The 112,565-nt window shown below is 71.8% G+C and carries 112 protein-coding genes and 1 pseudogene (2 of these 113 running past the window's edge); 26 read left to right on the top strand and 87 right to left on the bottom strand.

Annotated features, from left to right (window positions below; all coding sequences use genetic code 11):
• From ychF to QJ852_06405, 3 genes are all read right to left on the bottom strand, one after another.
• Positions 1–38, bottom strand: the beginning of a protein-coding gene (ychF, locus tag QJ852_06415) for a redox-regulated ATPase YchF (GenBank protein WGX98070.1). 1,054 nt of this gene lie to the left of the window's left edge; the window shows 38 of its 1,092 coding nt (coding positions 1–38); it begins with the start codon at positions 36–38; its stop codon lies beyond the left edge, outside the window.
• Positions 39–179: 141 nt separating this feature from the next.
• On the bottom strand, positions 180–998 hold the full coding sequence (locus QJ852_06410; GenBank protein WGX98069.1) for a M57 family metalloprotease: 819 nt from the start codon (positions 996–998) through the stop codon (positions 180–182).
• A 132-nt stretch (positions 999–1,130) separates the two neighbouring features.
• Positions 1,131–2,234 (bottom strand): oxygenase MpaB family protein, encoded by a 1,104-nt coding sequence (locus tag QJ852_06405; protein ID WGX98068.1) that lies wholly within the window; start codon positions 2,232–2,234, stop codon positions 1,131–1,133.
• 90 nt (positions 2,235–2,324) lie between these two features.
• Between QJ852_06405 and QJ852_06400 the strand changes: the two genes are divergently transcribed.
• Positions 2,325–3,029 carry a helix-turn-helix domain-containing protein gene (locus QJ852_06400; GenBank protein WGX98067.1) on the top strand — a complete coding sequence of 235 codons (705 nt, stop codon included), beginning with the start codon at positions 2,325–2,327 and terminating at the stop codon, positions 3,027–3,029.
• Here QJ852_06400 and QJ852_06395 read toward each other — a convergent pair.
• The 5 genes from QJ852_06395 to QJ852_06375 all read right to left on the bottom strand — a co-directional run bounded on the left by QJ852_06395 (position 2,999) and on the right by QJ852_06375 (position 6,998).
• A complete protein-coding gene (locus QJ852_06395) occupies positions 2,999–3,688 on the bottom strand; it encodes a dihydrofolate reductase family protein (protein ID WGX98066.1) in 690 nt (229 codons plus the stop codon). The two genes, QJ852_06400 and QJ852_06395, sit on opposite strands and share 31 nt — an antisense overlap.
• Positions 3,661–4,539, bottom strand: coding sequence for a lysylphosphatidylglycerol synthase domain-containing protein (locus QJ852_06390; GenBank protein ID WGX98065.1), 879 nt, complete (start codon positions 4,537–4,539; stop codon positions 3,661–3,663). Before QJ852_06390 ends, QJ852_06395 begins: the two co-directional genes overlap by 28 nt.
• A 61-nt stretch (positions 4,540–4,600) precedes the next feature.
• Complete coding sequence (locus tag QJ852_06385; protein ID WGX98064.1) at positions 4,601–5,623, bottom strand: glycosyltransferase family 4 protein; 1,023 nt, start codon at positions 5,621–5,623, stop codon at positions 4,601–4,603.
• Positions 5,620–6,027, bottom strand: coding sequence for a 6-carboxytetrahydropterin synthase (locus QJ852_06380; protein ID WGX98063.1), 408 nt, complete (start codon positions 6,025–6,027; stop codon positions 5,620–5,622). The genes QJ852_06385 and QJ852_06380 overlap by 4 nt, the downstream gene beginning before the upstream one ends.
• A complete protein-coding gene (locus tag QJ852_06375) occupies positions 6,027–6,998 on the bottom strand; it encodes a zinc-binding alcohol dehydrogenase (protein WGX98062.1) in 972 nt (323 codons plus the stop codon). The genes QJ852_06380 and QJ852_06375 overlap by 1 nt, the downstream gene beginning before the upstream one ends.
• A 76-nt stretch (positions 6,999–7,074) precedes the next feature.
• Here QJ852_06375 and QJ852_06370 point away from each other — a divergent pair, with 76 nt between their 5' ends.
• Positions 7,075–9,231 (top strand): CDP-alcohol phosphatidyltransferase family protein, encoded by a 2,157-nt coding sequence (locus QJ852_06370; GenBank protein ID WGX98061.1) that lies wholly within the window; start codon positions 7,075–7,077, stop codon positions 9,229–9,231.
• Positions 9,232–9,296: 65 nt separating this feature from the next.
• Positions 9,297–9,674, top strand: a complete 378-nt coding sequence (locus QJ852_06365) for a hypothetical protein (protein WGX98060.1) — start codon at positions 9,297–9,299, stop codon at positions 9,672–9,674.
• On the opposite strand, the gene QJ852_06360 is transcribed toward QJ852_06365, so the two are convergent.
• Both QJ852_06360 and QJ852_06355 read right to left on the bottom strand, forming a co-directional pair.
• The gene (locus QJ852_06360) at positions 9,651–10,322 is read right to left on the bottom strand and encodes a zf-HC2 domain-containing protein (protein ID WGX98059.1); all 672 of its coding nucleotides are present in this window, start codon (positions 10,320–10,322) and stop codon (positions 9,651–9,653) included. The two genes, QJ852_06365 and QJ852_06360, sit on opposite strands and share 24 nt — an antisense overlap.
• Complete coding sequence (locus tag QJ852_06355; protein WGX98058.1) at positions 10,319–10,831, bottom strand: sigma-70 family RNA polymerase sigma factor; 513 nt, start codon at positions 10,829–10,831, stop codon at positions 10,319–10,321. The genes QJ852_06360 and QJ852_06355 overlap by 4 nt, the downstream gene beginning before the upstream one ends.
• Positions 10,832–10,904: 73 nt before the next feature.
• Here QJ852_06355 and QJ852_06350 point away from each other — a divergent pair, with 73 nt between their 5' ends.
• Positions 10,905–11,687 carry an exodeoxyribonuclease III gene (locus QJ852_06350; GenBank protein WGX98057.1) on the top strand — a complete coding sequence of 261 codons (783 nt, stop codon included), beginning with the start codon at positions 10,905–10,907 and terminating at the stop codon, positions 11,685–11,687.
• Positions 11,688–11,766: 79 nt separating this feature from the next.
• A complete protein-coding gene (locus tag QJ852_06345) occupies positions 11,767–12,171 on the top strand; it encodes a hypothetical protein (GenBank protein ID WGX98056.1) in 405 nt (134 codons plus the stop codon).
• Between the two features lie 20 nt (positions 12,172–12,191).
• On the opposite strand, the gene QJ852_06340 is transcribed toward QJ852_06345, so the two are convergent.
• The 3 genes from QJ852_06340 to QJ852_06330 are packed head-to-tail and all read right to left on the bottom strand — an operon-like array spanning position 12,192 to position 14,571.
• Positions 12,192–12,917: a hypothetical protein gene (locus QJ852_06340; protein ID WGX98055.1), complete on the bottom strand. Its 726-nt coding sequence runs from the start codon at positions 12,915–12,917 to the stop codon at positions 12,192–12,194.
• Between the two features lie 38 nt (positions 12,918–12,955).
• On the bottom strand, positions 12,956–13,573 hold the full coding sequence (locus QJ852_06335; GenBank protein WGX98054.1) for an L-threonylcarbamoyladenylate synthase: 618 nt from the start codon (positions 13,571–13,573) through the stop codon (positions 12,956–12,958).
• Positions 13,574–13,575: 2 nt separating this feature from the next.
• Positions 13,576–14,571 (bottom strand): 4-hydroxy-3-methylbut-2-enyl diphosphate reductase, encoded by a 996-nt coding sequence (locus QJ852_06330; GenBank protein ID WGX98053.1) that lies wholly within the window; start codon positions 14,569–14,571, stop codon positions 13,576–13,578.
• 107 nt (positions 14,572–14,678) lie between these two features.
• Here QJ852_06330 and QJ852_06325 point away from each other — a divergent pair, with 107 nt between their 5' ends.
• On the top strand, positions 14,679–15,326 hold the full coding sequence (locus tag QJ852_06325; protein ID WGX98052.1) for a hypothetical protein: 648 nt from the start codon (positions 14,679–14,681) through the stop codon (positions 15,324–15,326).
• 28 nt (positions 15,327–15,354) lie between these two features.
• Here the strand turns inward: QJ852_06325 and rplQ are convergent, their stop codons facing one another.
• The 36 genes from rplQ to rpsJ form a co-directional block, all read right to left on the bottom strand.
• On the bottom strand, positions 15,355–15,945 hold the full coding sequence (gene rplQ, locus QJ852_06320; GenBank protein ID WGX98051.1) for a 50S ribosomal protein L17: 591 nt from the start codon (positions 15,943–15,945) through the stop codon (positions 15,355–15,357).
• Between the two features lie 268 nt (positions 15,946–16,213).
• Complete coding sequence (locus QJ852_06315) at positions 16,214–17,236, bottom strand: DNA-directed RNA polymerase subunit alpha (GenBank protein ID WGX98050.1); 1,023 nt, start codon at positions 17,234–17,236, stop codon at positions 16,214–16,216.
• Between the two features lie 137 nt (positions 17,237–17,373).
• On the bottom strand, positions 17,374–17,982 hold the full coding sequence (gene rpsD / locus QJ852_06310) for a 30S ribosomal protein S4 (protein WGX98049.1): 609 nt from the start codon (positions 17,980–17,982) through the stop codon (positions 17,374–17,376).
• A 37-nt stretch (positions 17,983–18,019) separates the two neighbouring features.
• Entirely contained in the window at positions 18,020–18,421 is a 402-nt protein-coding gene (gene rpsK / locus QJ852_06305) for a 30S ribosomal protein S11 (GenBank protein WGX98048.1), read from the bottom strand.
• Positions 18,422–18,492: 71 nt separating this feature from the next.
• Positions 18,493–18,867, bottom strand: a complete 375-nt coding sequence (gene rpsM / locus QJ852_06300) for a 30S ribosomal protein S13 (GenBank protein ID WGX98047.1) — start codon at positions 18,865–18,867, stop codon at positions 18,493–18,495.
• Between the two features lie 162 nt (positions 18,868–19,029).
• The gene (gene rpmJ, locus QJ852_06295) at positions 19,030–19,143 is read right to left on the bottom strand and encodes a 50S ribosomal protein L36 (protein WGX98046.1); all 114 of its coding nucleotides are present in this window, start codon (positions 19,141–19,143) and stop codon (positions 19,030–19,032) included.
• 43 nt (positions 19,144–19,186) lie between these two features.
• Entirely contained in the window at positions 19,187–19,408 is a 222-nt protein-coding gene (infA, locus tag QJ852_06290; GenBank protein WGX98045.1) for a translation initiation factor IF-1, read from the bottom strand.
• Positions 19,409–19,600: 192 nt separating this feature from the next.
• Positions 19,601–20,647: an LLM class flavin-dependent oxidoreductase gene (locus QJ852_06285; GenBank protein ID WGX98044.1), complete on the bottom strand. Its 1,047-nt coding sequence runs from the start codon at positions 20,645–20,647 to the stop codon at positions 19,601–19,603.
• A gap of 42 nt (positions 20,648–20,689) precedes the next feature.
• Positions 20,690–23,104, bottom strand: a complete 2,415-nt coding sequence (locus QJ852_06280) for an ATP-binding cassette domain-containing protein (protein ID WGX98043.1) — start codon at positions 23,102–23,104, stop codon at positions 20,690–20,692.
• A 42-nt stretch (positions 23,105–23,146) separates the two neighbouring features.
• A complete protein-coding gene (locus QJ852_06275; protein ID WGX98042.1) occupies positions 23,147–24,196 on the bottom strand; it encodes a TerC family protein in 1,050 nt (349 codons plus the stop codon).
• A gap of 215 nt (positions 24,197–24,411) precedes the next feature.
• On the bottom strand, positions 24,412–25,572 hold the full coding sequence (locus QJ852_06270; protein WGX98041.1) for an isochorismate synthase: 1,161 nt from the start codon (positions 25,570–25,572) through the stop codon (positions 24,412–24,414).
• A gap of 5 nt (positions 25,573–25,577) precedes the next feature.
• Positions 25,578–32,462, bottom strand: a complete 6,885-nt coding sequence (locus tag QJ852_06265) for a DUF5979 domain-containing protein (GenBank protein WGX98040.1) — start codon at positions 32,460–32,462, stop codon at positions 25,578–25,580.
• A gap of 218 nt (positions 32,463–32,680) precedes the next feature.
• Positions 32,681–33,520, bottom strand: a complete 840-nt coding sequence (gene map, locus QJ852_06260) for a type I methionyl aminopeptidase (protein WGX98039.1) — start codon at positions 33,518–33,520, stop codon at positions 32,681–32,683.
• A 205-nt stretch (positions 33,521–33,725) separates the two neighbouring features.
• A complete protein-coding gene (locus QJ852_06255; protein ID WGX98038.1) occupies positions 33,726–34,301 on the bottom strand; it encodes an adenylate kinase in 576 nt (191 codons plus the stop codon).
• Entirely contained in the window at positions 34,298–35,611 is a 1,314-nt protein-coding gene (secY, locus tag QJ852_06250) for a preprotein translocase subunit SecY (GenBank protein ID WGX98037.1), read from the bottom strand. Before secY ends, QJ852_06255 begins: the two co-directional genes overlap by 4 nt.
• Before the next feature lie 184 nt (positions 35,612–35,795).
• Positions 35,796–36,236 (bottom strand): 50S ribosomal protein L15, encoded by a 441-nt coding sequence (gene rplO, locus QJ852_06245; GenBank protein ID WGX98036.1) that lies wholly within the window; start codon positions 36,234–36,236, stop codon positions 35,796–35,798.
• Between the two features lie 2 nt (positions 36,237–36,238).
• Entirely contained in the window at positions 36,239–36,427 is a 189-nt protein-coding gene (gene rpmD / locus QJ852_06240; GenBank protein ID WGX98035.1) for a 50S ribosomal protein L30, read from the bottom strand.
• The gene (gene rpsE, locus QJ852_06235) at positions 36,427–37,071 is read right to left on the bottom strand and encodes a 30S ribosomal protein S5 (protein WGX98034.1); all 645 of its coding nucleotides are present in this window, start codon (positions 37,069–37,071) and stop codon (positions 36,427–36,429) included. Before rpsE ends, rpmD begins: the two co-directional genes overlap by 1 nt.
• A 25-nt stretch (positions 37,072–37,096) precedes the next feature.
• Complete coding sequence (gene rplR, locus QJ852_06230; protein ID WGX98033.1) at positions 37,097–37,480, bottom strand: 50S ribosomal protein L18; 384 nt, start codon at positions 37,478–37,480, stop codon at positions 37,097–37,099.
• Between the two features lies 1 nt (position 37,481).
• Positions 37,482–38,021, bottom strand: coding sequence for a 50S ribosomal protein L6 (gene rplF / locus QJ852_06225; GenBank protein WGX98032.1), 540 nt, complete (start codon positions 38,019–38,021; stop codon positions 37,482–37,484).
• A 22-nt stretch (positions 38,022–38,043) separates the two neighbouring features.
• Positions 38,044–38,448, bottom strand: a complete 405-nt coding sequence (gene rpsH / locus QJ852_06220) for a 30S ribosomal protein S8 (GenBank protein WGX98031.1) — start codon at positions 38,446–38,448, stop codon at positions 38,044–38,046.
• 69 nt (positions 38,449–38,517) lie between these two features.
• Positions 38,518–38,703 carry a type Z 30S ribosomal protein S14 gene (locus QJ852_06215; GenBank protein WGX98030.1) on the bottom strand — a complete coding sequence of 62 codons (186 nt, stop codon included), beginning with the start codon at positions 38,701–38,703 and terminating at the stop codon, positions 38,518–38,520.
• A 1-nt stretch (position 38,704) separates the two neighbouring features.
• Positions 38,705–39,274, bottom strand: a complete 570-nt coding sequence (gene rplE, locus QJ852_06210; protein ID WGX98029.1) for a 50S ribosomal protein L5 — start codon at positions 39,272–39,274, stop codon at positions 38,705–38,707.
• Between the two features lies 1 nt (position 39,275).
• Positions 39,276–39,689, bottom strand: a complete 414-nt coding sequence (gene rplX / locus QJ852_06205; GenBank protein ID WGX98028.1) for a 50S ribosomal protein L24 — start codon at positions 39,687–39,689, stop codon at positions 39,276–39,278.
• Positions 39,689–40,057 carry a 50S ribosomal protein L14 gene (gene rplN / locus QJ852_06200; GenBank protein ID WGX98027.1) on the bottom strand — a complete coding sequence of 123 codons (369 nt, stop codon included), beginning with the start codon at positions 40,055–40,057 and terminating at the stop codon, positions 39,689–39,691. The genes rplX and rplN overlap by 1 nt, the downstream gene beginning before the upstream one ends.
• 68 nt (positions 40,058–40,125) lie before the next feature.
• The gene (rpsQ, locus tag QJ852_06195; protein ID WGX98026.1) at positions 40,126–40,416 is read right to left on the bottom strand and encodes a 30S ribosomal protein S17; all 291 of its coding nucleotides are present in this window, start codon (positions 40,414–40,416) and stop codon (positions 40,126–40,128) included.
• The gene (gene rpmC / locus QJ852_06190) at positions 40,416–40,652 is read right to left on the bottom strand and encodes a 50S ribosomal protein L29 (GenBank protein WGX98025.1); all 237 of its coding nucleotides are present in this window, start codon (positions 40,650–40,652) and stop codon (positions 40,416–40,418) included. The genes rpsQ and rpmC overlap by 1 nt, the downstream gene beginning before the upstream one ends.
• Positions 40,652–41,071, bottom strand: a complete 420-nt coding sequence (gene rplP / locus QJ852_06185; protein ID WGX98024.1) for a 50S ribosomal protein L16 — start codon at positions 41,069–41,071, stop codon at positions 40,652–40,654. Before rplP ends, rpmC begins: the two co-directional genes overlap by 1 nt.
• A gap of 3 nt (positions 41,072–41,074) precedes the next feature.
• Positions 41,075–41,911, bottom strand: a complete 837-nt coding sequence (gene rpsC / locus QJ852_06180) for a 30S ribosomal protein S3 (protein WGX98023.1) — start codon at positions 41,909–41,911, stop codon at positions 41,075–41,077.
• Positions 41,911–42,330, bottom strand: a complete 420-nt coding sequence (gene rplV / locus QJ852_06175) for a 50S ribosomal protein L22 (GenBank protein ID WGX98022.1) — start codon at positions 42,328–42,330, stop codon at positions 41,911–41,913. The genes rpsC and rplV overlap by 1 nt, the downstream gene beginning before the upstream one ends.
• Complete coding sequence (gene rpsS, locus QJ852_06170) at positions 42,327–42,608, bottom strand: 30S ribosomal protein S19 (GenBank protein ID WGX98021.1); 282 nt, start codon at positions 42,606–42,608, stop codon at positions 42,327–42,329. Before rpsS ends, rplV begins: the two co-directional genes overlap by 4 nt.
• A 12-nt stretch (positions 42,609–42,620) precedes the next feature.
• The gene (rplB, locus tag QJ852_06165; GenBank protein WGX98020.1) at positions 42,621–43,457 is read right to left on the bottom strand and encodes a 50S ribosomal protein L2; all 837 of its coding nucleotides are present in this window, start codon (positions 43,455–43,457) and stop codon (positions 42,621–42,623) included.
• A 24-nt stretch (positions 43,458–43,481) separates the two neighbouring features.
• Positions 43,482–43,787 (bottom strand): 50S ribosomal protein L23, encoded by a 306-nt coding sequence (gene rplW, locus QJ852_06160; protein WGX98019.1) that lies wholly within the window; start codon positions 43,785–43,787, stop codon positions 43,482–43,484.
• Complete coding sequence (gene rplD / locus QJ852_06155) at positions 43,787–44,398, bottom strand: 50S ribosomal protein L4 (protein ID WGX98018.1); 612 nt, start codon at positions 44,396–44,398, stop codon at positions 43,787–43,789. The genes rplW and rplD overlap by 1 nt, the downstream gene beginning before the upstream one ends.
• A gap of 5 nt (positions 44,399–44,403) precedes the next feature.
• A complete protein-coding gene (rplC, locus tag QJ852_06150) occupies positions 44,404–45,054 on the bottom strand; it encodes a 50S ribosomal protein L3 (GenBank protein ID WGX98017.1) in 651 nt (216 codons plus the stop codon).
• 10 nt (positions 45,055–45,064) lie between these two features.
• A complete protein-coding gene (rpsJ, locus tag QJ852_06145; GenBank protein ID WGX98016.1) occupies positions 45,065–45,373 on the bottom strand; it encodes a 30S ribosomal protein S10 in 309 nt (102 codons plus the stop codon).
• A gap of 394 nt (positions 45,374–45,767) precedes the next feature.
• On the opposite strand from rpsJ, the gene QJ852_06140 reads away from it, so the two are divergent.
• From QJ852_06140 to QJ852_06105, 8 genes are all read left to right on the top strand, one after another.
• A complete protein-coding gene (locus QJ852_06140) occupies positions 45,768–46,928 on the top strand; it encodes a hypothetical protein (GenBank protein ID WGX98015.1) in 1,161 nt (386 codons plus the stop codon).
• 19 nt (positions 46,929–46,947) lie between these two features.
• Positions 46,948–47,577 carry a DUF4129 domain-containing protein gene (locus QJ852_06135; protein WGX98014.1) on the top strand — a complete coding sequence of 210 codons (630 nt, stop codon included), beginning with the start codon at positions 46,948–46,950 and terminating at the stop codon, positions 47,575–47,577.
• Positions 47,574–48,701: a DUF4350 domain-containing protein gene (locus QJ852_06130; protein ID WGX98013.1), complete on the top strand. Its 1,128-nt coding sequence runs from the start codon at positions 47,574–47,576 to the stop codon at positions 48,699–48,701. Before QJ852_06135 ends, QJ852_06130 begins: the two co-directional genes overlap by 4 nt.
• A 5-nt stretch (positions 48,702–48,706) precedes the next feature.
• Complete coding sequence (locus tag QJ852_06125) at positions 48,707–49,702, top strand: MoxR family ATPase (protein WGX99538.1); 996 nt, start codon at positions 48,707–48,709, stop codon at positions 49,700–49,702.
• Positions 49,703–49,715: 13 nt separating this feature from the next.
• The gene (locus QJ852_06120; GenBank protein WGX98012.1) at positions 49,716–51,059 is read left to right on the top strand and encodes a DUF58 domain-containing protein; all 1,344 of its coding nucleotides are present in this window, start codon (positions 49,716–49,718) and stop codon (positions 51,057–51,059) included.
• Between the two features lie 34 nt (positions 51,060–51,093).
• Complete coding sequence (locus tag QJ852_06115) at positions 51,094–52,038, top strand: DUF4349 domain-containing protein (GenBank protein WGX98011.1); 945 nt, start codon at positions 51,094–51,096, stop codon at positions 52,036–52,038.
• Positions 52,039–52,166: 128 nt separating this feature from the next.
• Positions 52,167–53,096: a LysR family transcriptional regulator gene (locus tag QJ852_06110; protein ID WGX98010.1), complete on the top strand. Its 930-nt coding sequence runs from the start codon at positions 52,167–52,169 to the stop codon at positions 53,094–53,096.
• A 32-nt stretch (positions 53,097–53,128) separates the two neighbouring features.
• Positions 53,129–53,953 carry an NYN domain-containing protein gene (locus QJ852_06105; GenBank protein WGX98009.1) on the top strand — a complete coding sequence of 275 codons (825 nt, stop codon included), beginning with the start codon at positions 53,129–53,131 and terminating at the stop codon, positions 53,951–53,953.
• Here the strand turns inward: QJ852_06105 and hemE are convergent.
• Positions 53,938–54,984: a uroporphyrinogen decarboxylase gene (gene hemE / locus QJ852_06100; GenBank protein WGX98008.1), complete on the bottom strand. Its 1,047-nt coding sequence runs from the start codon at positions 54,982–54,984 to the stop codon at positions 53,938–53,940. The two genes, QJ852_06105 and hemE, sit on opposite strands and share 16 nt — an antisense overlap.
• Before the next feature lie 163 nt (positions 54,985–55,147).
• Between hemE and QJ852_06095 the strand changes: the two genes are divergently transcribed.
• Positions 55,148–55,855 (top strand): hemerythrin domain-containing protein, encoded by a 708-nt coding sequence (locus QJ852_06095; GenBank protein WGX98007.1) that lies wholly within the window; start codon positions 55,148–55,150, stop codon positions 55,853–55,855.
• Here the strand turns inward: QJ852_06095 and QJ852_06090 are convergent.
• The 7 genes from QJ852_06090 to QJ852_06060 form a co-directional block, all read right to left on the bottom strand.
• Positions 55,796–57,859 carry a sensor histidine kinase gene (locus tag QJ852_06090; protein WGX98006.1) on the bottom strand — a complete coding sequence of 688 codons (2,064 nt, stop codon included), beginning with the start codon at positions 57,857–57,859 and terminating at the stop codon, positions 55,796–55,798. The genes QJ852_06095 and QJ852_06090 overlap by 60 nt on opposite strands.
• Complete coding sequence (locus QJ852_06085; GenBank protein WGX98005.1) at positions 57,856–59,106, bottom strand: BTAD domain-containing putative transcriptional regulator; 1,251 nt, start codon at positions 59,104–59,106, stop codon at positions 57,856–57,858. Before QJ852_06085 ends, QJ852_06090 begins: the two co-directional genes overlap by 4 nt.
• A gap of 86 nt (positions 59,107–59,192) precedes the next feature.
• A complete protein-coding gene (locus QJ852_06080) occupies positions 59,193–60,485 on the bottom strand; it encodes a hypothetical protein (protein WGX98004.1) in 1,293 nt (430 codons plus the stop codon).
• Positions 60,482–61,771 (bottom strand): hypothetical protein, encoded by a 1,290-nt coding sequence (locus QJ852_06075; GenBank protein WGX98003.1) that lies wholly within the window; start codon positions 61,769–61,771, stop codon positions 60,482–60,484. The genes QJ852_06080 and QJ852_06075 overlap by 4 nt, the downstream gene beginning before the upstream one ends.
• The gene (locus QJ852_06070; protein ID WGX98002.1) at positions 61,768–63,021 is read right to left on the bottom strand and encodes a hypothetical protein; all 1,254 of its coding nucleotides are present in this window, start codon (positions 63,019–63,021) and stop codon (positions 61,768–61,770) included. Before QJ852_06070 ends, QJ852_06075 begins: the two co-directional genes overlap by 4 nt.
• 54 nt (positions 63,022–63,075) lie before the next feature.
• A complete protein-coding gene (locus QJ852_06065) occupies positions 63,076–64,356 on the bottom strand; it encodes an FAD-binding protein (GenBank protein ID WGX98001.1) in 1,281 nt (426 codons plus the stop codon).
• Between the two features lie 114 nt (positions 64,357–64,470).
• Positions 64,471–65,889 (bottom strand): hypothetical protein, encoded by a 1,419-nt coding sequence (locus QJ852_06060; protein ID WGX98000.1) that lies wholly within the window; start codon positions 65,887–65,889, stop codon positions 64,471–64,473.
• A gap of 162 nt (positions 65,890–66,051) precedes the next feature.
• Between QJ852_06060 and QJ852_06055 the strand changes: the two genes are divergently transcribed.
• Both QJ852_06055 and QJ852_06050 read left to right on the top strand, forming a co-directional pair.
• Entirely contained in the window at positions 66,052–66,666 is a 615-nt protein-coding gene (locus QJ852_06055) for a DUF3000 domain-containing protein (GenBank protein ID WGX97999.1), read from the top strand.
• Entirely contained in the window at positions 66,666–68,018 is a 1,353-nt protein-coding gene (locus QJ852_06050; protein WGX97998.1) for an HRDC domain-containing protein, read from the top strand. Before QJ852_06055 ends, QJ852_06050 begins: the two co-directional genes overlap by 1 nt.
• On the opposite strand, the gene QJ852_06045 is transcribed toward QJ852_06050, so the two are convergent.
• Positions 67,937–69,355: an extracellular solute-binding protein gene (locus tag QJ852_06045; GenBank protein ID WGX97997.1), complete on the bottom strand. Its 1,419-nt coding sequence runs from the start codon at positions 69,353–69,355 to the stop codon at positions 67,937–67,939. The two genes, QJ852_06050 and QJ852_06045, sit on opposite strands and share 82 nt — an antisense overlap.
• Before the next feature lie 74 nt (positions 69,356–69,429).
• On the opposite strand from QJ852_06045, the gene QJ852_06040 reads away from it, so the two are divergent.
• Complete coding sequence (locus QJ852_06040) at positions 69,430–70,029, top strand: hypothetical protein (GenBank protein WGX97996.1); 600 nt, start codon at positions 69,430–69,432, stop codon at positions 70,027–70,029.
• A 141-nt stretch (positions 70,030–70,170) separates the two neighbouring features.
• Here QJ852_06040 and QJ852_06035 read toward each other — a convergent pair whose 3' ends face one another.
• From QJ852_06035 to QJ852_05995, 9 genes are all read right to left on the bottom strand, one after another.
• On the bottom strand, positions 70,171–70,929 hold the full coding sequence (locus QJ852_06035; GenBank protein WGX97995.1) for an Ig-like domain repeat protein: 759 nt from the start codon (positions 70,927–70,929) through the stop codon (positions 70,171–70,173).
• Positions 70,926–72,926 carry an Ig-like domain-containing protein gene (locus tag QJ852_06030; protein WGX97994.1) on the bottom strand — a complete coding sequence of 667 codons (2,001 nt, stop codon included), beginning with the start codon at positions 72,924–72,926 and terminating at the stop codon, positions 70,926–70,928. Before QJ852_06030 ends, QJ852_06035 begins: the two co-directional genes overlap by 4 nt.
• Positions 72,927–72,986: 60 nt before the next feature.
• Positions 72,987–76,820: an ATP-dependent RNA helicase HrpA gene (gene hrpA, locus QJ852_06025; GenBank protein ID WGX97993.1), complete on the bottom strand. Its 3,834-nt coding sequence runs from the start codon at positions 76,818–76,820 to the stop codon at positions 72,987–72,989.
• Between the two features lie 64 nt (positions 76,821–76,884).
• Positions 76,885–77,550, bottom strand: a complete 666-nt coding sequence (locus tag QJ852_06020; GenBank protein ID WGX97992.1) for a hypothetical protein — start codon at positions 77,548–77,550, stop codon at positions 76,885–76,887.
• A complete protein-coding gene (locus QJ852_06015; protein ID WGX99537.1) occupies positions 77,547–78,041 on the bottom strand; it encodes a SigE family RNA polymerase sigma factor in 495 nt (164 codons plus the stop codon). Before QJ852_06015 ends, QJ852_06020 begins: the two co-directional genes overlap by 4 nt.
• Positions 78,042–78,141: 100 nt before the next feature.
• Complete coding sequence (locus QJ852_06010) at positions 78,142–78,585, bottom strand: SRPBCC family protein (GenBank protein WGX97991.1); 444 nt, start codon at positions 78,583–78,585, stop codon at positions 78,142–78,144.
• Positions 78,586–78,633: 48 nt separating this feature from the next.
• Positions 78,634–79,740 (bottom strand): FUSC family protein, encoded by a 1,107-nt coding sequence (locus QJ852_06005; protein WGX97990.1) that lies wholly within the window; start codon positions 79,738–79,740, stop codon positions 78,634–78,636.
• A gap of 17 nt (positions 79,741–79,757) precedes the next feature.
• Positions 79,758–80,594: an SDR family NAD(P)-dependent oxidoreductase gene (locus QJ852_06000; protein WGX97989.1), complete on the bottom strand. Its 837-nt coding sequence runs from the start codon at positions 80,592–80,594 to the stop codon at positions 79,758–79,760.
• On the bottom strand, positions 80,591–82,105 hold the full coding sequence (locus QJ852_05995) for an NAD(P)/FAD-dependent oxidoreductase (GenBank protein ID WGX97988.1): 1,515 nt from the start codon (positions 82,103–82,105) through the stop codon (positions 80,591–80,593). The genes QJ852_06000 and QJ852_05995 overlap by 4 nt, the downstream gene beginning before the upstream one ends.
• Before the next feature lie 41 nt (positions 82,106–82,146).
• On the opposite strand from QJ852_05995, the gene QJ852_05990 reads away from it, so the two are divergent.
• Positions 82,147–82,752, top strand: coding sequence for a TetR/AcrR family transcriptional regulator (locus QJ852_05990; GenBank protein WGX97987.1), 606 nt, complete (start codon positions 82,147–82,149; stop codon positions 82,750–82,752).
• Between the two features lie 79 nt (positions 82,753–82,831).
• Here QJ852_05990 and QJ852_05985 read toward each other — a convergent pair whose 3' ends face one another.
• Together QJ852_05985 and QJ852_05980 are read right to left on the bottom strand one after the other, a co-directional pair.
• Positions 82,832–83,110 carry a hypothetical protein gene (locus tag QJ852_05985; GenBank protein WGX97986.1) on the bottom strand — a complete coding sequence of 93 codons (279 nt, stop codon included), beginning with the start codon at positions 83,108–83,110 and terminating at the stop codon, positions 82,832–82,834.
• Between the two features lie 144 nt (positions 83,111–83,254).
• The gene (locus tag QJ852_05980; protein ID WGX97985.1) at positions 83,255–84,601 is read right to left on the bottom strand and encodes a threonine/serine exporter family protein; all 1,347 of its coding nucleotides are present in this window, start codon (positions 84,599–84,601) and stop codon (positions 83,255–83,257) included.
• A gap of 43 nt (positions 84,602–84,644) precedes the next feature.
• Here QJ852_05980 and QJ852_05975 point away from each other — a divergent pair, with 43 nt between their 5' ends.
• The gene (locus QJ852_05975) at positions 84,645–85,772 is read left to right on the top strand and encodes a glutamate--cysteine ligase (GenBank protein ID WGX97984.1); all 1,128 of its coding nucleotides are present in this window, start codon (positions 84,645–84,647) and stop codon (positions 85,770–85,772) included.
• Between the two features lie 10 nt (positions 85,773–85,782).
• On the opposite strand, the gene QJ852_05970 is transcribed toward QJ852_05975, so the two are convergent.
• Positions 85,783–87,297 (bottom strand): FG-GAP-like repeat-containing protein, encoded by a 1,515-nt coding sequence (locus QJ852_05970; GenBank protein WGX97983.1) that lies wholly within the window; start codon positions 87,295–87,297, stop codon positions 85,783–85,785.
• 150 nt (positions 87,298–87,447) lie between these two features.
• Here QJ852_05970 and QJ852_05965 point away from each other — a divergent pair, with 150 nt between their 5' ends.
• Positions 87,448–88,920, top strand: a complete 1,473-nt coding sequence (locus QJ852_05965) for a wax ester/triacylglycerol synthase family O-acyltransferase (GenBank protein WGX97982.1) — start codon at positions 87,448–87,450, stop codon at positions 88,918–88,920.
• Between the two features lie 49 nt (positions 88,921–88,969).
• Here QJ852_05965 and QJ852_05960 read toward each other — a convergent pair whose 3' ends face one another.
• Positions 88,970–90,169 carry a site-specific DNA-methyltransferase gene (locus QJ852_05960; GenBank protein WGX97981.1) on the bottom strand — a complete coding sequence of 400 codons (1,200 nt, stop codon included), beginning with the start codon at positions 90,167–90,169 and terminating at the stop codon, positions 88,970–88,972.
• 25 nt (positions 90,170–90,194) lie between these two features.
• On the opposite strand from QJ852_05960, the gene QJ852_05955 reads away from it, so the two are divergent.
• Complete coding sequence (locus QJ852_05955; GenBank protein ID WGX97980.1) at positions 90,195–90,791, top strand: mismatch-specific DNA-glycosylase; 597 nt, start codon at positions 90,195–90,197, stop codon at positions 90,789–90,791.
• Here QJ852_05955 and QJ852_05950 read toward each other — a convergent pair.
• From QJ852_05950 to QJ852_05940, 3 genes are all read right to left on the bottom strand, one after another.
• Positions 90,784–91,833, bottom strand: a complete 1,050-nt coding sequence (locus tag QJ852_05950) for an HAD family hydrolase (GenBank protein WGX97979.1) — start codon at positions 91,831–91,833, stop codon at positions 90,784–90,786. The two genes, QJ852_05955 and QJ852_05950, sit on opposite strands and share 8 nt — an antisense overlap.
• Entirely contained in the window at positions 91,830–93,038 is a 1,209-nt protein-coding gene (locus tag QJ852_05945; protein ID WGX97978.1) for a helix-turn-helix domain-containing protein, read from the bottom strand. The genes QJ852_05950 and QJ852_05945 overlap by 4 nt, the downstream gene beginning before the upstream one ends.
• Positions 93,039–93,174: 136 nt before the next feature.
• The gene (locus QJ852_05940; protein ID WGX97977.1) at positions 93,175–93,546 is read right to left on the bottom strand and encodes a hypothetical protein; all 372 of its coding nucleotides are present in this window, start codon (positions 93,544–93,546) and stop codon (positions 93,175–93,177) included.
• Between the two features lie 167 nt (positions 93,547–93,713).
• On the opposite strand from QJ852_05940, the gene QJ852_05935 reads away from it, so the two are divergent.
• Positions 93,714–93,995 carry a helix-turn-helix transcriptional regulator gene (locus tag QJ852_05935; protein ID WGX97976.1) on the top strand — a complete coding sequence of 94 codons (282 nt, stop codon included), beginning with the start codon at positions 93,714–93,716 and terminating at the stop codon, positions 93,993–93,995.
• Positions 93,996–94,017: 22 nt separating this feature from the next.
• Here QJ852_05935 and QJ852_05930 read toward each other — a convergent pair whose 3' ends face one another.
• The 13 genes and pseudogenes from QJ852_05930 to QJ852_05870 all read right to left on the bottom strand — a co-directional run bounded on the left by QJ852_05930 (position 94,018) and on the right by QJ852_05870 (position 107,689).
• Positions 94,018–94,539, bottom strand: coding sequence for a hypothetical protein (locus QJ852_05930; protein ID WGX97975.1), 522 nt, complete (start codon positions 94,537–94,539; stop codon positions 94,018–94,020).
• Between the two features lie 5 nt (positions 94,540–94,544).
• Positions 94,545–95,156 (bottom strand): hypothetical protein, encoded by a 612-nt coding sequence (locus tag QJ852_05925; protein ID WGX97974.1) that lies wholly within the window; start codon positions 95,154–95,156, stop codon positions 94,545–94,547.
• The gene (locus QJ852_05920; protein ID WGX97973.1) at positions 95,153–96,310 is read right to left on the bottom strand and encodes an MlaD family protein; all 1,158 of its coding nucleotides are present in this window, start codon (positions 96,308–96,310) and stop codon (positions 95,153–95,155) included. Before QJ852_05920 ends, QJ852_05925 begins: the two co-directional genes overlap by 4 nt.
• Complete coding sequence (locus QJ852_05915; GenBank protein ID WGX97972.1) at positions 96,310–97,659, bottom strand: MCE family protein; 1,350 nt, start codon at positions 97,657–97,659, stop codon at positions 96,310–96,312. The genes QJ852_05920 and QJ852_05915 overlap by 1 nt, the downstream gene beginning before the upstream one ends.
• On the bottom strand, positions 97,656–98,705 hold the full coding sequence (locus QJ852_05910) for an MCE family protein (protein ID WGX97971.1): 1,050 nt from the start codon (positions 98,703–98,705) through the stop codon (positions 97,656–97,658). Before QJ852_05910 ends, QJ852_05915 begins: the two co-directional genes overlap by 4 nt.
• The gene (locus tag QJ852_05905) at positions 98,702–99,715 is read right to left on the bottom strand and encodes an MCE family protein (protein ID WGX97970.1); all 1,014 of its coding nucleotides are present in this window, start codon (positions 99,713–99,715) and stop codon (positions 98,702–98,704) included. Before QJ852_05905 ends, QJ852_05910 begins: the two co-directional genes overlap by 4 nt.
• Positions 99,715–100,824 (bottom strand): MCE family protein, encoded by a 1,110-nt coding sequence (locus QJ852_05900; protein WGX97969.1) that lies wholly within the window; start codon positions 100,822–100,824, stop codon positions 99,715–99,717. Before QJ852_05900 ends, QJ852_05905 begins: the two co-directional genes overlap by 1 nt.
• Positions 100,821–102,224, bottom strand: coding sequence for an MCE family protein (locus QJ852_05895; GenBank protein WGX97968.1), 1,404 nt, complete (start codon positions 102,222–102,224; stop codon positions 100,821–100,823). The genes QJ852_05900 and QJ852_05895 overlap by 4 nt, the downstream gene beginning before the upstream one ends.
• Positions 102,221–103,075 carry an ABC transporter permease gene (locus QJ852_05890; GenBank protein WGX97967.1) on the bottom strand — a complete coding sequence of 285 codons (855 nt, stop codon included), beginning with the start codon at positions 103,073–103,075 and terminating at the stop codon, positions 102,221–102,223. Before QJ852_05890 ends, QJ852_05895 begins: the two co-directional genes overlap by 4 nt.
• A 1-nt stretch (position 103,076) precedes the next feature.
• Entirely contained in the window at positions 103,077–103,856 is a 780-nt protein-coding gene (locus QJ852_05885) for an ABC transporter permease (GenBank protein WGX99536.1), read from the bottom strand.
• A 381-nt stretch (positions 103,857–104,237) separates the two neighbouring features.
• Positions 104,238–104,834, bottom strand: a pseudogene (locus tag QJ852_05880) (ATP-binding cassette domain-containing protein).
• A 215-nt stretch (positions 104,835–105,049) separates the two neighbouring features.
• The gene (locus QJ852_05875) at positions 105,050–105,991 is read right to left on the bottom strand and encodes a hypothetical protein (protein WGX97966.1); all 942 of its coding nucleotides are present in this window, start codon (positions 105,989–105,991) and stop codon (positions 105,050–105,052) included.
• Positions 105,992–106,060: 69 nt separating this feature from the next.
• Entirely contained in the window at positions 106,061–107,689 is a 1,629-nt protein-coding gene (locus tag QJ852_05870) for a hypothetical protein (GenBank protein ID WGX97965.1), read from the bottom strand.
• A gap of 490 nt (positions 107,690–108,179) precedes the next feature.
• Here QJ852_05870 and QJ852_05865 point away from each other — a divergent pair, with 490 nt between their 5' ends.
• The 3 genes from QJ852_05865 to QJ852_05855 form a co-directional block, all read left to right on the top strand.
• The gene (locus QJ852_05865) at positions 108,180–108,854 is read left to right on the top strand and encodes a hypothetical protein (protein ID WGX97964.1); all 675 of its coding nucleotides are present in this window, start codon (positions 108,180–108,182) and stop codon (positions 108,852–108,854) included.
• Between the two features lie 657 nt (positions 108,855–109,511).
• A complete protein-coding gene (locus QJ852_05860; GenBank protein WGX97963.1) occupies positions 109,512–111,137 on the top strand; it encodes an Ig-like domain repeat protein in 1,626 nt (541 codons plus the stop codon).
• 423 nt (positions 111,138–111,560) lie between these two features.
• Positions 111,561–112,565, top strand: the 5' portion of a protein-coding gene (locus QJ852_05855; GenBank protein WGX97962.1) for a helix-turn-helix domain-containing protein. It continues 201 nt past the right edge of the window; only the first 1,005 of its 1,206 coding nucleotides appear in the window; its start codon is at positions 111,561–111,563; its stop codon lies beyond the right edge, outside the window.

The raw sequence follows: 112,565 nt of genomic DNA, 5'->3' as shown, positions 1-112,565 counted from the left end.
GCGTTGGGGAGACCGACGATGCCGATGGTGAGTGCCACGGGGGGCGATTCTATGGCCGCGCGGCCCGGCCGCTCACATCGCCGCGACGGCGGCATGGTCGGCGGCATGGTCGGCGGCATGGTCGGCGACGTGGGCGGGGCGTCCCCCGAGCGAGAGCCCCGTCCACGCCGCCGTGCCGGTCAGGAGCCGTAGAGGGCCCGGGCTCCCGCCGCGTCGGACGCCTGGAACTCCAGGTCGGCCGAGCTTCCGTTGCACTGCGGGTAGTGCATGATCGACGACGCGTCGTACGGCGTCAGCGGCCGCCAGTTGTTGTCCTCGAAGCAGGTCCCCGCCTCCGGGCGGGTGTGCTCGTGGCGGAAGCCGAGGGCGTGACCGAGCTCGTGCCCGAGGATGTCACCGGGCTCCCAGGTGCCGGAGCTCCAGATCGAGTCGTCGACGAGGACGTTGCGCTGCCGCTTGGCGGTGCTGGGGAAGAACGCCCGCGCGATGTACTGCGAGGTGCTGACCGGCTCGACCGAGAACAGCACGTTGCCGTTGCGGACGTTGCAGCTCGCGTCCTGCGCGGGGACGTAGACGAAGTCGATCCGCGACGTGGCCGCCTCCCAGAGCCCGGCGCCGGCGCTCATCGCGGCCACGATGTCCGCGTGGCGGCTGCCGAACCGGGTGCTGACGCAGTAGGTCAGGTTGACGGCCTGGGCGGCACTCCACTTGTCGTCGCGGCCGCTCACCGTGTTGACGACCAGGCCGTTGTCCTTGGTCCTGGCGCCGACCATGCGGTCGTAGAACCTGCGGAGCTCGGCCCTGGTGCTGATGGCCTCGTCGCCGTTGACGACGTAGGCACCGTCGACATCGACGTACGTCGCGGACTCGAACTCACGGAACGTCGGCACGTCCGCGGTGCTGGTGGCACCGGCGGAGGTCGACACCGCCGCAGCCGTGAAGGCAGCGACGAGGCACGCGACTCCGGCGGAGATCTTGTGGACCCGAGAAGACAACATGCAAGAACCTTTCGATGGAAGGGGTGGTGCGCGCACATCGAAACGCCGACACCCCACCGTCGACAAGAGATCTTGCGGCTCAGAAAGGAGCAGGGTCCGTGGCTGCACGAATGTGAGCCACGGCCGCGCCGATCAGGCGGGCACCCCCGGGTGGTACGGATCCATCGAGCCGATGTGCCGCTGCGACTCCTCGAGTCCCTCGTCGGACGGCTTCTCGCCCTGGCGGAAGACGCGGTCGCGCTGCTTGGCGCGCACGTCGGGGTGGGCCTCGCCCGGGACCGCGAAGCCGAAGTGCTCCTGCGCCTCGCGCACTCCCCAGACCCGGTCGCTCAGCGGCGGGATGCCCAGGATCGCCGGAGCGGCGATCTCGACGGCCGCGGGCGCCAGCAGGCCGAACAGGGCCAGCCGGGCGTTCATCGAGCGCGCGAAGAGCTGGTGCAGCAGCCGGTTCGGCCACAGCACGAGGGCGTCGGTGATCGGCCCCTGGCGCAGGTTCGCCATCTCCCGCAGGTGCTGGGGGTACGTCGAGACGACGCCCTTGCTCATCACCCAGATCGACGGCCTGAGCAGCGCGCGACGCCAGCCCGGCAGGGTCGGCGGCAGGGCGACGGCGAGCGGCAGGATGAAGTGGATCATGTCCTGGGCCGCCTCGGAGGCCGCCAGCCGCGGGCGCCACTCGGCGAAGAAGGCGCGCACCTCCGCGCGGTTCGCCGGGACCTTCTCGGGGTCGATCGTCTGCAGCTTGGCCGCTTCGCGGCACTCGGCCCAGAAGCGGTCCTCCTCGGCCTCGCTGAGCCGGCCGGGGCCGAACCTCTCGTAGCAGTACAGGATCGAGTGCCAGGCGGTCACGTGGATCCAGAGCTGGGAGTCGCCGTCGTTGGCGTCGTACTCGCCCCCGGTGACGGGGTCGTGCCCGACCGCCTTGGAGTGCACCTTGACCAGGACGTCGGCAGCACGGGCGGTCTGCTCGGCGCCGGCGAACATCACCATCCCGAAGTAGCGCAGCGTGCGGCCGTAGCGCGTGTTGGGCCGGTACTTCACGCCCCCGGACTGGACGACCGCGGCGGCGAGGTTCGGGTCGAAGTGCTCGATCGTGACCGCCCGGGCGAAGCCGAGGACGTACGACGTGGGGTGGGCCCACACCTTCCAGGTGACCGAGTCGGGCCCGAAGAACCCGTAGTCCGCCATCGGCTCGAACTGTGCCGCCAGCTGCTTCCTCGTCTTGAGACCGAGCATCCGGGACTCCCCTCGTCTGTCGCTGGCCCGTCATTTGCTACAGGCCTGTAGGTTCGCCGAAATTTACAGCACTGCAATATCGTGCGGAAGGTGACGGAGGACACCCGTACGCCCCCGCGGAAGCGCCGGTACGCCCAGCGTCTCCCCGTCGAGCAGCGGCGCGAGCACCTCCTCGACGCGGCGCTGCGGGTCCTCGTCCGCGACGGCTACGAGAAGGTCTCCGTCGAGGCGATCGCCCGGGAGGCCGGGGTGACCCGCCCCGTCGTCTATCACGCGTACGACGGCCTCGAGCCGCTCCTGCAGGCGCTCCTCGACCGCACCCAGCGCCGGGCCCTGGCCTCCGCCCTGCGCCTGATGCCGGCCAGCAGCCTCGAGAGCGAGGTCGACCAGTGGATCCTGCAGGCGGCCGGCGGGCTGATCGACGTCGTCCAGCGCGAGCCGGAGGTGTGGCGCCCGGTCCTGGGGCTGACCCGGAACGCGCCGGCCGTCGTCCGCGACCGGATCGAGTCGACCCGGGAGCTGATCCGGGGCTATGTCGCCGATGCCCTGCGGGCCGGCCTCGCCCGACGCGGTGGCCCCGACGTCGACGTCGACGTCCTCGCCCACCTGGTGCTGATCACCGCCGAGCACTTCGCCCGGCTCACCCTCGACCAACCGGACCGTTACGGCCGAGCCCGCCTCGTCACCGCCCTGGAGGGGCTGCTGCACGCCGCCGCCCCGGCTGACTCCCCGGCTGACGCCCCGGCCGACGCCCCGGCGGACGCTCAGCTCTCGAAGCGGTCCGACAGCGCGTAGCGCAGCAGCGCCACGTCGCCGATCGCCCGGCTCTCGACGAGCTCCGCACGCCGCTCGGCGCACCACGGGAACCCGCCGTCGCCGACGAACCGCCGGGCCCGGGAGTCCCCGACGAAGAAGGGCGCGACGACCAGCTGCAGCTCGTCGGCGACCCCGGCGGTGAGGAACTGGGTGTGCACCGACCCGCCACCCTCGACCATCAGCCGGCGCACGCCCCGCGCGCCGAGGTCGGCGGCGAGCGCGTCCATCCGCACGTCCGGGCCGAGCGCGACCACCTGGGCCAGCCCACCGATCCGGCTCTCGAGCCCGGGCCCCGTCGGGTCGGGGCAGTAGACGAGCTTGTCGCCGTCGCCGAGGGTGAAGAAGCGCGCCCGGGGGCTGAGGTCGCCCCGCGAGGTCAGCGTGACCTTGATCGGGCCGACCGGCAGGCCCGCCGCGACCCGGCGCCGACGGCGCTCGACGGAGCGGACCTGCAGTCGCGGATCGTCGTTGCGGACCGTCGCCGCGCCCACCAGGATCGCGTCGCAGCTCGCCCGCACCTCGTCGACCCGGTCGAAGTCCGCGTCGTTCGACAACAGCAGCCGCTCCTCGCCGGCGCTGTCGAGATAGCCGTCGAGCGAGACGCTGCAGCTCAGCAGGACGTAGGGCCGCTCGCCCATGTCGGGCCTCCCTTCCCCGCCGGGACCGCCGGGACGGACGACGCCCGCGAGGTGCGCAGCACCAGGATGCCCGGCAGCGTCGCGACGAGCGACATCACGCCGTAGACGACGGCGACCTCCACGCCGGTGGCCGCGCCGGGCCCGGCGGCGGCGAACGCCCAGGCGGCGGCACCCTCCCGCGGTCCCCAGCCGGCGACGCCGACCGGGAGCGCCGAGGCCAGCAGGACCAGGAGCGCCAGCGCCAGCAGCCGGGGGGTGGGCAGGTCCACGCCGACGATGCGGGCGGCGAGCAGGAACACGACCGCGTGGGCGCCGGCCGCGAGCGCCGAGAGCAGCAGCACCCGCGCCCACACACCGCCGAGGGCGGCTGCCGCCTCGCGCCGGGCCCCCACCCCGACGATCACGGCGAGCGTCAGCACCGCGGCGAGCGCACCGACGGCCCAGCCTCGGAGCGCGCCGGGCAGCAGGGGTACGGCGGCCACCGCGAGCGCGGCCTGCACGACCTGACCGCTCCCCCGGTCCCAGGCCACCGACCGCAGGCCGAGGCCCAGGGCCGCGGAGTCCCGGCCGTGCCGGTAGCCGCGGTGCAGGTCGCCCAGGACGCCGCCGGGCAGGGTGGCGTTGAGGAGCTGGGCGCGATAGCAGGTCCGGTACGCCGCCCCGAACCGGATGCCGACGCCGAGCCCGTGGGCGATCAGGCTCCACCGACGCGCACAGCAGAGGGTCGTCGCCGCCGTGACCGCCAGCGCGACCACGAGCCCGCGGGGGTCGGTGTGGCGCAGCCCGTCGACGAAGGGCGCGGCGCCCAGCCGGACCGCGAGGACCGCGAGGATCGCCGCGGCGGCGAGCAACCGGAGGCACGCCCAGCGTGCGGCCTGGTCCGTGGTCCCGTCGATGGCGACCTCCCCTCCCCTACTCCTCGTCCCTGCGTACGGCGTGCGGGGCGATCCGGTTCAGCACGCCGGCCACCTCGGCGGCGGTCCGCTCCCAGGTGCCGAGCCGCGCCCCGCGGTCCGCGGCGGACCGTCGCCACCGCTGACGCAGGGCGGGGTCGCCCAGCCAGCCGCGGAGGGCCTGCCCGAGCGCGGCCGGGTCGCCGACCGGTACCAGGGCGCCCGGCAGGGTGCCGTCGCCGGCCCTCCCCAGCGCCTCGGGATGGCCGCCGACGTCGGTCGCGATCGCCGGCAGGCCGCGGGCCAGGCCCTCCGCGAGCGCCATGCCGTACGACTCGCGGTGCGAGGGCGCCAGGACCAGGTCGCTCACCGAGCGGAGCTCGTCGAGACCGGCCGGCGACAGCGGGCCGGCGAAGTCGATCCGGTCGGCGAGCCGGCACCGGCGCGCGCGGTCACGCAGCCGCGCCGCGTAGGGCGGCGCCAGGTCGAGCGTCCCCACGCACCGGCAGGTCCAGGCGAGGTCGCGGACCTCGGCGAGGGCGGCGAGCAGGTCGTCGTACCCCTTGGCGGGGGTGACGGGCCCGACGCAGAGCAGGGCGGTCCCGGTGGCCGACCCGGCGACGGGCGGGCCGGGGTCGACGCCCGGCACCGCCACGTGCACGCGCTCGGGCGCGACGGGAAGCCGGTCGAGCACCCACCGGCGCGCCCATCCGCTCGTCGTCACGACGGCGGCGACGGCCCCCAGCACCGCGGGCTCCGCCGGCCCGGAGCCCGGCATGTGCAGCAGGACCGCCACCCGGAGCCGGCAGCTCGCCGCGACCAGGACGTCGGTGCTCGACGCGACCAACCCGTCGATCAGCACCACGGCCCCGTCAGGCAGGTCAGCGAGTACGCCGTCGAGGCCGACGGCGCCGATCCGGTGCTCGCGCACCGGGCGGCCCAGCGCGACCAGTCCGGTGGCCAGCCGGCGGTCGTAGACGTTGCCCCCGCTGGCGCGCCGCGGGTCGTCGACGGCCTCGGGCACGAGGAGATGGACCGTCACAGCGCGCGCTCGTAGGCGGCCTGCGCGATGTGCGACTCGTGCAGGGTCACCTCGAGCCCGGTGAGCGCCCGGCCGCCCGCGCCCAGGTCTCCGGCCCGGGCGCGCTCGGCCAGCCGGTCGGCGATCCAGCGGGCGAGCACCTCGGTCGAGCTGTTCAGCCCGGCGAGGTCCGCGACGGCGTCCTCCTCGTCGAGGTTGCGGTAGTGCAGCCGGCCGAGCACCTCGCACACCGCCTCGGCGGCCCGGCCGATGTCGACGAGGATCCCGTCGGCGTCGAGCTCCGGTCCGGCGAAGGTCGCGTCGACGACATAGGTGGCGCCGTGCAGGCGCTGCGCCGGTCCGAACACCTCCCCCCGCAGGCTGTGGGCGATCATGATGTGGTCGCGGACGGTCACCTTGAACATCACGGCTCCTGGTAGTCGATCGAGTGGCACAGTCCCGGCAGCTCCCCGGCGGCGATCCGCGCCAGCACCGCGGGCAGCTCACCGAACGGCGAGCAGCCGGTGAGCAGCACGTCGAAGACGGGGTCGCGGAGCAGGTCGAGCGCGAGCGCGAGCCGGTCGCGGTGGCTGCGCACGTCGCGCCGGGCGGGCGCGACCGCACCGACCTGGCTGCTGCGCAGGGTGAGCCGGGAGGAGTGGAAGGCCTCGCCCAGCGGCAGGCTCACCGGCCGGTCGCCGTACCAGGACAGGTCGAGGACGGTGCCCTCCGGACCGGCCAGACCGAGCGCCCGGCGCAGGCCCGCCCCGGTGGCACTGGTGTGCACGACCAGGTCGCTGTGGCCCGGATCGGCGTCCGGTCCCGCGAAGCCGGCGCCCAGCGCGGCCGCCACGGCGGCGCGGCCCGGGTCGGTGTCGACGAGGGTCACCCGCACACCTGGGACGCCGACCGCCAGCCGCGCGACGCAGCAGCCGACCAGGCCCGCCCCGACCACGGTGACGTGGTCGCCGAGCAGCGGCGGCGCGTCCCACAGCGCGTTGACGGCGGTCTCCACCGTGCCGGCCAGCACCGCCCGCGCCACCGGCACCCCCTCCGGCACCGGGACCACCGCGCCGGCCGGCACGACGTACGCCGTCTGGTGGGGGTGCAGGCAGAAGACGGTGCGTCCCACGAGCTCGTCCGGGCCGCGCTCGACGAGCCCGACGCTGAGGTAGCCGTACTTCACGGGCCCGGGGAGGTCGCCCTCCTGGAAGGGGGCCCGCATGGCGGCGTACTGGCTGGGCGGCACCCGGCCGGCGTGGACCAGCGACTCGGTGCCGCGGCTGATGCCCGAGCGCAGCGTCCGGACCAGGACCTCGTCCGCCGCAGGCTCGGGAACGGACACCGGCCGGATCTCGCCGTGGCCCGGCCCGGTGATCCAGTACGCCCACGCCACCGCGGGACTCCTCTCGTTGAACCGACCTCCAGCGCTCGTCGTACCCGTGGGTACCACCGGAGGACACGGAGCTGCGATGGATCGGGTTCAGTTCGGCCCGGCGAACCGGGTGACGGCGGCGCGCGCGGTGCTCGCCGTCGGCGTCGCCGCGCTCACCCTCCGCGGTCTCGCGGACCCGTTGTCCGGCAGACTCACAGCCGTCCTGGTGACCGTCAGCGCCGTGGCCCTGCTGCTCGACGCCGTCGACGGGTATGTCGCCCGCCGGACCGGTACGACGAGCGCGTTCGGGGCGCGTTTCGACATGGAGACCGACGCCTTCCTGATCGCCGTGCTCAGCGTGCACGTGGCCCCGCGGCTCGGCTGGTGGGTGCTCGCGATCGGCGCGATGCGCTACGCCTACGTCCTCGCCGGGTGGGTGCTGCCGTGGCTGCGGCGACCGACCCCGCCGCGGTACTGGGCCAAGGTGGTCGCCGCGGTCCAGGGCGTCGTGCTGACGGTGGCGGCGTCCACGCTGCTGCCCGATCCCGTGTCCCGGGTGGCCGTCGGCGCGGCCCTGCTCCTGCTCGTGGAGTCCTTCGGGCACGACGTGGTCTGGCAGTGGCGGCACCGCCACGACACCGAGCCCGTCACCCCGCCACCGGCGGGACTGGTCACCGCGACCGCCGCCCTCGCCGTCTGGCTCGCGCTCGCGCCGCCCCACGTCGCCGACGGCATCGGACCGGCCGATTTCACCCGGATCCCGGTCGAGGGCCTGGTGCTGGCGGCGCTCGCGGTCGTGCTGCCGCCCTGGGGCCGACATGTGCTCGTCGTGGCACTCGGGCTCCTGGTCACCGCGCTCGCCGCGCTGCGCGGGCTGGGGCTGGGCTTCGACGTCTACCTCGGCCGCTCGTTCCACGTGCTCGGCGACTGGTCCTACCTGCCCAAGGGGTACGAGGTGGTCCGCGACACCCGGGGCGGGCTGCTCGCGACGCTCACGCTCGCGGGCATGCTGGCGCTGGTCGCGGTACTGGCCGTCGTCCTGACCTGGTCCGTCGGCCGGGTCGCCCGGGCCTCGGCCGCGCACCCGCGCCGGACCTGGCGCTCGGTGGCTGCGCTCGGCACGGTGTGGGTGGTCTGCGCCGCCTCCGGCTCCCCGGTCGACCACGTCGCCGCCGCCGGGTCCGCCGGGCTGGTCGTCGACACCGTCGACCAGGTCCGTGCCGACCGCCGCGACACGGCCGTCTTCGCCCGCGAGCTCGCCTCCGACGCGTTCGCCGCGACCCCTGGCGACCGGCTGCTGCGGGGGCTGCGGGGCAGGGACGTGCTGCTCGTGTGGTTCGAGAGCTACGGCCGGGCGGCGCTGGCGGAGAGCTGGTTCGCGCCGTCGGTCGTCGATCTGCTGGAGCAGGGCGACCGGGAGCTGGCCGCCGCCGGCTACGACGCCCGCAGCGCGTTCTTGACCTCGCCGACCTTCGGCGCGGGCAGCTGGCTGGCGCACGCGACCCTGCAGGCCGGGGTGTGGACCGACAGCGAGCGGCGCTACGGCCAGCTGCTGGACAGCGACCGGCTCAGCCTGACCGGCGCGTTCGGCGCCGCCGGCTGGCGCACCGTGTTCTCGGTGCCGGCCAACACCCGCGACTGGCCCGAGGGCGCGGCGTACTACGGCTTCGACGAGCTCTACGACTCCCGCGACGTCGGCTACCGCGGGCCGCGGTTCGGGTACGCGCCGATGCCCGACCAGTACACGCTCGACCACCTCCGCCGTACCGAGCTGAGGCCCGGGGAGCGGAGGCCGGTGTTCGCCGAGATCGACCTGATCTCGAGCCACCACCCGTGGGCGCCGGTGCCGGAGCAGGTCCCGTGGGCCGACGTCGGCGACGGGTCGGTGTACGACGGCATGCCGGCGCGGGAGCCTGCCGGTGTCGACGGCCGGCAGCACCCGGACACGGCGCAGGCCGACTACGCCGCGGCCGTGCGGTACACCTGGCGCACGCTGATCTCGTTCCTGGTCACCTACCCCGACCCGAGGCGGGTGGTCGTCATCGTCGGGGACCACCAGCCGCACTCGTACGTGAGCGGGAGCGACCCGGGGCACGACGTACCGATCACGGTGCTGGCACAGGATCCCGCCGCCATCGCGCGGATCGACGGCTGGGGCTGGCAGCCCGGCATCCTGCCCGGGCCGGGCGCGCCGGTGTGGCGGATGGACGCCGTGCGGGACCGGTTCCTGGCGGCGTACGGCGAGGCGGAGTGAGCGAGGCAGTGAACCGCGCGCGCTCCTCGCACGTGTTTCCCCGAAACGAGCGTGAGGAGCGCGCGATGGGCATCCGAGTGATCGGTGCGCTGGCGGCCGTGGTGAGCGCGGCGGTGCATCTCTACCTGTGGTTCGACGGCGTGCGCGACCAGGGCACCGTCGGGCAGCTGTTCGTGGTGAACGTGGTCGCGGGTGCGGTGATCGCCGTCCTCGTGGTCGCCTGGCGCAGCTGGATCCCGTTGTTCCTCCTGGCCGGTCTCGGCGCCACGACCCTGCTGGCGTTCGTCATCGCCACCACGGGCGGGCTGTTCGGCATCCACACGACCTGGGACACCTGGTACGCGTGGCTGGCGGCGATCTCCGAGATCGTGGCGGTCGTCGTGGCGCTCGCCGCGGCTGCCGCGGAGGGCCGGTTCGCGTCACTGCGTCAGGCGAAGGACTGAGTAGCCCGACTCCGTCCGGACCTCGACCGACGCGATGTCATCGGGGGCCACCGCCGTCGCCATGGTGACCCGGACCTCCTGGCCGTCGCGGGTCCGCCAGGTGCCGGCCTGCTCGGTGCGGCCGTCGGTCGCGGTCACGACGAGGACGTACGTCGCCGGGCCGGCCACCGGTCCGTCGTAGGTGCAGGTCAGGTCGATCCGCGTGCCCCAGCCGCGCCGGGTCAGCGAGACCCAGCCCGAGGACGGAGTGCCGAGGGCCTCCATCCGCTGGGCGGCGGCCAGCTGCTGATCCGGTCGGCCCGGGGCACCGTCGCCCAGGGTGGTGCCGATCCCGACCGCGAGGAGCACCAGCAGCACCGCGGCCGCGGCCACGAGCGAGCCGACCACGACCCGGCGCCGACCCCGGTCACGGCGTACCCGCGCCACCATGGCCGGCAGCAGCGTCGCGGGCACCGGCTCGGCCGGTTGCAGCTGCTCGACCGTCTCGAGCCGCACCCGCCCCAGCAGCCCCGGGATCCCGGCCAGGTCCCGCAGCGCGCGCGTGCACTCGGCGCAGCCCGGCAGGTGGCGCTCGTACGCCGCCCGCTCCCCCGCGGCCAGGGCGCCGAGGACGTAGACACCGTCGAGGTGCGCGTACGCGCAGCTCATGACGCCACCCCCGTCTCCTCGAGGATCAGCCGCAGGGCGCGCAGGGCGTAGTGGGTGCGGGACTTCACGGTTCCTTCCGGGATGTCGAGGCGGCGAGCGGCCTCGGCCACCGATCGCCCCCGGTAGTAGCACTCGACGAGAACGGCGCGGTGGTCGTCGGAGAGCCGGCGCAGCGCGTCGGCGACGACCCACGACAGCAGCAGCTCGTCGGTCCCGTCGTCGCCGACCTCGCCCTGCGGCGGGTCCGCGGTCGCGAACTCGCGGGTCCCCCGCCGGGAGCGCCACTCGTCGATCACGATGTGGCGGGCGACCGTGAACAGCCAGGAGCGGACCGAGCCGCGCGACTCGGTGAGCACCGCGGCGTTGCGCCAGGCGCGCAGCATCGTCTCCTGCGCGACGTCCTCGGCCCGCGCGCGGTCGTTGCCGGTCAGGTGCAGGCAGAAGCCCCACAGGGCCGCCGCGTGGTCGTCGTACAGCGCCTGCATGGCCGTGGCCGGGTCGTCGGTCATCCGCACCTCCCGGCCGGGGATACGACGGAACCGTCCGCTCGGTTCAGCTCCCCTGCAGACTAGGATTCGTCCGGTGCGACTGGCCACCTGGAACGTCAACTCCCTGCGCACGCGGATCGACCGCGTCGAAGCCTTCCTCGACCGGCACGAGATCGACGTGCTCGCGGTCCAGGAGACCAAGGCGCGTGAGGAGCAGCTGCCGCTGATGGGCCTGCAGGCGCGCGGCTACGAGGTCGCCGCCCACGGCCTCAACCAGTGGAACGGCGTCGCGATCTTCAGCCGGGTCGGCCTCGACGACGTCACCGTCGGCTTCCCCGAGCAGCCGGGCTTCGGCGACGCACTCGAGGTCGAGGCCCGCGCCCTCGCTGCCACCTGCAGCGGCGTACGCGTGTGGAGCCTGTACGTCCCCAACGGCCGCAAGCCCGACGACCCGCACTACGTCTACAAGCTGGACTGGCTGGCCCGCCTGCGGGCCGCTGCGTCGTCCTGGCTGGACGCGCCGACCGCCCTGGTCGGCGACTGGAACATCTGCCCGACCGACGACGACGTGTTCGACGTCGCGCAGTTCAAGAACTCCACCCACGTCACCCCGGCCGAGCGCGCCGCCTTCCAGGCATTCCTGGACGGCGGCTGGTCCGAGGTCACCCGGTCCTACGCGCCCGAGTTCACCTACTTCGACTACTACCGGCAGCGGTTCGAGCGGAACCGCGGGCTCAAGATCGACTTCGTCCTCGGCTCCGCTTCCTTCGCCGAGCGGGTCACCGGTGCGTTCATCGACCGCGAGGAGCGCGACCCTGCCGTCTTCCCGGGTGCGCCCTCCGACCACGCGCCGGTGGTCGTCGACCTGGCGGACTGATCAGCACGGGAGGCGGCTCGTCGTGGCCAGCGCCGGCTGAGTCCCTGACATGGCCCGGTCCGACCGCTAGCGTGGAGGGGTGAGCAGCGCCACCCTGTGGGAGGAGGGCCGTCGTCCCGGCCGCGAGGTGGTCGCGCTCGCGGTCGCGCTGCTGCTGACCGCGACTGTGCTCGACCTGCTGCTCTCCGAGCGCCTCGGGCTGTTCTTCGACCTGGCGTTCGTGACGATCTGCGTCGGGGCCGCCCTCACCGTCCGGCCCCGCGACTTCTTCACGGTCGGGGTGCTCCCGCCGCTGGCGATGGCCCTCGTCATCGTGCTGCTCGCGCTCAGCGACCGCGCCAGCATCGCCCGTGCCGACGACGGCGTCGCGCAGGCCGCGATCGCCGGGCTGTCCCGGCACGGCATCGCCCTGGGCTTCGGGTACGCCGCGTGCCTGGGCCTGCTCGCGCTGCGTCGCTCCTTCCTGGACCGCCGCCGGCCCTGAGCGGTCAGGCCCCCGGGACGTCACATCGGGCCGACGTGCGAGCCGCAGCGCGCCTTCTTCGTCCCCGTCTCGAAGCTGTCGGTGCTCGAGAGGTACAGCGCCCACGGGCCGGTCCGGTGCGCGATGCAGATCTGGAACGTCGCGCCGTACCCGCTGGTGCCGTAGCCGGCGATCCGGTTGCCCTTGGCGAACCTCACACCGTAGGTCTTCTCGAAGTGCAGCAGGTCGATGTCGCCCGCGCCGGTCGGGTAGGACCCCCCGGCGGCCACCGCGCGGATCACCCCGGCGGCGGTGAGCGCGTCGGCCACCGCGTTGTCGACGCGGACCTGCACCACCTGCTGTTGGAGCACGCGAGCGGCCTTGCCGCACGCCGAGTGCGAGCCGCGGACCGCGTTGCGGGTGGCCCGGAAGGCCCGCTTGCGCTGGGAGTCGTAGAACCAGGCGGCCTTCTTGCCGCTCATGCTCCGGGCGGCGTTGGTGAAGACGCAGAACCGCTTCGCGCCGACGCGCAGGTAGCCGACCTTGGGCGAGGTGACCAGCGCGGCGTTGGCGTAGGCGTCGTCGGGCGCGGCGCCGGTCGCCTTGCGGTGCTTGCGCACGGCCTTGGCCGTCTTGAGGACCTTGGCCCGGTCGGAGCCCGCGCTCTGCCGCTCGGCCGGCCCTGTGGGCCCGGCGGCGGTGGAGACACCGGCCGCGGGGCCGAGGACGAGGGCGAGGGACAGGACGGCGGCAGCGACGTACTTCACGAGATTCCCTTCGGTGACGGACACGGTCTGGCGGCGGGCTAGAAGCGGTCGGGATCGCCCGCGCCCCGGCGGAGGATCTCGGGGGCGCCCTCGGACCAGTCCACGACGGTGGTGGGCTCGGCCGGGGTCTCCCCCGCCTCGACGACGATGTCGACGTCGTGGTCGAGGTCCTCCTTGATCTCCCAGCCCATGGTGCGTGGCTCGGTCTCCCCCGGCAGGATCAGGGTGGAGGTCAGCAGCGGCTCACCGAGCTCGGCGAGCAGCGCCTGGACGAAGGTGTGGTCGGGGATCCGGACCCCGACCGTGCGCTTCTTCGGGTGCAGCAGCCGCCGCGGCACCTCCGGCATGGCCGGCAGGATGAACGTGTAGGGCCCCGGCGTCGCGGCGCGGATCGCCCGGAAGGCGGCGTTGTCGACGTGGACCAGCTGCCCGAGCTGGGAGAAGTCGCGGCACACGAGCGTGAAGTGGTGCTTGTCGTCGAGTCCGCGGATGCGCAGGATCCGGTCGCGGCCGTCACGGTTGCCGATCCGGCACCCGAGGGCGTACCCGGAGTCGGTCGGGTAGGCGATCAGCGCGTCGTCCTGCAGGGCAGTGACGATCTGCTGGAGCAACCGCGGCTGAGGATTGTCCGGATGGACGTCGAGGTAGCGCGCCATGCTCAGGCCCGGCCCGCGGCCTTGAGGTCGCGGTGCAGCTCCTTGGGCAGGGAGAACGCCAGCGTCTCCTCCGCCGTCTGCACCGGTCGGGCGTCGGGGTAGCCGCGCTCCGCGAGATAGCCCAGCACCTCCTGGACCAGGTGGTCGGGGACCGAGGCGCCGGAGGTCACGCTGACCGAGCGCACGCCGTCGAGCCAGGACTCGTCGAGCTCGGAGACGTCGTCGATCCGGTACGACGCCTTGGCGCCGGCCTCGAGCGCGACCTCGACCAGGCGCACCGAGTTCGACGAGTTGGCCGAGCCGACGACGATCACCAGGTCGGCGGTGGCACCGATCTCCTTGACCGCGACCTGACGGTTCTGGGTGGCGTAGCAGATGTCGTCGCTGGGCGGGTCCTCGAGCTGCGGGAACTTCGCGCGCAGCCGGCGTACGGTCTCCATGGTCTCGTCGACGCTCAGCGTCGTCTGCGAGAGCCACGCGAGCTTGGCGCCCTCGGGCAGCTCCAGGGTGTCGACGTCGTCGGGGTGCTCGACCAGGATCGTCTGGTCCGGGGCCTCGCCCGCGGTGCCCTCGACCTCCTCGTGCCCCGCGTGCCCGATGAGCAGGATGGTGTAACCCTCGCGCGCGAACCGGACCGCCTCGCGGTGCACCTTGGTGACCAGGGGGCAGGTCGCGTCGATCGTCTTCAGGTCGCGGTCGGCGGCCTGGCTGTGGACGGCCGGCGAGACGCCGTGGGCCGAGAACACCACCGTGGCACCGACCGGCACCTCGTCGAGCTCCTCGACGAAGATCGCGCCGCGGGACTCGAGGTTCGACACGACGTGCTTGTTGTGGACGATCTGCTTGCGGACGTAGACCGGCGAGCCGTAGAGGTCCAGCGCCTGCTCGACCGTCACCACGGCTCGGTCGACGCCGGCGCAGTAGCCGCGCGGGTCGGCGAGCAGCACCTCCCGCTCGGCGTCCTCCAGCAGGCGCGGCGTACCCAGGTCGATCGTCATGGGGCCCAGTCTACGGACCGGCGACTCCATGACCGAGTCGTCACGACCCCGCGAACGCGGACGAGCGCCCGGGGTTTGCCGCCGCCGCCGCTCGGGAGGATGAGGACATGTCCCTGCCCCCGCCGCCGACGGCGCCGCGCCACCCCTCGGGGGCGTCGCCGCTGCCGCTGCTGCTCCTCGGCGTCCTGCTCCTGGCCCACCTCGCGCTCTACCTGCTGCCCGGCTGGCTGGTCGCCGAGCGCCGGACGCCCCTGTCGCCCGACGTCGGCATCACGCTCACCGTCGTCCTGATGCTGCTCTTCGCGGCGCTGGTGGCCCTGGTCGCCCGCACCCCGGGCCGGCGGCTGGTCGCCACGCTCGTCGCGGCAACGACCATCCCGGTCCAGATCGCGCTGCACGTCGCCCTCCGGACGGCGGACTTCTCCTCGATCCGCGAGATCGAGATCATCACGGCCTGGGGCGCGACGCTCATCGCCGTGGTCCAGGTGGCCGCCTGGGGCATCGCCCGGCGGGAGGGCGGGGTCTGGCCGGTCGGCCTGATCGCGCTGGTGGTCGTCGCCGCGGCCCAGTGGGTGGTGCGCTTCGACGTGTCCCAGCTGGTGACCGACGTGGTGCCGGGTTCGGGGACGACCTCGCTGCTCATCGCCTGGACGATCTTCTGGGCCTGGTTCGTCATGCCCGTCCTGCTCACCGGCCTGCTCTGCTTCGTGATCGACGAAGCGACCCTGACAAGCAGATCGACCCGTCGCGTTTGAACGCGACGGGTCGATCCGGTGGACCTGGTCAGGCCTTGTCGGTGTCCTCGGCGGGAGCCTCCTCGGCTGCCTCCGCCTCGGGCTCGGCGGCCTCGGCCTCAGGAGCCTCGGTCTCCTCGGCCTCAGGAGCCTCGGTCTCCTCGACCTCGGTCTCAGTGGCCTCAGCGGCCTCGGTCTCCTCGACCTCGGGCGCCTCGTCGGCCGGAGCGGCAGCGGCGGCCGGAGCCTTCGGCGCGGACGGTGCGTACGCCTCGGTCACCAGCTCGATGACGGCCATGGGAGCGTTGTCGCCCGCACGGTTGCCGATCTTGGTGATCCGGGTGTAGCCGCCGGGACGCTCGGAGAAGGTCGGGGCGATGTCCTCGAACAGGGTGTGGACGACGCCCTTGTCACGGATGACCTTGAGGACCTCGCGGCGCTGGTGCAGCGGGTTCTCGCCGGCGTGGGCCTTCTTCGCCTTGGTGATCAGCTTCTCGGCGTACGGGCGCAGCGTGCGCGCCTTGGCCTCGGTGGTCGTGATCCGGCCGTGCTCGAAGAGCGCGGTGGCCAGGTTCGACAGGATGAGGCGCTGGTGCGCGGCGCCACCGCCGAGGCGGGGGCCCTTCTTGGGCTTGGGCATTGCGTTGCTCGCTTCCTGCCCGGCCGTATGAGGTACCGGGTGCTGGGTCCGGCCGTGTCAGGTACCGGAATCTTCACCGGGACGGATCCGCCCCGGCGGGTGCTGCTGGCTGCTGTGTTGCCGCCAGACCGACGGAGGTCCTGCGGAAGCCAACCGCGGTGTGAGGGTGTCGCCCGCGGCGAAGCCGCGTCGACGAGGGTCCGCGGGCCGAGCGCAGCGAGCGCCTGTGCGAGCCTCGTCGGCTGGCGACACCCTCACACCATCAAACTCAGAACTCCTCGGACTCGATGAACGACTCGTCGTCGTCCTCGTCGTCGGAGTAGTTGGCCAGGGCGGCCGACGGGTCGAAGCCCGGGGCGCTGTCCTTGAGGGACAGACCCATCTCGTGCAGCTTGGCCTTGACCTCGTCGATGGACTTCGCGCCGAAGTTGCGGATGTCCAGCAGGTCCTGCTCCGAGCGGCTGATGAGCTCACCCACGGTGTGGATGCCCTCGCGCTTGAGGCAGTTGTAGGACCGCACGGTCAGCTGCAGGTCCTCGACCGGGAGGGCGAGGTCGGCGGCGAGCTGCTCGTCGACGGGCGAGGGGCCGATGTCGATGCCCTCGGCCTCGACGTTGAGCTCACGGGCCAGGCCGAAGAGCTCGACCAGCGTCTTGCCGGCCGACGCGATCGCGTCGCGCGGCAGGATGGACGGCTTGGTCTCGACGTCGATGACGAGCTTGTCGAAGTCGGTGCGCTGCTCGACGCGGGTGGCCTCGACCTTGTAGGTCACCTTGAGGACCGGGCTGTAGATCGAGTCGACCGGGATCCGGCCGATCTCGTTGTCGGCGCCCTTGTTCTGGACGGCCGAGACGTAGCCGCGGCCCCGCTCGACGACGAGCTCGAGCTCGAGCTTGCCGTTGTCGGAGAGGGTGGCGATCTTCAGGTCGGGGTTGTGGACCTCGACGCCGGCCGGCGGCGCGATGTCGGCACCCGTCACGTCACCGGCACCCGACTTGCGCAGGTACATGGTGACCGGCTCGTCGTGCTCGGAGGAGACGACGAGGCCCTTGAGGTTGAGGATGATCTCGGTGACGTCTTCCTTCACGCCCTCGATCGTCGAGAACTCGTGGAGGACGCCGTCGATCTTGATGCTGGTGACCGAGGCACCGGGGATCGAGGAGAGGAGGGTACGACGCAGCGAGTTGCCGAGCGTGTAGCCGAAGCCGGGCTCGAGCGGCTCGATGACGAAGCGCGACCGGAACTGGTCGACGGTCTCCTCCGACAGGGTGGGGCGCTGTGCGATGAGCACTTGTTTCGTTCCTTTCCGGGCCGACCGCTATATGAGGACCCAGACGTGGTGCGGAATTGGAGAAGAGGTACTGCGGAGATGCCGGTGCCCGCCCCGGTCTCCTCCGCGGACGGAGGGGGACCGGGACGGGCCGACGATCACTTCTTGGAGTAGTACTCCACGATGAGCTGCTCCTGGATCGGCATGTCGATCTGCTCGCGCACGGGCAGCTGGTGCACCAGGACGCGCATCCGCGACGGCAGCGCCTCGAGCCAGGCCGGGACGATCCGCTCGCCGTGGGTCTCGCGAGCCACGATGAACGGGGTCATCTCGAGCGACTTCTCGCGCACGTCGATGATGTCGTACTGGGTCACCTGGAAGGACGGGATGTCGACCTTCCTGCCGTTGACCAGGAAGTGACCGTGGGTCACCAGCTGGCGGGCGTGGCGGCGCGTACGGGCGAAGCCGGCACGGTAGACCACGTTGTCGAGGCGGCACTCGAGGAGCTGGAGCAGGTTGTCGCCGGTCTTGCCCTGGCGACGCGCGGCCTCCTCGTAGTAGCGGTGGAACTGCTTCTCCAGCACGCCGTAGGTGAAGCGGGCCTTCTGCTTCTCCTGCAGCTGGTTGCGGTACTCGCTCTCCTTCACCCGCGCGCGGCCGTGCTGGCCGGGAGGGTAGGGGCGCTTCTCGAAGGCGGCGTCGCCGCCGACGAGGTCGACGCCGAGACGGCGCGACTTCTTGGTCAGGGGTCCGGTGTAACGGGCCATCGAAGTTCTCCTTGCTCAGTCCTGGTCGGTCAGACGCTCAGACGCGCCGGCGCTTCGGCGGGCGGCAGCCGTTGTGCGGGGCGGGGGTCACGTCCTGGATGGTGCCGACCTCGAGGCCGATCGCACCCAGCGAGCGGATCGCCGTCTCGCGGCCCGAGCCCGGACCCTTGACGAAGACGTCGATCTTCTTCATGCCGTGCTCCATCGCCCGACGACCCGCGGCCTCGGCGGCCATCTGAGCGGCGTACGGGGTGGACTTGCGGGAGCCCTTGAAGCCGACGGTGCCGGCAGAGGCCCACGAGATCACCGCACCGGTCGGGTCGGTGATCGTGACGATCGTGTTGTTGAACGTGCTCTTGATGTGGGCCTCGCCCTGAGCGACGTTCTTCTTCTCCTTGCGGCGCACCTTCTTGGCGCCCGCGCGAGCCTTGGGAGGCATTCGCTATCTCCTCTAGATGAGCTGGTCTCAGTAGATCGTGAGCTCGCACGCGGCGAGCTGTGCCGAAGTGGCTACTTGGCCTTCTTCTTGCCGGCAACCGTGCGCTTCGGGCCCTTACGGGTACGAGCGTTGGTCTTGGTGCGCTGACCGCGGACCGGAAGGCCCATGCGGTGACGGCGACCCTGGTAGCTGCCGATCTCGATCTTGCGGCGGATGTCGGCCTGAACCTCGCGACGGAGGTCACCCTCGATCTTGAAGTTCGCCTCGATCTCGTCGCGGAGCTTGACCAGCTCCTCGTCACCCAGCTCGTGGACGCGGAGGTCCGGGCTGACGCCGGTGGCCTCCAGCAGCTGCTGGGCGCGGGTACGGCCGATGCCGTAGATGTAGGTGAGTGCGACCTCGATGCGCTTGTCGCGCGGCAGGTCGACTCCGACGAGGCGTGCCATGGTGGCTTCCCTTTCGAACAGTCACGGTGGTGTGGTCGTGATGCACCCGGGCGGTCCTACTCGTTGTGCCCAGCTCCGGCCATCCGCTCCGGAGGTGATTCGCCGTCGTAGTCGACGGCTAAGCGATCACGTAGTTGTCGTATTCAGTTGTGGGACGAGAACTCAGCCCTGGCGCTGCTTGTGGCGCGGGTTCTCGCAGATCACCATGACGCGGCCGTGGCGACGGATCACCTTGCACTTGTCACAGATCTTCTTCACGCTCGGGTTGACCTTCATGTCAGCCCTTTCTTGCTAGTGGCGGGAGTGACGCCGGTGGGCGTCACTTGTAGCGGTAGACGATCCGGCCCCGCGACAGGTCGTACGGCGAGAGCTCCACCACCACGCGGTCCTCGGGGAGGATCCGGATGTAGTGCTGGCGCATCTTGCCGCTGATGTGAGCGAGGACCTTGTGGCCGTTGCTCAGCTCGACTCGGAACATGGCGTTCGGAAGGGCCTCCACGACGGAGCCCTCCATCTCGATGACGCCTTCTTTCTTCGCCATGTCTCACAATCTGCTCGGGAATGTTGCGTGCTACCGGTGGCCCGGGAACCTCTCGGCCGCCCACGGGCGGCCGAGTGGACCTCGTGGGCCGTGCACCACACACAGAACCCACGTTGGACCGACACGCCAGTCTATGTGCAGGCCCCAGCGAACTCCCAATCCCCGAGGCCGGTGGGCACCGCGAGCGGCGCCTCAGCCCGCCAGGAGCTCCAGGGTCCGCACCCGCGCGGGCGAGGTACGCGCGTCGGTGCCCCGCAGGGCGCCCCCGACCGGGTTGACCATCACCTCGTCGACGCCGTACGACGCCGCGAGCTCGGTCAGCTCGGCACGTGCGCCGGCGGCGTCGCCGATCACCCAGCGCCGCCGCATCGCGTCGATCAGCGCCTCGTGGCCCTCGGGCAGACCGGCCTCGACGATCGTCTCGGCGTCCTCGATCGTGCGCTGGGCGACCAGCGGCTGGCCGGTGCGCAGCGCGAGCATCTGGAGCAGCTGCGGGAGCGCCTGGCGCCGCGCCTCCTCGGCGGTGTCGGCCACCGAGGCGTTGACGGTGAGGAAGGTGCGCGGCTCGGCCGACTCGGGCGACGGCCGGAAGGTGGAGCGGTACAGCTCCAGCGCCTCGGCGGTGCCGGAGCCGGAGAAGTGGTGGGCGAAGACGTAGGGCATCCCCTTCTCCGCGGCGAGCCGGGCGGAGTAGTCGGAGGAGCCGAGCAGCCAGATCTGCGGCACGGACTGCGCCGCGGGGGTGGCCTTGAGGACGTGCTGGGAGCCGCGCAGGGCCAGCCCGACACCGGCCGGCTCCATCATGGCGAGCACGTTGTCGACGTACTCGGGGAAGCGGGTGACCGCCTCGTCGCTCACGCCACCGGCGCCGTGGCGCAGCGCCCAGCTGGTCACCGGGTCCGAGCCGGGCGCGCGGCCGATGCCGAGGTCGATCCGGCCCGGGAACGCCGCCTCCAGGAGCGCGAACTGCTCGGCGACGACGAGCGGCGCGTGGTTGGGGAGCATCACGCCGCCCGAGCCGACCCGGATCCGCTCGGTCGCGGAGGCGACCAGCCCGATCACGACGGGCGGGTTGGTCGCCGCCACCGCCGGCATGTTGTGGTGCTCGGCCAGCCAGTAGCGGCGGTAGCCGAGCCGGTCGGCCGTCCGGGCCAGGTCGAGGGACGCCGCGAGTGCGTCGCCCGTGGCCTGGTCGCTACGGACGGGGACGAGGTCGAGGACGGAGAGTGCGAGAGACATCGTCAGGTCCAAGTCGTCCGGGCCCTCGGGCATTCCCGGGTCTCAGTCGTCGGCGGTCGCGCTGCGCCGCACCAGCAGCAGACCGATGCCGAAGGCCGCGGCACCGAGCAGGACCAGCATGCCCAGGTCCATCAGGTAGTGCCCGGCACCGCTCTGCGCGATCCAGTCCTGCCGGTCGGTGCCGGCGAAGCGGTCGACGAGCTGGATCGCGGAGGCGGAGGCGGCGTACCCCCAGCGTGACGGGGAGAGCCAGGCGAGCTGCTCCAGACCGGCGCGGCCGGCGATCTCGAAGAGCGCGCCGGACAGGACCAGCTGCAGCATCACCAGTCCGACGAGTGCCGGCATGGTCTGCTCGCTGCTGGTCACCAAGGCCGAGAGCGCGAGGCCGATGACGACCATGACCGCGGACAGCACCGCGATCGCGAGGGCGACCCGGAAGGTGCCCGCGGTGCCGTCGGCTCCGGGCAGGCCGACGGTCGCCAGGAAGGTGACGGCCAGGCCCTGGGCGAACGCGGCGGTGCCGAGGACCAGCAGCTTGCTGGTGAAGTAGATGCCGGGCGAGAGCCCGACGGCGTACTCCCGCCGGAAGATGGGGCGCTCCCCCACCAGCTCGCGGATGGCCAGTGCGGTGCCCATCAGACAGGCGGCCACGATGAGCACCGTGAGCCGCTGCTGTGCCTCGCCGACCCGGCCGCCCGACGCCAGGATCGAGATCCCGTCGGAGCCCGGGACCACGCGACTGAGCCCGCCGAGGATGAGCGGGAGCAGCACGAGCATGCCGAGCAGCAGCCGGTCGGCGAGCACGACGGCGAGGTTGCGCCGGACCAGGGTGCCCAGCTGCCGGGTCACGGACTGCCGCGGCGGAGCGGGTACGGCGCCGCCGTACGACTGCCGCGGCAGCGAGGCAGTGTCGACGGCGTGCTGCTGGGCGGGGATCCGCTGCCACAGGTCGGGCTCGTCGAGCAGGTCGAAGACCTCCGGGTAGGTCGTCACGCCGAAGTGGGCGAGGACCCCGGCGGGCGGGCCGAAGTAGGCGATCCGGCCGCCCGGCGCGAGCACGAGCACGTCGTCGCAGACGTCGAGCGCGAGCACCGAGTGGGTCACGACCATGACCACGCGGCCGTCGTCGGCGAGGCTGCGCAACTGGCGCATGACCTCGAGGTCGAGGCCCGGGTCGAGGCCGGAGGTCGGCTCGTCCAGGAAGAGCAGCGGCGGGGCGGTGAGCAGCTCGGTGGCGATGGAGACCCGCTTGCGCTGGCCGCCGGAGAGCTGACTCCCGATCCGGTTGTCGAGCCGCTGGGTGAGCTGCATCTGCTCCGCGACGGTCCGGACCCGGTGATCCCACTCGGCCGCGGTGGTGTCGGGCGGGAGCCGGAGCTGGGCGGCGAAGCGCAGCCCCTGCCTGACCTTCAGCTGGGGATGGAGGATGTCCTGCTGCGGCACCAGGCCGATCTGGAAGCGGAGCTGGTCGTAGTGCTCGTAGAGGTCGTGGCCCTGCCAGATCACCCGGCCGTGGCTGGCCGGCCGCAGGCCGGTGAGCGCGCCGAGCAGGGTCGACTTGCCGGAGCCGGACGGGCCGATCACCGCCGTCAGGCTGCGCGGCTGGAGCTGGAAGGAGACGTTCTCGATCAGTCGCCGGCCGCCGCCGACGATCTGGGTCAGCCCGTCGGCGTACAGGGTGAGCTCGTGCGCCGTGGCCGAGGCGATCAGCTGCCCGCCGTCCCAGCGGAAGGTCTGGTTGCCGAAGATCACCTCGGCCCCGACCGCGAGCGGCACCGCGCCCTGCACCCGGCGCCCGTCGACGAAGGTGCCGTTGAACGAGCCGAGGTCGTGCAGCACCGCGGGCGCGGCCGGCGTCGCGGGCTCGAGTCGCGCGTGGCGGCGGCTGACCAGCGGGTCGGCGAGCACGATGTCGTTGCCCCGGTCGCGACCGATGGTGAGCGCGGAACCCGCGCGGACCTGCTGCGGCAGGACGACGGAGTGGCCGTGCGGCAACTGGCCCGGTGGGAGGACGCCCGCCGGGCGCCAGGCGTCGACCGGCCCGCCGCTCGCGGGGACCTGCGGGGGCGGGAGGTTCCTCCAGAACTCCCCCGCAGGCGGCGGCACGGGCGGCGCCTGCGGCGGCACGGGCGACACGGGCGGCGAGGCGGGCACCGGCCGCGAGGTCGCCGCCACCAGGCTCACGATCACCTGCTCACCGGCCGGTCCCCCGAGATGGAGGCTGACCGGCGCGCCGGTCAACGGCAGCCGCGTGACCCGCCGCCCCGCGACATAGGTGCCGTTGCTGCTGGCGTCGACGACGACCCAGCCGCCGTCCTCGCGCTGCAGCACGGCGTGGCGCCGCGACGCCCGGGTGTCGGTGACGGGCACGTCGCAGTCGAGCTCGCGCCCGACCACGACCTGCGGCCCGGCGAAGGTCCGGGTCCCACCGGCCCACTGCACCTGGAGTCGATCCACGACCGACACCCTAGTGTCGGGCGGGCCGCCGGCCCCGGCAGGTCAGCGCCAGTCGGGGCCCGCGGTGTCGTCGACGTCGGCCGGCTCACGCGGGGCGGTGGCGTGGTCCGCGACGTGGTCGTCGCCACCGCGCGAGGACTTCCACAGGCTCGCGACCGCGGTGACGATGAGGGTCACGATGATCACGCCGAGGCTGAACAGCGACGGGATGTCCCAGACCTTGACGTGCTCGCCGCCGTTGATGAACGGCAGCTCGTTCTCGTGCAGGGCGTGCAGGACCAGCTTGACGCCGATGAACGCGAGGATGAACGCCAGGCCGAGCGAGAGGTAGACGAGCTTCTGGAGGAGGCCGCCGAGCAGGAAGTACAGCTGGCGCAGGCCCATCAGCGCGAACACGTTCGCGGTGAAGACGAGGTAGGGCTCCTGGGTGATACCGAAGATCGCCGGGATCGAGTCGAGCGCGAAGAGGATGTCGGTGACGCCGAGGGCGATGATCACGATGAGCATCGGCGAGACGAAGCGGACGCCGTTCTCGTGGTACCAGAGCTTGAGGCCGTGCCAGCTGTCGCCGACCCGCATCCGGCGCCGGGTGAAGGCGACGATCGCGTTGTCCTCGGGGTGCTCGTCCTCGTGGGCGCCGTAGGACTTCACCAGCTTGAACGCGGTGTAGACCAGGAAGGCGCCGAAGGCGTAGAAGATCCAGCTGAAGTTCTCGATGAGCGCGTAGCCGAGCGCGATGAAGATGCCGCGGAACACCAGGGCCAGGACGATGCCGACGAGCAGCGCCTCCTGCTGGTACTTCCGGGGCACTTTGAGCGCGGACATCAAGATGATGAAGACGAAGAGGTTGTCGATCGACAGCGAGTACTCCGTCAGCCAGCCGGTGTAGAACTGGATGCCGTAGTCGTGCCCGTGGTGGACGAGGATGAACACACCGAACGCCACAGCGGCGCCGACGTAGACGGAGAGCGCGATGGCGCACTCCTTCATCGACGGCTCGTGCGGATCGCGAGCGATCACGAAGACATCGAAGAGGAGGACTCCGACGGTCACCGCGATGGTGATCGTCCATTCCAGGGTGGTCACGTCCATAGAGGTGTCCCTTCAGGGGCGGATGCGTCGACAGATCGCCCGAGGTCTCTTCCGCTGCCGACGCCTGGGGCGCCGTGGTGCAGCCTACGGGACCGGAGCGGGCGACATCGACCGCTCGTGATGACGAGCCCGCAGCGAAGGAGTACTCCCCCCTGGTGCGCGGAATCCTCGCACGCGCGCGGCGCGAGGGTCCAATCAGCAGGGCCGACCCGGCGTCAGGGCAGGCCGGTGACCCGGGCCATGGTGGCGAGCTTGGCGCCGGTCTCGCGCACCTCGGCGGCAGGATCGGATCCGGCGACGATCCCGGCGCCGGCGAACAGCCGCAGCCGGGGCCCGTCCATCACGGCTGCGCGGATGGTGATCGCGAACTCGCCGTCGCCGTGCCGGTCGACCCAGCCCACGCACCCGGCGAACCAGTCGCGGAGGTCGCCCTCGAGGTCGGCGATGACGGCATTGGCGGCCGCGGTGGGTACGCCGCCCACGGCCGGGGTCGGGTGGAGCAGCTGGGCCAGGCGCAGCGCGCTCGGCCCGTCGACCGGATCGGCCAGCCGGGCGTGGATCGGGGTGGCGAGGTGCCACACCGTGTCCGTCGAGAGCAGCTCCGGGGTCGCGGGGTACTCGATCTCGACGCAGACGTCCTTGAGCGCGTGCACGATCGCCTCGACCACGAAGGCGTGCTCGGCGAGGTCCTTGGCCGACTGCTGCAGCTCGCCGGCCCGGCGCAGGTCCTCGTCGGGGTCCTCCGAGCGGGGCACGGAGCCGGCGAGGGGGGTGCACGAGATCTCGGCGCCCGCGCGGCGCACGAGCAGCTCCGGGCTGGCCCCGACCAGGATCGGGCCGTCCTCGGGCGCGGTGCCGTCGGCACCCGGCGGCCCCTCGACGCCCGGCACCAGCGGGACACTGAAGACGTAGCGGCCCGGCCGCGTGGTCAGCAGCCGGTCGATGATCTCCGCGGGCACCAGCGGCGGGTCGCTGAGGACGTCGAGGCAGCGGCCCAGCACCACCTTGTGGAGGTCGCCGCCGGCGATCCGCTCCAGCGCGGTGGCCACCATCACGGCGTACTCGTCGGCCGTGGGGAACTCGGTGACGTCGTAGGTCCGCTCCACCGACTCGTCCCGATCGGGTCGCTGCAGGGCGTGCTCGGAGCCGACCACCACATGGGCGAGGCCGGGAGCCCCGGCGGCGAAGGACAGGGCGCACAACGCCCGCTCGTCGGGGCCGAGGCCGGCGACGACCTCGTCGGCCCAGGCCGGGTCGGCCCCGTCGGGCGTCGTCCGGGTGCGTCGCACCGCACGGGCGACGTACGCCTGCTCGCCCGACGCGAAGAGCATCGGGCGAGCAGCGAGCGCCGCGGGGGTGATCGGATCCCGCGCCATACCTCTCAGCCTAGATGACGTCCCGGGCGACGCCGACTGCGGAGCACGCCCAGCAGTCCGGCCAGCACCAGCAGGCCACCGAGGACCAGCTGCCAGGGTCGGTACGGCGCACCGGCGTTCGGCAGTCCGGCGCCACCGCGCTCGTCACCCCCCGCGGCGACGGCGTCGAACTTGTTGACGACGCGCACCGAGGCCTGACCCGGCCCACCGGTCGGCGTGAGGTCGACCGCGATCGACGTCTTGCGCGACTTCGTGACCTGGCCCGCGACCGTTGCCGTCATCGACGTCGACGCCGCACCGCCGTCCTTGGTCTCCGTCAGCGTGCAGGCCGCACTCGACGGCAGCTCCTGGTAGGACGCCCGGTAGCCGTTGCCCTTGGCGAGCACGCGCTCCGCGCCGCCGGGCACGTCGAAGGCCACCCGTTGGCCGTCGACCAGCCAGGTGCAGGCCAGTGCCACGCGGAACGGGCCCTTCGCACCCTTGGCCGACTCGTCGCCGACGACCTCCTTGGTCACGTCGAGCGACGTCAGCCGGAAGGTGTTGGTCGCGGTCAGCGACACCCGGCTGGTCTCGGCCTGCTGGTCCGGCGCCGGCACCTCGACGACGCCGTCGCCCGGCGCGAGCACGCTCGACGTCGCGCCTCCGGTGCCGGTCTCCTTCACCGCGCAGGACGTGCCGATCGCGAACGGTCCGACCGTGCGGGACGCGCCGGCGGCGAGCCGGATCGTGTCCTGGTACGGCGTCTGGCCGCGGTACGTGCAGGTCATCTGGAAGGAGAAGGTGCCGGTGCCGTAGCGAGCCGCTCCGTCGCCGTCGACCTTCTTCTCCAGCGTCACGGTGCCCGCGTCGTAGGCGTTGGTGATCTCGACCTCCGCCGGGTCGGTGCCAGGGGTGACCGTCGCCGAGCCGTCGCCGTGGTCGACGACGTTGTCGCCGGTGACGACGATCTGGTCGGCGAAGAACCGGTCGGTCTCGGTCACCTCGCAGGAGGCCCCCACCGGGATCCGGTCGGCCGGCGCGGTGAAGGTCTCGCCGTCCTCGAGGGTGAACTCCAGCTCGGTCGTGCCGGCGCCGTCGAAGGTGACGTCGCGGCCGGTGATCGACTCACAGCGCAGCGTGAAGGTGAACGGCCCGAAGGTGGTACCGGTCGCCGTGGTCTGCACCCGCTTGGTCACCGACAGACCGGTGAACCGGTAGTCGTTGGTGATCGTCGCGCTCTCGACCGTGTCCGGGTCCTCGACGTCCACCGTCACCGGCGTGCCGGACCGCGAGGTCTCGCCCCACTCCCCGACCGAGCCCTCCTCGGTGAAGGTGCACGAGCTGCCGTTCGCACTGATCGGCACCCCCGCGATCTGGGTGAGCCAGTCGCCGGCGCGGCGCAGCTCGACCACCGCGTCCGCGCCGAGGTCGAGCGGCACGCCACCGGCCTCGCACGCCACGGCGACCCGGATCAGGTCCGGCGCGTACGCCGCGGCGGGCCCGGTGATCTCCTTGCGGATCTCGGCGGCGCCGGTGTGCAGGTGCACGCCGACCCGGCTCGGGGCGATCTGCCGGAACATGTTCCGGTCGGTGTACTTGAACTTGATGCCGTGCTGGTTCCAGGCGAGCAGGTCGTCGCCCGGCACCGTGCGGGGAACCCCGCTGGCGTCGGTGTCGGTGGCCATCACGTTCGTGGTGGAGAAGGTGACGTCCACGGCCTCGCCGGCCCGCAGCGAGCCCTGGGGCGTCGTACGGAAGTCGAGGTGGACGCGGATGCCACTCACCTTCGACCAGTCGGTGTCACCGTCGGCGACGGACCACGACTCGCCGTTCTGCTCGCAGACCGGCTGGGTCGGCAGCCCGGTCCAGGTCCCGGTGCAGACTCCGGGGCTGGTCGTGACCTCGACCCGCTGGGTCGTCCCCGCCGGGGCGTTGACCTGCAGCGAGCCGTCCACCAGCTGCGGACGGTACGCCGAGCCGCGGGCGTTGCCCGAGACCAGCTGGAGGTCGCCACGCACCGGGAGCTGGTCGAAGACCGTCATCTCGTCGATGGTGACCGTGCCGGCGTTGACGCTGTGCAGGACCCAGTCGTCGGTGCCGTCGACCTCACTGTTGGCCACACAGGGCGAGCGGTAGTAGGAGCCACCGGTCGCGGCCAGGGTGGGGCTGCAGGTCGTGGCCGGGTTGGCCGGGTCGAACGCCCCGCCGAGCGAGCCACGGACGCCCTTGACCGTGTAGAGGTTGGGCCCGTCGACCGTGCCGACGAAGTCGGACGTGCCGCAGGTCTGCTTGTCATTCGCCCAGTCGTCGGTGAGGCCGCCGTTGGACACCACGTTGCGGCACGAGGTCAGGGTCTCCTCGGTGCGCACCGTCATCGTGTTAGTGGCCTTCTCCCCACTGCCGAGACCGGGCTGCAGCTCGAGCTGCAGCCGGATCCGGAAGACCTCGCCCGGGAGCATCCGGGCGCCGTCGACGGGCCAGGTGAACCGGAGGACGGATCCACCGGACTCCGGGGTCACCGTCACCTGGTCGGACAGCGTCCCCGTCGGGTCGGCCGTGTACGTCGGCTCGACCCCGGTGTAGAGCAGCTCCGGCGGCAGGACGTCACGCAGGTCGGTGAGGGTGAGGTAGCCGGTGCCGGCATTCTCGATCGTCAGGTCGAAGGGCACCAGCTCACCGACCGCCGCCAACCGGGTGCCGTCGTTGGTCAGCTTGCGGACCGCGATCTCCCGGGTGCCGGGCGACAGCTCGATCGTCGCCGTCGCGTCGGTGCGCGGCGTGTTGTTGCCGTCCGGGCGCGTCGTCCACGAGGTCTGCGTGTTCTCGATCTCGCCGTCGAAGGTGACCGGGTTGCCCGTGTCGCGGTAGGTGTCCCGCAGCCGGACGCCGATGATGGCGTTCGCCGACCAGTTCGGGGCCGGGACGGTCGCCGAGAACAGCTGTCCGTCGGCGCGGGTGAAGGTGAACCGGACCCCCTGGACCTGGCCGTCCGGCACCGCGGGCAGGACCACGGCGCCGGCCGGCGCCGGCGATCCCTCCACCCACTGGGTGCCGTCGTAGAGGTCCACCTGAACCCGGTCCGCACCGGCCGGCAGGCTGACGCTCTGCAGGCCGTCGAACCGGAAGGTGTTCCAGAAGTCGGGCGAGTCGGCCTGGTCCTCGATCACCACGCGCTGCGGCGAGAGCGTGCTGCGCGGGTCGGAGCCCTGGTTCGCGCCGAGCGTCACCGTGACCGGTACGTCGGGCTTGGGCTCGTTGATCAGGCTCGGCGTGATCGTCTTGGTCGGGGTGATGTTGACCAGGCCACCGGTCAGCACCAGCGTGGCGTCGGCGACGTCACCGGTCGTGACGCCGGCCCCCGCGACGGGGTCGTAGGACTGGGCGAACACACGGTTCACGACGTCGAAGGTGTCCCCCGCCCGCAGCACCTGGTCGGCCCCGGTGCTGCGCAGCGTGGGCCGCAACCGGGTGGCCAGGCTCACCGTCAGCTCGTTGTCCTGGGTGATCGTGCCGCCGGACGTCGCCGGGTCGGTGTGCTGGAAGGTCACGCTGACGCCGACGATGGTCCCCGGGTCGCTGACGCCCGCGTTGACCGCGGCCATCGTCGACCGCTCCGAGGAGTAGGTCTGCGTGGCCTGGTCGTAGCGCAGCAGCCACACGACGGTGGCCGCCGGGTCGATCTGCCCCGGCTTCGACGCGGCGATCGTGATGCCGGTGATGTCGAAGCGCTCCATCGGGTTGGGCCGCGAGGCGCTGCCGAGGTGGTCGGCGTCGAGGTCGAACGGATCCGCGTTGGCACCCGTGGCGTCGGCGCTGCTCTGACAGTCCGCCACCGTGGTGTCGGTGCAGGTCGCCGGGTCCGTCAGCCGGACGTACGACGCGCGCGCGGTCGACCCGTTGTTCCCCCTGAGCACCCAGGTGGCCGTCGGGTAGCTCCCGGCAGGGGTCCCCACCGGGGGCACGTGCACCTGGGTCGTCGGGGTGACCGCCTTGGTCACCTCGACCACGGGCTCCGGGTCGAGGATCTGGATGGTGTCGGCCGCCGTGTCGGTGACGGGCGTGCCGCCGCCGACGGGCGTGCCACGCAGCTCGGTGTCGTTCTCGACGACGCCCTCGTCCGTGGTGTTGTAGTCGCGGTCCGCGACCACGAACGTGCCGTCCGAGCGGGCCTTGTCGCGCACCTGCCAGAGCAGTGAGAACCGGCGGTCGGTGCTGCCGGCCCCGACGCCGGAGCCGGGGTCGGGCGCATACGGGTCGAAGGCGTCGCCGGACAGCTGGGCCGACTGACGCCGGTCCGTGTCGTCCGCGGTCTCCTCGACCACGATCCGGACGCCTCGCGTGGAGGCCCGCTGGGGACCGGTCAGCTCGTAGCCCTTGAAGCTGCCGTCGGCTTCGCGCCAGCTCCCGCCCGGCGCCGGCACGACGACCCAGCTGCTGCCGTCGTAGAGCGCGACCTCGGTGACCGTGTCGTAGCGGAGGTACCAGCCGGTCGAGTACGGGGTGTTCGACACGCCGACCCGCTCGATCCGGACCAGGTCGAAGGCGTCGTAGACCGTCTGCGCGACAGGCGTGGAGGCCGGATCGGCCGCACCGTCGCTGATCCGTACGGGCGAGAGGCCCTTGCTCACGTTCCAGTCGAGATGGGTCGTGGACCGGTCACCCGACTGGGCGTCGACCGCGGAGTCGGTCCAGGTCTTGTCGATGTCGACACCCGGCCCCGGGCCGCCGTCATCGGTGACGACCGTGCCCGTGCCGACGTCGCCGTCGGCGTCGTGCAGGTCGTTGCCCCCGGCCGACTCGCCGTCGGCGGTGACGGTCGCCGAGTTGAGGTACGGCGTCGGCGTGTCCGGTCCCGGCGTGACGGCACCGCCGCCGCGCAGGGCGCCGCGGGCCTCGAACTCCAGGTTCGGGGTGAGCGTCACGTTGCTCGGGAAGCCGGTGTCGTGGTGGAACGAGAACCGGATGCCCTGGACGCCGTCGCGGTCCAGGCCGACCAGAGCGAGAGCGGCCGCCGTCGCCGCGGCGTCGCGCCGCAGGACGCTCGCCTCGGACAGCGGCCCGTGCACGAGCAGCTCGTGCCAGGTGCCGTCGGTGTCCTGCACCTCGACGGTCAGCGTGGTCTCGGCCGGCACCTGCGTCGGCGCGATGGAGACCAGGTCGAACGCGTCCCAGAACTCGGCGGTGCCGGTGCCGACGACGTCCTCGACCACGATGTCGTGGACGACCGCGCCGTCGCCGTGGGCGATCACGTTGGCGTTGAGCGACGAGATGACCGACTGCCCGGGGGCCACGGCCGAGCCGGGCCGCACGGTCTTGTCGAGGGTGGCGGTGATCGCCGGGTCGACGACCCGCAGCGTGTCGGTGTCGCTGTCGGTGTCGGTGAGGCCGTTCGAGGCCTCGACCGCGGCGTCGACCTTGTTGGTCAGCGTCTTCTCGGCCAGGCCGCCGGTGGCGTCCTCGGTGGTCGCGATGGTGAATCCGGCGCCGCCGGTCTCATCGGCCGCGATCGGGCCGGTCCAGGTGATCTCGAAGCCGGAGATCTTGCCGGACGGTGCGGTCGGCACCTGACCGGAGCTCACCGGCTGCTGCTCGGTGCCGCCGGCGAGGAGGTGGTAGGTGACCGTCGCCCCGGTGGCCGCGGCCGGCCAGGTCAGCGGACCGGAGAAGCCGCCGAAGGTCACCTCGTCGGTGAAGAAGGCGAGGTCCGCGACCGTCAGGCTGGTGACGGGCACGCCGCCGTTGGTGCCGGTGATCGTCGCCGGGGCGTCCTGGCCCGCGGTGATGCTGTCCGGCGAGATGTTCTTGTTGGCCTCCACGGTCGGGATGGCCGGCTTGACGACGTACGACGCCTGGCCGTCGTCGCGCACGGTCGGCTGGCCGTCGAGCGTGGCGGAGCCGGTGGTCACGTTGTCGACCCGGTGCTCGGCACTCGACAGGTCGCTGCCGTCATCACGGTCGGTGGCGCGCTGGGTCAGGTCGAGATCGAGCGCGATCCGCTGACCGGGGGCGATGGTGCCGTCGCAGGTGACCCGGATGCCGCCGACCTGAGCGTTCGTCACGCCGGCCGGCAGGGCCAGCGGATCGCCGGCGGGCGCGTCGGCGCCCTGGACCCAGCTCCAGGTGCCACCGGAGCGGACGTAGGCGTCGACGCGGGCGGTCGTACAGCCGGTGGGCAGGGTGACGTCGCCGAAGCCGGCGAAGTCGGTGATGGTGAACGGGTTGCTCGGGTCGAGCCCGGCAGCGCCGTCCGCGGCGTTCTTCGGCTCCTGGATGACGAGCCGGTCGACCGCGACGTTGCTGGAGTTGCGGGCCGTGAGGCCGATCGTCGACTCCGCACCCGGGTCGAACGACTGGCTCGCCGGCGCCCAGGTCTTGTCGACGGCGACGCCGGTGGTGATCGGCGCCTCGACGTTGATGGTCGCGCTGCTGGTCTTGGTGTTGGCGTTCGAGGCCGACACCCGCGCAGGGTTGACGATGTCGCCGCTACGGCCCGGCGGGTAGTCGTCGGGCACCTTGAGCGAGATCGAGATCGTGTAGGTCGTACCCGCCTGCAGACCCACGCCCACGGGGCCGTCGGTCGGCTGCAACAGGTCGACGGTCATGCTGGTGCCCGCCACGACGGTCTCCGGCGCGGTCGATCCTCCGCCCGGCTGCCAGGTCACGGTGCGCGGCACGGTGGTCGCGTTCGGGCTGAACTGGACGCTCACGATCGGGAACCCGACCAACTCGTCCGGCAGCTCGTCGACGATCTGGGTGTCGAGGCAGTCGTCCTCCGAGCACCGCACCTGGATCTGATAGGTGAAGTTCTCCCCCGGTGCGGGGGTGGTCTTGTCCACCGACTTGTCGATCTGCAGCGACTCCGGCGCCGCCGACGACGGTGGCACCACCATCAGCGCGCTCAACATCGTCATGAGCATCGCCAGGCCTCCCACAACCCAACGACGCATGCTCCCGCCCTGAAGCGGGCGTACCTGTCCCACGGTATGTCCCTCCCTATGTCCCAGGAGAGACGGTACGGGTGAAAATGGACGAGCAACGAATCTTCGACCCGAAAGTTATGCAGGTCTCACCAGATATCCCCCGGATCCTCCCCCGGCGGGCAGGTCGGGTTCACCCCTCGACTGCGGGCTCAGTCGCCGCCGTACGTCGCGCCGAGCTGCTCGAGCCGCGCGCGGCCGCCGTCCTCCGCGGTGAGCACCCACACCCCGGCCGCCGTGAGGGCGAAGGTGTGCTCGTAGTGGGCGGCCCAGCCGCCGTCGGAGGTGACGACCGTCCAGTCGTCGGCCGCCACATCGGTGGCCGGGTCGCCGAGCGTGATCATCGGCTCGACCGCCAGCGCGATGCCCTCCCGCAGCCGGGGGCCACGGCCCGCGCGGCCCTCGTTGGGCACGTCGGGCTCCATGTGCATGGCCGTGCCGATCCCGTGGCCGGTGTAGCCGTCCACGATCCCGTAATCCCCTTCGCCGTGGACGTACGACGCGACCGCGTGGGAGATGTCGCCCACCCGTCCGCCGCTCCGGGCCGCCGCGAGGCCGCGCCAGAGCGCCTCCTCGGTGACCCGCATCAGCTCGGCGACGTCGGCGCGCACCGGGCCCACCGCCACGGTCGTCGCGGCGTCCCCGTGCCACCCCTGGCCGTCGTCGTCGAAGGCGATCGCCCCACAGTCGATGGAGATCACGTCGCCCTCGGCGAGCACACGACCGCCCGGGATGCCGTGCACCACCTCGTCGTTGACCGAGGCGCAGATGCTCGCGGGGAACGGGGGCTCGCCGTACCCGAGGAACGACGGGACGCACCCCTCGTCACGGATGCTCTGCTCGGCGAGGGCGTCGAGCTCGGCGGTCGAGACGCCAGGGCGGACCGCCTCACGCACCCGCGCGAGGGTGCGGCCGACCACGAGGCCGGCTGCACGCATCGAGCGCACCTGCTCGGGAGTCTTGATCTCGATCCGGTGCTGGCCGAAGAACACCGTCAGGCCGCTCTCGTCGCCCGGGCGGCGAGGTCTGTGGGCCGAGCTTGCGAGACCCGGGCGGCGAGGTCCGTCTGCGACACGCTCGGGCGGTTCAACAGCCCGGCAGCGTGGCGCACGGCGGCGAAGCCGCACGGGCCGAAGCCCGCGGGCCGAGCTTGCGAGGTCCGGGCGGCGAGGTCCGTTTGCGACACGCTCGGGCAGTTCAACTCTGCGGCAGGTCGTCGAGCGCGTCGAAGATCCGCTGCTGGACCTCGGCGATCTCGCCCATGCCGTCCACCGAGACGACCAGGCCACGCTCGGCGTAGACGGCGATCAACGGCTCGGTCTCCGCGGCGTACACCTCCTGGCGGCGCCGGATGACCTCCTCGTTGTCGTCGGCGCGGCCCTCGATCTCGGCGCGCTTCAGCAGCCGGCTGATCAGGGCCTCGCTGTCGACCGTCAGGCACAGCACGGCGTCGATCCGGTGGCCGGTCTCCTCGACCATCGTGTCGAGCTCGGTGACCTGGGCCAGGGTGCGCGGGTAGCCGTCGAGCAGGAAGCCCTTCTCGGCGTCGGGCTCCGCGATCCGGTCGCGGACCATGTTGTTGGTGACCTCGTCCGGGACGTACTCCCCGGCGTCCATGTAGCGCTTGGCCTCGATGCCGAGCGGCGTGCCCTGCCCGACGTTCGCCCGGAAGATGTCTCCGGTGGAGATGGCCGGGACGCCGAAGTGCTCGGCGACCGCCTTCGCCTGGGTGCCCTTGCCGGCGCCCGGCGGGCCCATGATCAGAAGCCTCAACGCAGGAATCCTTCGTAGTTGCGCTGCTGGAGCTGGCTCTCGATCTGCTTCACGGTGTCGAGCGCGACGCCGACCATGATCAGGATGGACGTGCCGCCGAACGGGAAGTTCTGGTTGGCGTTGATCAACACGAACGCGATCAGCGGAACGAGCGAGATCAGACCCAGGTAGAGAGCGCCCGGCAGCGTGATGCGGGACAGGACGTAGGACAGGTAGTCCTGGGTCGGCTTGCCCGCCCGGATCCCGGGGATGAAGCCGCCGTACTTCTTCATGTTGTCGGCCACCTCTTGCGGGTTGAAGGTGATCGACACGTAGAAGTAGGTGAAGAAGATGATCAGACCGAAGTACGCCGCCATGTGGATCGGGTGGCCCTGGTCGACGAGGTACTCGTTGACCCACCGGATGAACTGGTTCGGGTTCTCCTGGTTGAACTGCACCGCCATCGCCGGCAGGTAGAGCAGCGACGAGGCGAAGATGACCGGGATGATGCCCGCCTGGTTGACCTTCAGCGGGATGTAGGTCGAGCTGCCGCCGAACATCTTGCGCCCGACCATGCGGCGGGCGTACTGCACCGGGATCCGGCGCTGCGCCTGCTCGATGAAGATGACGGCCGCCACGAGCACCAGGCCGATCACGACCACGATGCCGAAGGTCCACCAGCCCTGGCTGATCTTCACCTGCCACAGCGAGGCGGGGAAGGTCGCGACGACCTGGGTGAAGATCAGGATCGACATGCCGTTGCCGACGCCGCGCTCGGTGATCAGCTCGCCGAGCCACATGATCACCGCGGTGCCGGCCGTCATGGTCACGACCAGGACCAGGAAGGTCTCGGTGTTGTTGGAATGCAGCAACGGGTACTGCGAGCTGTCACAGCCCTGCAGCAGGTTGCCGGTGCGCGCGAGGGCGACGATGCCGGTCGCCTGCAGGACCGCGAGGCCGAGCGTGAGATAGCGCGTGTACTGCGTGATCTTCGTCTGGCCGGACTGGCCCTCCTTCTTGAGGGCCTCGAGCCGCGGGATCACGACGACGAGCAGCTGCAGGATGATGCTCGCGGTGATGTACGGCATGATGCCGAGCGCGAAGATCGTCAGCTGGAGGAGCGCTCCGCCGGAGAACAGGTTGACCAGACTGTAGAGGCTGGCGTTGCTGCCCTCTTCGACCACCTTGATGCACTTCTCCACGTTGGAGACGTGCACGCCAGGTGCCGGGATCTGCGACCCGGCCCTGAAGATGACGATGATCAACAGGACGAACAGCAGCTTGCGCCGCAGGTCCGGGGTCCGGAAGGCGTTCACGAACGCGGTGAGCACGCGGGTCCTCTTCTCTCATCGCTGGCCTTGTGGCCGCGGGGAAGCCTAACAGGGGGCACACAGCCGCCGGTCCGGTACGCCGAGGAAGTCGGGCGAAGCGAGCGGCGAACTGACGGCGGAGACGAACGAGGGGCGTCGTCGGACCGGGAGTTCCCCCAGATCCGACGCGCCCCTCGCAGCGTCGTCACAGGACCGTGACGGTCCCGCCGGCGCCCTCGATCTTCTCCTTGGCCGAGGCCGAGAACGCATCCGCGCTCACCGCGACCTTGACCGTCAGGTCACCCTGCCCGAGCACCTTGACCGGGTGGCCCTTGCGGACCGCGCCCTTGGCGACCAGCGTCTCCGGGGTGACGTCGCCGCCCTCGGGGAACAGCGTGCTGATCCGGTCGAGGTTGACGACCTGGAAGGTCACCTTGAACGGGTTCTTGAAGCCCTTGAGCTTCGGGAGCCGCATGTGCAGCGGCATCTGGCCACCCTCGAACGCGACCGGGACCTGGTAGCGGGCCTTGGTGCCCTTCGTACCACGACCGGCGGTCTTGCCCTTGGAGCCCTCACCACGACCCACGCGGGTCTTGGCGGTCTTCGCACCCGGCGCGGGGCGCAGGTGGTGCAGCTTGAGCGTCATTGTCACTCGCCTCCGACGACCTCGACCGTCACCAGGTGACGGACGGTGTGGACCATGCCCCGGATCTCGGGACGGTCCTCCTTGATCACGACGTCGCCGATCCGCTTGAGGCCCAGGCTGCGCAGCGTCTCGCGCTGGTTGGCCTTCGTGCCGATCTTCGACTTGGTCTGCTGGACCTTCAGCTGTGCCATCAGGCCGTCACCGCCTCCGGCGTGGAGGCCTTGGCGGCGGCCGCAGCGGCCTCGCCCTCGGCCTTGGCCTTGAGCAGCGCCGCCGGGGCGACGTGCTCGACGGGCAGACCACGCCGCGCCGCCACCGACTCCGGCTGCTCCAGCATCTGGAGCGCCGCGACGGTCGCGTGCACGATGTTGATCTGGTTGGACGAGCCCAGCGACTTGCTGAGCACGTCGTGGATGCCGGCGCACTCCAGGACGGCGCGCACCGGACCACCGGCGATGACACCGGTACCGGGGGCGGCCGGGCGCAGGAACACCACGCCGGCGGCCTTCTCGCCCTGGACCGGGTGCGGGATCGTGCCCTGGACGCGCGGGACGCGGAAGAAGTTCTTCTTCGCCTCCTCGACGCCCTTGGCGATCGCCGCCGGGACTTCCTTGGCCTTGCCGTAGCCGACGCCCACCAGACCGTCGCCGTCACCCACGATCACGAGGGCGGTGAAGCTGAAGCGACGACCACCCTTCACGACCTTGGCGACGCGGTTGATGGCAACGACCCGCTCGACGTACTGGTTCTTGTCGGCGCCGCCGCGGCGGTCGTCGCGGCCACCACGGCCGCCACGGTCGCCACCCGAACGCTGTCCGCGCTGGGCTCCGCTCATGATCTCTCCTCAGTCCTGTTCGCGGTCAGAAGGTCAGGCCGCCCTCGCGGGCGCCATCTGCCAGGGCCGCGATGCGACCGTGATACTTGTTGCCGGCGCGGTCGAAGACGACCGACTCCACGCCCTGCTCCTTGGCACGGGCGGCGACGAGCTCGCCGACCTTCTTGGCCTTGGCGGTCTTGTCGCCGTCGAGGGCGCGCAGGTCGCCCTCGAGGGTCGAGGCCGACACCAGGGTCTTGCCGACCAGGTCGTCGACGACCTGGGCGGTGATGTGCTTGCTCGACCGGGTGATGACCAGGCGCGGCCGCTCGGCCGTCCCGGAGATCTTCTTGCGACCGCGGATCTGACGACGCGTGCGCGAGCTCGCGCGAGCGGACAGCTTCCGCTGGTACTTCAGGGTGATCGCCATGTCACTTACCAGCCTTTCCGACCTTGCGACGGACGTGCTCGCCGGCGTACCGGACACCCTTGCCCTTGTAGGGCTCGGGCTTGCGGAGCTTGCGGATGTTGGCGGCGACCTCGCCGACCAGCTGCTTGTCGATGCCGACGACGCCGAGCTTGGTCGGGCCCTCCACCGTGAAGGTGATGCCCTCGGGGGCGTCGAAGATGATCGGGTGCGAGTAGCCGAGCTGGAACTCCAGCTGCGTCGGGCCCTTGGGCAGGACGCGGTAGCCGACGCCCACGATCTCGAGCTTCTTCTCGTAGCCCTCGGTCACGCCGACGACCATGTTGTTGATGAGCGTGCGGCTCAGGCCGTGGTAGGCCTTCGAGAGGCGCTCGTCGTCGGGACGCTTGACGTCGAGGACGCCCTCGCCCTTCTCGACGGTGATCGGAGCGACCACGGTGTGGCTCAGGGTGCCCTTGGGGCCCTTCACCGTGACGGTGGCGCCGTCGATCTGGACGTCGACGCCCGAGGGGACGGGGACGGGGAGCTTGCCGATGCGCGACATGTTCTTCTCTCTCCTTCCCTTGTCACCAGACGTAGGCGAGGACTTCCCCACCCACGCCCTTCTGGTTGGCCTGACGGTCCGTCAGCAGACCCTGGCTGGTCGAGATGATCGCCACGCCCAGGCCACCGAGGACCTTCGGCAGGCCGGTGTGCTTGGCGTACACCCGCAGACCGGGCTTGCTGATCCGGCGGACGCCGGCGATCGAGCGCTCGCGGTTGCGGCCGTACTTGAGGGTGACGGTCAGCAGCTTGCCGACGCCGTTCTCGTTGTCGGCGACCGCGAAGGAGGTGATGTACCCCTCCTGCTTGAGGATCTCCGCGACGCCTTCCTTGAGCTTGCTGTACGGCATGGTCACCGCGTCGTGGTACGCCTGGTTGGCGTTGCGCAGACGCGTGAGCATGTCTGCGATCGGGTCAGTCATCGTCATGATGTGTGTTCTTTCTGCTGTGGTTTCCACTCAGCAACGACAGGCGAGTGGACCTTCAACGGTTGGGTGTTACCAGCTCGACTTGGTCACGCCGGGCAGCTCGCCACGGTGCGCCATCTCGCGCAGGCAGATCCGGCACAGGCCGAACTTGCGGTAGACGGCCTTCGGGCGACCGCAGCGCTGGCAGCGCGTGTAGCCGCGCACCGCGAACTTGGGCTTGCGGGCCGCCTTGACCTTGAGCGCGGTCTTCGCCATGTCAGTTCTCCTTGAACGGGAAGCCGAGCTGCTTCAGCAGCGCGCGCCCCTGCTCGTCGTTGGTCGCCGTGGTGACGATGGTGATGTCCATGCCCCGCTGGCGGTCGACCTTGTCCTGGTCGATCTCGTGGAACATGACCTGCTCGGTCAGGCCGAACGTGTAGTTGCCCCGGCCGTCGAACTGCTTGGGCGACAGGCCGCGGAAGTCGCGGATACGCGGCAGCGCGAGGGCCAGCAGGCGGTCGAGGAACTCCCACATCCGGTCGCCACGCAGCGTGACGTGCGTGCCGATCGGCATGCCCTCACGCAGCTTGAACTGGGCGATCGACTTGCGGGCCTTGGTGACCGCCGGCTTCTGGCCGGTGATCGCGGTGAGGTCGCGGATCGCGCCCTCGATCAGCTTCGAGTCGCGCGCGGCCTCGCCGACACCCATGTTGACCACGATCTTGGTCAGCCCGGGGACCTGCATGACGTTGGCGATCTCGAACTCGGCCTTCAGCGCCGGGAGGATCTCCTCGCGGTACTTCGTCTTGAGGCGAGGGGTGACCTTCTCGATGGTGGACTCGCTCATCTCAGATCTCCTTCCCGGTCTTGCGGGAGACGCGGACGCTGCGCGTCGAGCTGTACTCCGAGCCGTCGGGGCGGCGCTTGGTGACGTCGACCCGCTTGTAGCCGACCTTGGTCACGCCGTCACCCTCGACCAGCATCACGTTGGACACGTGGATCGGGGCCTCGGTGGTGATGATGCCGCCGGTGTTGCCGGAGCGCTGACCCTGGTCGACGACCTTGGTGTGCTTCTTGATCCGGTTGACACCCTCGACGATCACGCGCTCCTCCTCACGGAGGACCTTGATGATCTTGCCCTCGGCGCCCTTGTCCTTGCCGGCGATGACCTTGACGGTGTCGCCCTTCTTGACGCGGAGGTTGGGCTTCTTGCGCACCTGCTCGGACTTCTTGCGGGTGCTTCGAATGAACTTGGCAGCCATCACAGCACCTCCGGCGCCAGCGAGATGATCTTCATGAACTTCTTCTCCCGCAGCTCACGGCCGACCGGGCCGAAGATGCGGGTGCCGCGGGGCTCGCCGTCGTTCTTGAGGATCACCGCGGCGTTCTCGTCGAAGCGGATGTAGGACCCGTCGGGACGGCGGCGCTCCTTGACGGTGCGCACGACGACCGCCTTGACGACGTCGCCCTTCTTGACGTTGCCGCCGGGGATGGCGTCCTTGACAGTGGCGACGATGACGTCACCGATGCCGGCGTAGCGACGGCCGGAGCCGCCGAGCACCCGGATGCAAAGGATCTCCTTCGCACCGGTGTTGTCGGCGACCTTGAGTCGCGACTCCTGCTGAATCATCGATTTCTCCTGGTTGTCGTGCCGGTTCTCATCGCCTCACGGGCGGTGAGCCTGGCCGAACGTGTGGACTACTTGGCGCGCTCGAGGATCTCCACCACGCGCCAGCGCTTGGTGGCCGAGAGCGGGCGGGTCTCCATGATGAGGACGCGGTCGCCGACGCCGCAGTCGTTCTGCTCGTCGTGCGCCTTGAGCCGCGTGTTGCGGCGCATGACCTTGCCGTACAGAGCGTGCTTGACGCGGTCCTCGACGGACACGACCACGGTCTTGTCCATCTTGTCGCTGACCACGAGGCCCTCACGGGTCTTGCGGGCGTTGCGCTGAGCGGTCTCGTTGCCCACCTCGTTGGACTCCGTGCTCATCAGTTCTCCTCATCCGTTGCCGGAGCGGTCCGGATGCCGAGCTCGCGCTCGCGCACCACGGTGTAGATCCGGGCGATGTCCTTCTTGACCGTGCGGAGCCGGCCGTGGCTCTCCAGCTGGCCCGTGGCCGCCTGGAACCGCAGGTTGAACAGCTCCTCCTTGGCCTCGCGCAGCTTGGCCTCGAGGTCGACCTCGTTGAGCTCGTCCAGCTCGTGGGCGCGGATGACGTTCGCCATCAGAACTCACCAGCCTCTCGCGTGATGAATCGGGCCTTCATGGGCAGCTTGTGGATCGCGCGGCGCATCGCCTCACGGGCGATGTCCTCCGGCACACCGGACAGCTCGAACATGACGCGGCCGGGCTTGACGTTGGCGACCCACCACTCCGGGGAGCCCTTACCGGAGCCCATGCGGGTCTCGGCGGGCTTCTTGGTGAGCGGGCGGTCCGGGTAGATGTTGATCCAGACCTTGCCGCCACGCTTGATGTGGCGGGTCATGGCGATACGAGCGGACTCGATCTGGCGGTTGGTGACATAGGCACCCTCGACCGCCTGGATACCGAAGTCACCGAACGCCAGCGACGTACCGCCCTTGGCAGCACCCCGACGCTTCGGGTGGTGCTGCTTGCGGTGCTTGACGCGACGCGGCATCAACATGGGTCAGGACTCCGTTCCGGTGCTGGGCTCGGCAGCCGGCGTGGCCTCGGGGTTGCTCTCCACGGCGGGAGCGGCAGCCTCGGCGTTGCGGTCCGAGCGGTTCGGGCGGTCGCCGCGCGACCCGCGGGTCGGGCGGTCGCCACCACGGCTGGGACGGCCACCGCGACCGGGGACCCCGGCGCGGGCGGCGGCCTGGGCCTGGCGCTCGGCACGGCTGCCGGCGACCTCGCCCTTGTAGATCCAGACCTTCACGCCGATCCGGCCGAAGGTCGTGCGGGCCTCGTAGAAGCCGTAGTCGATGTCGGCACGCAGCGTGTGCAGCGGGACGCGGCCCTCGCGGTAGAACTCGGTGCGCGACATCTCGGCGCCGTTGAGCCGGCCCGAGCACTGGATCCGGATGCCCTTGGCACCGGAGCGCATCGAGGTCTGCATCGCCTTGCGCATGGCGCGGCGGAACTGCACGCGGCCCGAGAGCTGCTCGGCGACGCCCTGGGCGACCAGCTGCGCGTCGATCTCGGGGTTCTTGACCTCGAGGATGTTCAGCTGGACCTGCTTGCCCGTGAGCTTCTCGAGCTCGCCGCGGATCCGGTCGGCCTCGGCGCCACGGCGACCGATGACGATGCCGGGGCGCGCCGTGTGGATGTCGACGCGGACCCGGTCCCGGGTGCGCTCGATCTCCACCTTGGCGATGCCGGCCCGCTCCATGCCCTTGCTGAGCAGCTTGCGGATCGCGACGTCCTCGCCGACGTAGGACTTGTACAGCTTGTCGGCGTACCAACGAGACTTGTGGTCGGTCGAGATTCCGAGGCGGAAGCCGTTCGGGTTGATCTTCTGACCCATTACTTCTTGCCCTTCTTCGCGACGACGTCGGCCGGCTGGACCGCGATGGTGATGTGGCTGGTGCGCTTGTTGATCCGGGTGGCCCGGCCCTGCGCACGCGGACGCCAGCGCTTCATCGTCGGTCCCTCATCGACCCGTGCGACCGAGACGACCAGGTCGCCGGTGGCGAGGCCCTCGGTGGTCGCGGCGTTCGCGACGGCGCTGGCCAGCACCTTGGAGACGGTCTCGGAGGCCGACTGCGGCGCGAACTGCAGCAGCGTCAGCGCCTCGTCGGCGGGCAGGCCGCGGACCAGGTCGACGACGCGGCGCGCCTTCATCGGGGTGATCCGCACGAAGCGGGCGGTCGCGAACGCGCCGGGCTCGTCGCCCAGGAGCGACTCGCGACGCGCGCTGGTGCGGTGACGCTCAGTGGTGCTCATCGACGGCGCCCCTTCCGGTCTTCCTTGACGTGGCCGCGGTAGGTGCGGGTCGGCGCGAACTCACCGAGCTTGTGGCCGACCATGGAGTCGGACACGAAGACCGGGACGTGCTTGCGGCCGTCGTGGACCGCGATCGTGTGGCCGATCATCGAGGGGATGATCATCGACCGGCGCGACCAGGTCTTGATGACGTTGTGGGTGCCCTTCTCGTTCTCGGCGTCCACCTTCTTGAGCAGGTGGCCGTCGACGAAGGGGCCCTTCTTCAGGCTGCGAGGCATCGTTCAGTTCCTTCAGCGCTTGTTCTTGCCGGACTTGCGGCGGCGGATGATCTGGGAGTCGCTGGCCTTGCGCTTGCGCGTGCGGCCCTCGGGCTTGCCCCACGGCGAGACCGGGTGGCGACCACCGGAGGTCTTGCCCTCACCACCACCGTGCGGGTGGTCGACCGGGTTCATGACCACACCACGGACGGTCGGGCGCTTGCCCTTCCACCGCATACGACCGGCCTTGCCCCAGTTGATGTTGGACTGCTCGGCGTTGCCCACCTCGCCGATCGTCGCGCGGCAGCGCACGTCGACGTAGCGCATCTCGCCCGAGGGCAGACGCAGCGTGGCGCGGGAGCCCTCGCGGGCGACCAGCTGCGCGCTGTTGCCGGCAGAGCGGGCCAGCTTGGCGCCGCCACCGGGACGCAGCTCCACGCAGTGGATCGTCGTACCGACGGGGATGTTGCGCAGCGGCAGGTTGTTGCCCGGCTTGATGTCGGCGCCGACGCCCGACTCCACCCGCATGCCCTGCGTCAGGTCCTTCGGCGCCACGATGTAGCGCTTCTCGCCGTCGGCGTAGTGCAGCAGCGCGATGCGCGCGGTGCGGTTGGGGTCGTACTCGATGTGCGCGACCTTGGCCGGCACGCCGTCCTTGTCGTAGCGACGGAAGTCGATGACGCGGTAGGCGCGCTTGTGACCGCCACCGTGGTGCCGGGTGGTGATCCGGCCCTGGTTGTTGCGGCCGCCCTTCTTCGGGAGCGGGCGGGTCAGCGACTTCTCGGGCGTGGTCCGGGTGATCTCGGCGAAGTCGGCCACCGAGGAGCCACGACGGCCCGGGGTGGTCGGCTTGTACTTGCGGATAGCCATGTCAGATTCCTCTACCTAGCCCGGTCAGGAGACCGGACCTCCGAAGATGTCGATGCGGTGACCGTCGGCCAGGCTCACGATGGCGCGCTTGGTGTCCTTGCGCTTGCCGAGGCCGTTGCGGGTGCGGCGGACCTTGCCCGGACGGTTGAGCGTGTTCACCGAGGTGACCTTGACGCCGAAGATCTTCTCCACGGCGATCTTGATCTCGGTCTTGTTCGCGTCCGGGCGCACCAGGAAGGTGTACTTGTTGGCGTCGAGGAGGCTGTAGCTCTTCTCCGACACCACCGGCGCGATCAGGACGTCGCGGTGGTCCTTGTGCAGGGTGCTCATCAGTTGTTCTCCTCCGCAGGCTGGTCGCCGACGAGGCGGTCGAAGGCTGCCTTGCTGAACACCACGTCGTCGCTCACGAGGACGTCGCGGGTGTTGAGCTGGTCGACCGCCACGATGTGCACCTCGGGCGCGTTGCGCAGCGAGAGCCAGGTGAGGCTGTCGGTGCGCTCGAGGACCACGAGGAACTTGCGGCGGGGGCTCAGCTCGAAGAGCGAGGCGAGGGCGGCCTTGGTCGACGGCTTGTCGCCGGAGACGAGGCCCTCGACGACGTGGATCCGCTCGTTGCGGGCCCGGTCGGACAGGGCGCTGCGCAGGGCGGCGGCCTTCATCTTCTTGGGGGTGCGCTGGCTGTAGTCACGCGGCTGCGGACCGTGGACCACGCCACCGCCGGCGAACTGCGGCGCCCGGGTCGAGCCCTGGCGGGCGCGGCCGGTGCCCTTCTGCTTGTAGGGCTTCTTGCCGCCGCCGCGGACCTCGCCGCGACGCTTGGTGGCGTGGGTGCCCTGGCGCGCGGCGGCCTGCTGGGCCACGACGACCTGGTGCATCAGCGGGATGTTGACCTCGACGTCGAAGATCTCGGCGGGGAAGTCGACGGAAACGTTCTTGGCCATCGTGATCAGCCCTTCTTCGCAGCCGTGCGGAGAACGACGAGACCGCCCTTGGGGCCGGGGACGGCGCCCTTGATCAGGACGATGCCCTTCTCGACGTCCACGGCGTGGACGGTGACGTTCTGGGTGGTGACGGTGTCGGAACCCATCCGGCCGGCCATCCGCAGACCCTTGAACACGCGACCCGGCGTGGCGCAGGCGCCGATCGAGCCGGGCTTGCGGTGGTTGCGGTGGGCACCGTGCGACGCGCTGACACCGGCGAAGCCGTGACGCTTCATGACACCGGCGAAACCCTTGCCCTTGCTGGTGCCGGTCACATCGATGACCTGGCCGGCCTCGAACGTGTCGACGGGCAGCTCCTGGCCGACGGTGTACTCGCTGGCGTCGGCGGTGCGGATCTCGACGACGTGGCGGCGCGGGGTGGTGCCGGCCTTGGCGAAGTGACCCGCCTGCGGCTTGTTGACCTTGCGGCCCTCGATCTCGCCGTAGCCGATCTGGATGGCGTTGTAGCCGTCCGGCTGCGGCTGGCGGACCTGGGTGACGACGTTGGTGCCGGCGGCGACCACGGTGACCGGGATGACCCGGTTGTTCTCGTCCCAGAGCTGGGTCATACCGAGCTTGGTGCCCAGCAGGCCCTTCACGTTGCGCTCAATAGTCATGTCTCGAACCTCAGAGCTTGATCTCGATGTCGACACCGGCCGGCAGGTCGAGGCGCATGAGGCTGTCGACCGTCTTCGGCGTGGGGTCGATGATGTCGATGAGCCGCTTGTGGGTGCGCATCTCGAAGTGCTCGCGCGAGTCCTTGTACTTGTGCGGCGAGCGGATGACACAGAAGACGTTCTTCTCGGTCGGCAGCGGCACCGGGCCGGCGACCTTCGCACCCGTACGGGTGACCGTGTCCACGATCTTGCGCGCCGAGGTGTCGATCACCTCGTGGTCATAGGCCTTGAGCCTGATGCGGATCTTCTGTCCCGCCATAGGTCTCTCTCGTCCTTACTCGTCGTACGACTCTGGGTCCTTGAGCTCCGACCCCCGCGGTCGGGCGTGTCGCACCTTGTGCGGGCACACACGTCTCCCCGGGAGGGGAAGTGGAGCTGTTGTTCTCGGCTGTCTCGGGCCTCCGGCGTGCGGTACGAGCTGAGGCTCGACGACCGGGCACGCGCCGCGCGGCACGGATCGGACCCGTGGATCTGGTGGGCCGATCACTCCGCTGGGGAGGCACGATTCAGTAGTCAAGATCTAGCGCGCACCTCGGGCGCCTGCCCGGGGCAACCGGAACATCTTGGCAGAGTTCCGGTGGTCGGCCAAATCTGCGCGCGACCACGCCACGGGCCCCCGCGGCGGGTGTGGTCCGGATGCAAGGATTGCGCGCATGACCGACGGCCCCGCGCAGCAGTACCCGCCCCCGGGTGCCCCGCCGCCGGCGGATCCCGGCCCACCGCCTGCCGCCTACCCGCCGCCTGCCGCCTCCCCGCCGCCCGCCACCTCCCCGCCGCCCGGTCCGGGGACGGCCGCCACCGGCTGGGCGCCGTACCCGTCCGCGCCCGGCCCGCGCCCGGCGCCCGGGCTGCTGCTCGGCGCGGCGCACAAGCCCGGCGCCCTCCCCCTGCGCCCGCTCAACCTCGGCAACATCTACGACGGCGCGTTCCGGATCATCCGGTTCAACCCGAAGGCGACCGTCGGCGCCGCGGTGCTGGTGACCGCGGTGGCGATGGTGATCCCCATCGTGGTGACCCTGGTGCTGACCTTCACGGTCGGCATCGCCGTGGACGCCTCCGGCGAGCTCGAGGCCGACGCCGGCACCGCCGACGCGCTCGGCCTGCTGGCGGCGTACGGCTCGCTGCTCGTGTCGCTGGTCGTGGCGCAGGTCGGCGTCGTGTTCGTCACCGGGATGGTCGCCCACGTCACGCGCGCGGCGGCGGTCGGGCGACGACTCGGTCTGGGCGAGGCCTGGGCCGCCACCCACGGCAAGCGGTGGCGCCTGCTCGGCCTGACCCTGATCCTCAACCTGGCCTTCCTGCTGCTGCTGGTCGCCTACGTCCTGCTCTGGGTGGCCGTGGTGGTCGCCGTCGACGGGGAGCCCTGGCCGGTGGTGCTCTGGGGCCTGGTCACGGTCCCCGCGTTCATCGCCCTGTGCTGCTGGCTGTGGATCCGCTTCTACTACCTGCCCGTCCCGGCCCTCATGCTCGAACCGACCGGCGTGCTCGGGGCGATCGGCCGGGGCTGGAGGCTGACCTCGCGGCAGTACTGGCGCACCTTCGGCATCGCCCTGCTGACCGTGCTCATCGTCCAGTTCGCCGGCGGCCTGCTGACCTTCCCGGTCAGCATCGCCGGCAATGTCGCTGCCATCGCCGCGCCGGAGTACGCCACGCTGCTGCTGATCCTCACCCAGGCGGTCGCCCTGGTGATCCAGAACGCCTTCGTCGCCCCCTTCCTGGCGGCCGTGACGTCCGTGCAGTACGTCGACCTCCGCATGCGCAAGGAGGCCTTCGACGTCGAGCTGATGCGCGAGGCGGGGCTCGTTCCCGCATGACGCCGCGCGAGGTGGCCCGATGAGGGGGGCGCTCCTGTTCCTGGCCGAGCCCCCGCTCGACCCGAGCGGCGACGAGGCGCGCCGCGAGCTGCGCCGTGAGCTGGTCCGGCCCGAGTACTACCAGGACGACATCGTCGACCGGCTGGGGCGCTGGCTCGACCGGCTGATCTCCAACACCGTCGACGCCGCCTCGGGCTCCTCCGGACTGGCCACCGCCGCGGCGATCCTGGTCGTGCTGCTCATCGTCGCCGCCGTGCTCGTCCTCGTCGGCCGCGCCCGCCGCACCGCCGCCGGCCGTGCCGTGAGCGCACCGGCGCTCACCGGCGAGACGATCACCGCCGACGAGCTGCGGGCCCGCGCCCAGGCCGCCCTGGCCGCGGGCGACGCGGGAGCCGCGCTCGTCGACGCCTTCCGCGCCGCCGCGGTGCGCCAGGTCGAGCGGGGGCGCATCGAGGACGTCCCCCAGGCGACCGCGCACGAGCTCGCGGACGCGCTGGTCGCGGTCTTCCCCGAGCAGCGGGACGCCGTGCTGAACGGGGCCGACCTCTTCGACGGCGTGCTCTACGGCGAGCGGCCGGCCACGTCCGCCCAGGCGGGCGAGCTGCTGGCGCTCGACGACCTGCTCGCGGGACGGGCGGCGCGCCGATGACCCGGCCGAGCCGGACCCGGATGCGGGCGGCGATCGTCGTGGCGGTCGTCCTCGCGCTCGCGGCCGCCGTGTGGAGCACCCGGGGCACCGAGCAGTACCCGGGCGCGGCCGATCCTCGCAATCCCGGACCCGACGGCGCCCAGGCGGTGGCCCGGGTGCTGGCCGACCAGGGCGTCGAGGTGACCATCGCCCGCTCCGCCGACGCCTTCGAGGAGGCCGCGGTCGACGGGGGCACCACGGTGGTGGTGAGCGGCACCGAGCAGCTCGCGCCGAGCACCCTCGCCCGGCTTCGTGAGCATGCGGCGGCCGCGGGCCGGGTCGTGCTGGTCGAGCCGCGGCACGCACTGCTGCAGGAGATCGAGCCCGGCCTCGGCTCACTGCCGGTCCCGGCCGACGACGACGCCGCCGTCGCGGCCCGCTGCGCCGACGGGGTGGCGGGAGTCGCGCTCGACGGGCTCACGATCGAGGCCGATCGTGCGACGTCGTACGCCGGGGACGGGTGCTTCCCCGACGACGTCGGGGCGCTGGTGCGCGAAGTCGACGGGCTGGTGCTGTTCGGGGCCGGCCAGGCGCTGACCAACGACCAGGTGACCCGTGCCGACAACGCGGCGGTGGCACTGCGACTGCTCGGGCACGACCCCCGGCTGGTCTGGTACGTCCCCGACGCGGCCGACGCCGTCGGCGACGACGCCGTCACGATCGGCTCACTGCTGCCCGACTGGATCGGCCCCGGACTGTGGGTGCTGGTCCTGGCCGGGAGCGCCCTGCTGCTGTGGCGGTTCCGGCGCCTGGGCCCCCTGTCGACGGAGCCGCTGCCGGTCGTCGTCCGCGCGGTGGAGACGGCCCGCAGCCGCGGCCGGATGTACCGCCGCAGCGGCGACCGCGCCCATGCCGCCCGCGCGCTGCGGCGCGCGGCGTGCGCCGACCTCGCCGGACGGCTGCGGCTCGACCGCGGTGCCCCACCGCCGGTCGTCGCCGAGGCGGTCGCGCGCCAGCTCGACGCCCCCGTCGAGAGCATCGCGGTGCTGCTCGACGACGACCGCACACCCCCGGCGACCGACCAGGACCTGGTCCGGTTCGCTCAGGACCTGGCCCAGCTGAGGAGAGAGGTACGACGCTCATGACCCAGATGCCCCCGCCACCCCCGGCCACCCATGTCGAGACAGCGGAGGAGGCCGGCGTGCGCGAGCGGCTGCTCGCCGTACGCCAGGAGGTCGCCAAGGCCGTGGTCGGCCAGGACGCCGCGGTGTCCGGGCTGCTCGTCGCGCTGCTGTGCGGCGGCCACGTGCTGATGGAGGGGGTCCCCGGGACGGCGAAGACGCTGCTCGTGCGGACCCTGGCGCAGAGCCTGGAGGTGCAGACCCGCCGGGTGCAGTTCACCCCCGACCTGATGCCCGGCGACATCACCGGGTCGCTCGTCATCGACGCGGCCGGTGGCGGTGAGCTCAGCTTCCGCGAGGGGCCGATCTTCACCAACCTGCTGCTCGCCGACGAGATCAACCGGACGCCTCCGAAGACCCAGTCGGCCCTGCTGGAGGCGATGGAGGAGGGCCAGGTCTCCGCCGACGGCGTCACCCGGCCGCTGCCCCGTCCGTTCCTGGTCGCGGCGACCCAGAACCCGGTGGAGTTCGAGGGGACCTACCCGCTGCCCGAGGCCCAGCTCGACCGGTTCCTGCTCAAGGTGGTGCTCCCGGTGCCGCCGCGCGAGGACGAGATCACCATCCTCACCCGGCACGCCGAGGGCTTCGACCCGCGCGACGTCGCCGGCGCCGGGGTCCGCCCGGTGGCCGGCGCCGCCGACCTCGAGGCCGGCCAGCGGGCGGTGAGACGGGTGCAGGTCGCTCCCGAGGTCGCGTCGTACATCGTCGACATCGCGCGGGCGACCCGGCAGTCGCCGTCGCTGTCCCTGGGCGTCAGCCCCCGGGGTGCGACCGCCCTGCTGCGGGCCGCGCGGGCCTGGGCCTGGCTCTCGGGCCGCGACTTCGTGACACCCGACGACGTGAAGGCGCTCGCCCAGGCGTCGCTGGCCCACCGTCTCGGCGTCCGCCCGGAGGCCGAGCTCGAAGGCGTCGACGTATCCCAGGTGCTGGCGTCCGCGATCGCGTCCGTCCCGGTCCCGCGCTAGGACGCTCCGCACCATGGCGATCTCCGGCCGGGTCCCGCTGCTGCTCCTGCTGGGGCTGGTGGCGGTCGTGCTGCGCCCCCAGGCCGGCACCGTCTGGCTCTGGCTGCTCGGGGTGCTGCTGCTCGTCGGCCTGGACCGGCTGCTCACCCCCTCTCCCGCGCTCGCCTCACTGACCCGGCGCGCGGCCGGCTCGGTCCGGCTCGGCGACCCGGCGTCGTCCGACCTGGTCGTCGCCGCGACGGGACGCCGCCTCCACCTGCAGGTCCGCGACGCCTGGCAGCCGTCCGCGGGGGCCCGCGACAACCGCTACCGACTTCGCCTCGCCCCGGGCGACCAGCGCCGGCTGACCACGCCGCTCCTCCCCCGGCGCCGCGGCGACCTGCGCGCCGACGGCGTCACGGTCCGCTCCTGGGGACCCCTCGGGCTGGTGGCGCGGCAACGCACCTACGACGTCCCCGGTGCCGTGCGAGCGCTGCCGCCGTTCGAGTCCCGCAAGCACCTGCCCTCGCGTCTCGCCCGCCTGCGCGAGCTCGACGGCCGCGCCGCCGTCCGGGTCCGCGGCCAGGGCACCGAGTTCGACTCGCTGCGCGAGTACGTCCGCGGCGACGACGTCCGCTCCATCGACTGGCGCGCGTCGGCCCGCTCCCCCCACGTCGTGGTCCGCACCTGGCAGCCCGAGCGCGACCGGCGGGTGGTGCTCGTCCTCGACACCTCACGCACCTCCGCCGGTCGGGTCGCTCGCGCCGCCGGGGAGCCCGAGACCGACGGCATGCCGCGCCTGGACGCCGCCATGGACTCCGCCCTGCTGCTGGCCGCGCTCGCGTCGCGGGCCGGCGACCGGGTCGACTTCGTGGCCGGGGACCGGCGGGTCCGTGCCCGGCAGCGGCTGCACGGCGCACGCGACGTCGCGGCCCGGTTGCAGGAGCAGATGGCCGACCTCGACCCGACCCTGGTCGAGGCCGACTGGGACCTGCTCGCCGGCGCCGTCCAGGGCTTCGGCCGCCGCCGCGCGCTCGTCGTCCTGCTCACCGCCCTGGAACCCGCGGCCGTGGCCGACGGCCTGCTGCCCGTGCTGCCGGTCCTGGTACGGCACCACCGGGTGGTCATCGCGTCGGTCCGCGACCCGGAGCTGAGCCGGCTGGCGGCGCTGGGAGACGACGCGGGGACCGTCGGCGCCGCCCCCACCGCCGACGACGTGTACGCCGCCGCCGCGGCCGCCCACGAGCTGCACCGCCGGGACCGGACCCGGGACATGCTGGTGCGGCTCGGCGTGGACGTCGTCGACGCCGACGCTGGCGAGCTGCCGCCCGCGCTGGCCGACCACTACCTCTCGCTCAAGGCGCAGGGGCTGCTGTAGGGAACCGCCGGGCCGGGCGCGGCGTCCGAGTGGCATGCACACCTCACCGCGCCCCTCACCGCGCCGTACCTCACTCGTGCTCGCCGGGATCGCCACGGTCGTCGCCCTGGCCGGCTGCAGCAGCTCCGACGACGCCGGGGACTCGGGCGACCTCGATGCGTCGTCGGCCGGCGTGATGGCCAGCGAGCCGGACGCCGCGGGCGCCGCCGACGCGGAGGCACCGGCGGCCGTGGCGGCCGACGCCGACGCCGGCGCGGACGGGACGGCAGGGTCGGCGAAGGCGGCCGCGGCGCAGCAGCCGGCCGTCATCGCGACCGGCACCGTCTCCCTGGAGGCCGAGGACGTGGCCCGCGCCCGGATGCGGGTGCGCGCCGTGGTCGATGCCCACCAGGGCACGGTCGGCGAGCAGGAGACGACGACCGGCGAGAAGGGCGAGCTGACGACGGCCCGGCTGGTGCTGCGGGTGCCGAGCGACCGGTTCGACGACGCGGTGACCGCACTGGAGGACGTCGCGACGCCGACGGGCACCACCACGAACGCTCAGGACGTCAGCGCCGAGGTGGTCGACGTCGACGCGCGGATCCGGGCGCAGCGCAAGAGCGTCGCGCGGATCGAGGCGCTGCTCGCCCGGGCCGCGAGCATCGAGCAGATCGTCGCGATCGAGGCCCAGCTCGCCAGCCGCCAGGCCGACCTCGACGCACTCGAGTCCCGGCAGCGCTGGCTGGCCGACCAGACCGGCATGTCCACGATCACCGTGTACGTCGAGCAGCCGGCCACGGAGCAGGACGCCGAGGAGGACACGGCCGACGGCTTCCTCGGCGGGCTGGCGAAGGGCTGGGACGCCTTCGTCGACGGGCTCGGCGCCGTGCTCGTGGTCGTCGGCTTCCTGGTGCCCTGGCTGGTGCTGGGCGCCGCGGTCGGCGTGCCGGCCTGGCTGCTGGTCCGCCGGCGGCCGCGGGGCCGCACCGGTGCTGCGTGAGCCCGGAGCCGCGGCCACGCGACCGACCGTCCGACCGTGATACTGTTTGTCTACAGTCTTACTCTACTTTTATTCGCGGGCAAGGACGTGGACCACGGCGTCACCGATGGACGTGAAAGGCAGCACCCATGCGCATCGAACAGCTGGAGTACCTGGCGGCCGTCACGCAGCACGGTTCGCTGCGCCGGGCCAGCGAGAAGCTCCACCTCTCCCAGCCCGCGCTCAGCGAGGCGCTGACCAAGCTCGAGCGGGAGCTGCGGGTGACCCTGCTGGACCGGCGCCGTTCCGGGGCGCGGATCAGCCGCGAGGGCCGCGAGCTGCTCCCCTACATGTCCGACGTCCTCGCGGCCGTCGACCGGCTGCGCCACGCCGCCGGCGACCAGCGCACCGACACCCGCGTGATCCGGCTCGGCACCGTGCACGCCGCCACGTCGACCCTCCTCGCGCCCGCCGTCGGCGCCTTCCAGGAACGCCACCCCGGCACGACGGTCGAGATCCTCGCCCTCCCGCAGGCCCAGATCGACGAGGGACTCGCCGAGGGGACGCTCGACCTCGGCCTCGTCGATGTCCTCGACGCGGACGACCCGCCCTTCGGCCTCGACGGCGTCGACCTGCTCCACGGGCGCCCCGTCGCCGTCCTCCCGGCGGCCCACCCACTCGCCGCCCGCGCCCAGGTGAGCGTCGAGGAGCTGCGGCTCGAGCGGTTCGTCGCGATGCGCGCTGGCCACGTCATGCACCGCTACGTCCAGCGCACCTTCGGCCACGAGCTCCCGCCCGCCGCGCACAGCACCGACGGGGCCGAGATGGGCAAGGCCCTGGTCGCGGAGGGCATCGGCGTCACCGTGCTCCCGGACTACGCCGTGCTGGGCGATCCGCTGCACCGCATCGGCGCCATCGCCGCGCGGCCCATCGCGGGCGACCAGACCTTCCTGACCCTGCAGCTGCGGCAGCGCCGCACGCTGCAGCAGCCCCTGCCCGTGCGCGAGCTGCAGGGGGCGCTGGCCGCCCGTGCCCAGGAGTGCCGGGCGACCGGCGCCGGCGCGAGCGCCGCCTCCTGATCAGCGGGGCCCTCCTCGGCGATGATGGACGGGTGACCACCACCTCGAGCACCGCGCGGCTGGCCGTCCTCATCGATGCCGACAACACCTCCCCGAAGCACGTCAGCGCCCTGCTGGAGGAGCTGGCGACGTACGGCGTGGCGACGGTCAAGCGGGCCTACGGCGACTGGACGACGCCCCAGCTCGGCGGCTGGAAGGCCCAGCTCAACCGGCACGCCATCGTCCCGGTGCAGCAGTTCGCCTACACGACCGGCAAGAACGCGACCGACTCGGCGCTGATCATCGACGCGATGGACCTGCTCTACTCCGGCAACCTCGACGCGTTCGCGCTCGTGTCCAGCGACAGCGACTTCACCCGGCTCGCGACCCGGCTGCGCGAGTCGGGCAAGACCGTCTACGGCCTCGGACTGCGCAAGACGCCGCAGTCCCTCGTCGCCGCGGTCGACACCTTCATCTACCTCGAGGTGCTGGGCGAGCAGGGGGCGGCCTCGTCCTCGCCCGCCTCGGTGGGCGAGGACGAGGCCGACGGGGCCCAGACAGCCGAGGAGGCCGAGCCGGTCGCACCGCTGCCGAACCTGCAGAGCCTGCTCAGCCGGGCGGTCAACGCCACCTCCGACGACGACGGCTGGGCACACCTCAGCGCGATCGGCAGCTACCTGCGCTCGGCGGACTCGTCCTTCGACCCCCGGCTGTACGGCGCCGCGAAGCTGGTCACCCTGGTCGAGGGCCAGGGCTACCTGACCACCAGCGGCACGGGCGCCGGCATCCGGGTCGGCCTCAAGGGCCAGGTCGCCCCCGCCCCGCGGAAGACCGCCGCGCGGACCTCCGCCAAGAAGACCACTCAGCCCAAGGGGTAGGCGTGCACGAACTCGGTCAGCCGCGCGAGCTGGTCGGGATCGGTGCTGGGGATGACGCCGTGGCCGAGGTTGAAGATGTGCCCGCGGGCGGCCCGCCCGGCCTCGATGATCGCCGCGGCGCGCTCGGTCATCAGCTCGGTCGGCGCGAACACCAGGGTCGGGTCGAGGTTGCCCTGCACCCCGCGCTCGCCGACCAGCGGGATCGCCCGCTCCAGCGGCGTGCGCCAGTCGACGCCGACCACGTCGGCGCCGGCTTCGCCCATCAGGTCGAGCAGGTTCGACGTACCGACACCGAAGTGGATGCGCGGGACGCCGAGCTCCCCCATCCGCTCCAGGACACCGGCGGAGTGCGGCTGCACGTAGCGGACGTAGTCCTCACGGGTCAGCGCGCCCGCCCACGAGTCGAACAGTTGCACCGCGGAGGCCCCGGCCGCGACCTGGGTCTCGAGGAAGGCCGCGGAGATGCCCGCGATCTTGCGCATCAGCGCGTCCCACACGTCGGGCGCGCCGAACATCAGCGCCTTGGTCTTCGCGTGCTCCTTGGAGGGTCCGCCCTCGACGAGGTACGACGCCACGGTGAACGGCGCCCCGGCGAACCCGATCAGCGGCGTGCCGCCGTTGAGGCCGGCGAGCTCGGCCACGAGGCCCTGGACGGCCTGGGTGATGTACGGGATCTGCTCGGGAGTGAGATCGGGGATCGCCTCGACATCGGCGAGCGTGCGGACCGGCGTCGCGACGACGGGACCCACACCGGGGACGATGTCGAGGTCGACGCCGACCGCCTTGAGCGGCAGCACGATGTCGGAGAAGAAGATGGCCGCGTCGACGGCGTACCGGCGCACGGGCTGCAGGGTGATCTCGACGATGAGGTCGGGGTCGGCGCAGGCGTCGAGCATGGCGACCCCCTCACGGGTCGCGAGGTACTCCGGCAGCGAGCGCCCCGCCTGCCGCATGAACCACACCGGCGTGTGCGGCACCGCCTCGCCGCGGGCTGCCTTGAGGAATGCGCTGTCAGCAAGTGGGGCGGTCACGGGGTCAGGGTCTCAGACGACTCCCCCGGGGCCGCCATCGCGGGCGGATCGGGATGCCCGGGAGGCTTCCGTGCGGGGTTCCAGCCGCACACCAGCGCCACTCCAGTGGTGGGCGCGAGCGTGGTCCCACGCACCACCGCGCCCGCCGTCGAAAGAGGAACCGATGACCGACCAGATCCTGCTGCCCGGCCAGGCCGCCGCCCCGCCGGGACCTGCCGACCTGACGATGATGTACGTCCTGCACCACGCCTTCCGGCGCGACCTGCGCGACTTCCGCGCCGTCGTCGCCCTCCCGCTCGACGACCGGTCGGCGTGGCGGCGGCTGGCAGAGCGCTGGCAGCTGTTCACCACCGAACTGCACAGCCACCACACCAAGGAGGACGAGATCCTCTGGCCGCTGCTCGCCGAGCGGGCCCGCGGCGCCGACGACGTCGACAGCCTGCGGGTGCTCGAGGAGATGGAGAGCGAGCACACCACGCTCGACCCGCTGCTGACCTCCTGCGACGCCGGATTCTCCGCGCTGGCGGCGAGCCCCGAGCCGGGCCGGCGGGACGATCTGCGGACCGACCTGCTCGCCGACCTGGCCGACCTGGAGCGCGCGCTGGACGAGCACCTCGGCCACGAGGAGTCCGCGGCGGTGCCGATCCTGCAGCGCTACGTGCCTGGCGAGGAGTGGGAGGTCATCGAGCGCGACAGGTTCCGGGGCCGGCCCTCCGTCGGCCACGCCCGCCGGTTCCTGCCGTGGATCTTCAAGGATCTCGACGAGGCCGCCGCGAGCCGGGTCGCCGCGATCGGCGGGCCGCCGATGCGGCTACTGCTGGCCAGCTCGCGACGGCGATTCGCGCGCCGGGAGGCCGAGGTCTTCGGCTGAGCCCGGGCCGGAGCCCGCTTCGGTCGCGGAGGGCGGCAGCCGCAGCTCGATCCGGCTGCCCGTCCCCGCGGCCGATCCCGAGGAGACCCGGAGCGCGCCGCCGAGCTCCTGGGCGCGCTCGCGCATCGAGCGCAGGCCGATGCCGTCGACCCTGTCCTCGGCCATGCCGATGCCGTCGTCGGAGACCGAGAAGACGACGTGCCCATCGGCGCGCTGACGCAGTACGACATCGCAGCGGGTGGCCTGCGCGTGCCGGCGGACGTTGAGCAGTGCCTCGCTGGCCATCTGGTAGACGGCGACCTGGACGGACGCCTCCAACATCACGTCGTCGGCCACCGCGGCCCGGACCACCAGGCCGTCCGCGGTGAAGCGCTCGGCGAGCGTGGCGAGTGCGCTCGCGAGGTCACCGTCATCGAGAGCCAGCGGGACCAGCGAGCGGCTGAGCCGGCGTACCTCCTCGCCCTGCTGGGTCAGCTCGCGCTCCAAGGCGTCGAGCATCTCCTCCGACGCCCGCGGGTCCCGCATGCCGCGCGCGGCGATCAGGCCCAGCCGGATCCCGGCCAGCGCCGGACCGAGGCCGTCGTGCAGGTCGCGCCGGAGCATCCGGCGCTCCTCGTGCCGGATACCTGTCATCCGACGTCGGGCGGCACTGAGCGCCTGCACCGACTGCATCAGGTCGATGGTCATGCCGACCAGGCCGGCCACCTCGGTGAGCATCGCGATCGTCCGACGGTCGAGCCGCTCGCCCGGGCGAGGCCGGGCGATCAGCACGCCGACATCCGTGCCACGACTCGTCAGCGTCAACACCACGTCATCGCCGCCGACGGCACCGGAGGCCGACGCCGGCTCGCCCTCCCGGGAGACGAGGATGTGTACGTCGGCCAGGCGCAGGCTCCGACAGAGCCCGGCAGCCAGGCTGTCGATGTCGTATCCGCCCTCGCTGTCGGCACGGGACAGCAGCCGGGCCGGGTCGGGACCGGTGCCGTAGACGAGGCGGTCGACCCGGCGCTGCACCAGTCGGCGCAGCGGCGTCGCCCCGAGCCCGACCAGCCCGACCGCGAGGGCCAGAGCCACGTCCGACTGGTCAGGCAGCACCTGCGCGGCCAGGCCGATCAGCGCGAGGTAGGCCAGCGCGATGACCACCGTCATCATGAGCCAGACCACGCCGCGGTTGACGCGGGCGTCGACACCCCACAACTGCTGGCCGAGCACCAGCACGAGCAGCGCCGCCGGGAGGAAGAGCTGCGCCAGGAGCAGGAGGGTGCCGCTCACCTCGACCGCCGCGCCCATCAGGTCGGTCGAGAGCGGCAGCAGGAAGGCCACCAGGGCGATGACCATCGCGCCGTGTCCCGCGAGCAGCCAGGTGAGTCCACGCCTCTCCTCGGCCGGGGTGCGGCGCACCCGCACGAGCAGCCAGACCCACACGCACGCACCGAGCGCGGCGACCGTCCGGTCCGGCCAGAGACCGAGGGCGGCCATGAGCGACTGCCACCACTCGACGTCGATGCCGAACGGGTTGGGCGGCAGACCGGGCACCACGACGGTCAGGCTCGGCACGGTGGCGGCCCCGATCGCGACCGTCGCGAGCGCCACTGCGGGCCACCGGTGACGTGCGCCCGGCACGACGAGCAACGGGACGACCGACACCGTTGCGTACACGCCGGGCACCCATGCCCAGAACGGCAGGTAGATCGCGAGGTCCTGCCCCGGCCAGCCGTCGAGGGCGACGTACCCGGCCGCCAGGCCGGAGGCGCCGCAGCCGAGCGCGGTCAGCGCCAGGATCCACACGACCGGGTGCCGAGCCCGGGGCAGCATCATCAGCACGACGCCGCCGTAGACGGCCGACGTCACCACGTCCATGATCCAGTCCGCGACGCCGGGGGGCGTGACCCCGGTGCTGATCAGCGCCAGCACCGCCCCGGCGGACAACAGCCATGCCGTGCAGGCGATCAGCCAGGCCAGGACCCACCAGCACCGGGGGTGGCGGTCCGGCGCGAGGCTCACGGCCGTGCCAGGCGCGAGCGCGCGGCGCGCGCCACCGCCGAGCCGATGATCAACTCGCCGCGCGCCACCGCCCGGATGGCGCGCTGGACGTCCTCCGCCTCCGCCGACTTCAGCAGGTAGCCCGCCGCGCCGGCCTGCAAGGCGCCGGCGACATGGTCGTCGTCCTCGTGCATGGTCATCACCAGCACCTTGAGCTCGGGATGCATGCGCACCAGCTCGCGGGTGAGGTCGATGCCTGACTCCCCCGCCAGGTCGAGGTCCATCAGCACGACGTCGACGCCGCGCACCGCCAGCTCGCGGGCGCCGGCCGAGTCCCCCGCCCCGCCGACCAGCTCGAGACCGTCGAGCGAGCCGAGCAGGCCGGTCATGCCCATTCGGAACATCGGGTGGTCGTCGACGACGGCCACCCGGAGCACGGCCGCGGGCGCGGCGCCGGCGCCGGCGCCGGGGGCGACCCGCTGCTGCAGGATGGCCGTCTCGAGCGCGCCGACGGCGGGGCTGGCGTCGACGCCGAGCTCCTCGCGCAGGGTGTCGCGCAGTCGACGTAGTGCGGCGAGTGCGTCGACCTGCCGATCGGCACGGACCAGCGCGGCGGCGTACAGCAGCCAGAGCCGCTCGCGGTGGGGCGCCACGGCGGCCTCGACCTCCAGCCGGCGGGCCGCAGCGGCGGCGTCGCCACGATGCATCCGGATCAGCTCACGGATCTCCACCGCGGCCGTGCGCACCTCGTGCAGCCGGGTGCGCTCGACCGCGATGACGGGGTCGTCGGCGAGGTCGGCGTACGGCTCTCCTCGCCATGCCTCCAGCGCCTCGTCGAGGAGGTCCGCCGTGGCTGCGAGGGCGTCGGAGTCCGAGGCGCCGGCGAGGAGCCAGGGCCGGTCCTGATCGGTGCGCGCGGCGGCTCCCGCGGACCTGACCGCGGCCTCGAGCCGGGCGGCGTCGATGTCCTCCACCGGCAGCCGCAGCGCGTAGCCGAGGGCCGAGGTCTGGATCACCGTGCCGGCTGCGCGCGCGGCACGGTCGGGCTCGAGCACCTTGCGCAGTCCGGACACGTAGCCCTGGATCGTCACGGCGTGGCTGGCCGGTGGCTCGTCGCCCCACAGCGCTTCCGCGATCGTCTCCGGGCTGACCGGCTGACCCCGGTGCAGGGCCAGCACCGCCAGCAGCCGGCGGGGCTTCGGGGCACCGAGGTCGAGCGGGTGACCGTCGACCTCGACCTCCACCGGGCCCAGCACGCGCATCCTCATCGGGGCGACGCTACCTAGTTCCGCGTCGCCGTACGCCGGTATCGGGGACATCGGCGCTGTCTCCGAAACCGGCAGCGCGTCCAGGCTCAACGCCTGACCTTGGTCTTCGGACTGGTCCACGACGTGCTCGCGAGGCCGGAGGCGCTGGCGGTGACCCGGACCGAGACCCGCTTACCGCGGTCCTTGCGGGTGATCCGGTACGACGCCCTCGTGGCCTTCTTGATCGCCTTGCCGTTGCGCAGCCACTGGTAGGAGACCTTGCCCGGCGCCGGGGACCAGGTGAGGCCCTTGACCTTGAGCACCTTGCCGACACGCGCCTTGCCGGCGACCTTCGGGGCCACGGCGAGCGTGAAGCTGCCGCCGCTGGTCTGGGGACCCTTGCTCCCGGGCGGGGCCGGGTACGTCGGCCGGACGGTCTGCAGCGCTGCATTCGTCCAATGCGGGTCCGCGCCGCCCGGGATGGCCAGCTCGGGCTGCACCGCGCAGACCAACGGTGCGGGCTTGACCACGATGCCGGTCGACTCCTGCCAGGCGATGGCGCTGCTGTCCGGCGCGAACGTCGGGCTCGCGTAACCGGGGCCGCGCGGGTCGGCGGCACACACGGGCGTCGGCGGGGCGGGCGGCGATCCGTAGTGCACGTTGCCCTCGACCTGGTAGGTCCAGATGTGCGACTGGTCGCCGTCGCCGCGCAAGGTGGCGAGCAGCGTGCCGTCGCGGGACACGGCCGGGTCCGACAGCTGGAGGTACTCGCCCGAGTGGGCCCCGTCATGGAACCACTGCTTGGTGCTGGTCGCCAGCTCGAAGAGCTGGATCGCGTCGAAGTCCTTCCCATTGACGATCAGCCGCGAGCCGGTGACCCAGCTCGGGTTGCCGTAGAGGGTGGTGCCGTAGACGTCCGGCGAGGTCAGCCCGGTGGCCGCGGTCACGGTGGTGGCCCAGCGGGTCTTGCAGGCCAGGCCCGGCGGGCAGCTGTAGCGGCTGTAGGAATAGGCGATCAGCCCGCCGTCGGGCGAGACCGCCGCCTTGTCGATGGCGCCCCCGGTGACCTGGCCGGCCGAGTCACGCAGGTCCGGCGGGTCGATCGAGTTCAACACCGTTCCCCACTGGTCCATCCGGTGCAGGACCGAGCCGTGGACCGCGACGACCGTCCCGTCGTCGGCCCCGGTCGGCGACCTCCAGGGCGCTGCGGCGGTGCCGTCGGTGGTGAGTCGCCGCTCGCCCGAGCCGTCCGGCTGGGCGACGTAGACGTCATAGCCCTTGAGATAGACGATCGTGCCCGGGCCGGGAGCGGCCGCGGCCGATGCCTCCGGCGTCTCGGCCAGGGACAGGGTCGACAGGGCGATCAGCCCTGCCGCGAGGGTGGTCAGCAGCCGTCTCATCGGCGGACCTTCACTTTCTTGCTCGTCCATACGGAGCCGGCCAGGCCGGCGGTGTCGGCGGTGACGCGGACCGAGATCCGTCTGCCGCGGTCCTTGCGGGTGATCCGGTACGACGCCTCGGTGGCCTTCTTGATCGGCTTGCCGTTGCGCAGCCATTGGTAGGTGAGCGCGCTCGGCGCGGGCGCCCAGGCACCGCCCTTGACCTTGAGCACCTTGCCGGCCCACGCCTTGCCGACCAGGCGGGGCGCGGTCTGCAGCGCGAGCCCGGTGACAGGAGTCTTGCTGCCCGGATCCTGCTGCTGGTCGGGTACGGCGGGCAGCTGCGCCGTGGTCCAGGAGACCTCGGTGCCGCCGGCGACGACCCGGGCCGCCTCGGCCGCGCAGTCCAGCGGGTCCGGCTTGACCCAGACGCCGTCGGGCTGCGACCACGCCAGCGCGCTGCCGTCGGGCGCGAAGGCGGGACTGCCCTGGCCGGCGACCGGGTCGTTGACGCACACTCGGGTCGGCTCCACCGGCGTCGTGTCCGTGCGGATGTCGCCGTCGAGGCGGTACGTCGCGACGTGAGCCTCGGCGCCCTCGCCGCGCACCAGCGCCAGCATGGCGCCATCACGCGAGGTGACCGGCTCGCTGAACTGCACCGCGGTGGGACTGGTGCCCTCGTGGAACCAGTCCTTCGCCGGCTCCTTGCCCAGGTCCAGGACGTCGACACCGAGCTCGCCGCTGTCGTTGAGGATCAGCCGGGAGTCGGTGACCCAGCTCGGGTTGTCCTCGCTGGCCTGGCTCTCGTCCGAGGGCGGGGTGAGGTGATCCGCAGCGGTGATCGCGGTGGCCCAGACCGGACCGCAGACCCACTGGCACACGGTGCCCTCGTAGGAGTAGGCGATCTTGGTGCCGTCGGGTGAGACGGCCGCCGTGTCCAGGTCGGGCCCGAGCGGGTTGCCCCACACGTCGATGAGGTTCGGCGGGTCGATGGTGTTGAGCGGGCTGCCGGTGATGGTCATCCGGTGGATCAGGGAACCCCGCACGGCAACCACCCGGCCGTGGTCGTCACCGGTCGGCGAGTGGTACGGCGAGGTCGCGGTGCCGTCGGTGGTGAGTCGGCGCTCCCCGGTGCCGTCGGGGTGCGCCGCGTAGACGTCGTACCCCTTGACGTAGAGCAGGGTGCCCGGCAGGTCCGGGCTGTCCGCGGCGGCGGCCGTGGTGGCACCCGCGGCCAGGCCGCTCAGGGCGATCGCGCCGGCTGCGGCGGCTGCGGCGGCTGCGGCGGCATGGAGCAAGGTCCTCATCGCTTCACCTTCTTGGGTGCGCTGGTCCACGTCGCGCTGGCCAGGCCGGGCTTGCTGACCGTCAGGCGCACGGAGATCCGCTTGCCGCGGTCCTTGCGCGTCACGCGGTAGGAGGCCTTCTTGGCCTTCTTGATCGGCTTTCCGTTGCGCAGCCACTGGTAGGCGACCGCAGCGGGCGCCGGCGACCATGCGCCGGCCTTGGCCTTGAGCACCTTGCCGACCTTCGCCTTGCCCTTGACCTTGGGCGCGGTGGTGGCGGTGAAGGAGCCGTGCTGAGTCCCGAGCGGCTCGGGGTCGTAGATCGCGGCAGACCAGTCGGGAGCCGAGGCACCGGGGATCAGCAGGTGGAAGCTCACGGCGTCGCAACCCACCGTGACGTCGTCCGCGACCCAGACACCGTTGTCGGCCTGGACTGCCAGTGCCCTGCTGTCCGGGCCCCACGTCGGGCTCACGAGCGCTCCGCCGTCGTCGTAGTCCCACGTGCACCGGTGGTCCGGAGGGAGCGGGACCGGGCCACTGGTGACGTCCCTGTCGGCGTCGTAGGTGGAGATGCCGTCGTTGCCCTGGTAGCCGGCCGCACCGGCGAGGCGCCGACCGTCCGGGGAGAGCTCGACATCGGTGATCCCGCCCTGCGTGTCGAACCAGTGCACGGCGCCGCCACCGAGATCGTGGACCATCACCTCGGAGCCGGAGCCGCCGCTCTGCAACGTTCGGCTGCTGCCCGCCCATGAGGGCATCTTGAAGTAGGTGGACCCGTCCGTCTCCGGGTCGGTGGCCCGGCCGGAGGCCGTGTAGCCCGTGGCGGTCGAGCATCCCGTTCCCGTGCAACCGGTGTTCACCATGCTGTAGGCGATCTTGGCGCCGTTCGGTGCGATCGCGACCTGGCCGAGGTTGGTGAGCGAGCCCTTCAACGCTCGCGGCGTGAAGCGGCTGAGGGGGGTGCCGCCCTGACGCATCCGGACGATCTGCCCGTCGTGCCCGGCGACGATCGTTCCGTCGTCGGCCATCGACGGCGAGAAGTACGGCCAGGACGCCGTGCCGTCCGCGGTGACCTGCCGCTGGCCGCTTCCGTCGGGACGGGAGATCCAGACGTTGTGGTCCTTGACGTACACGAGGGTGCCGGCAGACGCCGCCATCATCCGGCTCTCCGTGCTGGCCGCGGTCGCCGTCTGCTGCCCCAGGACGGGAGATCCACCGGCCAGTACCAGGGCCATCGCCGCCACGGCAGTGCGGGTTCGCTGAGTTGTCATGACTTCCACCTGTTCCTGCATCGTTGCCCGGGCCGCGTGGCGGACCGGATCGGGTCAGTGGCCGATGACGCCGGCCGGGTCGTGGTGCTCCCGAACGCGCTCCAGCCGCTCGCGCATCTCGGCAGGCCATGCCGTCTCGAGCGCGCTCGGCTGGTTCAAGGAGCCGACGAAGTTGGGCTGGAAGCCACCACTCGCCCACGGCGCCATCGCCTTGGCGAGCCCGCCGACAGCGGCCGGCACCGGCCCGGCGAACAGCTCGGGCACGGGGACGCTGACCACGAAGAGCCCGTACGCCGCGTCGCGGCCCACGACCGAGTCCGGGCGCTGCGGCGCCTGGGCCAGGCGGCCGCCGAGGCGTCGTACCTCCACGACGGTCAGTGGGACCTCGACCTGCGGACCGGCGGCCGCGAGCATTGCCCGGGCAGCAGCCGGGTCGAAGTCGCGCAGGAGCGCTCCCGCCTCCAGCGCCGGCATCGGCTGGTCGGGGTCGGCGTGGATCGCGCCGAGCGCGGTCACCGGCAGCTCGGCGACGGTGTCGACGATCGGGTCGGCCAGCTTGCGCAGCGGCTCGACCAGGGCGGCCCCCTCCTCCGCGTCGGCCACGACCGCGACCCGCAGGTGCACGACGAACCGGCCTCGCAGTGGCGCAGGGACGAAGTCGAGGTCGGGCAGGCGCAGCAGGGCGGCGGAGGTGTTGGCCTGCTCCGGCACGAGCGCGGACCACACGGCCCACTCCGTCAGCACCCGCTCGGCATCGGCGGCGTCGAAGAACAGGCCGCCGCCGTACACCGTGGTCAGCTCGACCAGCCCGAGCTCGACCGAGGTGACCACGCCAGGCAGGTGCTTTCCACCGAGCAGCGCGGCGAGCAGGTCCGGATGACTCGTGGCGGAGACGGTGAGGAGCTCGCCGGCGCCCGTCGCGATCTCGGCGGAGCGCACGAAGTCGCTCGCCCATCCGAAGCTGCGGCCCAGCGGGCTGAGCCCGCCGCCGAGCAGGTAGCCGACCGCGCCGACGCCGGGTGCCGAGCCGGCCAGCGGCGCCAGCCCGTGCGGGGCGGCGGCCGCGATCACGTCGGCCCAGGTCGCTCCTGCGCCGATCCGGGCGATTCGCGTGGCGGGGTCGACCTCCACCCCGGCGAGCCCACGGGTCAGCAGCGCGACACCGCCCTCGATCGCGTGGGTCCAGCCGTGACCGGTGCCCACGGGATGAACCCGCTCACCCCGAGCGGCGGCAGCGCGGACGATGCCGGCCACCTCCTCGGCGGTACGGGGCTCGACCACCTCACGCGGGGCGTGGGCGTGGGCGAGGTTGAACACGGGGAGGGCTGCAGACATGGGATTCCTTCGCATTGAGTGAGGTGGCCAGACTCCGCGGGCGCACTGGAGCGCCGCTGGGAGCTGGCTGGAACTGGCTGGAACTGACTGGAAGTGGTTGGGCTGGTCGGCCCGTCAGCGGACGCGGACCCTGACCGTGCGGGAGGGCGCGGGCAGCAGGCCAGGGGCGCCGGCGTAGGCGATGCGCAGCCTGGCGCGTCCGCGCGGGAGCCGCTTGGTCGTCAACGTGACCCGACCCGCGCGCAGGAGCCCGGTGGCCACGACCTTCGTGCCACGGGTGACGACGACGGTGCCCGTCACCGGGACCGCGGCACCGACGGTGACCTTCAGCCGCACCCGGCGGCCCGCGAGGGCCTTGACCTTGCCGATCCCGAGCGTGGTCGCGGCGGGATGCGGCATCGGGGACTGCTGGTGGTGACCGCCGGGGTCACGGGGATCACCCGGGTCCGGGGAGCCGGCGGCCACCGTGATGGTGATCGGCGGACTGGTCGACTCACCGGTCTCCGCATCGGCGGGGTGGTGTGCCCGCAGGGTGTGGACGCCGACGGGCAGGCCCGTCAACCGGAACCGGCCGTTCTCGACCTCCGCGTGGGCCCAGGTCTCGCCGTCGATCTCCAGGGTCGTCGTGGCGGTGACGTCGGTGCCGTAGCGGTCGAGGGTGCGCACGCTGCCGGTGAGCGCCTCCTCGACGACCAGCTCGGTCCGGTCGGTGCTCAGCTCGGTGTCGGTCGGCCACGGCCGGGGCTGGCGGACGTCGAGCGAGAACTGCGACGAGGAGCCGACGACCCGTCCGGGGTCGACCGTTCCCGGGACGTACTCGACCGTGATCAGCCACTGGCCCGGGTGCTCCCGGGCCCAGGTGGTGAGGTCGAACCCCAGCGGCGCGCCGCCCTGGGTGGCCAGCGACGCCAGCGGAACCGCGTCACCGCCGGCGGCGGGCGTGGCACGGACCGTGATCGTGCCGCTGGGGACGTAGAGGGCGTCCGGATCGGCCGGACGCAGCGTGGCCCTCACCCAGAACGCCTCCCCCTGGGCGACCGGGCTCTGGCTGTGGGCGACGCTCAGCTCGGTGGCCATGGGGTTGATGCGCACGTCGCCGACCCAGCTGCCCGCCCCGGGTGCGGTGTCCGCGTAGGCCGATCCACCCACCAGGCGGACCTCGACCGGGTACCAGCAGGGACAGGGATGGACGTTCGGCTGCAGGGCGAAGGTGCCGTCCGTGCGCACGTCGTAGCTCGCCACCACCTTGCCGCCGTAGATCATCTCGACCCGGCCGTCGGGCGGCACGGTGGTCGGCAGGTCGGCGGTGACGGTCCCGAAGAACGGGACGCCGTAGTCCCGCCTGGTCTGGGCGAGGTCGATGTGCGCGCTGATCCGCGGTGCGTTGACGTTGGAGACCGTCACGTCCAACGGCGGCACCGGTCCGGCCGAGGCCGCCGAGAGCAGGCGCAGGTCGGTCAGGAGCAGGGCCGCGACCAGCAGCGTCAGCAGCGGCCGCAGGACTCGGAGGGCAGGGGCGAGCAGGCGGGGCATGGTTCTCCTTCGGGGCGACCCGAGCGTCCCGGCGATCCTCGGCGGCCGTACTGCAGTCGCACTGGAGTCACACTGGCGTCACGCTGGAGAGTGCTGGATCCGGGCTCGGCCCGACGGCGTGGGACGCACATCGATCCGGCCCGGGGGTCCTAGGGTGGCCTCATGGTCGCCCGCCAGGAGATGAACCAGGGATCCGGCGCGGCCGGCACACCCCCCGAGTTCACCGCTGCGGTCGCAGGCCTGCGCGCCGCCTCGTTCCGTCCCGAGGTGTTCTGCGAGGAGATGCCGGCACCGCAGCGGATCGCGCCGTACGCCGCGGCGCTGTCCGCCGACGTGACCGTGGACGACGAGGAGGTCGCCACGGGGCGACTCGTGCTGCTCCACGACCCGGCCGGCAACGACGCGTGGGAGGGCACCTTCCGCTGCGTCGCGTACTGCCGGGCCGAGATCGATCACGACCTGGCGACCGACCCGCTGCTGACCGACGTCGGCTGGACCTGGCTGACCGACGCGCTCGCGGCGCACGGCGCCGAGCACGTCGCCGTCTCGGGCACCGTCACCCGGGTGGCGACCGAGAGCTACGGTTCGATGGCCGACGAGCCGGGGAACGCCCAGCTGGAGATCCGGGCGTCGTGGACGCCGGTCGACCACGACGACCTGGCCAGCCACGCCGAGGCGTGGGGCGAGCTGATGTGCACCGCCGGCGGCCTCGAGCCGGTGCCCGACGGGATCGCGGTCATGCCGTCCCGGCGTGGCCAGCGAGGCAGCGGGAGCTGATGACCGACTCGCCGACCGAGCAGCCGACCTCCGAGGAGCAGCCGGTCGAGCTGCTGACGCTCGCCGACGGCCTGCCGCCGGTCATCGACACCCCCGCGGCGCTCGCCGCCTACTGCGCCGCGCTCGCCGCCGGGTCCGGTCCGGTCGCCATCGACGCCGAGCGCGCCTCCGGCTACCGCTACTCCAACCGCGCCTACCTGATCCAGGTCAAGCGCACCGGTGCCGGGATCGGCCTGATCGACCCGATCCCGTTGGGCGACCTGACTCCGCTCGCGGACGCGATCGGCGACACCGAGTGGATCCTGCACGCCGCCACCCAGGACCTCCCCTGCCTCGCCGAGGTCGGGCTGCGGCCGGTGGCACTGTTCGACACCGAGCTCGCCGGCCGGCTGCTGAACTACCCGCGGGTCGGGCTGGCCACCCTCGTCGAGACGCTGCTGGAGCGCCATCTGCGCAAGGAGCACTCCGCCGTCGACTGGTCGACGCGACCGTTGCCCGAGCCGTGGCTCGAGTACGCCGCCCTCGACGTCGAGGTGCTCGTGGAGCTGCGCGACCTGCTGGCCACCCAGCTCGAGGAGGCCGGGAAGGCCGACTGGGCACGGCAGGAGTTCGAGCACGTCCGCGGCTTCGAGCCGGCCGTCCGGGTCGACGCGTGGCGGCGCACCTCCGGACTGCACAAGGTCCGCGGGCGTCGTACCCTCGGCGCGGTGCGGGCGTTGTGGGAGACCCGCGACCAGATCGCCCGCGAGCGCGACGTCACGCCCGGTCGGCTGATCCCCGACGCCGCCATCATCGCCGCGGCGACCGCCATGCCGACCAGCCGCGGCGCCCTGCTCGGCACCTCCGGCTTCCACGGCCGCGGTGCCGCGCGGCACGCCCGCGAGTGGCTCGCCGCACTGCAGGAGGCGGCCGAGCTCCCCGAGAACGAGCTGCCGACGCGCGTCACCCACGGGGACGGCCCGCCCGCGCCGCGCACCTGGGCCGACAAGGACCCGGTCGCCGCGCGGCGCCTCGAGCTCGCCCGGGCGGCGGTCTCCGCGCTGGCCGAGGAGCACGCCGTCCCCCTGGAGAACCTGCTCACCCCCGACACGCTGCGCCGCGTCATGTGGTCGCCCCCCGCGACCCGCGACGCCGTCGACCTGCTCGAGGCGGTCATCGACCAGCTCCGCGGCCTGGGCGCGCGCAGCTGGCAGATCGGGCTCACTGCGTCGGCACTGAGCCGCGCGGTTCTGGACGCCGAGGCGGCACCGGCGGCGGCCCGGAGGAAGCGTCAGCCTCGGTCGTCGGACCCGTCGTCAGAGGGCGAGGCTGGCTCGGAAGACGGGTCGGACGGCGGGTCGGACGGCTCGTAGTCCGGGTCGAGGAGACTGCGCGACTTCTCGTCGATGGCGCGCAGCGCCTCCTGCAGGTCGGCGATGTCGGGCGTGGTCAGCAGCGTCTCGATGTCGGGGTCGACGAGCTCGCGCAGCTCACGGCCCTGGCTCATCAGCGGCGACAGCACCACCGAGCGCATCACGGCGTTGAACACCGCGGAGTGCTCGGGGGCCTGGCCGGGCTGGAGGAAGTCGTCGGAGAAGGCGACCGTGAGCTTCGCGGGCTGCACGTAGCCGGTCTCGGCGACCCGGGCCAGCGCCTCGTCGCTCACCAGGTAGCTGAGCACGTTGGCCGCGGCCTCGGTGCGCATCGGCCCGTTCGGGGCCAGGCAGAGCCCGTTGAGGTCGGCGATGGTGTGCGCCGCGCCGAGCGACGGCATCGGCATCACGTCGAAGTTGAGCCCCTCGGTGCCCCGCAGCTCGGGCGTCAGGCCGCGGTAGCCCGCGATCATCGCGAGCTTGCCGCGCTGGAACCACTCCACCGCGGAGCGCTTCTCCAGCTGGGCGGCGCTGAGGGTCAGCCGCGGGTCGCGCAGCAGCTCGAGGGTCTGGCGCAGCGCGTCGGTCGAGCCGTCGTCGCCGAGCGCGAGGCGGGTCGGCTTGCCCTCGTCGTCGAAGAGCTGACCGCCACCGGAGTAGACGAACGGCGCGAGGCCACGCAGCGTCGGCTCGATGTGGATGCCGCGGGTGTTGCGGCGCGGTCGGCTGGCGAACTCCGCGGCCGCCCGGAACTCCGCGAAGTTCCAGCCCTTGTGGTCGCTCTTGGGCGTGGGCAGGCCCTCGGCGTCCATCGCGGCGAAGTCGACGAGGTCGGTGTTGTAGTAGATGACCATCGGCGAGGCGGCGTACGGCAGGCACTGCAGGTCGTCATCGACCGAGAACGCGGAGACCGCGTCGCGCGCGAAGTCGTCGCCGATCGGGATCTCCCGCTCGAGGACCAGGTCGAGCAGCGGGACATTGCGCTTCTCCGCGACCGTCTCGGCCAGGTCGCCGCGCGGGATCAGGTAGAGGTCGGGCGTGGCCTCGCCGCTGCGGATGGCGTCGAGCATCGCGTCGGCGTTGGGCCAGGACACGACGGACACGCTGGTGTCGGTGCTGCTGGCGTTGTAGGCGTCGACGACGGTCTGATACGCCGCGATCTCCTGCTCACTGCCCCACGCCGCGAACTCGAGGTCGGTCTTCGTCGCCGTCGGCGGCTTCGGGGGATGCGGCTGCTTCTTCTGCTCGGTGCCGCTCGCCAGGGCGATCATGCCCACGAGGACCACCACGGCGACCCCGACCACGACCGCACCCGTCCGCCACGTGAACCGACCCACGGCGGCAACCCTACCGGCCGGTCACAGCGCCGCTCCGATCGCCCGCTGCGGCGCGGCCGTTCTAGGCTGATCGGGTGTCCGAGCACCGGCGTCACCACCGTCCCGCACCGCGGGAGGCCGCCTTCTTCGACGAGTACGCCGACGGGGTCGACCCCGCCCTGCTCACCGAAGCCGCCGAGCGCGCCGCCGTACTGCTCGTGCGCGATGCCCATGCCAGCGACGACGCCGGCGTCTCCGAGCGTCTCGTCCACCTCGCCGAGACCGAGGGCATCGAGACCATCGCCGAGCTCTGGTCGCACGCCGCCGCCGACACCCTCGCCGGCTGCCTGTGGCGCCTGTACCTCCTCCGGTCCTGGGTGTACGCCGACCCGGCCGGCGTCGCGCGCCAGTTCGAGGCCGGCCGCAGCCGGGCGGAGTTCGCCCGGGTGGTCGCCGGCGTTGCCGACCCGCCGGGGCCCGACGAGCTGCGCCGGATGGTCGACGAGGTGCTCCGCGGCATCGCGGAGGGCGAGTTCGCCGACGTCCTCCTCCGCGCCGCCGCCTTCGCCCGGGTCGTGGCCGCCGGCCGGGCCACCCTCCCGGAGGTTCCCGACACCGACGTACGCCGCACGCTCGCCCTCGCCGAGCAGCTCGAGGCCGCCGGCCACCTGGAGCTCGCCCACCGCCTGGCGTGACCACCTCCTCGTCCGAGGCCGTAGACTTGGGGAGTCGAGCACGCCGGGTCGCGGCAGCCCCGGGTCCCAACATCAAGCCGCTACGAGCGGCCCTGCGCCGTGAGGCGCTCCCGGTCCGGTGTGCTCGACTCTCGCGAACACCTAGCGCACGACGACGCGATAGCTGGAGCTCGACGCGGTCACGGTCGAGGAGCCGAGGAAGCGGATCTTCAGCTTGTGCTTGCCCTTCGTCAGCTTCTTGGTCGTCAGGGTCACCGACGTCGCGCCGTTGGGGAGCGTCGCCTGCGCGACCACCTTCTTTCCGTCGCGGATCTGGACCTGCCCCGACGCGGGACGCGACGCGGAGACGACGACCTTGACCCGAACGCGCCGCTTCGACACCGTTGCGGAGCCCACCTTCACGGTCGAGCCCACCGCTGCCTGGGGGTGGCTCGGTACGCGGATGGCGGGATCGACGACATAGCTGAGCGTCCGGCTCACGGAGGGCGCCTGAGTCGCCGTGCCGGTGTAGCGCGCGGACACCTGGTAGGTGCCGACCTGGTCCGTCGGCATGGTCATCCGCGCCGTGCCCTCCTCGTCGACGGTGACCTCCTCGCCGATCTGCGCGCCATCGAGGTAGAAGGCCACCGTGCCGTCGGCGGGGTGGACGCTCTCGTAGACGTCGACCGTCGCGATCGCCTCGATGGGATAGGCGTTGGGCGAGCCGGGCGGCCAGGTCCGCCACCCGCTCAGGACCAGGGCGGTCACGGTCTCGAAGGCCGCGGCCCTCACCTGGGGGACGGCGTACGCCGCTGGGGCCGGTGCAGCCGTGGAGACGCCGACCAGGGCCGCGGCCAGGGACACCGCCAACGCGGCGGTCCCACCCAGCACGACGCCTCGACGACGGGATCGGCAGCTCATCGCACCCTCATCCGGTAGGTCCGGCTCGACTCGGCCACACCCGGCGAGCCGAGGTAGCGCACCGTCAGCCTGCGCTTGCCCGGCTTCAGCCGCTTCGTCGTCAGGGTGATCGACGTCGAGCCCGCGCTCAGCACGCCCGTGGCGACGACGCGCCTGCCCGCCCTGATCTGGACCGTGCCCGTGGCGGGCGTCGCCGCCGACACCGCGATCCTCGCCTTCACGCGATGCCTGGCCACGCTCTTGAGGCTCGCCTTGACGCTCGACGCGGCCACGGCCGGAGGGGTGGAGCTGCCCGGGTCGGACGGCTCTGCCGGACCGGGGACCACCGTCAGCATGAGCGTGGCCCGCGACGCATGCACGTTCACGTCGCCGGAGTAGTCCAGGGTCAGGTCGTGCGTTCCGACCGGCAATGCGATGGTCGCGTGGCCGGAGACGAGTGTCACCGTGTCCAGCAGCGTGGCCCCCTCCCTCACCGTGACGGACCCGGTCGGCGTCACCTTGGATCCGGACGCGACGACGTCGACAGATGCCGGGGTGCCGGCGACGACGGTGTCCGGTGTCACCGAGACCGTCGAGGACGCCTGCTCGACCGTGAGCATCCGCGCAGGACTGAGCGAGCCGTCGTGGGTCGCACTCCCGAGATAGCGCGCGGTCACCGAGCGCTGCCCGACGGTCCCGGGTGCGAGGGAGAGACGAGCGCTGGCGTCGGTGCCCACCGACGTTCGGCCGATCTCGTTGCCGTCCACGTAGAAGGCCACCTGGCCCGTCGGACGAGCCGCTGCGCCCGTGACCGCGACGCTTGCGGTGGCAAGGACCTCGTCGCCTCCGACCGTGGCGGTGCCCCGATCCAGCTGGAGCGACGTCGTCGTCGGGATCGCGGTGCTGCCCGGCTCCTTGATCTGGATCGTGGTGCGCGCGACAGGCGACGCTGCGGTGATCGCGTCACCGGTGTTCGAGACCTGGATCTCCCAGCTCCCGGTGTGGGTCGCCGCGAACGGGCTCAGGTCGAAGCGCGCTGCCTGGTAGCCGCCGGGGTAGAGCCGTCCGGGCTCGATGACCACCGGATCGCCGCCGTCGGTGCGCTGCGCCACGACCCTGATCGCGCCGTGCGGCGACTCCCTCAGCAGGAACGGAGTGTTGTTCCGCACGACGGCGTTCATGACCAGAGGCTCACCCCGCGTCAGGACGGTCGCCGAGAAGGTGGCGTCGACCGCGTTCGGGATCCGTTCGACGACCAGGTCGCCCACGAAGCTCCCCGTGCCGGGACCGGTGGCCGCGTAGGCGGCGTCTCCGGCGTACTCGACCTCCACGAAGTGGGTACCCGGCCGAAGGTGATCGTCGGCCGCCTCCAGCAGCGTCCGTCCGTTCGCATCGATCCTGCCCGTGCCGACCGAGCGCCGCGCGCTCGTGTGCAGCCTGACCTCGGTGCCGGCGGTCGGGTGCACCGCGGTCGGCGCGTCCGCTGCGAACTCGACCGGGATGAAGGCGCTGTACGGCACCGTCGTGCTCGGCAGCCGCACCGTGCCCGGGATGAACTGCGGCACGAACCGCTCGTAGGTGGTGCCGCCCACCGTGCCGTCGCCGGCCGCGACATCGACCCGGTACGACGTGCCGATCGTCAGACCTGTGGTCGGGATCTGGAACTGAGCGGGGAGTTCCTTGGTCTCGAGGTCGATGCCGTTCATCGACACGGTCGCGTTGATCGGGTCCCCCGTGCCCCCGAACGCTCGCACGTTGAGCAGCAGCGGGTCGCCGTACCGGGGATCGGCCACCTTCGTCGCGCTGACCCTGAAGGCCGGCGCGGCCGGCGCGACGGTCGGCGGGCCGGCGTTCGCTCCCTCGACGCCGAGGGCGGCGGGCAGGCCGGCCAGACCCGCGAGCAGCGTCGCGATCAGCGCTGCGCGGGCTCCGGGTCGTGCGATACGACCACGCGGTGTCCGTACGCCCCGCACTCGGCGGAGGTCGTCGGACCTGGATGCTTCCTTGGGCTGTCTCACGTCGGCACCCTGTCCGGGCGCGTTGGAGCCCGGCTTGAGTCCGGCTGGAGGTCGCGACCCTCAGAGCGCGTCGAGGGCCTTGCGGATCCGCACGTCCGAGACCGGGCCGTCGGTGCCGAGCTGCTGGGCCCACAGCGAGACCCGGTACTCCTCCAGCATCCAGCGGAGCGCGCGCAGGCCGGAGCCGGCGGGACGGCCGTCGGGCAGGGCGGCGAGCCGGGCGAGATGGGCCTCCTGGAGCGGCTGGAGGACGTCCATCCGCTGACGGTCCTTGGCGAGCGCCGCGGGACCGCCCGTCTCCAGCGCGGTCCGACGCTCGCGCATCGCGGCGAGCCAGGTCCGGTAGCGACGCAGTCGGGCGGCGCCGGCCTCGCCGACGAAGCCGTCGTGCACGAGGCGGGCGAGCTGGGCCTGCAGGTCGGTGAGCGCCGGGAGCATCGGCAGGTCGGCACGACCGCTGAGCAGCCGGTCCACGTCGCGCCAGGTCGTGAGCACCCGGAGCAGCTCGGCCAGCACCTCACGGACCCCTGCGGCGGCAGCCGGACGGAGGGCGGCGAGCAGAGCGTCGTACTCCGCGCGGGTCCGCACCGGAGGTCGTGCGTCGACGGCGTCGACCACGACCGCGCGCAGGCAGTCGTCGAGGATCGCGGGCACACCGGCGTACGGCGTCCCGGCGAGGCCGAGCTTCTCGGCGTTGCCGAGTCCCTCGACGGCGCCGGCCAGCGGCGCGGAGCCGAGGGCCAGCAGCGCCAGCCGGACGACGCCGAGCCGGTGCCGCGCGTCGCGCTCGTCGGCCGAGCCGTAGACCTGTAGGCCGACCGTGGCGCCCTCGTCGACGAGTCCGGGATAGGCCTCGACCTCGTGACCGGCCCGGGTCCAGGTGGCGGTGGCGGCGATCTCGTCGAAGACCCAGGCGGTCTCGCCGGAGCGGGCCACGCCCGAGTCGGAGGCCACCGCGGCGATCGCGCGGTCGAACTGCGGCTGCAGCGGCGCCTTCAGCTCGGCCAGCGATTTGCCGCGGCCCTCCACCCGGCCCCGCTCGTCGACCACCCGGTAGGTCGGTTTGAGGTGCTCGGGCAGCGTCGCGAGCCCCCAGGCGTCGCGGGGCACGTGCACCCCGGTCGTGGAGCGCAGGTAGCGCTCCAGCGCGGTGAGCAGCGCCTCCTCCCCCGCGGGTACGGCGGCCAGGAACTCCCGCGCCGTGTTCGGCGCCGGCACGAAGCTGACCCGCAGCTGCTTCGGGAGGCTGCGGATCAGCTCGGTGACCAGCTCCTCGCGCAGCCCGGGCACGATCCAGGAGAAGTCGTCGTCGTCGACCCGGTTGAGGGTGGCGACGGGGATGTCGATGGTCAGCCCGTCGTCCTTCGCGCCCGGCTCGAAGTGGTAGCTGATCGGGAAGGTCAGCCCACCGCTGAGCGACCACTGCTCCGGATAGTCGGCCTCGCGGACCTCCCCGGCGGTGTCGTGGGTGAGCATCGCGGGATCGAAGGTCAGCAGGTCGGGCTGGGCGCGCCGGGCGTCCTTCCACCAGCGGTCGAAGTGCGCGCCGCTGACGACGCCCTCGGGGACGCGGTCGTCGTAGAAGTCGAAGAGGGTGTGCTCGTCGACGACCAGGTCGCGGCGCCGGGCCCGGTGCTCGAGCTCCTCGGCCTCGGCGAGCAGCCGGCGGTTCTGCTGGAAGAAGCGGTGCCGGGTGTCCCACTCGCCGTAGACGAGCGCGTGCCGGATGAACAGCTCGCGCGACAGCTCGGGGTCCACCTTGCCGTAGGCCACGGCGCGGTCGGCGGCCAGCGGGACGCCGTACAGGGTGACCCGTTCGCGGGCCATCACGGACTGGCGCTTGCGCGACCAGCTCGGCTCGGAGTAGGTCCGCTTGACGAGGTGGGCGCCCAGCCGCTCGGCCCAGCGCGGGTCGATGGCGGCGTTCTGGCGGGCCCAGAGCCGCCCCGTCTCGACGAGCTCGCCCGCCATCAGGAACGGGGGGTTCTTCCGGGCCAGGCCGCTGCCGGGGAAGATCGCGAACCGGGTGCCGCGGGCACCGAGGTACTCGCGCGGTCCGGGACGACGCCCGTCCTTGCGGGCGCCCGGCCCCGACTTGGCTGCCTTCTCCCGCTCCTCCAGCAGCCCGATGTGCGAGAGCAGGCCCGAGAGCAATGCCTGGTGGATGCCGTCGGCATCGGGGGTGTCGGAGGCGGCCTCGAGCCGGACCCCCATCTCCTTGGTCACCTGACGCAGCTGGGCGACGAACTCCTGCCACTCGCGCACCCGCAGGTAGTTGAGGAACTCCCTCTTGCACATCCGCCGGAACGCGCTGCCGGACAGCTCCTTCTGCTGCTGGCGCAGGTGGCGCCACAGGTTGAGCCAGGTGAGGAAGTCGGAGTCCTCGGCCTTGAACCGCGCGTGCAGCTGGTCGGCCTGCGCCCGCTCGGCCGGGCGGTCGGCGCCGGGGCGCTCGCGAGGGTCCTGCAGCGAGAGCGCCGCGACGATCACCAGGACGTCGCGCACGCAGCCCAGGTGCTCGGCCTCCAGCAGCATCCGGCCCAGCCGCGGGTCGATCGGCAGCCGGGCCAGGCGGCGGCCGACCTTGGTCAGCTGGCCCTCGCGGCCGCCGGACGAGCCCGTGGCGACCGCGCCGAGCTCCTCGAGCAGCTGGGTGCCGGCCTGGACGTTGCGGCGGTCGGGCGGCTCGACGAACGGGAAGGCCGCGATGTCGCCCAGCCCGAGCGAGGTCATCTGGAGGATGACCGACGCCAGGTTGGTGCGCAGGATCTCGGGGTCGGTGAACTCCGGGCGGGCCTCGAAGTCCTCCTCGGCGTACAGCCGGATCGCGATGCCGGCGGCGACGCGGCCGCAGCGCCCGGAGCGCTGGTTGGCGGAGGCCTGGCTGATCGGCTCGATCGGCAGCCGCTGGACCTTGGTCCGCGCGGAGTAGCGCGAGATCCGGGCGACGCCGGTGTCGATGACGTAGCGGATCCCCGGCACGGTCAGCGAGGTCTCGGCCACGTTGGTCGCCAGGACGACGCGGCGGCGCGAGCCCGTGGCCGGCGCGAACACCCGGTGCTGCTCGGCCGCCGAGAGCCGGGAGTAGAGGGGAAGCACGTCGACGCCCCGGATCCCGTCCGCCAACGGCGCGAGCGCCTCGGCGGTGTCGCGGATCTCGCGCTCGCCCGGCAGGAACACCAGGATGTCGCCCGGCCCCTCGGCCGAGAGCTCCTTGACCGCGTCGACGATCGCCTCGGTCGGATCGCGCGTGACCAGCTCTGCTTCGGAGTCCTCGTCGGGCTGTTCCATCAGGGGGCGGTAGCGGACCTCGACGGGGTAGGTGCGCCCGGAGACCTCGATGATCGGGGCGTCGTCGAAGTGCCGGGCGAAGCGGTCGGTGTCGATGGTCGCGGAGGTGATGACCAGCTTGAGGTCGGGCCGTCGGGGCAGGAGCTGCTTGAGGTAGCCCAGCAGGAAGTCGATGTTGAGGCTGCGCTCGTGCGCCTCGTCGATGATGATCGTGTCGTAGCGGCGCAGCAGCCGGTCGCGCTGCAGCTCCGCGAGCAGGATGCCGTCGGTCATCAGCTTGATCCGGCTCTGCTTCGACGTCTTGTCGGTGAACCGGACCTGGTAGCCGACCAGGTCGCCCAGCTCGGTCCCGAGCTCGGAGGCGATCCGCTCGGCGACCGAGCGCGCGGCGATCCGGCGCGGCTGGGTGTGCCCGATCATCCGGGGACGGCCATCCTCGCCGGCGCCGCCGCGGCCCAGCTCGAGGCAGATCTTGGGCAGCTGGGTGGTCTTGCCGGAGCCGGTCTCGCCCGCGACGATCACGACCTGGTGATCACGGATCGCGGCGGCGATGTCGTCGCGTCGGGCGCTGACCGGGAGGTCGGGCGGGTAGGTGATGTCCACAGCGCGCCCATTGTCCCATCACCATCCCCGCCGGATCGACCGGGATTCGGCGGGGATGAGGCGGTCAGTCGCGCAGGCGCAGTCCGGCCGGGTCGGGGTTCGGGTCGCGGAACGCCAGGTCCGCCGGGAACTCGTCCGCGCCCGTGAACGACAGGACCGCGATCCCGTCCGGGAACTCGGCGATCACCTGGGTCGTGGCGTCCTTGGCCGCGACCTTGGCCCGGGAGGCGTCGGCCACGTCCACGTCGCGGCAGTCCCAGCCCGCCGCGCACTGGTCGGCGCCGGCGCCCTGCCAGCTGGCCGGGGTCCCGATCGACAGGTGCATGGTCCGGCCGCCGCCGAGATCGTCGTCCAGCACATCGGTCATGGCGAGCATCTGGGCGAGGGTCACCCCGGCACCGCCCGGCGCGGACCGGGCCAGGTCCTGGACCTCCGCGGCCACCGCGTCGCGTGGGGCCGCCTGCGGGGCCTGGGCCGCCGGAGCCTCCTGGACGACGGGGTCGGGAGCGGGCGCGGCGGCCTGCTGGCCCCCGGGTACGCCGAGCGCGAGTCCGGTCACGGTCGCCGCCGCGAGCGTGGTGCTGCCGGCGCCCACCCGCGCCAGGCGACGGCGACGCAGGCGGCCCCGCCCCCGTCGTACGTCCTCGGCGGTGGGGACCACGGGCACGGGAGCGCTGTCGGTCAGGTGGTAGAGGCGCGCGGCCAGGTCGGTGTCGATCAGGTCGGTCATGAGGTCTCCTTGGTCAAGTCGTCGGCCAATGCCACCCGGAGGGCGGCGAGGGCCGCGGAGGTCTGGCTCTTCACGGTTCCGGTGCTGACGTCGAGGTCGGCGGCGGTCTCCTCGACGCTGAGTCCCCACCAGTGGCGCAGCACCACGACGCGGCGCTGCCCGGGCGGGAGGGCTCGCAGCGCCGTCCACAGCGCGTCGTGCTCCTCGACCGCGGACGCCGCCACCGCGACCTCGGGTAGTCCCTCACCCGCGGACGCCTCGCGCCGCCACGGCCGGCGGCCCTCGTCGAGATGGGCGTTCACGACCGCCCGTCGTACGTAGGCGTCCACCGAGTCCGCCCGGCGCACCCGCGGCCACGCGACGTAGAGCCGCGTCAGGGCCGACTGGACGATGTCCTCGGCCTGGTGCGAGTCACCGCACAGCAGCCACGCCGCGCGGAACAGCTGTGACCGCCGCTCGGCGACGTAGGCCGCGAACTCCTCGTCCCGCATGCTGCTCACCCTGCTCCTCTCCGTCCGGCACTGTTGCCTAGTTGACGGAACGGATCACGGATCGGTTGGGCGGCGGCCCGGGCAGATTCCCCGTCGCCCCTCAGCCGAGGCTCTCGACGTTGCGGATCAGCGCCTCGCTGGAGTGCTTGACCGCGACGCCGACCACCGGCCTGACCGCACCGGCGATCGCCTTGCCCGCCGGGCCGCCGGGCAGGGTGAAGCTGATCCAGGCGTCCACCCGGGTGCGACCGTCGCCGAGATCGGTGAAGGTCCAGCGCTGCGTCGTCTCGATGCCCTTGACCGACGTGAGCTCGAGCAGGCGGTCCTGCTCCCAGGCGGTGCACACGATCCGCGCCTTGAGCGGTACGCCGACCTTCATCACGCCGTCGTACTGGGCGCCGACGCCGCGCAGCTGCTCGGTGACCGGCTCGATCCGGCTCAGGCCGTACATCCAGTCCTTGGTGGTGGTGACGTCGTCGACGTAGGCGAACACCGTGCCGACCGGCGCCGCGATCTCGACGCTCTGCTCCACCACCTGGCTCACGGCGGAAGTGTGACACGCCGTCGCAGGTTCGCGCGCGTCCCCGGGGAGTCAGCGTGGCGGCGGCAGCGCGTCGGTCGACTCCAGCTGTCCCATGCCGGTGACCATCAGCAGGTCCGCGACGATCGCGCGCAGCTGGGAGAGGATCGCCTCGACCGCGAGGACGCCGCTGCGCTCGACCTGCCCGGTCGCGGCACCGACGGCCAGGATGTCGTCGCGGGCGGCGGTCGCGATCCGGTTGGCCTTCAGCTCGTCGGCGACCGCGTCGGCGGCCGCGGCGAGGTCCGCCGCGAGCTGCGCGTAGGACGGCGGCACCGGCAGCCGCCGGTACGCCGTGATCGAGGTCTGCCGGACCAGGACCCGGGTGCTGCGCAGCGCGCGGTCGAGCGGGTCGACCAGCTCGACCATCCGGCGCAGCGGCTCTCGGTGACGGACCCGGAAGGGCGAGGAGTTCACCACCGACATCCCCTCCTCCGCGGCGGCCTGCAGCTCCCGGATCAGCCGGTCGGTACGTCGGGCGTCGGCGAGCAGCTCCAGCGCGGGCGTGACCTCGCCGTCGACCATCACGTCGGAGGCGGCGCGCAGCAGCTCCGCGATCTTGCGGGCGACGGCGGCGGCCTGCTCGCGGGGACGGCGCAGGGGGGCGGCCGGGACGACCATCGCCGCGACCAGGGCGACGCACCCGCCGACGACCGCGTCCGTCCAGCGCAGGAAGGCGCCGCCGGCTCCCGGCAGCAGCACGGTGACCACGATGGACTGCACCGCCGCCTGGGAGACGAACATGATCCCGGCGTCCAGCAGCAGCGCCATCGACATCGAGAGGAAGACGATCAGTGCGAGCTGCCAGGCTCCCGAGCCGATGCCCGCGACCAGGACGTCGGCCATGAAGACGCCGATCGCGACGCCGAGCATGACCTCGATGACCCGCCGCAGCCGCTGACCGTAGGACGTGCCGAGGCACAGCACCGCAGCGATCGGCGCGAAGAACGGCAGGTCGTGACCGAGCAGGTCGTGGGCGATGAACCAGGCCAGCCCCGCGGCCGCCGAGCACTGCGCGACGACCCACAGCTTGTCGCGCCACCGGTCGACGCGGCCCCGCAGCGACAGCCGGCTGCGCGACCACATCCGGTCCAGGACCCCATCGTTCGGCGCCTCCACAAGGGAGACCCTAGAGGTCAGACCGCCTTGGCCGGGAGCACCCGCTTGGAGACGAGCGCCACGACGTCCTCGTAGCGCGATCCGGTGAACTTCTGGAAGTTGTGCAGGGCGTGGGCGTCGAGGCCGACCAGCACCCGGGCCTGGTTCTTCACGATGCCCTTGACGATGATCTCGGCGGCCCGTTCGGGCGTCATCTTGGCGAGCTTCTCGTCGAACAGCTTCGCCGTGGCGGCCTTGTCCTCCTTGTCGGAGACCCGGGCGTTGCGCGCGATCGCGGTCTTGATGCCGCCGGGGTGGACCGAGGTCACGCCGACGTTGTGGCCGGCGATGAGCATCTCCTCGCGCAGCGCCTCGGTGAAGCCGCGGACCGCGAACTTGGTGGCGTTGTACGCGCTCTGGCCGGGCATCGCGAGCAGGCCGAACAGCGACGACAGGTTGACGACGTGACCCTCACCGGAGGCGATGAGGTGCGGCAGGAACTCCTTGGTGCCGTGCACGACGCCCCAGAAGTTGATGCCGACGATCCACTCCATGTCGTCGTAGTCGAGGTCGACCACGTCACCGGCCAGCGCGACGCCGGCGTTGTTGACGATGACATTGACCTGGCCGAAGTGATCGGCCACCTCGGCGGCGTACGCCGTGAAGGCGGCGCGGTCGGCCACGTCGAGGTGCGCGGTGTGGACGTCGGGGGCGCCGGCGTCCTTGGCCAGCGCGGCGGTCTCGTTGAGGCCGGCGTCGTTGACGTCGGAGAGCGCCAGCCGGGCGCCCTTGCCGGCCAGGTTCACCGCGAGGGCGCGACCGATGCCGGAACCCGCACCGGTGATGACGACGACCTTGTTGCTGAGGTTCTTCACGCGTGGACTGCCTCTCGCTGGTGGGAGACCTCGACGTCGTACTCGTCGAGGTCGAACTTGCTCAGGTGCTGCCGGAAGGTGAACGTCTGTCCCGGCCACAGGGTGGTGTTGTTGCCGAACTTGTCGAGGTACCAGCTCGCGCAGCCGCCGGTCTGCCACACGGTGGGCTTCATCTTGCGCCGGATCTGCGCGGTCCACGCGTCCTGCGCGGCCTGCGTCGGCTCGACCGCGGCGAGTCCCTCGCGGCGCAGCGCCTTGGCCGCCTCGACGACATAGCGGACCTGCGACTCGATGATGAAGATCATGCTGGAGTGGCCGAGCGCGGTGTTGGGGCCGACGATCTGGAACAGGTTGGGGAAGCCGTGGATCGTCGTCCCCTTGTACGCCGCCATGCCGGCGCCGTCCCACACGTCGGCCAGCGTGCGACCGTCGCGGCCGGTGATGTGCTGGGCGATCGGCGGCTCGGTGACGTAGAACCCGGTGGCCACGACGAGCACGTCGATCGGCCGCTCGACCCCGTCGGCGGTGACGATCGCGTCGCCGGTGACCTTGGCGATCGGGTCGGTCACCAGGTCGACGTTGTCGGCGTCGAGCGCGGGGTACCACTTGTTGGAGATCAGGATCCGCTTGCAGCCCGCGCGGTAGTCGGGGGTGACCTTCCTGCGGAGCTCGGGGTCCTCGATGCCCTTGGCGATGTTCTTGCGGCCCTGGACCTCGACCGCCTTCATCAGCACGGGGAAGCGGGCGAAGGCCGGGACCCGGGACTCGAGGGTGCCGTAGACGAGGGCCCGGAGCGCGCGCTGGGCGCCGGGGACACGCTTGAACACGGTCTTCTCGAAGGCGCTGAAGGAGCGCTCGTTGCGCGGGATGACCCAGTTGGGGGTGCGCTGGTAGACGTCGACGTGGCCGGCGATCCGCTGCAGCTCAGGCACCAGCTGAACCGCCGAGGCGCCCGTGCCGATGACCGCGATCCGCTTGCCGGCGAGGTCGACGTCGTGGTCCCAGCGGGCCGAGTGGAAGATCTCGCCCTGGAAGTCGTCGATGCCCTCGATCTCGGGGAGCCGCGGCTCGGAGAGGCCGCCGGAGCCGGAGATCACCGTGCGGGCGGCGTACTCCACGACGCCGGAGGGGCCTTCGGTGCGCACGATCCAGCGCTGCTCGGCGTCGTCCCACCGCGCGTCGAGGACGGCGGTGTCGAACACGAAGCGGTCGAGGGTGCCGGAGTCCTCGGCGACCTTGCGGGTGTACTCCCAGATCTCGCGCTGCGGCGAGTAGACCTTCGACCAGTCGGGGTTGAGCGCGAAGGAGTAGGAGTAGAGCTGGCTCGGGACGTCGCACTCGGCACCGGGGTAGGTGTTGATGTGCCAGGTGCCGCCGACGTCGCTGTCCTTCTCGATCACGACGAAGTCGCGCTCGGCGGCCTCGTCGAGCTTGATCGCTGCGGCGAGCCCGGCGAAGCCGGCGCCGACGATGAGGTGGTCGACGTTCCTGCGACCCGGAGTAGCACTCATGGGAGGGACGCTATTGGCGCTATTGAACATCTGTCAATAGGATGGGCCACGTGACCGCGACCACCTCCCGCACCCGGCTCGCGCCGGACGAGCGGCGTACCCAGCTCCTCGACATCGGCGTCCGGCTGCTCGCCACCCGGTCGCTCGACGAGCTCTCCATCGACGTCCTCGCGGAGGAGGCCGGGATCTCGCGCGGCCTGCTGTACCACTACTTCGGCACCAAGCAGGGCTTCTACGAGGCCGTCGTCCAGCACGCCGCCGACGACCTCTACGCGCGCACCGCTCCCCCGGCCGAGGGCGAGCCGCTCGAGCGACTGCTCGGCTCGCTCACCGGCTATGTCGACTATGTGGTCTCCAACCAGGCCGGCTACCGGTCCCTGGTGAAGGCCGCGTCGGGGAGCAATGACGCGCTCCGGGCGATCTACGAGACCACCTTCGCTGCCCTGGCCGACCGTTTCTTCACCGTCGACACCGGCACCCTCGAGCTGCCCGACACCCCCGCCGTCCGCCTGGTCATCCACGCCTGGCAGGCCATGGTCGAGGACCTCGTCCTCACCTGGTGCGACACGCCGGCCGGCCTGTCCCGCGACGATCTGCTCCAGGTGATCACCGCGTCCCTGCCCGCGATCATCGACACCCTGCCCTGACCGTCGGTCGGTGCCGCCGCAAAAGGCGACGAGCCGGGCTCCCCCGCAGGGGAACCCGGCTCGCGAGGCGCGATGCGGATCAGGACAGGTTGGCCACGTCGCCGCACTCGTCCTTGACGGCGTCGGTGAACTCCTTCTCGTCGCCCTTCTCGTCCTTGTTGTTCTCGGCCCACTTCAGGAGCGCGTCGGACGCCTTCTGCATCTTGTCGGTGTCGCCCGACTCGGCCGCCTCCTGAGCGTCCTTGGCCAGCTCGCAGTACTCCTCGGCGAGCTTGCCCTCGTCGGCGCCACCGCAGGCGGTGAGCGAGAAGGCGGCCGCGAGAACGATGCTGCCGAGGCCGAGGGTGGTCTTCTTCATGGGTTGTCTCCCGTAGTCAGGCGGATTGATCGTGGTGATCGTGGTGCGCATCCCGGATGCTCGCGGCAGTGCACCGCGCCCCGGGAAGCGTGGGGAGCCTCCCACGGAAACGTCCGGTGAAACCTCCGTGTCCCGTGCCGCTGCTCATCGACCTCGTGCGCGGGACCGCGGGCGACGGCGGACCCGGGTGACACCGACCAGGCGCGGGCCGGCCAGGCGGGCCTCCACGCGACGAGCCTCGCGCATGACCGGCTGGGCGACGTACTCGCCGAGGATCACCCCGGAGGCCAGCGCGATGGCGATCGAGGCGGCGGTGACCATCGCGAGCAGGCCCTGGGCCGCCTGCTGGCCGCCCTCCTCGCCGAGCAGGAACAGGCCCCGGTAGATCGAGAGGCCGGGCAGCAGCGGCACGACCGCGGAGACGACGACCACGAGCGGCGGCACCCGGAAGGTACGGCCGACGGTGTAGCCGAACAGGCCGATCAGGAAGGCCGCGAGGCCGACCGCCCAGGTCCGCCCGAACCCGGCCTCGACCACCAACTGGGTGACCACGAGCGCGACACCGCCGAGGACGCCGACGGGGAGCAGCGTGCGCAACGGCGCGTACGACGCGAACGCGAAGGCCGATGCCGCGACCGCGCCGCCCACGCCGAGCGCGCTCACGCCGACCAGGTCGAAGCGAGGCAGGGTGAGCTCCGGGATGTCCAGGCCGACCGCGGCACACAGCGAGAGCCCGCCGCTGACGCCGGCGATGATGCCGGCGGTGGCGAGCACCGCCTCGAGGATCCGGGCGCCGCCGGTGACGAAGAAGCCCGACAGCGCGTCCTGGATCGCGCCCATGAAGCCGATCCCGGCGAGCAGCATGATGATGTTGGCGGTCACGACCAGGGACGCGTTGAGGTGCACCCACGGCTCGGCGAGCCGGGTGCCGAGGGCCGCGAGCACGGTGGCCACCACGCCCCCGGCGACCTGCTGATAGAACCCCGGGAGCCGGCGCCGGGTCATCAGCAGCTGGAGCCGGTCGATGCACACCGCCGCCAGCATCGCCACGAGGACGACCACCAGGTTGCCGCCGAGCTGGAGCCCGACGCCCGCGCACATCAGCCCCCAGCCCACGGTCGCGGCCCAGCGCGGCCGGGCGTGCCCGGAGGACACGATCCGCGCGACCTCGGTCCGGGCGCCTTCGAGGTCGGTGCGGCCGGCGACGACCTCGCGCACGAGGTGGTCGACCCGGGTGAGGTCCTCGTAGTCGATCTCGCGCTGGGTCACCGCGCGGAGCTGGACGACGGGCGTCTCGTCCGGTCCCTGCTGGACGCTCATCGCCAGCGAGGTGAAGGTCACGTCGACCTGCGTGTGGCGGACGCCGAGCGCCCGGGCCAGGGCCCGCATCGTCGCCACCACGTCGGGGGCGCCGGCGCCGGAGGAGAGCAGCACCTCCCCCACCTTGAGACACAGGTCGAGCGTGCGGTGCAGGGTCCGCAGATCGTCCATGTCGCCATGGTGTCAGGTCCGCGCACGGCTCTACGCTGATGGCGTGCGCATCGACTTCCACGGCTCACCCGAGCCGACGCTGGGAGTGGAGTGGGAGTTCGCGCTGGTCGACCGGCGCACCCGCGACCTCCGCAACGACGCCGCCCACCTCTTCGCGCGGGCCCGGCCGCGGATGCCCACACCGGGCAAGCTGCACAAGGAGCTGCTCAAGAACACCGTCGAGGTCGTCACCGGCGTCTGCGGGTCGGTCGGGCAGGCGATGGCCGACCTGCGCGAGACCCTGCGGTACGTCGCCACCGCGGCCGACGACCTCGACCTGGACCTGTACGGCGCCGGCACCCACCCGTTCGCGGACTGGACCGGGCAGCAGCTGACCGAGGGCCACCGCTACGCCGAGCTGATCAACCGCACCCAGTGGTGGGGCCGGCAGATGCTCATCTGGGGCGTGCACGTCCACGTCGGGCTGCCCGAGCGGGACCGTGTGATGCAGGTCCTCACCGGCCTGCTCACCTACTATCCCCACCTGCAGGCGCTCTCGGCGTCCTCGCCGATCTGGATGGGCGTCGACACGGGGTACGCCTCCAACCGGGCGCTGATGTTCCAGCAGCTGCCGACCGCGGGCCTGCCGTTCCAGTTCGAGACGTGGGCCGAGTTCGAGCGCTTCGCCGACGACCAGATCACGACCGGGGTCATCGACGACCTCAGCGAGATCCGCTGGGACCTGCGTCCCGCGATCAAGCACGGCACGCTCGAGAACCGCATCTGCGACGGCGTCTCCACCCTCGCCGACATGGAGGCGCTGGTCGCGCTCATGCACTGCCTGGTGGTGTGGCTCGACGACCGGGTCGCGGCCGGCGAGACGCTGACCACGATGCCGCCGTGGCACGTCCAGGAGAACAAGTGGCGCGCCGCCCGGTACGGCGTCGAGGCGATCGTGATCCTCGACGACCGGTCCCACGAGCGGCTGGTCACCGAGGATCTCGCCGACCTGGTGCCGCGCCTCGAGCCGGTCGCCGAGCGGCTCGGCTGCACGGCGGAGCTCGCCTCGGTGCTGGAGATCGCGACCCGCGGTCCGTCGTACTCCCGGCAGCGGGCGGTCGCCGAGCGCACCGGCGGCGACCTGGTGGCCGTGGTCGACTCGGTGGTCTCCGAGCTGAAGGCCGGCCTGTAGGAGGCCCCGCTCAGGAGCCGAGGAACCGGATCCGGCAGTCCGCGTCGTCGCACGGCGGCGTCTCGGCCCACACGGTCGCACGCTCGAAGGAGGTGCCGGTCGACGTCATCACCTGGACCCCGGTGAACTTGGACTCCTGGTGCGCCTTGACCACGAACACGATGTCGCCGTCGCCGTCGCCGTCGACGTCGCTGAGGGTGGCACCCTGGAGGCCGCGCTGGCCGATCGTGGACGAGCCGGTGAAGCCGGCCACCTCCCGCGGCCGGCCCGAGGCCAGGTCGTAGACCTTGATCGCGACGGCCTCGTCGTAGCTGCTGGCCTCGACGGTGACCAGGCTGGTGGTGCCGTCGCCGGTGACGTCGCCGATGAGGTAGGCGTCGGCGTAGATGTCGTTCTCGTAGACCGCCCCGACCTCGAAGTCGGAGCCGGTCGAGGTGAGCATCGCGTAGCCCTGGTCCCCCGAGTAGTAGCCGGAGTAGTCCTCGTCGGTCAGGCGCTCGGCCGGGAGCCGGGTCCACAGGTCGGTCCGGCCGTCGTGGTCGAAGTCGCCGGCCCGGATCTCGGTCGAGTCGGCGGTCGCGTTGGTCAGCGCGGCCCAGCGGACCGGCTCGGCGAACCCGCCCGACCCGTCGCCGATGAGGACCTGGACGTCGACGCCCCGGTCGTTGGGTCCGGCGACCGCGAGGTCGACGGCGCCGTCGCCGTCGAAGTCGCCGGGCTGGACCTGGATCCGGAGGCCGTACTCCTCGAGCGAGGACAGCTGCAGCCGGAAGGTCTGGTCGCCGGGGAACTCCCGGTCGGACGACGACAGGGTCAGCTGCCGGGCGTCGTCGACGAAGGACCAGGTGAGCACCTCGTTGACGCCGTCGCGATCCCAGTCGAGGAAGAGCTCGTCGGGCTCGCGCGACTCCTCGACCGCGAGCTCGCTCGTGGTGAACACCGTGCCGTTGCTGGAGGCGGTGATCCGCCGGGTGCTGTCGTAGTCCGGGGAGAAGTAGTAGACCGCGTCTCCGTGCCCGTCGCCGTCGATGTCGCCCTGGATCGCGACCGGCCGGTCGCGCTCACCGGCGCCGCCCGGGCCGTCGCCCGCCACCGTGGCCGAGTCGTCCTCCCACGGACGCAGCGCGGCGAGGGTCCCCGCGGCGCCGGCCAGGAGGAGGAGGACGACGGACAGCGCGATCCACAGCCCGAGGCGGCCGCGGCGGGCGGGGGCGGTCGGGACGGCGGCCGGCGGGGCGAACGGGGTGACCGGGGCGCCGTACCCGAGGGGTGGGACCTGACCGTGGTGCACCGGCACGGCGTAGGCCGTCGGCTGCGGGCCGGCCGGCATCGTGGCCGGCGGGGTCGCGGGCGGGGTCGCGGGCGGGGTCGCGGGCGGGGTCGTCGCGGATCGGACCCGGGTCGTCTCGTCGGCCGGCGCGAACCTCGTCATCAGCCGGCGGTCGTCGGTCCAGGCGTCGCCGTCCCAGCGCCGCTCCCAGCCGTCGCCGTCCGGGTACCAGCCGGGCGGGGTGATCGTGCTCAAGGCCACTTCCCATCGTCGCGTGCGGCCCTCCTACCCCGCGGGCGGCCGGTCACGCCTCCCGGCCACGGGCGGGCGAGTCCGGCGGTTGCGCTTGTGACGCCCGTCACGACGCGCAAGGATCGGGGCACCTGCGACGAAAGGGGCTGCTCCGTGGTCTCCGTTCCCGGCAACCGGCTGATCGACCCGACCGCCACCGCGTTCCTCCTCGCCGAGAACCGCAACATGCCGATGCACGTCGGCGGCCTGCAGCTCTTCGAGCCGCCGGCGGACGCGGGCCCCGACTTCGTCCGGGAGATGTTCGAGTCGATGCGGGACACCGAGCGGATCGCGCCGCTCTTCCTCAAGCATCCCCACCGGTCGGTGCGGACCGGCGGCACCCTGGTCTGGCGCGAGGACGAGCAGTTCGACATCGAGCACCATGTGCGGCACAGCGCCCTCCCCCAGCCCGGCCGGGTCCGCGAGCTGCTCGAGCTGGTCGGCCGGCTGCACTCCACCCGGCTGGCCTGGGAACGGCCGCTGTGGGAGACCCACGTGATCGAGGGGCTGGCCGACGGCCGGGTCGCCATGTACACCAAGCTGCACCACGCGCTCGTCGACGGCATCTCCGCGATGCGGCTGATGGCGAGCGTGCTGTCCTCCGACCCTGAGCGCCGCGCCATGCCGGCGCCCTTCGCCGACGGAGCGGGCCGCCGGCGCCGCCCCGAGCCCGAGGCCCCCGACTCGCTGCCCGCGGCGGCCGTCGACGCCGCGAGCACCGCCGCGCGGACCCTCGCGGACCTGCCGGGCGACGTGGTCCGCACCGCGCTCAGCGTCAGCGCGGACGCGGCAGGGATGCCGCTCGCACTGGTCAAGACCCTGCGCAAGGGACTGCGCAACGAGACCTCCGCGGTCTCGCTGGCCGCCCCGCGCACCATCTTCAACCAGTCGATCACCGGCGCCCGCCGGTTCGCCGCCCAGGACTGGCCGGTGGAGCGGATCCGCGGCGTCGGCAAGGCCACCGGCACCACGATCAACGACGTGGTGCTCGCCATGTGCAGCGGCGCGATGCGCACCTATCTCACCGAGCTCGACGCCCTGCCCGACCAGTCGATGGTGTCGATGGTCCCGGTCGGGCTCAAGGGACGCCAGGCCGGGACGCCGCCCCCGAACGCCGCCGACGGCGGCAACGCGATCGGCTCCGTGATGGTGCGCCTGGCCACCGACAAGGCCGACCCGGCCGACCGGCTGCGCACGATCAGCCAGTCGATGAAGGACGGCAAGGAGGCGCTGTCGTCGATGACGCCGACCCAGATCGTGGCGATGAGCGCGATCGGGATGGCGCCGTCCATCGTGGTGCCGATGCTGCGGATGCAGGGCATCGTCCGGCCGCCGTACAACCTGATCATCAGCAACGTCCCCGGGCCACGCGTCCCGCACTACTGGAACGGCGCGCAGCTGGTCGGCAACTACCCGGTCTCGATCCCGATCAACGGCATGGCGCTCAACATCACCTGCACGTCGTACGCCGGCAACATGGGCTTCGGTCTCACCGGCTGCCGGCGCACCGTCCCGCACCTGCAGCGGCTGCTGACCTTCCTCGACGACGAGCTGGCCGCGCTCGAGAAGGCCGCCGGCGTCAGCTGAGTCCGCTCTCGTTGAGTTGCCGCTTCCTCACCGTCGAGTTGCCACAAACTCAACGGTGAGTTTGCGGCAACTCAACGGTGAGGAAGCCGCCGCCGACCCGGTCCGCGACGGCCTGCAGTCGGGCCCGGGTGATGGCTGAGACCGTGGCGTAGCCGGCGCGCTCGGCGTTGGAGCCGGCGCGGGTGGGCTCGGCGGAGTTCACCGACAGGCAGGTACGCCGCCCGCCGTCGGCAGCGTTGGCCAGGGCGACGGCGTGGCCGGTGGTGCCGCTGCCGGCGAAGTAGTCGAGCACCCGGGCGTCGTCGGGCATGGTGCCGAGCACCCGCAGCAGCAGGCCGGTCGGCTTGGGCGACTCGAAGACGTGACCCACCAGACCCTTGAGCTCGACCACCGCCGTGTCCGTGGAGCCGACCTCCTCGGCGAGCCAGATCGTGGGCAGCTTCTTGCGGCGGCCGCCGACCGGGTGCCGCCAGTCGCGCTGGTAGATGTCGACCCGCTCGCCGCGCGCACCGCGGACCACCCGGCACTCGAGGTCGTCGGGGCGCTCGTCGATCCGCGGCCGGGACCAGCGCCACACAGCCGGCGTACCGTCGCCGAAGACGGGCTTGATCTCGACCGCGCCGTCGAACGGCGTGCTCGCCACCCGGCCGGTACCGGGGTCGCCCCACAGCGCGTAGTGCAGGGTCGGCGTGGAGAGCGGGTTGAACCGCTTGTTGGTGTTGCGCAGCGGCAGCCGCCGGTACCGCCGGCCGTCGGGCGCCTCCAGCGGGAAGTCGGACTCCACGACCGTGTGCGGCGAGGACGCGTCGAGCACGCAGCGTGACGCGTCCTTGGCGTAGACGAGGAGATACTCGTGCGAGGTCGCGAACCCCCTCCCCAGCTGCCGTCCCTTCGGGTTGAGATTGACCACGACCTGGGCGAGGAAGTTGGCCTCGCCGTACACCTCGTCGAGGAGCAGCCGCAGGTGCGCCACCTCGTGGTCGTCGATGCTGACGAACAGCGCGCCGGTGTCGGCGAGCACCCGGTGCCCGGCCTCGATCCGGGGCCGCAGGTAGGCCACCCAGGTCGCGTGCCGCCCGGCGGATCCCGCGCCCCGCTTGCCCTTGAAGTCGTCGTGGTAGGCGAAGTCGTTGCCGGTGTTGTACGGCGGGTCGAGGTAGATCAGGTCGCAGGACGCGGCGGGCAGCGTGGCGAGGACGTCGAGGTTGTCGCCCTCGATGAACGTGTTCCAGGCCGGCTCGATGCCCATCGGCACATCGTGACAGGCTCGCCCCGTGTCCCGTCGCACCTTCACCCGAGCCGAGCTGGAGTCCTTCCGCGACGCCGAGGTCCCCGACCTGCTCCCCGACGCTCCCGGCCAGCAGCTGAAGCTGCTCTTCGTCGGCATCAACCCGGGGCTGTGGACCGCCGCGACGCAGACCCACTTCGCGCACCCGGGCAACCGCTTCTACCCGGCGCTGCTGCTCGGCGGGGTGATCACCGAGCCGGTCGACCCCGCCGACGGGATGGGCGAGGCCGAGCGCACGATGATGCGCGAGCGCGGGATCGGGATCAGCAATGTGGTGCACCGCGCGACGGCGAAGGCCTCGGAGCTGAGCGCCGAGGAGCTGCGGGAGGGCGGCGTCCGGTTGACCGAGCTCGTCGCGCGGGTCCGGCCGCGGGTGGTCGCGATCGCCGGCATCACGGCGTACCGGACCGCCTTCGGGCTGCCGAAGGCCACGCCCGGCCGCCAGCCGGAGACCCTCGACGACCTGTGGGCGGGCGCCGAGCTGTGGGTCGTGCCGAACCCGAGCGGTCTCAACGCCCACGAGACGGTCGCGTCGCTGGCGGCCGCCTACCGCGAGGTCGCCGAGGCCGCCGGGGTCATCTGAGCCGGCGGCGCTCCAGCGACCACACCGCCACCAGGGCCACGACGAGGGCGCCGAGCGCCGCGCAGCCCAGAGCGCCGGGAAGGCTCAGCTGGCCGAGGCCGGCGAGCAGGGCTCCGACGCCGGTGAGCAGCACGCCGGCGGCCCGGGTCCGGGCCACCACGCCCGGGAGGGCGCGGGCGAGCTCGAGGGCGCGGGCCACCCGTTGGGCGTCCAGGTCCTCGAGGCGCGCATCCGGGACGAGGCCTTCGCCCGGGCCGGCCGCGGCCTCGGGGTCGGGGACGTCGGTGAAGGCGAGGTCGGCCGCCGCCAGGGCGGCGGCGTTGCCGGCGTCGCGCGCGACGAGCGCGACGGTGTGGCCACCGCCGCGCTGGTCGCGGACCAGCTGCTCGCGGTGGGCGGGGTCCTTGCCGAGGAGCCACTTGTCGATGCCGCAGGTCTGCGCCAGGTGCTCGGTGTCGTGGGGGGTGCCGTCGGAGAGGAGGATCGGCTGGATCCCGGCGGCCCGCAGCCGGGCGACCGCAAGCGCGGCATCGGCCCGGACCTGGTCGGTGACGGTGAGGTAGCCGAACGGGCGGTGGTCGACCTCGACGCCGATGGTCTTCCCGAGACCGTCGCGCTCCTCCATGCCGAGCCAGCCGGGGGTGCCCACCCGGACCGGGTGCCGGTCGACGGCGCCGCTGATGCCCCGCCCGGGGAAGGACTCGACCCCGGTGAGGCGCCCCGGGCCGGCGAGGCGGGCGATCGCGCGCGCCACCGGATGATCGTCGGCGGCATGCTCGAGCGCGGCGGCGAACCACCGCAGGTTGCGCTCGTTGCCCTCCTCGATCGGGTCGATGTCGCTGACCACCAGCTCGCCGGTGGTGATCGTGCCCCAGCGGTCGAGGAGGACGGTGTCGACCCGCCGGGCCGCCTGCAGGGCGGAGAGGTCGCGGAACCCGACGCCCTGCTGCCGCGAGCGGCGCAAGGCCAGCCATCCCGGCAGTGGCAGCAGGAGGCCGACCATCGCCGGGAGCAGGACGAGGAGCAGGATGAGCGGTTTCACTGAACGCGTCCCGAGTAGCGCTCGAAGTCGCTCTGGTCCCCCGCGACCCACAGCGCGATGCTGGCCTTGAGGACGAGGGTCAGCTGGACGACGTACTCCGGATCGTGCAGCGCCTCGCCGAAGAGCTGGTTGATGCGGCGCCAGCGGTAGCGCACCGTCTGCGGGTGGACCCCCAGACGGGCGGCGATCGCCGGGGCGCTGTCGCGGGTCTCCAGCCAGACCAGCAGCGTCTCGGACAGGATCTCGCGGGAGTTGGGGGTCTCCTCGAGCAGCGGCTGCAGCAGCTCCTGGGCCAGCTGCCGGCGCATCACCGGCTCGGCGTGGAGCCAGATCTCGGTGCGGTAGGCCCGGCAGTCGAGGACCGGGCGGGCCGGCAGGATGCCCTTGCTCGCCAGCGCCAGGGCACGCTGGGTCCAGCGGTAGGCGGCGGATGCGTCCCGCGGCTCGACCGGCCAGCAGACCGCGAACCGTGCCGCGGGCAACTGGCTCCTGACGGTGGCGATGGCATCCGCCATGACGTCCTCGCTCGTGATCAATGCGGCCCGCCCCGGTGCGGTCCGACACAGCACAGTGGAGGGAAGCACACTCGGGTCGAGCCGCGCACCCCCCGGAAGCTCGACGGCCGCCACGACCAGCAGCGGCGGGAGCGGCCAGAGCGCCACGTCGGCGTACGCCTCGAGGTCGTCGGGGTCCGCTCCGGCGAGCAGCCCGTCGACGAGCCGGCGGCGGGCGAGCCCGCTGTCCTGCTCGCGCGCGGTGCTGCCGGCCTCGTGGCCCTGGCGCGCCTGGCCGAGCAGGTGGTCGACGTATCCGTCGAGGGCGTCGCGGAGGTCCTCCAGCGCGTACGGCGAGACGCCCAGTCGCGCCGCCTCGACCCGGATCTCGGCCCAGTAGGTGCCGGCGGCGACCCGGACCGCGCTGTCCAGGGAGGACAGGTCCGCGCCCAGCCCGCCCTCCCGGAAGCCCATCTTGCGGAACAGGTCGTCGGAGGCCATCGAGGAGACCGGCTCGCCCAGGGCGCTGCCCAGGAAGTAGGCCGCGGCGCTGTTGACGGCGGTGGAGACCAGCTGTTGGCGGTGGTCGCTGTCGGCGAACCCCGGGACGGTGGAGCGGATCTCCTCGGTGACCTGTTGGGCGATGCGCGGCAGCCGGCGGCGGACGGCGGGGAGGACGAGCCGGGCGGTCTCCGAGGAGTCCATCTGCATCGCTGCATCCGGCACGGCACCCTCCCTCTGATCACCGCCTCCCCCTGGACGCTCTGTGTCACCGGTCACAGTCTCACTCCTGTCCTGATCGTTGCTCACGCGCGGTCGACGCGCTCCGGGCACCTGTCCTCAGTTGTCATCCAGATGACAAATCGTCCGGGATCTCGACCAGGGACCCCGGTCCCGGGTGGCCCTCGACCCGGCGCAGCGCGGTCGCCAGGGCGCGGGCCGAGCCGCGCGTGAGCGCCAGCCGGGGCTGACGCGCCTCGGCCGGCTCGATGCTGACCCACTCCACCGGCGCACCGACGCGACGGTGGAGCTGCACGATGAGATCGAGCGGGGCCAGGGCATCGGTCACGGGTACAGCATCCTCACCCGTGGCAACCACCGCGAGGTCCACCGGCTCGCCGCGGTGCTCCCGGTCCTCCGGGTGGTCGTCCTCGTCGTGCTCCCGGAGGCACCACGACGGACACGGCTCATCGAGCCAGGTGGGGCGCGAGCTCTCCATGATCTGCCTCCGGAGTCCGGGCGGATGGTGACGGTCTCTGAAGACTAGGAACCAGCCCCGACAGCTGCCGCCGTCGGCCGGACGTTGTCCACAGAGCGCTCCGCTCACCAGATATCCACATACCAGTATGTACATCTGTGTCGGTGATTCTCGGCATGCTTGACCCCGTGTCCTCCTCGTCCGCCGACCACTCCTGGGATGCCTACGTCCGCGAGATCGGCGTCAACCTCCAGCGGGCCCGTCACGACTCCGGGCTGAGCCAGGAGCGCGTCGCGCAACGTGCCGGGATCGCCGCCAACACCTATCGCCAGTACGAGAAGGGCGAGTCGAAGCCCGGGTCGCCGGCCAACATGAGCCTGCGCAACACGATGGCGCTGAGCCAGGCACTGGGCGTCTCGCTCAGCTCGCTGCTCCCCACCTGGGCACCCGATCTGACGCACGGCGCCTGAGCCCGGGCCCCGCGGCGGGCCGTCACAGCGGATCGAGGGCCGTGATCACCCACGAGCGCCCCTTGCGCTCGGCGTCCACCCGTAGCTGGGCGGCCGACACCGAGGACTCCTCGTCCTCGGCCCGGCTGCTGGACTGGTCGAGGAAGACCAGCAGGGTCGCCTCGGTCTCGGTGAGGCGCTGGACGCCGGCCACCTGGACCTGGGTGCTCAGGGTGAGCTTCTGGTCGGGAGCGCGCTCCTGGAGGCTGGCGAAGAGGGTGTCGTACTCCTTCCGCGCCTGGCCGGAGAGCAGCTCGTCGGCCGCGGCCTCGGTGATCCCGGGCTGCGACCAGTCGTAGCTGAACACCTGGGCGAGCCCCCGGGAGACCTCGGTCGTCACGCCCCGGGCGGCGGCCTCGTCGAGCAGGGCGCGGTTGGCCAGCGCTGGGTCGTCGCGCAGCGCCTGCGCCCGTACGGCGAGCACCGCGGCGACGCCGATCAGGACGACGGCGACCACCAGCGCGAGCGCCTGGGCGAGCCGGGTCCGGTTGCCGGATCGCGTCATGACCGTCATGAGGTGGTCACCGGGACCTGGGCGAGGTTCTCGAGCAGCCAGTGGCCGTCGACCAGGACGAGGTCGGCGCTGTAGCGGTTCCGTTTCACGGTCGGCTCCTGGGCGGGGTCCTTGTCGGCGACGGTGACCTCCACGGCCGCGATCATGGTGGCGGTGCGGTCGGTGAGCTCGGTGAGCGCGGCCTCCACGACCCGGCCGGAGGCGACCTTGCCCTGGTCGGCCAGGAGCTCGCGCTCGTCGGCGGCGATCGCGGCCAGCTGGTCGCGCAGCACACCCGTGGTGACCGAGCGCCAGGCCTCCAGGCCCGCCTCGACGTCGCGGTAGTCCATCGAGTTCATCGTCTCGATCGCGGCCGTGCCCTCGATGACGGCCAGGTCACGCAGCTCCGCGCGTGCCAGCGCGGGGTCGTCGTCGGCCCCACTCCAGGACAGGTACGCCGCCACCAGGGCGACGACGCCGGCGGCGAGCACGAGCCACGCCCAGTTCCCCAGGCGGGGGCGTCGCGAGGCGGCCACGGCGTCGTCCGCGCCCAGCACCACGACCGACGGGCGTACGTCGGGCTCCGACTCCTCCGCGGCCTCGGCGGGTGCGTTCCGTCCCTCCGTCACGGCGTCCCTCCCATCAGGTCCTCCAGGCTGCCGGTCAGGTCCACGTCGACCGGCCGCTTGCCCTTCGGCACCGCGCTCGGCCCGCGGACGTTGCCGCCCGCGGCGGGGGCGGTGCAGCCGGCCTCGAGGTTGAACGGCTTGCCGGGGCTGGTGTCCAGGCCTGGGCGCATCTCGGTCGCACCATAGCCGGTCACGCACGGCAGCGGGTTGAAGAAGGTGGGCGTGACACCCATCCGCAGGCCCTTGGCGGTCATCACGGCGTAGGTGATGCTGATGCCCTCGGGCAGCTTGATCAGGGTCTCGCGGACCCCCGCCGCATTGGTGCCGAAGACCTGCGCCGTCGAGACCAGGTTGCCCATCAGGTCACCGAGCGGCTGTCCGACGGTCGAGAACAGGGTGCCGAGCTCGCGCGCGGCAGCCGGAGTCTGCTCGATCAGCTTGCGCCACGAGTCGTCCTGCTCGGCGAGGGCATGGGCCAGCAGCGACATGTCCTCGCTGAAGCTCTGGAAGCTCTCCGCCGACGCCTCCTGGGTGGCCAGGACCGTGCCGGAGCTGCGGATCAGGCTGGCCGAGACCAGGAAGTTCTTGTCCGCCGTGCGGGCGAACTCCGAGGACGTCTCGACCAGGCGGGCCATGTGCTGGCCGTTGCCGCGCGAGAAGTCGTAGGTCTCGTCGATGACCGTGGTCAGCGCCTCGGAGGGCACCGACGCCACGAAGTCCCGCCCGCTGCGCAGCAGTCCGTCGAGCGACGGCGGCAGGCCGTCGGCGCGCACGCTCAGCCGGTCCCCCTCGCCCAACTTGTCGCCGCCGAGCGGCCCACCGCGCAGGTCGAGGTACTGCTCGCCGATCGCCGAGCGGTTGACGACCCGCGCCTCCACGTCGGCCGGGATGTCGGGCGAGCCGGGCTTGATCCGGACCACGGCGCGGGCGCCGTCGCCGGTGGCGACCAGGCTCTCGACCCGCCCGACCGGGACGCCGCGGTAGGTGACCTCGCTGTTGTCGAACAGGCCGCCGGCCTCGGTGAGGTCGACGGTGACGCGGTAGCCGCCGACATAGCGGTCCAGGCCGACGTACTGGGCCGCGAGGAAGGTGGTGGTCACCATCGCGAGCGCCATGAAGACGAACAGCTTGGCCTTGGCGGTGATGTTGAGCATCAGTCCTCCGTAGCGGTCGGAGTGGACGACGGTGCGCCGGTCGGTCCGGTCGGACTCGCGGTGCCGCTGGGCTTGGGCACCTGCAGCGTCGGCGTCGGGATGCCCGGCACCGGGGAGTCCGTCGGCGGCAGCAGCGACGGCGACGGCGAGGAGCCCGCCGTCGGCGACGAGGACGGCGCGCCCGACGGCGACTCCGTGGCCGGAGCCTTCCCCTCGGTCGTGGGCGGCGGCGCCTCAGCGGAGCCGCGCGGCGCCAGCGCCGGCCGCCCGGACGCCATGGCGCCGAGGTCGAAGCCGGGCTGGGCCCACGGGCAGCCCATCGCCGCGCAGCCGGGGGGCAGCGAGCTGTAGTTGGTCGTCACGAAGGCGTTGAGGTAGTCGCCCTTGATCGCGCCGAGCACGGCGTCGGGGAACGGATAGGTGAGCAGGATCTGCAGTGACTCGGGCAGGGCGTCACCGGCGGCGGCGAGGTTCTTGAGGATCGGCTCGAGCAGCCGGAAGTCCTCGATCATGTCCTCCTTCGCCGCGTTCATGGTGCGCATCGTGACGGTGCTGAGCTGCTGGAGGGACTCGAGCATCGCCACCAGCTGCGGCCGCTGCTCGGCCAGGACCTTCATGCCGGGACTGAGCCCCTCGAGCGCGGTGGCGATCTTGTCCCGGTCGCCGTCGAGCGTCGTGGACAGGTCCGCCAGCGACTCGAGGGCGTCGGCGATCGCGTCCTTGCGCGCGTCGAGGCTCTCCACGAAGACCCGGGTGGTGCGCAGGAAGTCGCGGATCTGCTCGGGCCGTCCGTCGGCGACCTTCTGCAGCTCGCGGGAGATCTCCTGGAACTTGCCCACCGCACCGCCGTTGAGCACCGTCGAGACGGCGCCGAGGACCTGCTCGACCTCGGCGACCTGACTGGTCGCGGCGAGCTCGATGTGGGAGCCGGTGCGCAGCTCGTCCCCGCCGGCCGGCGTGGCGGGCCGCACCAGCGCGACGTACTTCTCGCCCAGCAGCGAGGACTGCTGCAGTCGGGCGGCGGTGTTCTCGGGGAGATCCAGGTCGTTGCGGATCACCAGGGTGACCCGGGCGCTGAGCCCGTCGGGGTTGAGCTCGATCTTCGAGACCCGGCCGACGGCGATATTGGAGACCTTGACGCTGCTCTGCGGCACCAGGTCGACCACGTCGGTGAAGTCGACGGTGATGGTCATCGGGTCGCTGCCGACGTCGGCGCCGCCGGGCAGCGGCACGTCGTAGATGCCGCCGCCGAGGCCGCATCCGGACAGGACGAACGCCAGCGCCGCGCCGGCCGCGGCCCAGCGACCGGTACGACGACGCCGCGGTCGCGTGGTGCGTCGGATGCTCATCGTCGGCTCCTTCCGGCGCCCTCGAACATCGTCGGCGGCGCGTCCTCGGAGGTCCGCGCCGTGAGCGCGTCGGCCCAGATCGTGGCCTCGTTGAGGTTGCCGCGGCCGACGAGGACGTTGTGCTCCGGGTCGTAGAGGTCGAGGAGGTTCTGCATCAGCAGCGGTGCCAGCCGCACCATCTCCTCCAGGGACTCGCGCTGCTTGCGCAGCACCTTGGTGGTGGGCACCAGGTTGTCGACGCTGTCCTTCAGCTTGCCGCGGTTCTCGCGGATGAAGTCGTCGAGCACCTGCATCGCCTCGCCGAGGTTCTTCGCCGCGGCGCCCATGTCGTCGCGGTCCTCGGCGAGGTAGCCCGCCACGTCCGCGAACTGCTTGTTGACCTCGCCGACGGCGGAGTCGTTGGCGAGCAGCATCGCGTTGAGCTTCTCGAAGTTGCTGATCGTGGCGAAGAAGTCGTCGTCGAGACCGGACAGCGTCGCGCTGGCCTCGCCGAACTCGCGGAACATGGTGTTGAGGCCCTCGCCCTGACCCTCCAGGTTGTCGGCCGCGACCTCGAGGAGGTCGCTGAGCGCGCCGTTCCGGTTGGCCCCCTCGGGCCCGAGGGCGTCGGACACGCTCTTGAGACCGTCGTACAGGTCGTCGATCTCGACGGGCACGGCGGTCCGGTCCATGTCGAGCTCGGCGCCGGAGCGGAGCTTGGCGGTGCCCTCCCCCGCCACCCAGGGCGAGGTGAGCTGGACGAACCGGTCGCTGACCAGGGTCGGGGCGATGATGACGGCCGCGGTGTCGGCGGCCACGTCGCGGCCCGGCTCGAGCTCCATGGAGACCCGGACCTGCTCGCCGACCGGCTTGACCGCGGTCACCCGGCCGACCGGGACGCCGAGCACCTGGACGTCGGAGCCCGGGTAGAGACCGACCGTGGACTCGAACATCGCGCTGAACCGCACCGGCTCGTCGCGCAGCAGCGCTCGGAGACCGAAGCCGCCGGCGACGAGGAGGAGCACCACCAGGCCGATCACGAGCCGGCGTTGACGCAGGGAGCTCATCGGGCACCTCCGGGGTGGCAGTTGCGGACCACGTCGTTCTCGAGGATCGGGTTGAGGTCGTCGTCGAACAGGCCGCACAGGTAGGAGTCGGCCCAGGGACCGTTGCCCGTGGCCGAGGCCAGCACCCGGTAGTACGGGCCGAGCTGGCGCAGCGCCTTGTCGAGGTTGGCCTGGTTGCGCTCGAGGATCGCGGAGACCTTGTCGAGCTTGGCCAGGGCCGGGGCGAGTGCCTTCTGGTTGTCCTGCACGAAGCCACGGACCTGGGCGCCGAGGTCGGCGGTGCCGACCAGCATCGCGTTGACCGCGTCGCGCCGCTGCTGGAGCTCGCCGAGCAGGTCGGACCCGTCGTTGATCAGGGCAGCGATCTGCTCACGGCGCTCCGCGAGGGTGCCGCTGACCTGCGTGGTCGCCTTGAGCAGCTCGGCCAGGTCGTCGTCGCGCGTGGAGATCGTGCGCGACAGGGCGGTCAGGCCCTCGACCATCTGCTGGACCGAGTCGGGGGTGCCGCGGAAGGCGTCGGAGATCGCCCGGAAGCTCTGCTCGAGCTGGGGCGTGTCGATCTCGCTGGCGGCGGTGCTCAGGTCGGAGAAGGCGGCGTTGACGTCGTACGGCACGGAGGTGCGCTCGCGGGGGATCGCCCCCTTGAGCTCACCGGAGCCGAGCGGGTCGATCGCCAGGAACTTCTGGCCGAGCATGGTCTTGACCTTGATCGCGGCCGTGGTCTGGTCGGGGAGGTCGACGCCCTTGGCGCGGAACCGGACGACGACGTCGCGTCCGCGGAGGTCGATCTCGGTGACCTCGCCGACGCGGACGCCGGCCACCCGGACCTCGTCGCCCGGGCTGAGCCCACCGGCCTCGGCGAACACCGCCTCGTGGACCTTGCCGTCGCCGACGAACGGCAGGGACGACAGTTTCAGGGCCGCGGTGAAGGACACGCCCAGGACGAGCATCCCGACCACGGCGATCACGACCAGGTTGCGCTCGGCGAAGGAGCGGCGGTAGCGGGTCATCACCGGCACCTCTCCGCGACCGGGAGGGCGCCGAGGTCGCCCATATATCCCTGGGGCATGGGGATCCGTCCCTCCATCGAGCACAGATAGGTGTTGAGCCACGATCCGTAGCTGCTCAGCCGGCCGATCCGGTCCAGCTTCACGGGCAGCAGCTCGAGGAAGGACTCCACCTCGGCGCTGTGCTCGTCGAGGTTCTGCGAGAGCTTGCCCAGGTGGCGGATCGACTGACGCACCGCCGGGCGGGTCCGGCCCAGCAGGTCGGCGATGCTGGTCGTCAGGTCGCCCATGCCGCTGATCGCTCCGCCGATGGCGGCCCGGTCCTCGGCGAGGCCGGAGACCAGCTGCTGCATCGTGACCAGCGTGGTGTCGAGCTGACCGGAGCGCTCGTTGACGGTGGTGAGCACGCTGCTGAGGCTGGAGATGAGCTCGCCGATCACCTGGTCCTTCTCGGCCAGGGTGGTGGTGAGGGAGGCTGTGCTCTTCAGCAGCCCCTCGACCGTGGCGCCCTCGCCCTGGAAGACGGCGATGATCTGCTCGCTGAGGCGGTTCACGTCGTCGGGGTCCAGCATCCGCAGCAGCGGCTGGAAGCCGTTGAAGAGCAGGGTGAGGTCCAGCGCGGGCCGGGTCTGCTCGACGCCGAAGGTGTGCCCCGGCTTGATCGTGCCGCCGGAGGCCGGCGAGCCGGTGGTGCTGCTCGCCGGCGCGATGTCGCTGCCGGCCGGCGCGTTCGTCGGGCTGCTCGTCACCCCGGACGGCTGCACGAGCGCGAGGTAGCGCTGGCCGACCAGGTTGCGGAACCGGATCTGGACGATCGTGGTGTCCGGCAGGCGCACGCCCTTGCGGACGGTGAAGCGCACCTTGGCCAGCCGGGTGTCGGTGATCTTCACGTCCTTGACGCTGCCGACCTTCACCCCGGCCACCCGGACGTCGTCGCCGCGGCTCACGCTCGTGACGTCGGTGAACACGGCCGCGTAGTCCTGGGCGTCGCCGCCGGAGCTGTTGCGGATCGTCAGCGCGAGCACCGTGGTGGCCAGGACGGTGGCCACGGTGAACACCAGGGCCTTCACCGCCGTCCAGCGCAGGTGGTGGCGGTCGGACGCGCCGCTCATCGCAGCACCACCTTCGTGTTCCGCAGGGTCGGCCCGAGGAGCAGGCTGCTCCACGTCGGGTAGTCGCCGGGGGCCAGGCCCTGGGTGGGCGCGACCAGCTCGGCGATCAGCTGGTTCTCGGCGGGCGAGTTGGCGTCGCCCAGCCCGGTCATGGCGTATTCGTAGGACTGCACGCTGTTGCCCGGCGGCGGGGCGATCGCGGGCGGCTCGCCGGAGTCGCCGGACCCGTCGGCGGGGGCGTCGCCGGTCGGGGTGCCGCTGGCGGGCCAGCCGGTGTCGGCCGCCTCGGCCGGGTCCGCCGTACCGGGCAGCGTGGCCCGGGGAGCCGGCTGGGTGCCGACCTGACCGGTGATGTACGGGCACCGGGGCTTGGGGTTGCCCTTGGTGTAGGTGAGCTTGTCGCGGCCGGCGAGGTACTTGCTCCGCGTCGGCACGACCTGGAGTACGGCGTGCAGGCCGGGCTCGCCCTGGCCCTCGCCGAGGGCGGCCTTCATCTTGGGGATGTAGCCGCGCACGGCGCGGAACAGGCAGGGGAACTGCGAGGCGTAGGGCGAGGTGGCCCGCAGCGCCCGGCGGCTCTCCTTGGACAGCACGGTGATCGTGTTGTGGTTGTCGGCCACCCAGCCGCGGGTGGTGTCGGCCGAGCCGATCACGCTGGCGTAGACGTCGCGCAGCTGGGTCTGCTCGTCGGCGAGCAGCTTGGTGCTGGTGGTCATCGTGGCGAGCGCGTCGACCAGGTCGGGCGCCGCGACGTTCCACTCCTCGGCGACCCGGCCGAGCCGGGCCAGGTCGTCGGCCATCTGCGGCACGAGCGGCTCGAGCTTGGTGAGATAGCCCTGCCAGATCGACATCGCGTCGCCGATCTTCTCTCCGTTGCCGCGCAGCATCTCGGCGAACTCGCCCATCATCGCGGCGAGCTTGTCGGGCTGGATCGCCTTCATCACCGGCAACAGCTCGTCGAGGACCTGCTGCAGCTCGGCGGCCTCGGCCGACGCGTCCTGACGGATGACGTCGCCGCCGCGTAGGTGGCTGCTGCTGGGCGCGCCGGGCTCGACCAGGGCGACGTACCGCTCGCCGAAGAGGGTCTTGGGCAGCAGGCGGGCGACGACGTTGTCGGGCAACAGGCGCAGCACCTTCGGGTCGAGGGCCAGGGACAGCGCGGCGCCGTCCTCGGTGGCCCGGATCTTCTCGACGTGGCCGACCGGCACGCCGTTGAGCTTGACGTCGGAGCCGCTCTGCATGGCGTTGCCGACGACATCGGTGCGCAGGGTGACCGTCTCGCTCGGGATGAGCACCCGGTGGTAGGCGAGATAGGCCACCGTCAGCAGCGCGACGGTCATGCCGAGCGCGCAGGCTCCCACGATCACGTCGCGGATCCGTCCTGGACTGGTCGCACTCATCCCGCGATCCTCACCGTGGTCGTGGCGCCCCACAGCGCCATGGACAGGATCAGGTCGAGCAGCGCCACCGAGACCAGGCTGCGGCGCACCGCGCGGCCCACCGCGACGCCCACGCCGGCCGGGCCGCCGGAGGCCGAGAAGCCCATCCGGCAGTGCACCAGGATGATCATCACGGCGAACACGAGCACCTTGACGAACGACAGCAGGATGTCGATGGGTGGCAGGAAGAGCTCGAAGTAATGGTCATAGGTGCCGGCCGATTGGCCGTAGACGTAGACGGTGACCAGCCGGGAGCCGGCGTACGACGTCAGCAGGCCGATGACGTAGAGCGGGATGATCGCGACGAAGCCGGCGATGACCCGGGTCGTGACGAGGAACTGGACGCTGGAGACCGCCATCGCGGTGAGCGCGTCGACCTCCTCGTTGATCCGCATCGCGCCGAGCTGGGCGGTGAAGCCGGAGCCGACGGTCGCCGAGAGCGCGAGCGCCGCGACCATCGGGGCGACCTCGCGGGTGTTGAAGTACGCCGAGATGAAGCCGGTCAGGGTCGCCGTGCCGATCTGGTCGAGGGCGGCGTAGCCCTGCATGCCGACGACGAGGCCCACCGAGAGCGTGAGGCCGAGCATCACGCCGACGGTGCCGCCGATGACGGCCAGCGCGCCGGAGCCGAAGCTGACCTCGGCCAGCAGGCGCATCACCTCGCGCGGGTAGTGCCGGATCGTCGCGGGGACGTGACGCAGCACCTCGCCGTAGAACCGCATGTCGGCGCCGATCTGGGCCAGCTTGTCGACCGGCCGCATCGCCACCTGTTTGGGCGGCGAGAACCGGGGCTGCGGTGTGGTGGCAGCCATGTCAGGCCCCCTTCATGGGCACCAGCGTCAGGTAGAGCGCGGTGAGGACGGAGTTGACGAAGAAGAGCAGCAGGAAGGTGACCACGACCGACTGGTTCACCGAGTCGCCGACGCCCTTCGGGCCGGGCGCGGTGTTGAGACCGCGGTAGCAGGCCACGACGGCGGCGATGAAGCCGAAGATCACGGCCTTGATCTCACCGATCCACAGGTCGGCGATCTGGGCCAGCGCGGTGAAGCTGGACAGGTACGCGCCCGGCGTACCGCCCTGGAGCATGACGTTGAAGAAGTAGCCGCCGAGCACGCCAACCACCGAGACCAGGCCGTTGAGCAGGACCGCCGCGCCGACACAGGCCAGCACCCGCGGCACCACGAGCCGGTGCACGGGGTTGAGGCCCATCACGCGCATCGCGGCGATCTCGTCGCGGATGGTCCGCGACCCGAGCTCCGCGCAGATGGCGGCACCTCCGGCGCCGGCGATCACCAGCGTGGTGACCATGGGGGCCGCCTGTTGCACGATGGCGAGCACGCTGGCCGCGCCGGTGAAGGACTGCGCCCCGAGCTGGGTGGTCAGGGTGCCCAGCTGGAGGGCGATGACCGCACCCAGCGGGATCGAGATCAGGATCGCGGGCACCCACGACACGCTGACCACGAACCAGAACTGCTCGAGCGTCTCACTCGCCCGGAACGGGCGGCGGAAGAGCGCTCGCATCGTGTCCAGCGCCAGCGCGAAGAGGCTGCCTGTCGCGGTCAGCGAGCGGACGGGGAGGCTGGGGCGCGCGATGGAGCGGGCCTGGTCAGACTCCTCGTCGTCGGCGACGTACAGGGGCGCGCCCCCGGACGCCACCCGCGCCCGGTGCCGCTCGGCACTGGGCCGGGCCGCGCCCGAGCGGGGCGCGAGCTGACGGGGCACGACCTCGATGGCGCGGGCGCCGCTGGGGATCATCCCGCCGCCGGGGTAGCCGCCGCCGATGTCGATCAGGTCGGAGCGCCGGTGGTCGGTCTCCTCGCTCATGCCGATCGGGCCGTCCGGGTCGCCGCTCATGAACTGGGAGACGACCGGGTGGTCGGTGATCAGGAAGGCCTCGCGCGGCCCGAACATCACCAGCTCGCGGCGGTAGAGCATGCCGATGTTGTCGGGCAGCGTGCGCGCCAGCTCGATGTTGTGGGTGACGACCAGCATGGTGGCGTCGGTGGCGGCGTTGACCTCGATCAGCAGCTGCGCGAGGTTGGAGGTCCGCACCGGGTCGAGGCCGGAGTCCGGCTCGTCGATGAGGATGATCTCCGGGTCGGTGACCAGGGAGCGGGCCAGGCCGGCCCGCTTCTTCATGCCGCCCGAGATCTCCCCCGGCAGCTTGTGCTCCTGACCGACCAGCCCGACCATGTCGAGCTTCTCCATCACCACGTCGCGCACCTGCGGCTCCTTGAGCTTGGTGTGCTCGCGCAGCGGGAAGGCGACGTTGTCGTAGACGTTCATCGAGCCGAAGAGCGCGCCGTCCTGGAACAGGATGCCGAACTTCTTGCGCAGCTCGAGCTTGTGCGACTCCGGCACCGACACCATGTCGACGCCGTCGATCAGCACCTGCCCCTCCTCGGGCTGCACCAGCCCGATGAGCGACTTGAGGAAGACCGACTTGCCGGTGCCCGAGGGCCCCATCATCGCCGTGATCTCGCCGGGCGGCAGGGTCAGCGTGACGTCGTGCCAGATGTTCTGGCGGCCGTAGGTCTTGCTGAGTCCGGTGACTTCGATCGATCCGCCCACGGGTCCTCCTGGATTCTGTGCGGTTCTCGTACGTGCTGGATACGCGTGCTGCTCTGTGGGGCTGCCGTGACCGAAGGGGCGGTCCCCAGCAGCGTAGGTGTGTCCCCCGTCACGCGGGCCCGAAAGCGGGCATGCGGACAGGCGGCAACCGTTGTTGTCAGGGGGGTGACAACAACGGTTGCCGAGCCCAGGCTCCGGGGGCTATGCCTGGGCGGTCAGTCGGCCGGACGGTCTGGGTAGTCCATCGGGTCTGGGGTGGTGCAGGGATAGGTCTCATCGACCGGGAGCGTGTTCCATTCCCCCGGTGCAGGAGGCATCTGTGTGCCCTGCACGATGCGCGTGCACGGGAAGCCCGCGTTGAACACCGCACGGTTGCCTGGACCGGAGACGCTGAGCGTGATCATCGGCGACAGGTCGTCGCCGCTCTCGGTGGTGCAACCGGTGAAGGCCGGCAGGTCGAGCGAGCCAGCGAGCTGGCCACCGTAGAGGGGATGGAAGAAGGTCGTCGGGTCGAGTGCTCGGAAGTACGCTTGCGGGTCCCCCACCCCGGGCGGAATGACGTGACCAGGGCCAACCATCACGACCGGCGCGGGCCTGACCGTGCGGCACGCACCAGTAAGGCCGATATCGACGCCGTCCACCAGCACTTTGGTGACCCGGACCTCGAAAGCGTCCTCGATCCTGACTGGCTCGAGGCGCATAGATCCGCTTGGGCCGTTGGGCCCGCTGGGATCGTCATCGAACCGTGTACCCACGACGGTGGCGACGACTGGCAGTGGCCGTCCACCGGACCGGCGCTGTCGCACCTGTACGACCGCCTCCACCGGCAGCAGTCCGAAGCCGACCGTCCGTACCCGCAGCGGCGGCAGATAGCCATAAGGCTCCGCCGCGCCGGGCGGCGAAACGAAGAACGCCTCGCCGCGGATGGTGTCCCGGTACAGAGCCCCTGGCTCGGGGGCGTAGTCCCGTCGAACTTGACCTGACCAGTAGCCCACCGTCGTGGGAGGCACCGCAACCCACTGGCGTGCCTTCGCCGTCTCGGCGATGCCTCCTTGCGCGACGTAGCCCCAGGAGCCCGACGGGAAACTCGGTTCAGGCAGGCCTGGGTAGGGGCTGTAGACCTCGGCCTGACTCGCCCACGGACAGGCGAGCAGCACGATCCCTAACACCGCGGCCAAGGAAGCAGTGCGTCGGCGCCGTCGGCGGTGTTCTCTCCGCATCCCCGCCTACCGCTTGACCTTGACGGTCGCGCTACCACTGCTTGGCAGCACTCCGGCATTGCCGAGATAGGCGATCGTAATCCGGTACTTGCCGGGATATGCCTTCTTCGTCTTCTTGGCGACACGCTTGGCGAACTTCTTCACCGTCAGTTTGAAGGTGCCATCGACCGCGACGGGGACCGACGTCGTCACGATCGTCTTCTTGCCCTTGGCAATAGTGACCTCAGCCTGCCCGGCCAGGCTGGCACCGGAGCTGACCGTGCCCTTGAGCTTGATCTTGACAGCCCTCTTGGCGACCTTGACCTTGCCGACGGTCGTAGTGGAGCTCACCTTCGGCGGCGTCAGGGGCTTCGGCATAGTTACCGGTGCGGTCGCGGGCGAGGTCGACGAGATCGACTCCTCGCCGGCCTTGGTGGCGGTCGAGCGGTAGCTGAGCCGCTTGCCGGCCAGGTTGTCCGTGAGCGTCAGCGTGGCCCCCTCGGCACCGGGAATCGGCTGTCCATCGGCCAGCCACACACTCGTCACCTGGTCCGGATCCGCGGAGAATGTGCCCGGCGTGCCGGTCAGCGTCGTCCCCACCTCGGGAGACCCGGCGACCGTCGGGTCCACAGCCCGCAGCATCTTGGTGACGATCATTGCAGCATGAGCGCTGCCCACGCTGAACTGAGCCACCGCCTGCTCCTGGGCCTCGGCCGGTGGGGTCAGCAGGGTCCGAACAGGTGGATTTCCAACTGTGGAGCCACCCGGGTGGAAGACCCCATCCTCGGTCAGCACCAGCGATCCTTGGGACGATGCAAATGCGACGACCTGATCTGGGCCGACATCAGGCAACTCTGGACCAGCGATGCCCCAGGTCACGAGCGAACCGTCGGCCAACTCGGCCATCCCACGAGCCTGGTCACCGGGGGCTGTGACCGCGGAAACAGCGACTACGTTGCCGATTTCCTGGGTCTCCGGGGGCAGCGAATGGCCGGCAGCTGTGCCCCAGCCGACAACAGTGTCGTCCTCGGTGATCGCGTAGGCTGCCAGATTGACACCGGTGATCGCCTTGGCTTTCAGCCCGGCCGGTGGCGTGGTTACCCCCTCTTGGCCCCAACCCCAGCCCACCACGGAGCCATCCTCCAGCAACGCCAGTGCGGCGCTAGCGCCCGGGAACACCAACTGCTTGACCCCGGTCAGCCCGTCTGGCACGTCGAGCGGCGTCGGGTCCACCTCGCTGGGCTGACCCCAGATGCGAACGTGACCGCTGCGAGTAACCACCCCCGCATATCCGCCTGCGGTCGCGATGTCCACCACGTCCAGCGACTGCACGTCGGCAGGCACGTCCCAGAGCCGGGCGACGTCGGCGCCCCAGCCAACCACGCGGCCGGCCGCGGTCAAGGCCAGCGTCATGTTGCTCCCGGCAACGACTTTGCTCAGTGCCACGCCCTGCAGCGCGGCCGGCAGCGTCGTCTGACCCTCGCTGCCACGGCCCCACCCCATGAACTCTCCAGCGAACTCCAGATCCACCGGCGCCATCAGGCCCGCGTTGCCGCGCGCCGTGACGCCCGGCAACGGGGCGGCGTCGGCGGGGGCGGTGGGAGTGGCGGCGAGCACCCCCAAAGCCAGAGCCCCGGCGGCGGACGCCACGGTCACCGACCTCAGCCACCGCCGTGGCCGCCGATCGAGCCTCCGCATGTCCCACAACGCCATGAGCTTCCTCCTCGTTCGCCGCACACCCCCGTGGCGTGACGTGTCCCACACCCTAGGCAGACCCCGCGCACCGACGTCAGCGATCCGCCGCGAGATCGCCAGCCACCCCCGAAAGTTGTCACCCCGGTGAGCAGGGGCCGGCCACGAACCGACGCTGGATGACGGCGACCCGCGGCGGGCACCCGAGAACCCAACACCGCCCCGCGGCCCGCGCGCGAGCGCGATACGCCATGGAGGCGCCCCCGCGGGACCTTTCGACAAGAAACACAGACTGGTATTCGGAAATCGAAACGCCTTTATCAGCCGCACGACAAACGGCCAGCACTATCCCCACCAATTTCCGAAGACCCCTTGCCGTGACCCGGATCACACCGGCCACTATTGCCCACCGGCACAACCCGTGCCGCACCCCCGGAGAAAGGGAATGAATCCCATGTTGCGCAAGCTACTCACGACACTCGCCGCGGCGGTTCTCACCGTCCTGGCGTTCTCGCCGGCCGCCCAGGCCGCCACCGGCCCGCTCCGTGCCATCACGGTGGGCAACCCCGCACTGCCCGACGGCGCCTACCCGGTGACCCTGGCCAACAAGGGCCCGATCACCGTCACGATGGGCAGCATCCCGGCCGGCTGCACCAGCGCCACCGGCAGCGGCTACGTGAACTCCAGCAACACGAGCGCCCCCAACCCTTACCTGGTGATCACCAGCACCACCTTCACCGGTTGCACCGGTCCGCTCGGCATCAGCGTGGCGATCAACCAGGTCTGCGACCTGGTGGTCAGCTGGGACCTCGTGGGCGGGGCTCTGCCGACCGTGGACGACCTGTTCACCGACACCGTTGACGGCACCCTGGCCGTCAACAACTGCCTCGTGGTGGATGGTCCCGGCTGCGACCTGACTGTCAACAACTCGGTCGACGCCGACTTCAAGGAGGCCATCAAGTCGACCACCGGCACAACCACTGTGCAGGATCTGGTCATCAGCGGCCCCGGCCTCACGGCCGACAACGTGGTGGGTTGCTTCGGCATGGTTCCGCCCAACGCGTCGATCAACTTCAACCTGACCTTCAACGTGACGTCCGCCAACGGTCCGATCAACTTCATCCCCTGAGGAGGACTGACCTCACACAGACCACAGTGACAACCGGAGGCCCGGCGGCACCTGCCGCCGGGCCTCCGGCCGCTGGTGAACCAGGCTCGGGCCTGTCCATCCGCCCGGACCAGGGACCTACGACGAGGAAGCCCGCTGCGGGCATCGCCGGTCACACAGCTCATCGCGACATGGACTCAGTCAAGACGCACCCATCCAGACCTCACCTCTGACAGGACCGACCTTTGAGAAGCGGAGGTCGACCACCCTCCGAAAGCCGTCGAACGTGCGCCCGATCGCGCCTCTTCTCAATCCAGAGACGGACTTGCGGGCGGCACCTGCTCGGACAGGCCTCGGCCGTTGGGGCTCCGTTTATGACGCCCATCACAACTTCCGGGCCTATGTCGTCGATCCTCAGCCGAAGCCCACCAACCCACGGGTCGCGATGAGCACGATCAGGTCACCAATCGCAGACCTGGAGACACGTACATGAGAATCCGACCCCTGCTGGCCGCGACCGCGACCGGCGCTCTGTTCGCTGGGCTGACCAGCCTGCCGTCCTACGCCGACCCGGCACCGCTTCCTGCCGACCGAACCGGCTACCTCGAGGCGTGGGGAGACGCCGGCACTGTCCCGGATGCCCTCGACCTCCCCGACTCACTGGACGGCAAGCAAGTCGTGGACCTCGCGACAAGCACCAAGGCCTCGGCCGCAGTGACCGACGACGGTGCCCTACACGTCTGGGGAGTCGACAGCGGCGGCGACGTGCAGTTGGCCCCAGACGATCTCACCGGGGCAGCCGCTGTCTCGTTGATCGGCAATGGCGGTGCCGTCCTCAAGCGCGATGGGAGCGTTGTGGCCTGGGGCGCGAATCCGGCTTTCAAGACCGTGCCCAGCGGCTTGAGCGCTCAGGCAGTCAGCGTCAGCGGACAGAATGTGTACGCCGTGACCACCGACGGAACTCTGTCCTCTTGGGGCACAGCACACGACCCGGCTACCAACCCCGCCCCCCCGGCCGGCCTCACGGGCCTCGTGGACGTGTCGGCAGCTGGCGCCCTCACGCTGGCCCTGGACGCTGACGGCGAGATCAGCGAATGGGGCACGTTCGTCGACCTGGGCCTGGCCACGACGCCGCCGGAGATCCAGGGCAACGTCGCCCAGATCGCTACGGGCGGAGCCGGATCTGCTGGCGCCATCCTCAAGGATGGCACCATCAGGGTCTGGGGCTTCACCCCTCCGATCCCAGCGCCTGTCGCCACTGCGTTGACCGGCAAGCGGGTCGTCGCGCTCGACGTCGACGGCAACGCTCTCGCTGTGACAGAAGACGGCGAGGTCCACGCGTGGGGGCCGACCGCTGCGATCACGGACATTCCGCCGTCGCTCGACGGCGAGCAGGTCGCAGCCGTGTCCGTCTCCCAGTACCACGCCGCAGCCGTGGTCACCGACTTTCACCTGGTGACGCCTCCGGTTGTCACCGGGACCGCCAGGGTTGGCCAGACCCTGACCGCCGCGCCCGCCGTCCTGTCGCTCGAGCCGGACAGCCCGGCCACCGGGCAGTGGCTGGCCGACGGGGACCCGATCGCCGGCGCCGACGACACCGCGCTGGAGCTGGACGAGGACCTGATCGGCTCGATGATCAGCTACCGGACGACGGCCACCCGCGGCTCGGTCGACGTCGAGTCGATCTCGACCGAGGTCGGCCCCGTCACGCCCGCGACCGTGGCGTCGACCACCACGCTGGCGGTCGCTCCGGCCGCCGGCGGCTACGGCGCCGCCCGGATCGCCACGGCGACCGTCGCCGCCCCGGACGGAACACCCACCGGCTCGGTAACCTTCACCCTCGACGGCAAGACCACCACCGCCGCCCTCTCCGGCGGCAAGGCCGCCTGGAAGCTTCCCGCTGACCTGAGCGTGGGCGCCCACAGCCTGAGCGCGAGCTACGCCGGAGACTCCGCCACCGACCCGTCTGTCTCGACGGCAACGACGGTGGCGGTCAGCAAGGCCGGCAGCACGCTGAAGGCCGGCAAGACGAAGGTCAAGGGCAAGACCAAGGCGATGGCGAAGAAGGCCGTCCTCAACCTCGACGTCGACACGGACACCGGCACCTCTGCTGCCGGGACCGTGATGCTCAAGCTCAAGGCCAAGGGCTCGAAGGCACACAAGGTCACGGTGACCGTCGGCGCTGACGGTGTCGCCAAGGTCAAGCTCAAGAAGCTCAAGCGAGGCACGTACAAGGCTACGTGGACCTACTCCGGCTCCGCCACGGTGGACGCCGGCAAGATCAAGGTGAAGGTCAAGGTCTAGGCCAAGATCAAGATCTAGGTCTAGGTCTAGGTCAAGGTCTGACCTTCCGTTTCCCGCAGGGCCGGGAGCCGCGCTTCGCGGCTCCCGGCCCTGCGGCGGCTTCCGTGAAAGCGAACCGCGTCCGACCGGGCCTTTGGACCCAGGCGTTGTCAACTGGATGAGCAATTCCCGATCCGGACGACCAGCCCGCGTAGCTAACCCGCTCCACGGACCCGGGACATGTGACGCTGGTCACTCAACTCAGCGTCAATGCGGCGCACCCTCAGAGAGGGACGAGCTCGCGGCCGGTCACGGTGGGACTGCGCTGAAAGGCACCGACACCGGACGGCAGAGGGACGACTACGGGACATGGACAGCAATCGAAGACGGAAGCCCGGACCGGGAACGGTCGCCGGTGCGACGGGCCAGTTGTCGCCACCGCCCATGGCGAATGCGCTGCGGCCACAGATGACCCGGGCCACTTCCACCATCGTCCGCCAGGTCCAAGACGCCGTACCGGCACATGCGGGCCGCGCCGGGACGCGGCGGCACCGACTTCTCATCGCGGCATCGCGGGCCGCAGCTCAGGTCTTCCTCGACGGCGCATCCCGCCAGCCCGAGCGCGCCCATCAGGTCGACGAGATCTTCCGCGGCCTCGGCTACGCCCAAGGGCGTCGAGGCGGAAGCCGGGAGTCGATCGATACCGCGATGCACACCGCGACCCAGTGCTCCTGGCGGTATCTCGCCGACTTTGCCGTCGATCACGACCTGTCCGGCGCGGCTCTCCGGGAGCTGGCCGATACCCTCTTCGACTTCCTGGCACACCTGCACCGCCTCCTCGGCGAGGGTTTCGATCTCGCGCAGGAGGCACGTGGGCGCGACCCCGGCACTGCGCGGGTCCGACTGTTCCGGCTGCTGCGAGACACCCGGCCCCGAGCCCGTCCCGGGCCGGACCAACGGCTCGACGACCGAGAACTGCGGGACCTGGCCGAGCTCGCCCGCTGGCCGCTTCCCGAGAGGGTCGTGGCACTGGCCATCGCGCACCGTCGCGACCCGCCGGTCATACCGACCCGCCGAGAGGTTCTGGTCCACGTCCAACCCCGCAGCGTGCTCGTCCTCTGCCCGGAGGAGAGCCAGGCAACCGTTGTCGAGCAGATCAGTCGCTCGGACTCCGGTGCGCGCATCGCGCGGAGCTGGCCGGTGGCGGTGACGGAGGCCGGTTCGGCGCTGCGCTGGTGTCAACGCGCCCTAGACCTCACCCGAGCCGGCGTCATTGCGCCGCGTCCGGTGATCGATTGCGCTGATCACGCGACCCAACTCTGGCTGCACGCAGAACCGTCTCTGCGACGCCACCTGTGTCAACAGGTGCTGCGGCCGCTCCTCACCGAGCCGGCCACGTCGCGCACCATCCTGTCCGAGACGTTGCTGGCCTGGGCGGAGACCCGTGGC

Source organism: Nocardioides sp. L-11A (assembly GCA_029961745.1).
Classification (GTDB): domain Bacteria; phylum Actinomycetota; class Actinomycetes; order Propionibacteriales; family Nocardioidaceae; genus Nocardioides.
The sequence above is the reverse complement of the archived record's forward strand: the minus strand, read 5'-3'. Positions and strand labels throughout refer to the sequence as shown.

What these genes read in the sequence shown, in the direction of transcription:
- rplX (WGX98028.1), bottom strand. Translation starts at nt 39,689, where the DNA reads ATGGCTGCCAAGTTCATTCGAAGCACCCGCAAGAAGTCCGAGCAGGTG.
- QJ852_05900 (WGX97969.1), bottom strand. Translation starts at nt 100,824, where the DNA reads ATGAGCGGCGCGTCCGACCGCCACCACCTGCGCTGGACGGCGGTGAAG.
- QJ852_06065 (WGX98001.1), bottom strand. Translation starts at nt 64,356, where the DNA reads ATGTCTGCAGCCCTCCCCGTGTTCAACCTCGCCCACGCCCACGCCCCG.
- QJ852_06135 (WGX98014.1), top strand. Translation starts at nt 46,948, where the DNA reads ATGAGGGGGGCGCTCCTGTTCCTGGCCGAGCCCCCGCTCGACCCGAGC.
- QJ852_06275 (WGX98042.1), bottom strand. Translation starts at nt 24,196, where the DNA reads ATGGACGTGACCACCCTGGAATGGACGATCACCATCGCGGTGACCGTC.
- QJ852_06055 (WGX97999.1), top strand. Translation starts at nt 66,052, where the DNA reads ATGGTCGCCCGCCAGGAGATGAACCAGGGATCCGGCGCGGCCGGCACA.
- rpmC (WGX98025.1), bottom strand. Translation starts at nt 40,652, where the DNA reads ATGGCGAACGTCATCCGCGCCCACGAGCTGGACGAGCTCAACGAGGTC.
- QJ852_06265 (WGX98040.1), bottom strand. Translation starts at nt 32,462, where the DNA reads ATGACGATGTTGAGCGCGCTGATGGTGGTGCCACCGTCGTCGGCGGCG.
- QJ852_06110 (WGX98010.1), top strand. Translation starts at nt 52,167, where the DNA reads ATGCGCATCGAACAGCTGGAGTACCTGGCGGCCGTCACGCAGCACGGT.
- QJ852_05910 (WGX97971.1), bottom strand. Translation starts at nt 98,705, where the DNA reads ATGAGCTCCCTGCGTCAACGCCGGCTCGTGATCGGCCTGGTGGTGCTC.
- QJ852_05940 (WGX97977.1), bottom strand. Translation starts at nt 93,546, where the DNA reads ATGGAGAGCTCGCGCCCCACCTGGCTCGATGAGCCGTGTCCGTCGTGG.
- rpsM (WGX98047.1), bottom strand. Translation starts at nt 18,867, where the DNA reads ATGGCACGCCTCGTCGGAGTCGACCTGCCGCGCGACAAGCGCATCGAG.
- rplP (WGX98024.1), bottom strand. Translation starts at nt 41,071, where the DNA reads ATGTTGATGCCGCGTCGCGTCAAGCACCGCAAGCAGCACCACCCGAAG.
- QJ852_06060 (WGX98000.1), bottom strand. Translation starts at nt 65,889, where the DNA reads ATGCCCCGCCTGCTCGCCCCTGCCCTCCGAGTCCTGCGGCCGCTGCTG.
- QJ852_06395 (WGX98066.1), bottom strand. Translation starts at nt 3,688, where the DNA reads ATGGGCGAGCGGCCCTACGTCCTGCTGAGCTGCAGCGTCTCGCTCGAC.
- rpsK (WGX98048.1), bottom strand. Translation starts at nt 18,421, where the DNA reads ATGCCTCCCAAGGCTCGCGCGGGCGCCAAGAAGGTGCGCCGCAAGGAG.
- rpsQ (WGX98026.1), bottom strand. Translation starts at nt 40,416, where the DNA reads ATGAGCACGGAGTCCAACGAGGTGGGCAACGAGACCGCTCAGCGCAAC.
- QJ852_05990 (WGX97987.1), top strand. Translation starts at nt 82,147, where the DNA reads ATGGGCCACGTGACCGCGACCACCTCCCGCACCCGGCTCGCGCCGGAC.
- rplC (WGX98017.1), bottom strand. Translation starts at nt 45,054, where the DNA reads ATGACTATTGAGCGCAACGTGAAGGGCCTGCTGGGCACCAAGCTCGGT.
- QJ852_06330 (WGX98053.1), bottom strand. Translation starts at nt 14,571, where the DNA reads ATGACGATCGACCTGGGTACGCCGCGCCTGCTGGAGGACGCCGAGCGG.
- QJ852_06080 (WGX98004.1), bottom strand. Translation starts at nt 60,485, where the DNA reads ATGAGACGGCTGCTGACCACCCTCGCGGCAGGGCTGATCGCCCTGTCG.
- QJ852_05865 (WGX97964.1), top strand. Translation starts at nt 108,180, where the DNA reads ATGTTGCGCAAGCTACTCACGACACTCGCCGCGGCGGTTCTCACCGTC.
- QJ852_06270 (WGX98041.1), bottom strand. Translation starts at nt 25,572, where the DNA reads ATGGCGCGGGATCCGATCACCCCCGCGGCGCTCGCTGCTCGCCCGATG.
- QJ852_06070 (WGX98002.1), bottom strand. Translation starts at nt 63,021, where the DNA reads ATGACAACTCAGCGAACCCGCACTGCCGTGGCGGCGATGGCCCTGGTA.
- rplV (WGX98022.1), bottom strand. Translation starts at nt 42,330, where the DNA reads ATGAGCACCACTGAGCGTCACCGCACCAGCGCGCGTCGCGAGTCGCTC.
- QJ852_06410 (WGX98069.1), bottom strand. Translation starts at nt 998, where the DNA reads ATGTTGTCTTCTCGGGTCCACAAGATCTCCGCCGGAGTCGCGTGCCTC.
- rpsH (WGX98031.1), bottom strand. Translation starts at nt 38,448, where the DNA reads ATGACGATGACTGACCCGATCGCAGACATGCTCACGCGTCTGCGCAAC.
- rplQ (WGX98051.1), bottom strand. Translation starts at nt 15,945, where the DNA reads ATGCCCAAGCCCAAGAAGGGCCCCCGCCTCGGCGGTGGCGCCGCGCAC.
- QJ852_05930 (WGX97975.1), bottom strand. Translation starts at nt 94,539, where the DNA reads ATGACGCGATCCGGCAACCGGACCCGGCTCGCCCAGGCGCTCGCGCTG.
- QJ852_05920 (WGX97973.1), bottom strand. Translation starts at nt 96,310, where the DNA reads ATGCTCAACATCACCGCCAAGGCCAAGCTGTTCGTCTTCATGGCGCTC.
- rplR (WGX98033.1), bottom strand. Translation starts at nt 37,480, where the DNA reads ATGGCGATCACCCTGAAGTACCAGCGGAAGCTGTCCGCTCGCGCGAGC.
- QJ852_06015 (WGX99537.1), bottom strand. Translation starts at nt 78,041, where the DNA reads ATGCGGGACGAGGAGTTCGCGGCCTACGTCGCCGAGCGGCGGTCACAG.
- QJ852_06125 (WGX99538.1), top strand. Translation starts at nt 48,707, where the DNA reads ATGCCCCCGCCACCCCCGGCCACCCATGTCGAGACAGCGGAGGAGGCC.
- rpmD (WGX98035.1), bottom strand. Translation starts at nt 36,427, where the DNA reads ATGGCACAGCTGAAGGTCCAGCAGACCAAGTCGAAGATCGGCACGAAG.
- QJ852_06120 (WGX98012.1), top strand. Translation starts at nt 49,716, where the DNA reads ATGGCGATCTCCGGCCGGGTCCCGCTGCTGCTCCTGCTGGGGCTGGTG.
- rplN (WGX98027.1), bottom strand. Translation starts at nt 40,057, where the DNA reads ATGATTCAGCAGGAGTCGCGACTCAAGGTCGCCGACAACACCGGTGCG.
- QJ852_06365 (WGX98060.1), top strand. Translation starts at nt 9,297, where the DNA reads ATGGGCATCCGAGTGATCGGTGCGCTGGCGGCCGTGGTGAGCGCGGCG.
- QJ852_06335 (WGX98054.1), bottom strand. Translation starts at nt 13,573, where the DNA reads ATGGCGCGCTACCTCGACGTCCATCCGGACAATCCTCAGCCGCGGTTG.
- QJ852_05945 (WGX97978.1), bottom strand. Translation starts at nt 93,038, where the DNA reads ATGCAGATGGACTCCTCGGAGACCGCCCGGCTCGTCCTCCCCGCCGTC.
- QJ852_06095 (WGX98007.1), top strand. Translation starts at nt 55,148, where the DNA reads ATGACCGACCAGATCCTGCTGCCCGGCCAGGCCGCCGCCCCGCCGGGA.
- QJ852_06050 (WGX97998.1), top strand. Translation starts at nt 66,666, where the DNA reads ATGACCGACTCGCCGACCGAGCAGCCGACCTCCGAGGAGCAGCCGGTC.
- QJ852_06130 (WGX98013.1), top strand. Translation starts at nt 47,574, where the DNA reads ATGACCCGGCCGAGCCGGACCCGGATGCGGGCGGCGATCGTCGTGGCG.
- QJ852_05890 (WGX97967.1), bottom strand. Translation starts at nt 103,075, where the DNA reads ATGGCTGCCACCACACCGCAGCCCCGGTTCTCGCCGCCCAAACAGGTG.
- infA (WGX98045.1), bottom strand. Translation starts at nt 19,408, where the DNA reads ATGGCGAAGAAAGAAGGCGTCATCGAGATGGAGGGCTCCGTCGTGGAG.
- rplE (WGX98029.1), bottom strand. Translation starts at nt 39,274, where the DNA reads ATGAGCGAGTCCACCATCGAGAAGGTCACCCCTCGCCTCAAGACGAAG.
- rplD (WGX98018.1), bottom strand. Translation starts at nt 44,398, where the DNA reads ATGGCCAAGAACGTTTCCGTCGACTTCCCCGCCGAGATCTTCGACGTC.
- QJ852_05980 (WGX97985.1), bottom strand. Translation starts at nt 84,601, where the DNA reads ATGGACGATCTGCGGACCCTGCACCGCACGCTCGACCTGTGTCTCAAG.
- QJ852_06035 (WGX97995.1), bottom strand. Translation starts at nt 70,929, where the DNA reads ATGAGCTGCCGATCCCGTCGTCGAGGCGTCGTGCTGGGTGGGACCGCC.
- QJ852_05985 (WGX97986.1), bottom strand. Translation starts at nt 83,110, where the DNA reads ATGAAGAAGACCACCCTCGGCCTCGGCAGCATCGTTCTCGCGGCCGCC.
- QJ852_05895 (WGX97968.1), bottom strand. Translation starts at nt 102,224, where the DNA reads ATGAGTGCGACCAGTCCAGGACGGATCCGCGACGTGATCGTGGGAGCC.
- QJ852_05995 (WGX97988.1), bottom strand. Translation starts at nt 82,105, where the DNA reads ATGAGTGCTACTCCGGGTCGCAGGAACGTCGACCACCTCATCGTCGGC.
- rpsJ (WGX98016.1), bottom strand. Translation starts at nt 45,373, where the DNA reads ATGGCGGGACAGAAGATCCGCATCAGGCTCAAGGCCTATGACCACGAG.
- QJ852_05915 (WGX97972.1), bottom strand. Translation starts at nt 97,659, where the DNA reads ATGAGCATCCGACGCACCACGCGACCGCGGCGTCGTCGTACCGGTCGC.
- QJ852_06405 (WGX98068.1), bottom strand. Translation starts at nt 2,234, where the DNA reads ATGCTCGGTCTCAAGACGAGGAAGCAGCTGGCGGCACAGTTCGAGCCG.
- QJ852_06075 (WGX98003.1), bottom strand. Translation starts at nt 61,771, where the DNA reads ATGAGGACCTTGCTCCATGCCGCCGCAGCCGCCGCAGCCGCCGCAGCC.
- QJ852_06285 (WGX98044.1), bottom strand. Translation starts at nt 20,647, where the DNA reads ATGTCTCTCGCACTCTCCGTCCTCGACCTCGTCCCCGTCCGTAGCGAC.
- QJ852_06085 (WGX98005.1), bottom strand. Translation starts at nt 59,106, where the DNA reads ATGAGGATGCGCGTGCTGGGCCCGGTGGAGGTCGAGGTCGACGGTCAC.
- QJ852_06215 (WGX98030.1), bottom strand. Translation starts at nt 38,703, where the DNA reads ATGGCGAAGACCGCGCTCAAGGTCAAGGCGGCCCGCAAGCCCAAGTTC.
- rpsC (WGX98023.1), bottom strand. Translation starts at nt 41,911, where the DNA reads ATGGGTCAGAAGATCAACCCGAACGGCTTCCGCCTCGGAATCTCGACC.
- QJ852_06115 (WGX98011.1), top strand. Translation starts at nt 51,094, where the DNA reads ATGCACACCTCACCGCGCCCCTCACCGCGCCGTACCTCACTCGTGCTC.
- QJ852_06360 (WGX98059.1), bottom strand. Translation starts at nt 10,322, where the DNA reads ATGAGCTGCGCGTACGCGCACCTCGACGGTGTCTACGTCCTCGGCGCC.
- rpsS (WGX98021.1), bottom strand. Translation starts at nt 42,608, where the DNA reads ATGCCTCGCAGCCTGAAGAAGGGCCCCTTCGTCGACGGCCACCTGCTC.
- QJ852_05960 (WGX97981.1), bottom strand. Translation starts at nt 90,169, where the DNA reads ATGGGCATCGAGCCGGCCTGGAACACGTTCATCGAGGGCGACAACCTC.
- rpsE (WGX98034.1), bottom strand. Translation starts at nt 37,071, where the DNA reads ATGAGCGGAGCCCAGCGCGGACAGCGTTCGGGTGGCGACCGTGGCGGC.
- QJ852_06140 (WGX98015.1), top strand. Translation starts at nt 45,768, where the DNA reads ATGACCGACGGCCCCGCGCAGCAGTACCCGCCCCCGGGTGCCCCGCCG.
- QJ852_06325 (WGX98052.1), top strand. Translation starts at nt 14,679, where the DNA reads ATGTCCCTGCCCCCGCCGCCGACGGCGCCGCGCCACCCCTCGGGGGCG.
- QJ852_06020 (WGX97992.1), bottom strand. Translation starts at nt 77,550, where the DNA reads ATGACCGACCTGATCGACACCGACCTGGCCGCGCGCCTCTACCACCTG.
- rplF (WGX98032.1), bottom strand. Translation starts at nt 38,021, where the DNA reads ATGTCGCGCATCGGCAAGCTCCCCGTCCCCGTCCCCTCGGGCGTCGAC.
- QJ852_06355 (WGX98058.1), bottom strand. Translation starts at nt 10,831, where the DNA reads ATGACCGACGACCCGGCCACGGCCATGCAGGCGCTGTACGACGACCAC.
- rpsD (WGX98049.1), bottom strand. Translation starts at nt 17,982, where the DNA reads ATGGCCCGTTACACCGGACCCCTGACCAAGAAGTCGCGCCGTCTCGGC.
- rplW (WGX98019.1), bottom strand. Translation starts at nt 43,787, where the DNA reads ATGAGCACCCTGCACAAGGACCACCGCGACGTCCTGATCGCGCCGGTG.
- rpmJ (WGX98046.1), bottom strand. Translation starts at nt 19,143, where the DNA reads ATGAAGGTCAACCCGAGCGTGAAGAAGATCTGTGACAAGTGCAAGGTG.
- QJ852_06370 (WGX98061.1), top strand. Translation starts at nt 7,075, where the DNA reads ATGGATCGGGTTCAGTTCGGCCCGGCGAACCGGGTGACGGCGGCGCGC.
- QJ852_05905 (WGX97970.1), bottom strand. Translation starts at nt 99,715, where the DNA reads ATGACCCGCTACCGCCGCTCCTTCGCCGAGCGCAACCTGGTCGTGATC.
- rplB (WGX98020.1), bottom strand. Translation starts at nt 43,457, where the DNA reads ATGGCTATCCGCAAGTACAAGCCGACCACCCCGGGCCGTCGTGGCTCC.
- rplO (WGX98036.1), bottom strand. Translation starts at nt 36,236, where the DNA reads ATGACGCTCAAGCTGCACCACCTGCGCCCCGCGCCGGGTGCGAAGACC.
- QJ852_06380 (WGX98063.1), bottom strand. Translation starts at nt 6,027, where the DNA reads ATGTTCAAGGTGACCGTCCGCGACCACATCATGATCGCCCACAGCCTG.